This window comes from Brassicibacter mesophilus (genome assembly GCF_050433385.1).
GTDB classification, from domain to species: domain Bacteria; phylum Bacillota; class Clostridia; order Tissierellales; family Proteiniboraceae; genus Brassicibacter; species Brassicibacter mesophilus.
The window spans coordinates 1-111,076 of the sequence record NZ_JBNPXI010000014.1 but is presented as its reverse complement, the minus strand read 5'-3'; the positions used below and the strand labels follow the sequence as shown (position 1 = coordinate 111,076).

The 111,076-nt window shown below is 31.5% G+C and carries 138 protein-coding genes, 5 tRNA genes, 1 rRNA gene and 1 riboswitch; of the genes, 16 read left to right on the top strand and 128 right to left on the bottom strand.

Translation table 11 applies throughout. From position 1 onward, the window contains the following. Positions 1-92: 92 nt before the first annotated feature. The 19 genes from HNR33_RS14780 to HNR33_RS14690 form a co-directional block, all read right to left on the bottom strand. The gene (locus HNR33_RS14780; protein ID WP_429084710.1) at positions 93-434 is read right to left on the bottom strand and encodes a helix-turn-helix transcriptional regulator; all 342 of its coding nucleotides are present in this window, start codon (positions 432-434) and stop codon (positions 93-95) included. A gap of 596 nt (positions 435-1,030) precedes the next feature. Beyond that, positions 1,031-1,873, bottom strand: coding sequence for a hypothetical protein (locus HNR33_RS14775; protein ID WP_429084708.1), 843 nt, complete (start codon positions 1,871-1,873; stop codon positions 1,031-1,033). A 363-nt stretch (positions 1,874-2,236) separates the two neighbouring features. After that, a complete protein-coding gene (locus HNR33_RS14770; RefSeq protein ID WP_429084706.1) occupies positions 2,237-2,707 on the bottom strand; it encodes a GNAT family N-acetyltransferase in 471 nt (156 codons plus the stop codon). 799 nt (positions 2,708-3,506) lie between these two features. Further along, positions 3,507-3,773, bottom strand: a complete 267-nt coding sequence (locus tag HNR33_RS14765) for a hypothetical protein (RefSeq protein ID WP_429084704.1) — start codon at positions 3,771-3,773, stop codon at positions 3,507-3,509. Positions 3,774-3,882: 109 nt separating this feature from the next. Next, complete coding sequence (locus HNR33_RS14760) at positions 3,883-4,509, bottom strand: DUF6273 domain-containing protein (RefSeq protein WP_429084702.1); 627 nt, start codon at positions 4,507-4,509, stop codon at positions 3,883-3,885. A gap of 482 nt (positions 4,510-4,991) precedes the next feature. Continuing rightward, entirely contained in the window at positions 4,992-5,621 is a 630-nt protein-coding gene (locus HNR33_RS14755) for a type 1 glutamine amidotransferase family protein (protein ID WP_429084700.1), read from the bottom strand. A 110-nt stretch (positions 5,622-5,731) separates the two neighbouring features. Further along, on the bottom strand, positions 5,732-6,694 hold the full coding sequence (locus HNR33_RS14750) for a helix-turn-helix transcriptional regulator (protein ID WP_429084698.1): 963 nt from the start codon (positions 6,692-6,694) through the stop codon (positions 5,732-5,734). Between the two features lie 492 nt (positions 6,695-7,186). Then, entirely contained in the window at positions 7,187-7,606 is a 420-nt protein-coding gene (locus tag HNR33_RS14745; protein WP_429084696.1) for a helix-turn-helix domain-containing protein, read from the bottom strand. Between the two features lie 271 nt (positions 7,607-7,877). Further along, positions 7,878-8,357 (bottom strand): 23S rRNA (pseudouridine(1915)-N(3))-methyltransferase RlmH, encoded by a 480-nt coding sequence (rlmH, locus tag HNR33_RS14740; RefSeq protein WP_429084694.1) that lies wholly within the window; start codon positions 8,355-8,357, stop codon positions 7,878-7,880. Between the two features lie 106 nt (positions 8,358-8,463). Then, positions 8,464-8,631 carry a CxxH/CxxC protein gene (locus HNR33_RS14735; RefSeq protein WP_429084692.1) on the bottom strand — a complete coding sequence of 56 codons (168 nt, stop codon included), beginning with the start codon at positions 8,629-8,631 and terminating at the stop codon, positions 8,464-8,466. Between the two features lie 169 nt (positions 8,632-8,800). Beyond that, positions 8,801-10,060: a serine protease HtrA gene (gene htrA, locus HNR33_RS14730; RefSeq protein WP_429084690.1), complete on the bottom strand. Its 1,260-nt coding sequence runs from the start codon at positions 10,058-10,060 to the stop codon at positions 8,801-8,803. Between the two features lie 17 nt (positions 10,061-10,077). Beyond that, the gene (locus HNR33_RS14725; protein WP_429084688.1) at positions 10,078-10,875 is read right to left on the bottom strand and encodes an MBL fold metallo-hydrolase; all 798 of its coding nucleotides are present in this window, start codon (positions 10,873-10,875) and stop codon (positions 10,078-10,080) included. Positions 10,876-11,013: 138 nt separating this feature from the next. Next, positions 11,014-12,270, bottom strand: coding sequence for a UDP-N-acetylglucosamine 1-carboxyvinyltransferase (murA, locus tag HNR33_RS14720; protein ID WP_429084686.1), 1,257 nt, complete (start codon positions 12,268-12,270; stop codon positions 11,014-11,016). Between the two features lie 110 nt (positions 12,271-12,380). Further along, positions 12,381-13,220, bottom strand: a complete 840-nt coding sequence (gene yycI / locus HNR33_RS14715) for a two-component system regulatory protein YycI (protein WP_429084685.1) — start codon at positions 13,218-13,220, stop codon at positions 12,381-12,383. 25 nt (positions 13,221-13,245) lie between these two features. Next, positions 13,246-14,682 (bottom strand): hypothetical protein, encoded by a 1,437-nt coding sequence (locus HNR33_RS14710; RefSeq protein WP_429084683.1) that lies wholly within the window; start codon positions 14,680-14,682, stop codon positions 13,246-13,248. 34 nt (positions 14,683-14,716) lie between these two features. Continuing rightward, a complete protein-coding gene (locus tag HNR33_RS14705) occupies positions 14,717-15,304 on the bottom strand; it encodes a hypothetical protein (RefSeq protein WP_429084681.1) in 588 nt (195 codons plus the stop codon). A 113-nt stretch (positions 15,305-15,417) separates the two neighbouring features. Continuing rightward, complete coding sequence (locus tag HNR33_RS14700) at positions 15,418-17,217, bottom strand: sensor histidine kinase (RefSeq protein WP_429084680.1); 1,800 nt, start codon at positions 17,215-17,217, stop codon at positions 15,418-15,420. Positions 17,218-17,221: 4 nt separating this feature from the next. Further along, the gene (gene yycF, locus HNR33_RS14695) at positions 17,222-17,911 is read right to left on the bottom strand and encodes a response regulator YycF (RefSeq protein WP_429084678.1); all 690 of its coding nucleotides are present in this window, start codon (positions 17,909-17,911) and stop codon (positions 17,222-17,224) included. 400 nt (positions 17,912-18,311) lie between these two features. Then, positions 18,312-19,133 (bottom strand): peptidase MA family metallohydrolase, encoded by an 822-nt coding sequence (locus tag HNR33_RS14690; protein WP_429084676.1) that lies wholly within the window; start codon positions 19,131-19,133, stop codon positions 18,312-18,314. Positions 19,134-19,292: 159 nt separating this feature from the next. Here HNR33_RS14690 and HNR33_RS14685 point away from each other — a divergent pair, with 159 nt between their 5' ends. Beyond that, on the top strand, positions 19,293-19,910 hold the full coding sequence (locus tag HNR33_RS14685) for a S8 family serine peptidase (RefSeq protein WP_429084674.1): 618 nt from the start codon (positions 19,293-19,295) through the stop codon (positions 19,908-19,910). Positions 19,911-20,048: 138 nt separating this feature from the next. Here HNR33_RS14685 and HNR33_RS14680 read toward each other — a convergent pair whose 3' ends face one another. Beyond that, positions 20,049-20,792 carry a polysaccharide deacetylase family protein gene (locus HNR33_RS14680; protein WP_429084672.1) on the bottom strand — a complete coding sequence of 248 codons (744 nt, stop codon included), beginning with the start codon at positions 20,790-20,792 and terminating at the stop codon, positions 20,049-20,051. 161 nt (positions 20,793-20,953) lie between these two features. Beyond that, a riboswitch (Fluoride riboswitch) is annotated at positions 20,954-21,018 on the top strand. Positions 21,019-21,131: 113 nt separating this feature from the next. Between HNR33_RS14680 and HNR33_RS14675 the strand changes: the two genes are divergently transcribed. Beyond that, complete coding sequence (locus tag HNR33_RS14675; protein WP_429084670.1) at positions 21,132-22,331, top strand: cation:proton antiporter; 1,200 nt, start codon at positions 21,132-21,134, stop codon at positions 22,329-22,331. Positions 22,332-22,384: 53 nt separating this feature from the next. Here the strand turns inward: HNR33_RS14675 and HNR33_RS14670 are convergent, their stop codons facing one another. From HNR33_RS14670 to HNR33_RS14655, 4 genes are all read right to left on the bottom strand, one after another. After that, positions 22,385-23,755, bottom strand: a complete 1,371-nt coding sequence (locus HNR33_RS14670; protein ID WP_429084668.1) for an MATE family efflux transporter — start codon at positions 23,753-23,755, stop codon at positions 22,385-22,387. A 223-nt stretch (positions 23,756-23,978) separates the two neighbouring features. Then, complete coding sequence (locus tag HNR33_RS14665; RefSeq protein ID WP_429084666.1) at positions 23,979-25,094, bottom strand: metallophosphoesterase; 1,116 nt, start codon at positions 25,092-25,094, stop codon at positions 23,979-23,981. A 187-nt stretch (positions 25,095-25,281) separates the two neighbouring features. Beyond that, positions 25,282-25,443 (bottom strand): hypothetical protein, encoded by a 162-nt coding sequence (locus HNR33_RS14660; RefSeq protein WP_429084664.1) that lies wholly within the window; start codon positions 25,441-25,443, stop codon positions 25,282-25,284. Next, positions 25,440-26,747 (bottom strand): hypothetical protein, encoded by a 1,308-nt coding sequence (locus tag HNR33_RS14655; protein ID WP_429084662.1) that lies wholly within the window; start codon positions 26,745-26,747, stop codon positions 25,440-25,442. Before HNR33_RS14655 ends, HNR33_RS14660 begins: the two co-directional genes overlap by 4 nt. A 222-nt stretch (positions 26,748-26,969) precedes the next feature. Here HNR33_RS14655 and HNR33_RS14650 point away from each other — a divergent pair, with 222 nt between their 5' ends. Next, a complete protein-coding gene (locus HNR33_RS14650; protein ID WP_429084660.1) occupies positions 26,970-27,911 on the top strand; it encodes a calcium/sodium antiporter in 942 nt (313 codons plus the stop codon). A gap of 85 nt (positions 27,912-27,996) precedes the next feature. On the opposite strand, the gene HNR33_RS14645 is transcribed toward HNR33_RS14650, so the two are convergent. The 68 genes from HNR33_RS14645 to HNR33_RS14310 form a co-directional block, all read right to left on the bottom strand. Further along, positions 27,997-28,683, bottom strand: a complete 687-nt coding sequence (locus tag HNR33_RS14645; RefSeq protein ID WP_429084658.1) for a TVP38/TMEM64 family protein — start codon at positions 28,681-28,683, stop codon at positions 27,997-27,999. 183 nt (positions 28,684-28,866) lie between these two features. Continuing rightward, the gene (locus HNR33_RS14640) at positions 28,867-29,028 is read right to left on the bottom strand and encodes a FeoB-associated Cys-rich membrane protein (protein WP_429084656.1); all 162 of its coding nucleotides are present in this window, start codon (positions 29,026-29,028) and stop codon (positions 28,867-28,869) included. Between the two features lie 13 nt (positions 29,029-29,041). Beyond that, positions 29,042-31,090: a ferrous iron transport protein B gene (gene feoB, locus HNR33_RS14635; RefSeq protein ID WP_429084654.1), complete on the bottom strand. Its 2,049-nt coding sequence runs from the start codon at positions 31,088-31,090 to the stop codon at positions 29,042-29,044. Between the two features lie 54 nt (positions 31,091-31,144). Next, on the bottom strand, positions 31,145-31,369 hold the full coding sequence (locus tag HNR33_RS14630) for a FeoA family protein (protein ID WP_429084652.1): 225 nt from the start codon (positions 31,367-31,369) through the stop codon (positions 31,145-31,147). A 47-nt stretch (positions 31,370-31,416) separates the two neighbouring features. Then, positions 31,417-31,638, bottom strand: a complete 222-nt coding sequence (locus tag HNR33_RS14625) for a FeoA family protein (protein WP_429084650.1) — start codon at positions 31,636-31,638, stop codon at positions 31,417-31,419. Between the two features lie 120 nt (positions 31,639-31,758). Further along, positions 31,759-32,376, bottom strand: coding sequence for an HD-GYP domain-containing protein (locus tag HNR33_RS14620; protein WP_429084648.1), 618 nt, complete (start codon positions 32,374-32,376; stop codon positions 31,759-31,761). A gap of 173 nt (positions 32,377-32,549) precedes the next feature. After that, the gene (locus HNR33_RS14615; RefSeq protein ID WP_429084646.1) at positions 32,550-33,791 is read right to left on the bottom strand and encodes a sensor histidine kinase; all 1,242 of its coding nucleotides are present in this window, start codon (positions 33,789-33,791) and stop codon (positions 32,550-32,552) included. 6 nt (positions 33,792-33,797) lie between these two features. Beyond that, positions 33,798-34,493 (bottom strand): response regulator transcription factor, encoded by a 696-nt coding sequence (locus HNR33_RS14610; RefSeq protein ID WP_429084644.1) that lies wholly within the window; start codon positions 34,491-34,493, stop codon positions 33,798-33,800. Positions 34,494-34,627: 134 nt separating this feature from the next. Next, complete coding sequence (locus HNR33_RS14605) at positions 34,628-37,117, bottom strand: ABC transporter permease (protein ID WP_429084642.1); 2,490 nt, start codon at positions 37,115-37,117, stop codon at positions 34,628-34,630. A 14-nt stretch (positions 37,118-37,131) separates the two neighbouring features. After that, positions 37,132-37,818 carry an ABC transporter ATP-binding protein gene (locus tag HNR33_RS14600; RefSeq protein ID WP_429084640.1) on the bottom strand — a complete coding sequence of 229 codons (687 nt, stop codon included), beginning with the start codon at positions 37,816-37,818 and terminating at the stop codon, positions 37,132-37,134. A gap of 290 nt (positions 37,819-38,108) precedes the next feature. Further along, positions 38,109-38,345 (bottom strand): LexA family protein, encoded by a 237-nt coding sequence (locus tag HNR33_RS14595; protein WP_429084638.1) that lies wholly within the window; start codon positions 38,343-38,345, stop codon positions 38,109-38,111. 116 nt (positions 38,346-38,461) lie between these two features. Beyond that, complete coding sequence (locus HNR33_RS14590) at positions 38,462-38,686, bottom strand: hypothetical protein (RefSeq protein ID WP_429084636.1); 225 nt, start codon at positions 38,684-38,686, stop codon at positions 38,462-38,464. A 183-nt stretch (positions 38,687-38,869) separates the two neighbouring features. Next, the gene (locus HNR33_RS14585) at positions 38,870-39,022 is read right to left on the bottom strand and encodes a hypothetical protein (RefSeq protein ID WP_429084634.1); all 153 of its coding nucleotides are present in this window, start codon (positions 39,020-39,022) and stop codon (positions 38,870-38,872) included. Positions 39,023-39,507: 485 nt separating this feature from the next. Then, on the bottom strand, positions 39,508-40,134 hold the full coding sequence (locus tag HNR33_RS14580; protein WP_429084632.1) for an AP2/ERF family transcription factor: 627 nt from the start codon (positions 40,132-40,134) through the stop codon (positions 39,508-39,510). Further along, positions 40,127-40,591 (bottom strand): hypothetical protein, encoded by a 465-nt coding sequence (locus HNR33_RS14575; protein WP_429084630.1) that lies wholly within the window; start codon positions 40,589-40,591, stop codon positions 40,127-40,129. The genes HNR33_RS14580 and HNR33_RS14575 overlap by 8 nt, the downstream gene beginning before the upstream one ends. 15 nt (positions 40,592-40,606) lie before the next feature. Further along, a complete protein-coding gene (locus HNR33_RS14570; protein ID WP_429084629.1) occupies positions 40,607-41,128 on the bottom strand; it encodes a hypothetical protein in 522 nt (173 codons plus the stop codon). 318 nt (positions 41,129-41,446) lie between these two features. Then, the gene (locus HNR33_RS14565) at positions 41,447-41,782 is read right to left on the bottom strand and encodes a phage holin, LLH family (protein WP_429084627.1); all 336 of its coding nucleotides are present in this window, start codon (positions 41,780-41,782) and stop codon (positions 41,447-41,449) included. After that, complete coding sequence (locus HNR33_RS14560) at positions 41,783-42,454, bottom strand: S-layer homology domain-containing protein (protein ID WP_429084625.1); 672 nt, start codon at positions 42,452-42,454, stop codon at positions 41,783-41,785. Continuing rightward, positions 42,441-42,959, bottom strand: coding sequence for a phage holin family protein (locus HNR33_RS14555; protein ID WP_429084623.1), 519 nt, complete (start codon positions 42,957-42,959; stop codon positions 42,441-42,443). The genes HNR33_RS14560 and HNR33_RS14555 overlap by 14 nt, the downstream gene beginning before the upstream one ends. A 93-nt stretch (positions 42,960-43,052) precedes the next feature. Continuing rightward, a complete protein-coding gene (locus HNR33_RS14550) occupies positions 43,053-43,232 on the bottom strand; it encodes a hypothetical protein (protein ID WP_429084621.1) in 180 nt (59 codons plus the stop codon). A 20-nt stretch (positions 43,233-43,252) separates the two neighbouring features. Next, positions 43,253-45,310, bottom strand: coding sequence for a phage head spike fiber domain-containing protein (locus HNR33_RS14545; protein ID WP_429084619.1), 2,058 nt, complete (start codon positions 45,308-45,310; stop codon positions 43,253-43,255). A 32-nt stretch (positions 45,311-45,342) separates the two neighbouring features. Next, positions 45,343-47,556 (bottom strand): hypothetical protein, encoded by a 2,214-nt coding sequence (locus HNR33_RS14540; protein WP_429084618.1) that lies wholly within the window; start codon positions 47,554-47,556, stop codon positions 45,343-45,345. A gap of 11 nt (positions 47,557-47,567) precedes the next feature. Then, positions 47,568-47,918: a DUF6711 family protein gene (locus HNR33_RS14535; protein ID WP_429084616.1), complete on the bottom strand. Its 351-nt coding sequence runs from the start codon at positions 47,916-47,918 to the stop codon at positions 47,568-47,570. A 10-nt stretch (positions 47,919-47,928) separates the two neighbouring features. Next, positions 47,929-50,424, bottom strand: a complete 2,496-nt coding sequence (locus HNR33_RS14530; RefSeq protein WP_429084614.1) for a phage tail protein — start codon at positions 50,422-50,424, stop codon at positions 47,929-47,931. A 59-nt stretch (positions 50,425-50,483) separates the two neighbouring features. Further along, positions 50,484-51,101: a DUF4352 domain-containing protein gene (locus HNR33_RS14525; RefSeq protein ID WP_429084612.1), complete on the bottom strand. Its 618-nt coding sequence runs from the start codon at positions 51,099-51,101 to the stop codon at positions 50,484-50,486. A 59-nt stretch (positions 51,102-51,160) separates the two neighbouring features. Continuing rightward, the gene (locus tag HNR33_RS14520) at positions 51,161-51,394 is read right to left on the bottom strand and encodes a hypothetical protein (RefSeq protein ID WP_429084610.1); all 234 of its coding nucleotides are present in this window, start codon (positions 51,392-51,394) and stop codon (positions 51,161-51,163) included. A 71-nt stretch (positions 51,395-51,465) separates the two neighbouring features. Continuing rightward, on the bottom strand, positions 51,466-51,822 hold the full coding sequence (locus HNR33_RS14515) for a hypothetical protein (RefSeq protein ID WP_429084608.1): 357 nt from the start codon (positions 51,820-51,822) through the stop codon (positions 51,466-51,468). A 49-nt stretch (positions 51,823-51,871) separates the two neighbouring features. After that, positions 51,872-52,288: a phage tail tube protein gene (locus HNR33_RS14510; protein WP_429084712.1), complete on the bottom strand. Its 417-nt coding sequence runs from the start codon at positions 52,286-52,288 to the stop codon at positions 51,872-51,874. 15 nt (positions 52,289-52,303) lie between these two features. After that, complete coding sequence (gene gp17, locus HNR33_RS14505; RefSeq protein ID WP_429084606.1) at positions 52,304-52,711, bottom strand: tail completion protein gp17; 408 nt, start codon at positions 52,709-52,711, stop codon at positions 52,304-52,306. Next, a complete protein-coding gene (locus HNR33_RS14500; RefSeq protein ID WP_429084604.1) occupies positions 52,711-53,175 on the bottom strand; it encodes an HK97 gp10 family phage protein in 465 nt (154 codons plus the stop codon). Before HNR33_RS14500 ends, gp17 begins: the two co-directional genes overlap by 1 nt. Then, positions 53,168-53,365: a hypothetical protein gene (locus tag HNR33_RS14495; protein WP_429084603.1), complete on the bottom strand. Its 198-nt coding sequence runs from the start codon at positions 53,363-53,365 to the stop codon at positions 53,168-53,170. The genes HNR33_RS14500 and HNR33_RS14495 overlap by 8 nt, the downstream gene beginning before the upstream one ends. Next, the gene (locus HNR33_RS14490; RefSeq protein WP_429084601.1) at positions 53,365-53,703 is read right to left on the bottom strand and encodes a phage head closure protein; all 339 of its coding nucleotides are present in this window, start codon (positions 53,701-53,703) and stop codon (positions 53,365-53,367) included. Before HNR33_RS14490 ends, HNR33_RS14495 begins: the two co-directional genes overlap by 1 nt. A gap of 8 nt (positions 53,704-53,711) precedes the next feature. Then, positions 53,712-54,029 carry a head-tail connector protein gene (locus HNR33_RS14485; protein WP_429084599.1) on the bottom strand — a complete coding sequence of 106 codons (318 nt, stop codon included), beginning with the start codon at positions 54,027-54,029 and terminating at the stop codon, positions 53,712-53,714. Next, positions 54,001-54,189, bottom strand: a complete 189-nt coding sequence (locus HNR33_RS14480) for a hypothetical protein (protein WP_429084597.1) — start codon at positions 54,187-54,189, stop codon at positions 54,001-54,003. The genes HNR33_RS14485 and HNR33_RS14480 overlap by 29 nt, the downstream gene beginning before the upstream one ends. Before the next feature lie 11 nt (positions 54,190-54,200). Then, complete coding sequence (locus tag HNR33_RS14475) at positions 54,201-55,367, bottom strand: phage major capsid protein (protein WP_429084595.1); 1,167 nt, start codon at positions 55,365-55,367, stop codon at positions 54,201-54,203. A gap of 2 nt (positions 55,368-55,369) precedes the next feature. Beyond that, the gene (locus tag HNR33_RS14470; RefSeq protein WP_429084593.1) at positions 55,370-55,963 is read right to left on the bottom strand and encodes an HK97 family phage prohead protease; all 594 of its coding nucleotides are present in this window, start codon (positions 55,961-55,963) and stop codon (positions 55,370-55,372) included. Continuing rightward, positions 55,953-57,170: a phage portal protein gene (locus HNR33_RS14465; RefSeq protein WP_429084591.1), complete on the bottom strand. Its 1,218-nt coding sequence runs from the start codon at positions 57,168-57,170 to the stop codon at positions 55,953-55,955. The genes HNR33_RS14470 and HNR33_RS14465 overlap by 11 nt, the downstream gene beginning before the upstream one ends. Before the next feature lie 15 nt (positions 57,171-57,185). Further along, entirely contained in the window at positions 57,186-58,877 is a 1,692-nt protein-coding gene (locus HNR33_RS14460) for a terminase TerL endonuclease subunit (RefSeq protein ID WP_429084589.1), read from the bottom strand. Then, on the bottom strand, positions 58,877-59,440 hold the full coding sequence (locus tag HNR33_RS14455; protein ID WP_429084587.1) for a hypothetical protein: 564 nt from the start codon (positions 59,438-59,440) through the stop codon (positions 58,877-58,879). The genes HNR33_RS14460 and HNR33_RS14455 overlap by 1 nt, the downstream gene beginning before the upstream one ends. 112 nt (positions 59,441-59,552) lie before the next feature. Continuing rightward, positions 59,553-59,810, bottom strand: a complete 258-nt coding sequence (locus HNR33_RS14450) for a hypothetical protein (protein ID WP_429084585.1) — start codon at positions 59,808-59,810, stop codon at positions 59,553-59,555. A gap of 16 nt (positions 59,811-59,826) precedes the next feature. Beyond that, positions 59,827-60,204, bottom strand: a complete 378-nt coding sequence (locus tag HNR33_RS14445) for an HNH endonuclease (protein ID WP_429084583.1) — start codon at positions 60,202-60,204, stop codon at positions 59,827-59,829. A gap of 8 nt (positions 60,205-60,212) precedes the next feature. Further along, entirely contained in the window at positions 60,213-60,365 is a 153-nt protein-coding gene (locus tag HNR33_RS14440) for a hypothetical protein (RefSeq protein ID WP_429084582.1), read from the bottom strand. Continuing rightward, on the bottom strand, positions 60,362-60,571 hold the full coding sequence (locus HNR33_RS14435; protein WP_429084580.1) for a hypothetical protein: 210 nt from the start codon (positions 60,569-60,571) through the stop codon (positions 60,362-60,364). Before HNR33_RS14435 ends, HNR33_RS14440 begins: the two co-directional genes overlap by 4 nt. A gap of 377 nt (positions 60,572-60,948) precedes the next feature. Further along, on the bottom strand, positions 60,949-61,347 hold the full coding sequence (locus tag HNR33_RS14430) for a hypothetical protein (RefSeq protein ID WP_429084578.1): 399 nt from the start codon (positions 61,345-61,347) through the stop codon (positions 60,949-60,951). A gap of 110 nt (positions 61,348-61,457) precedes the next feature. Beyond that, positions 61,458-61,691, bottom strand: a complete 234-nt coding sequence (locus HNR33_RS14425) for a hypothetical protein (protein ID WP_429084576.1) — start codon at positions 61,689-61,691, stop codon at positions 61,458-61,460. A 91-nt stretch (positions 61,692-61,782) separates the two neighbouring features. Next, the gene (locus HNR33_RS14420; RefSeq protein ID WP_429084574.1) at positions 61,783-62,430 is read right to left on the bottom strand and encodes a putative HNHc nuclease; all 648 of its coding nucleotides are present in this window, start codon (positions 62,428-62,430) and stop codon (positions 61,783-61,785) included. Between the two features lie 15 nt (positions 62,431-62,445). Continuing rightward, entirely contained in the window at positions 62,446-62,871 is a 426-nt protein-coding gene (locus tag HNR33_RS14415; RefSeq protein WP_429084573.1) for a hypothetical protein, read from the bottom strand. A gap of 14 nt (positions 62,872-62,885) precedes the next feature. After that, a complete protein-coding gene (locus HNR33_RS14410) occupies positions 62,886-63,299 on the bottom strand; it encodes a RusA family crossover junction endodeoxyribonuclease (protein WP_429084571.1) in 414 nt (137 codons plus the stop codon). A gap of 90 nt (positions 63,300-63,389) precedes the next feature. Next, entirely contained in the window at positions 63,390-63,698 is a 309-nt protein-coding gene (locus HNR33_RS14405) for a hypothetical protein (RefSeq protein WP_429084569.1), read from the bottom strand. Positions 63,699-63,702: 4 nt separating this feature from the next. After that, positions 63,703-63,894: a hypothetical protein gene (locus tag HNR33_RS14400; protein ID WP_429084567.1), complete on the bottom strand. Its 192-nt coding sequence runs from the start codon at positions 63,892-63,894 to the stop codon at positions 63,703-63,705. Continuing rightward, positions 63,891-64,076, bottom strand: coding sequence for a hypothetical protein (locus tag HNR33_RS14395; protein ID WP_429084566.1), 186 nt, complete (start codon positions 64,074-64,076; stop codon positions 63,891-63,893). The genes HNR33_RS14400 and HNR33_RS14395 overlap by 4 nt, the downstream gene beginning before the upstream one ends. A 24-nt stretch (positions 64,077-64,100) precedes the next feature. Further along, a complete protein-coding gene (locus tag HNR33_RS14390) occupies positions 64,101-64,325 on the bottom strand; it encodes a hypothetical protein (RefSeq protein WP_429084564.1) in 225 nt (74 codons plus the stop codon). Between the two features lie 39 nt (positions 64,326-64,364). Continuing rightward, positions 64,365-64,649: a hypothetical protein gene (locus tag HNR33_RS14385; protein ID WP_429084562.1), complete on the bottom strand. Its 285-nt coding sequence runs from the start codon at positions 64,647-64,649 to the stop codon at positions 64,365-64,367. 35 nt (positions 64,650-64,684) lie between these two features. Then, positions 64,685-64,927 (bottom strand): hypothetical protein, encoded by a 243-nt coding sequence (locus HNR33_RS14380; RefSeq protein ID WP_429084560.1) that lies wholly within the window; start codon positions 64,925-64,927, stop codon positions 64,685-64,687. Positions 64,928-64,968: 41 nt separating this feature from the next. Continuing rightward, a complete protein-coding gene (locus tag HNR33_RS14375) occupies positions 64,969-65,130 on the bottom strand; it encodes a hypothetical protein (RefSeq protein ID WP_429084558.1) in 162 nt (53 codons plus the stop codon). A 204-nt stretch (positions 65,131-65,334) separates the two neighbouring features. Then, the gene (locus tag HNR33_RS14370; RefSeq protein WP_429084556.1) at positions 65,335-65,547 is read right to left on the bottom strand and encodes a hypothetical protein; all 213 of its coding nucleotides are present in this window, start codon (positions 65,545-65,547) and stop codon (positions 65,335-65,337) included. Then, a complete protein-coding gene (locus tag HNR33_RS14365) occupies positions 65,547-65,972 on the bottom strand; it encodes a hypothetical protein (protein ID WP_429084554.1) in 426 nt (141 codons plus the stop codon). The genes HNR33_RS14370 and HNR33_RS14365 overlap by 1 nt, the downstream gene beginning before the upstream one ends. Continuing rightward, positions 65,969-66,085: a DUF1540 domain-containing protein gene (locus HNR33_RS14360; RefSeq protein ID WP_429084552.1), complete on the bottom strand. Its 117-nt coding sequence runs from the start codon at positions 66,083-66,085 to the stop codon at positions 65,969-65,971. Before HNR33_RS14360 ends, HNR33_RS14365 begins: the two co-directional genes overlap by 4 nt. A gap of 16 nt (positions 66,086-66,101) precedes the next feature. Continuing rightward, entirely contained in the window at positions 66,102-66,287 is a 186-nt protein-coding gene (locus tag HNR33_RS14355) for a hypothetical protein (RefSeq protein WP_429084550.1), read from the bottom strand. 36 nt (positions 66,288-66,323) lie between these two features. Continuing rightward, positions 66,324-67,208 (bottom strand): radical SAM protein, encoded by an 885-nt coding sequence (locus HNR33_RS14350; protein WP_429084548.1) that lies wholly within the window; start codon positions 67,206-67,208, stop codon positions 66,324-66,326. 26 nt (positions 67,209-67,234) lie between these two features. Further along, positions 67,235-68,098, bottom strand: a complete 864-nt coding sequence (locus HNR33_RS14345; protein ID WP_429084546.1) for a DNA cytosine methyltransferase — start codon at positions 68,096-68,098, stop codon at positions 67,235-67,237. Positions 68,099-68,130: 32 nt separating this feature from the next. Then, positions 68,131-68,925 (bottom strand): DnaA ATPase domain-containing protein, encoded by a 795-nt coding sequence (locus HNR33_RS14340; protein ID WP_429084545.1) that lies wholly within the window; start codon positions 68,923-68,925, stop codon positions 68,131-68,133. Beyond that, a complete protein-coding gene (locus tag HNR33_RS14335; RefSeq protein WP_429084544.1) occupies positions 68,879-69,781 on the bottom strand; it encodes a DnaD domain protein in 903 nt (300 codons plus the stop codon). Before HNR33_RS14335 ends, HNR33_RS14340 begins: the two co-directional genes overlap by 47 nt. 201 nt (positions 69,782-69,982) lie before the next feature. Beyond that, on the bottom strand, positions 69,983-70,771 hold the full coding sequence (locus tag HNR33_RS14330) for a PD-(D/E)XK nuclease-like domain-containing protein (RefSeq protein ID WP_429084542.1): 789 nt from the start codon (positions 70,769-70,771) through the stop codon (positions 69,983-69,985). Beyond that, positions 70,746-71,531 (bottom strand): recombinase RecT, encoded by a 786-nt coding sequence (locus HNR33_RS14325; protein ID WP_429084540.1) that lies wholly within the window; start codon positions 71,529-71,531, stop codon positions 70,746-70,748. Before HNR33_RS14325 ends, HNR33_RS14330 begins: the two co-directional genes overlap by 26 nt. Further along, entirely contained in the window at positions 71,531-71,788 is a 258-nt protein-coding gene (locus tag HNR33_RS14320) for a hypothetical protein (RefSeq protein WP_429084538.1), read from the bottom strand. Before HNR33_RS14320 ends, HNR33_RS14325 begins: the two co-directional genes overlap by 1 nt. Positions 71,789-71,790: 2 nt before the next feature. Continuing rightward, on the bottom strand, positions 71,791-71,943 hold the full coding sequence (locus tag HNR33_RS14315) for a hypothetical protein (RefSeq protein WP_429084536.1): 153 nt from the start codon (positions 71,941-71,943) through the stop codon (positions 71,791-71,793). A 197-nt stretch (positions 71,944-72,140) separates the two neighbouring features. Continuing rightward, the gene (locus HNR33_RS14310) at positions 72,141-72,419 is read right to left on the bottom strand and encodes a hypothetical protein (RefSeq protein ID WP_429084535.1); all 279 of its coding nucleotides are present in this window, start codon (positions 72,417-72,419) and stop codon (positions 72,141-72,143) included. A 317-nt stretch (positions 72,420-72,736) separates the two neighbouring features. Here HNR33_RS14310 and HNR33_RS14305 point away from each other — a divergent pair, with 317 nt between their 5' ends. Then, positions 72,737-73,060, top strand: a complete 324-nt coding sequence (locus tag HNR33_RS14305) for a hypothetical protein (protein ID WP_429084533.1) — start codon at positions 72,737-72,739, stop codon at positions 73,058-73,060. On the opposite strand, the gene HNR33_RS14300 is transcribed toward HNR33_RS14305, so the two are convergent. Genes HNR33_RS14300 through HNR33_RS14280 form a run of 5 tightly spaced genes read right to left on the bottom strand, consistent with a single transcriptional unit; the run spans position 73,049 to position 74,708 of the window. Then, complete coding sequence (locus HNR33_RS14300; protein ID WP_429084531.1) at positions 73,049-73,198, bottom strand: hypothetical protein; 150 nt, start codon at positions 73,196-73,198, stop codon at positions 73,049-73,051. The two genes, HNR33_RS14305 and HNR33_RS14300, sit on opposite strands and share 12 nt — an antisense overlap. A 12-nt stretch (positions 73,199-73,210) precedes the next feature. Next, a complete protein-coding gene (locus tag HNR33_RS14295; RefSeq protein WP_429084529.1) occupies positions 73,211-73,948 on the bottom strand; it encodes an antA/AntB antirepressor family protein in 738 nt (245 codons plus the stop codon). Positions 73,949-73,961: 13 nt separating this feature from the next. Beyond that, a complete protein-coding gene (locus HNR33_RS14290; protein ID WP_429084527.1) occupies positions 73,962-74,186 on the bottom strand; it encodes a LexA family protein in 225 nt (74 codons plus the stop codon). Further along, on the bottom strand, positions 74,180-74,491 hold the full coding sequence (locus HNR33_RS14285; protein ID WP_429084526.1) for a hypothetical protein: 312 nt from the start codon (positions 74,489-74,491) through the stop codon (positions 74,180-74,182). Before HNR33_RS14285 ends, HNR33_RS14290 begins: the two co-directional genes overlap by 7 nt. 13 nt (positions 74,492-74,504) lie before the next feature. Next, entirely contained in the window at positions 74,505-74,708 is a 204-nt protein-coding gene (locus tag HNR33_RS14280; protein WP_429084524.1) for a helix-turn-helix transcriptional regulator, read from the bottom strand. Positions 74,709-74,930: 222 nt separating this feature from the next. On the opposite strand from HNR33_RS14280, the gene HNR33_RS14275 reads away from it, so the two are divergent. Genes HNR33_RS14275 through HNR33_RS14265 form a run of 3 tightly spaced genes read left to right on the top strand, consistent with a single transcriptional unit; the run spans position 74,931 to position 77,229 of the window. Beyond that, complete coding sequence (locus HNR33_RS14275) at positions 74,931-75,632, top strand: helix-turn-helix domain-containing protein (protein ID WP_429084522.1); 702 nt, start codon at positions 74,931-74,933, stop codon at positions 75,630-75,632. A 23-nt stretch (positions 75,633-75,655) separates the two neighbouring features. Continuing rightward, positions 75,656-76,096, top strand: coding sequence for an ImmA/IrrE family metallo-endopeptidase (locus HNR33_RS14270; protein ID WP_429084521.1), 441 nt, complete (start codon positions 75,656-75,658; stop codon positions 76,094-76,096). Between the two features lie 56 nt (positions 76,097-76,152). Continuing rightward, positions 76,153-77,229 carry a site-specific integrase gene (locus HNR33_RS14265; protein WP_429084519.1) on the top strand — a complete coding sequence of 359 codons (1,077 nt, stop codon included), beginning with the start codon at positions 76,153-76,155 and terminating at the stop codon, positions 77,227-77,229. A 240-nt stretch (positions 77,230-77,469) separates the two neighbouring features. Here HNR33_RS14265 and HNR33_RS14260 read toward each other — a convergent pair whose 3' ends face one another. Further along, positions 77,470-78,486 (bottom strand): hypothetical protein, encoded by a 1,017-nt coding sequence (locus HNR33_RS14260; RefSeq protein WP_429084517.1) that lies wholly within the window; start codon positions 78,484-78,486, stop codon positions 77,470-77,472. 197 nt (positions 78,487-78,683) lie between these two features. Here HNR33_RS14260 and HNR33_RS14255 point away from each other — a divergent pair, with 197 nt between their 5' ends. Together HNR33_RS14255 and HNR33_RS14250 are read left to right on the top strand one after the other, a co-directional pair. Continuing rightward, positions 78,684-80,306 (top strand): recombinase family protein, encoded by a 1,623-nt coding sequence (locus tag HNR33_RS14255; RefSeq protein WP_429084515.1) that lies wholly within the window; start codon positions 78,684-78,686, stop codon positions 80,304-80,306. A gap of 12 nt (positions 80,307-80,318) precedes the next feature. After that, complete coding sequence (locus HNR33_RS14250; RefSeq protein ID WP_429084513.1) at positions 80,319-81,038, top strand: S8 family serine peptidase; 720 nt, start codon at positions 80,319-80,321, stop codon at positions 81,036-81,038. Between the two features lie 42 nt (positions 81,039-81,080). Here the strand turns inward: HNR33_RS14250 and HNR33_RS14245 are convergent, their stop codons facing one another. Beyond that, positions 81,081-82,517, bottom strand: a complete 1,437-nt coding sequence (locus HNR33_RS14245; protein ID WP_429084511.1) for a peptidoglycan DD-metalloendopeptidase family protein — start codon at positions 82,515-82,517, stop codon at positions 81,081-81,083. 308 nt (positions 82,518-82,825) lie between these two features. Then, positions 82,826-83,608 (bottom strand): gluzincin family metallopeptidase, encoded by a 783-nt coding sequence (locus HNR33_RS14240; protein ID WP_429084509.1) that lies wholly within the window; start codon positions 83,606-83,608, stop codon positions 82,826-82,828. 168 nt (positions 83,609-83,776) lie between these two features. On the opposite strand from HNR33_RS14240, the gene HNR33_RS14235 reads away from it, so the two are divergent. After that, positions 83,777-84,841 (top strand): DnaD domain protein, encoded by a 1,065-nt coding sequence (locus HNR33_RS14235; RefSeq protein ID WP_429084507.1) that lies wholly within the window; start codon positions 83,777-83,779, stop codon positions 84,839-84,841. Positions 84,842-84,846: 5 nt separating this feature from the next. After that, the gene (locus tag HNR33_RS14230) at positions 84,847-85,848 is read left to right on the top strand and encodes an ATP-binding protein (protein ID WP_429084505.1); all 1,002 of its coding nucleotides are present in this window, start codon (positions 84,847-84,849) and stop codon (positions 85,846-85,848) included. A gap of 54 nt (positions 85,849-85,902) precedes the next feature. Here HNR33_RS14230 and HNR33_RS14225 read toward each other — a convergent pair. From HNR33_RS14225 to yedF, 23 genes are all read right to left on the bottom strand, one after another. Continuing rightward, positions 85,903-85,978 (bottom strand) — tRNA-Thr (locus tag HNR33_RS14225). Between the two features lie 17 nt (positions 85,979-85,995). After that, positions 85,996-86,072, bottom strand: a tRNA-Asp gene (locus HNR33_RS14220). Positions 86,073-86,077: 5 nt separating this feature from the next. Next, positions 86,078-86,153: transfer RNA gene (locus tag HNR33_RS14215), tRNA-Val, on the bottom strand. 5 nt (positions 86,154-86,158) lie between these two features. Beyond that, a tRNA-Glu gene (locus HNR33_RS14210) sits at positions 86,159-86,233 on the bottom strand. 5 nt (positions 86,234-86,238) lie between these two features. Continuing rightward, positions 86,239-86,314: transfer RNA gene (locus tag HNR33_RS14205), tRNA-Lys, on the bottom strand. A gap of 275 nt (positions 86,315-86,589) precedes the next feature. Continuing rightward, positions 86,590-87,876, bottom strand: a complete 1,287-nt coding sequence (locus HNR33_RS14200; protein WP_429084503.1) for an adenylosuccinate synthase — start codon at positions 87,874-87,876, stop codon at positions 86,590-86,592. Positions 87,877-87,991: 115 nt separating this feature from the next. Further along, positions 87,992-89,182 carry an HD-GYP domain-containing protein gene (locus HNR33_RS14195; RefSeq protein ID WP_429084502.1) on the bottom strand — a complete coding sequence of 397 codons (1,191 nt, stop codon included), beginning with the start codon at positions 89,180-89,182 and terminating at the stop codon, positions 87,992-87,994. 76 nt (positions 89,183-89,258) lie between these two features. Next, positions 89,259-89,867 carry a GNAT family N-acetyltransferase gene (locus HNR33_RS14190; protein WP_429084500.1) on the bottom strand — a complete coding sequence of 203 codons (609 nt, stop codon included), beginning with the start codon at positions 89,865-89,867 and terminating at the stop codon, positions 89,259-89,261. A gap of 147 nt (positions 89,868-90,014) precedes the next feature. Next, complete coding sequence (locus HNR33_RS14185; RefSeq protein ID WP_429084498.1) at positions 90,015-91,217, bottom strand: FprA family A-type flavoprotein; 1,203 nt, start codon at positions 91,215-91,217, stop codon at positions 90,015-90,017. Positions 91,218-91,308: 91 nt separating this feature from the next. Beyond that, positions 91,309-92,652: a replicative DNA helicase gene (gene dnaB / locus HNR33_RS14180; protein ID WP_429084496.1), complete on the bottom strand. Its 1,344-nt coding sequence runs from the start codon at positions 92,650-92,652 to the stop codon at positions 91,309-91,311. Positions 92,653-92,708: 56 nt separating this feature from the next. Beyond that, positions 92,709-93,158 carry a 50S ribosomal protein L9 gene (gene rplI, locus HNR33_RS14175; RefSeq protein WP_429084494.1) on the bottom strand — a complete coding sequence of 150 codons (450 nt, stop codon included), beginning with the start codon at positions 93,156-93,158 and terminating at the stop codon, positions 92,709-92,711. Continuing rightward, complete coding sequence (locus tag HNR33_RS14170; protein WP_429084492.1) at positions 93,158-95,164, bottom strand: DHH family phosphoesterase; 2,007 nt, start codon at positions 95,162-95,164, stop codon at positions 93,158-93,160. Before HNR33_RS14170 ends, rplI begins: the two co-directional genes overlap by 1 nt. A gap of 19 nt (positions 95,165-95,183) precedes the next feature. Then, positions 95,184-96,140, bottom strand: a complete 957-nt coding sequence (locus tag HNR33_RS14165) for a YybS family protein (protein ID WP_429084490.1) — start codon at positions 96,138-96,140, stop codon at positions 95,184-95,186. A gap of 2 nt (positions 96,141-96,142) precedes the next feature. After that, positions 96,143-96,469: a MazG-like family protein gene (locus tag HNR33_RS14160; protein WP_429084489.1), complete on the bottom strand. Its 327-nt coding sequence runs from the start codon at positions 96,467-96,469 to the stop codon at positions 96,143-96,145. Positions 96,470-96,687: 218 nt separating this feature from the next. Continuing rightward, a complete protein-coding gene (locus tag HNR33_RS14155; protein WP_429084487.1) occupies positions 96,688-97,203 on the bottom strand; it encodes an ECF transporter S component in 516 nt (171 codons plus the stop codon). Between the two features lie 158 nt (positions 97,204-97,361). Next, positions 97,362-97,589 carry a 30S ribosomal protein S18 gene (gene rpsR / locus HNR33_RS14150; protein ID WP_429084485.1) on the bottom strand — a complete coding sequence of 76 codons (228 nt, stop codon included), beginning with the start codon at positions 97,587-97,589 and terminating at the stop codon, positions 97,362-97,364. A 13-nt stretch (positions 97,590-97,602) separates the two neighbouring features. Further along, on the bottom strand, positions 97,603-98,049 hold the full coding sequence (locus HNR33_RS14145; RefSeq protein WP_429084483.1) for a single-stranded DNA-binding protein: 447 nt from the start codon (positions 98,047-98,049) through the stop codon (positions 97,603-97,605). 23 nt (positions 98,050-98,072) lie between these two features. Then, a complete protein-coding gene (gene rpsF / locus HNR33_RS14140; RefSeq protein WP_429084481.1) occupies positions 98,073-98,357 on the bottom strand; it encodes a 30S ribosomal protein S6 in 285 nt (94 codons plus the stop codon). A 175-nt stretch (positions 98,358-98,532) separates the two neighbouring features. Continuing rightward, entirely contained in the window at positions 98,533-99,714 is a 1,182-nt protein-coding gene (locus tag HNR33_RS14135) for an aminotransferase-like domain-containing protein (protein ID WP_429084479.1), read from the bottom strand. 192 nt (positions 99,715-99,906) lie between these two features. Further along, complete coding sequence (locus tag HNR33_RS14130) at positions 99,907-100,113, bottom strand: DUF951 domain-containing protein (RefSeq protein ID WP_429084477.1); 207 nt, start codon at positions 100,111-100,113, stop codon at positions 99,907-99,909. Between the two features lie 143 nt (positions 100,114-100,256). Next, positions 100,257-101,108 (bottom strand): mechanosensitive ion channel family protein, encoded by an 852-nt coding sequence (locus HNR33_RS14125; RefSeq protein ID WP_429084475.1) that lies wholly within the window; start codon positions 101,106-101,108, stop codon positions 100,257-100,259. 15 nt (positions 101,109-101,123) lie between these two features. Further along, positions 101,124-101,390, bottom strand: coding sequence for a putative Se/S carrier protein (locus tag HNR33_RS14120; RefSeq protein WP_429084473.1), 267 nt, complete (start codon positions 101,388-101,390; stop codon positions 101,124-101,126). Between the two features lie 15 nt (positions 101,391-101,405). Further along, the gene (gene yedF / locus HNR33_RS14115) at positions 101,406-102,002 is read right to left on the bottom strand and encodes a sulfurtransferase-like selenium metabolism protein YedF (protein WP_429084471.1); all 597 of its coding nucleotides are present in this window, start codon (positions 102,000-102,002) and stop codon (positions 101,406-101,408) included. A 359-nt stretch (positions 102,003-102,361) separates the two neighbouring features. On the opposite strand from yedF, the gene HNR33_RS14110 reads away from it, so the two are divergent. Genes HNR33_RS14110 through HNR33_RS14095 form a run of 4 tightly spaced genes read left to right on the top strand, consistent with a single transcriptional unit; the run spans position 102,362 to position 104,933 of the window. Beyond that, complete coding sequence (locus HNR33_RS14110; protein ID WP_429084469.1) at positions 102,362-102,769, top strand: hypothetical protein; 408 nt, start codon at positions 102,362-102,364, stop codon at positions 102,767-102,769. 21 nt (positions 102,770-102,790) lie between these two features. Next, a complete protein-coding gene (locus tag HNR33_RS14105) occupies positions 102,791-103,156 on the top strand; it encodes a DUF2089 domain-containing protein (protein ID WP_429084468.1) in 366 nt (121 codons plus the stop codon). 19 nt (positions 103,157-103,175) lie between these two features. Continuing rightward, positions 103,176-104,534, top strand: coding sequence for a DUF4097 family beta strand repeat-containing protein (locus HNR33_RS14100; RefSeq protein WP_429084466.1), 1,359 nt, complete (start codon positions 103,176-103,178; stop codon positions 104,532-104,534). 21 nt (positions 104,535-104,555) lie between these two features. After that, a complete protein-coding gene (locus HNR33_RS14095) occupies positions 104,556-104,933 on the top strand; it encodes an SHOCT-like domain-containing protein (RefSeq protein ID WP_429084464.1) in 378 nt (125 codons plus the stop codon). A gap of 411 nt (positions 104,934-105,344) precedes the next feature. On the opposite strand, the gene HNR33_RS14090 is transcribed toward HNR33_RS14095, so the two are convergent. The 4 genes from HNR33_RS14090 to HNR33_RS14075 form a co-directional block, all read right to left on the bottom strand. Further along, positions 105,345-105,977 carry a hypothetical protein gene (locus HNR33_RS14090; RefSeq protein WP_429084462.1) on the bottom strand — a complete coding sequence of 211 codons (633 nt, stop codon included), beginning with the start codon at positions 105,975-105,977 and terminating at the stop codon, positions 105,345-105,347. Between the two features lie 14 nt (positions 105,978-105,991). After that, on the bottom strand, positions 105,992-106,687 hold the full coding sequence (locus HNR33_RS14085; RefSeq protein WP_429084461.1) for a CvpA family protein: 696 nt from the start codon (positions 106,685-106,687) through the stop codon (positions 105,992-105,994). 16 nt (positions 106,688-106,703) lie between these two features. Then, positions 106,704-107,816, bottom strand: coding sequence for a DUF5711 family protein (locus HNR33_RS14080; RefSeq protein ID WP_429084460.1), 1,113 nt, complete (start codon positions 107,814-107,816; stop codon positions 106,704-106,706). A gap of 63 nt (positions 107,817-107,879) precedes the next feature. Continuing rightward, complete coding sequence (locus tag HNR33_RS14075) at positions 107,880-108,932, bottom strand: YkvI family membrane protein (protein ID WP_429084458.1); 1,053 nt, start codon at positions 108,930-108,932, stop codon at positions 107,880-107,882. A gap of 296 nt (positions 108,933-109,228) precedes the next feature. Here HNR33_RS14075 and HNR33_RS14070 point away from each other — a divergent pair, with 296 nt between their 5' ends. Further along, on the top strand, positions 109,229-110,536 hold the full coding sequence (locus tag HNR33_RS14070; RefSeq protein WP_429084457.1) for a polysaccharide deacetylase family protein: 1,308 nt from the start codon (positions 109,229-109,231) through the stop codon (positions 110,534-110,536). Positions 110,537-110,809: 273 nt separating this feature from the next. On the opposite strand, the gene rrf is transcribed toward HNR33_RS14070, so the two are convergent. Beyond that, positions 110,810-110,926: ribosomal RNA gene (gene rrf / locus HNR33_RS14065) — 5S ribosomal RNA — on the bottom strand. Positions 110,927-111,076: the final 150 nt, after the last annotated feature.

Genomic DNA, 111,076 nt, shown 5'->3' with positions numbered 1-111,076 from the left:
TAATATATCCAGTAATAGTTTATAAGAAGCATATTTTTTTCTAAAAATAAATTGGTAAATTTATCTTGATGTAATTCTACTAGCACATCAGGTTAATTATTATTTTTATCAGAATATATATGTTTTACTTTTTCATATGTTTCATGAACCTTTCTTTCACCATAAACACTTTTTAAGCTTTGTAAAGCAAGTAGAATATATTCAGAGTTGACATTTCCAATTATTTTTTCATTCAACTTATAATCAGGATTAATTGAATAACCACCTTTGGACCCTATTTCAGAATAAATTGGAATCCCTGCTAACGTCAATGTATTTATATCACGAAGAATTGTTCTTCTAGAAACATTAAAATGTTCAGCTAAACTATTTGCACTAACATTATCTCTATTTATTATATAAAATAATATTCCTAACAATCTTTCAATCTTCATCATCTCACCTCGATTCAATATATATATTTTTTATAGTGCTACTTGACAAATGGTAACGAATTTCAGTAAATTAGAACTGCTTATTTATTATTCATGATTTTCCAATCAATTTTAATGCGTCGTTGCCCACATAATAAGAAGTATCCTTTTTCTCAAGCAATCCATAGCGTGCCTCGTAAAGATGACTACACTATGAAAGAATACTATGGAATTCGCAACATCAAAAAAGATCTTCAAATTCAGAAACATTTCATATCCCGAAGATATATCTGTCATATCATGAAAAAACATGTCCTTGTATTAAATTATAATGTTAAAATATAAAATCCATAATCTAAAATATCGAGAAAGAGGAGCCTCCATGGCTGGATAGCTCCTCATCACTTTTGCTACGGTATATCTCTGCTAGCTTTCATATATTCAAGTTGAAATGAGATTAATATTATTTAATTCATCAACGATACTGCCTAAAATCTTGTGTTATCAATAGTTTTACAAAAACCTCGCTTACTTATGGTGTGGTTCGCCGTAACGCACCAAAGTGCGGTTTTATTAATTCACATTTACCAACAGTTCTTCTAAACCATGCAAGCTTTTCATTGTATAGTTTCAATATACCGCGTTATTTCTGAATGTAGAAATCTTTCTATGTATAGAATAAAATCTTCATTTAGCTCAACTTTAAAGTAATCAGCTTTCTGTTTGCACAAAGTTATTAAATATTCTATGCATAATTTATAACTTTCTGCTATGTTCACAATACCAGAAGAGGGAAATATTCTATTTAATATTTCTTTTTCATCGTTGCTTATTACTTTATTCAGTTTAGATAATTCTTTTACAGGCACTTGCTTCTTTGAAGTTTTTTCTTCCCAACCAAAATACTTTTCGTACATTAACACGATAGTATAATCACTTATGTGCTTCCATCGTCTATACATATCGTAATCTTTTCTGAAAAGACATTTCGTAAATCGAGGTACAGTAAATAAAAAATTATCAAGTTGATTCTTTACATTATTTTGTTTGATTATGTCTAGTTTTGAATTAACTTTGGCAGTAAGTGAATTGTCTTTATAGATAGAAATAAAGGGACCAAAACCAGCTAATTTTTTTGTCTCAATACTATCAGTAACAGAGAAATCTATCTTTTGGTACGGTGAGAAATCTTTTAACATCACCATTTGAGAAAAATCATTTTCTGTACTATTTAGAAGATATAAACCGATGATTGGTGAAATGTCATTGAGTATTTCTAAATATTTTGACTGTGTTTTTGCTAAATCGTTCGAACATATAATCATATCAATATCAGAATATTCATCTGATTTATTATTAACCTCCTTACCGAAGAAATATATTGAGTTTATCTCAACTTCTTTTGAGAATGATTTAATAACAAGATTTCTTAATTCATTACGTGTTCTATTTTTTTGCATATCTTACTATATCCCCCTCAAATCCCTATTTATTTTCCTCCTAAAAATTACTTATCTCTTCACTTGTAAGTTTGTCATTATTTTACTCTAGTCCAATTTCAAGTCCTTTCTATCATCTCTAAACCTTATTTATCTACTTAAATCAAGTCCTAAAACACTTTGTATTTTTATAGACCATGTGTAATTTGATATAAATACCTCCTTAAACATTTTTATATTTCTTTATTGAAACAGGCTATAGTTTTTTTCATTTGACATAACGTAATTTTCTAGTTTAATATCAGTCTAAACTTCTCCATGCTATTTACTATTTTTTGAGGTAGGTATCCAAAAAACTTGAAACATCCCTATATCTTGGTATTATCAATTAAAACTTATCATTTTAATAAACTCTGCTTCACCTTTAGAGGTGTTTCTTATATATCTATCTGTTTCAGTAAATCCAACTTTTTTATAGCAGTTGATAGCTCTACTATTAAAAGACCTTACTTCAAGTATTATTTTCTTATTTCCATACCTTTTCATACTCTCTTCTTTTAACAACATCATAACCTGTTGACCAATACCTTTTCCACATAAATCTGGTCTTAATCCTATACCAATCATTATACCATCTCTTTTTTCTACCAATCTTATATATCCAAATAGTTCTTTTCTTTCATTAACTACAGCCAAAAATTCTTTTTCTCTCTTTTCTTTTTGGGTAATACCCCAACCTAATGTAAACATAGTATTCCAGTCAATATAATTATATACTGAATAGGGTTCTTCATATCGCCACTGACTTATTTCTTTTGCATGCTCTTCTATTAATGACACTAATTTGATTTTCATTATTTCTCCCTTCCTTTATCAAGATATTTTTTATAACCCATAAGAAATAAAATTCCTTAGTATTGATTTGAACTTAAATGAGTTTCAACAAAGGCTTCCTATATTTGAAAAATTTTATAGAAGCCTTTGTTGTTATTAACAAGAAGAAAATCCATATATATAACGTTATATTTACTTCATCCTCAATATTATTAGGTATGCTTACTAGTAATTTTATCTACGTAATAAGCTTATCACTTTTTAACGAAAAGAATAGACTTATAATTAAATTTATGATACTGTGTAGGGTTAAGTGTAGACAAAATTATCAAAGTGTTGGGGAATAAGACCAACACTTATTTTTATTTATAATATTAGAAATTAGAAAGTGATAAAAAGCATTTTTCACCTATTAAGATGTATCTAAGTTTTTTGTTTTACATCTATCTGCAAGAGAAGAAACAACCAAGGGAACTGGACCCTTGGTTGTTAAGTAATTTATTATAAGGAATATAGCATATATAAGTACATGTTTTTAAAAGAAGGTACATATATATTTTTTTAATAGCGATAATTAGTACATAATTATAATTCTATGTTTAATTTGGGTTATGGTGCGTCTTTTTAGAACCTTTCCATAACCCAAATTAGCTAGACCTAAGATATATCCTCATTTTCTTCGTTCTATAAAAACTTATACACAAAATATAGTTATATGGAATTTCCTACAACCTTGTATTTACAATGATTTCAATAGAAAACCGCCGTTATTTGTGGTACGGTTCTCCGTATCACTTCCAAGTGAGGTTTTTACTTATAATTACAGTTCTTCTATATCTACTATATAACTTATACCTATACTAAATTGCTTTTCATTATCTAATAATAGATATAGCATATCATCCTCTTCCTCATCTTTAGCTAACTCTAAAAACAGTACTCTACCATGATAAGCTGGGTCTTCTTCCTCTGCATCAAATACAACTGTTCTATTCATTCCAAATTCATCTAACCAACTATAATCATATGAATCAGTCCACGAAACTATAAATACTTTATGAACTGTATTTCTTATTAGATCATCCAATATTTTTTTACGTTGTTCATCTTTCTTTCTACATATTTAATTTTCTCTTTTACATTGATGTCATTTATGTTGTAATTATAATCGAACCACTTGAAAAGTGCCCCAAGATTTATAATTCCAAGCTCAGCCACAGAGCGGGACGAACTCCGCCGCCGTTGTCGCCTGTTGAAGGGTGAATCGTGTTGCTGCTGTAGCGGAAGGTGCCGTTTCCCTGAATGCCTATATTGCCGTCGCCGTGGATATATACGGCTCTTCTATTGTCACGCCCGGGCGACCGAAGCCACCACCACCATACATACCCATCGAATGTCGATCTTCGCTTGTTGTTGTTTTTGTCTTTCCTTTGAAACCAGTATCGTTGTTTAGCGCTGCGGTTTTCAAGGTTTTTACTGCTGTCACCGAAATATTTGCACACTACTTCTTCAATGCTTAGAAGAAATATGTAATCCCGAGTATCTTCTCCGCCTTTTGAACCGTACCACTGATTGTCGTGGTTTTTGTTCAATACCGGAATGATTCTTGACTGTTCGGCCGCGGTGAATTTGTTATAAAACTCACCGTTAAGATATTTTCTTAACGAGCAGTCAGCCCATGTCACATCACCAGCGCAATTATTATAGGGGTGTTGTTCGATCATATATTCAGTTATAATCAAGGCCGCATTGCCTTGTATATCAAGAATGCGCCAATGATAACCGCCAAATGGCACGATTGAGCCGATATTAAACTCCCTCATTCTCTTTCTCCTCGTATAATATAAATTTTCTGTAGTTATGTTTCAATGCGCCTACAAGAACAAATGCTCATTATCTTCGCGACAAATTACTATTTAACAGTTAGTCTTACCACTATTAATTTACATTTTCTATGAATTGATTAGTAATTATTATATATAATTATATCTCACATAAATCATTTGGTAAATCATTTAAATAGAAAAATTTCTCAACCACATTACAACTTATGGCAAAGGAACTTTATATTCTACGTATTATCTCTTATTTTCAATTATCCAATTTTAGTAGAAACCGCATTTACTTATGGTACGGTTCTTCATATCGTTATATCGGCGGTTTTTCTGTATAAGAAAAGAGTCAAAGGGAACAGTGCCTTTCGACTCTCATACCAAAAATACTAGGTTTAATGCTTTTTTATCATCAAAGAGTATTGAATTTTCAAGATTCATAGATGTATTTCTATATGCCAAGGTTTAGTTGGTCACTTTATAGAATCCATTAGTTCAAAGAAATATTTGGGTTCATGTGTTTTATACACATTATACCAAGCCTGTAATGTTTCTGGCTTTAGAACATCTAGTACTTTCAATACCTGTATCGTAAATTCCAGTGGTGCTATTCCAGATGCAGTAATTAAATTTTCATCTATTACTGATGGTTCAAATTTATAATATTTTTCACCTGTATAATTTGGAACTACCATTTTAAGAAATCCCAAGTCATTGCTTGTGTGATTTCGAGAATCTAGTAACCCCTTCTTTGCAAGGCCTAATGTCGCACCACAAATTGCTGCAACTACAGTTCCTTGCAACAAAGCTTTTTCAGTTTTTTCCAATACAGTATTGTGAATTGATTCTGTCCATGTAAATCCACCTGGTAGAATCAAAACATCTGTGGTTTCAAGATTACACTCATCAAGAGAAATTTCCGGTATTACTTTTAATCCTCCCATTGTAGTAATAGGATCTCTATCACTTCCAACTGTAATCACTGTTAAAGGCTGCAATCCTTTCTTAAAATATCTCCCTGAGTTTAGTTCAGCCGTCAAATAACCTATTTCCCAATCTGACATTGTGTTAAATACATAAAGATATACTTTTTTTCTGTTCATATACATACGCTCCTTCTATAACTAATTGATACAATTTATTTAAACCAGCATTCCTATTTATAATCCTAATTATAAAACAACTTCACTGACAGCTTCGGTCAGTGAAGTTATTAAACTTGATAATATTTTATTAATTCTGCTAGAACTTCAACAATTCTTTGCTTTAAACTTAATGGTTCAATTACTTGAATAGATTTCCCATAAGGTAAAAGCAAATACGGTACGTACTTATGAATTATTTCCTCTTGAAGTAGAAATATAGCTTTATCTGAAGTTCGTTCTTCAAACTGATGTCCCAAAAACCAATGCTGACATAAGTTATCCAACGCACTTGTCTTACCACCGACCACTAAATGCATAAGCTCTTTTTCATCTTCTACTGATGGTATTAGTTTTTCCATAAAATTTTTAGCTGCTGAAAAACCTTTTGGACGATTAAACTTGATTTCTGTTTCCTTAATATTTATAATTCGGTCTACTCTAAAACTACGGATTTCATTTCTAGTATGACAAAATGCAATAATATACCATTTATTATTCCAGTAAACTATTCCATATGGGTCAACAATCCTACACTTTGATTGAGCTTCTTGACTTGTATGATACTCAATTTCTATAGATACTTCATTGACTACATTCTTCTCCAGTTTCCTCAACACTGCCTCTAGAGCTGACTTTCCAATTGAACTTATTACTTCAAGTCCTTCTAAATGTTGCTTCAATACTCTTTCCTGCTCTTGATTTGAATACATTTTTAGTTTCAATGTTGCTCTGTTTAGTTCCTCACTAAAAAAGTATCCCGCTTCTTTTGCAAAAACAGCGGCCTGAAGCAGTGCGGTTTGCTCCGTAACATCAAAGAAGAGAGGAGTTTCAATAAAATTATTCAATAAGGTGTACCCTCCATTATGACCTGTATCAGATATAATAGGTACACCGCTAGCTGAAAGTTTATCAATATAACGGTATACAGTCCTTATATTAATCTCTAGCTTTTCAGCTATTTGCTTTGCAGTAATTTTTCTACCAGACTTAAGCATCCATAGAATCGCCATCATATTATCAATTTTTGTCATATTTCACTTCCTTTCTATTCTTCTTAAGAAAATTTTTCTTGGAAAGGACTCAGACAATCTATTCATTGCTTTTTCCATTAAATGCCACATAAAACACGGGCGTTGCTTTGCTACTAATTGGATATGAATATCACTACCTCTATTGCTTTGTTATATTTATATTTGAGTTATGATATGGTCTACAGATCATAACTCAAATAAACTCACCTCAGCATATAGTCTTATTTTCCTTGCTTCATATCAGTTAATAATTATGAAAACAAATATATAAAATCTTATACATCCCAGCATTTTCAATACTTCCATCAAAAAACCGCAGTTATTTATGGTACGGTTCACCGTATCGCTGTAACTGTGGTTTTTATTTAGTAAAGATTATTTAATTAGAATGTCTTCAATGTATCATCAGAACCTTTCCGTCAATATATATTAATCAAATCCAGATATCTGCTAAGTTCCTTTTATTTTTATTATAATAAAATATATATCTTACTATTTCTCCTTGCCTTCACTTAAAGAAACAATACCAAAACAAGTTACTCCTATAGATAACATAGTCAAAATTGTTTCATTTGCTATATTCTCTTTAATAATCAGAAGTGTAAGTGATGCTATACCCATAGACATACCTACAGATTTTAATATGAGTGATATTATATTTTTAATATTTTCCTTTTTCACTATCTGTTTATCACAATTGCTCTTCTCAGTATATCCCATTAGTTCATTAGGACTGATACCCAGTATTTCTGCAAGTTGGGGAATTGTATTTATATCAGGACAAGATATGCCACGTTCCCATTTTGAAACTGCTTTATCTGTTACATTTAGTTTTTTTCCTAACTCAATTTGTGTCATGTTTTTTTCTTTTCTTAAGTTTGAAATTATTGACCCGATATTTTCTTTCTTCATTTAATATGTACCCCCTTTGAGAAAAATCATAATCTAAAATCTATCTCAACACAAGAAACAATAAGTATATAAAAGTAAACTAAAAGTAGAATTATAGTTTAGTAAAGAAATTATATCTATAATCTCTATTCCTTAACTTTATAAACATGTCTATTAATTACATTTATAACTGTTCTTTTTCAGAACTTCATTATTATGAAAACTATAATAAAACCTAATTATTAAAATCACTTTAAACATTGTAAATACTTATACAGAAAGAAAACCGCAGTTATTTATGGTACGGTTCACCCCTGCTTATCCTAAATGCTCTATATATCTGTTCTAGTAATATTAACTTCATTAATTGATGTGGGAATGTCATTTTTGAAAAAGATAGTTTGAAGTGGCTTTTTTTGAGAATCTCATCTGATAGTCCCAATGAGCCCCCTATTATGAAGGTTATGTCGCTTTGCCCATTTAAAGCTAATTCATCAAGCTTATAGGATACATCTTCAGATGATAGAGAACTTCCATCTATAGCAAGTGAGATTATATATGTATTAGAATTTATTTTATTTAGGATTTTTTCTCCTTCTTTTGTCTTAATCATTTTCATTTCAGTCTCACTTAAATTTTCAGGTGCTTTTTCATCATCTACTTCTATAAACTTTAGCTTGCAGTATTTAGATAGCCTTTTTGAGTACTCCTTTATTCCGTCAAGCATAAACTTTTCTTTAATTCTACCTACTGAGATTACTGTTATATTCATTAGCTTCCTCCTGAGTAAGAATATTCATAGCTTGTCTAGCTATTAAGTCATACAAAATGAGTCAATTTACCATCTTAATTTGATATTTAGTTACAAAACTCTATCTTTATACAACTAAATATTTTGGTAACCTATCACAAAACTCGCATGTATGCGGACTTGTCCAGTCGGTAAAGCTTACCTTGTCAAGTTCATATATATCTGGTGACTGCTCATATGTATCCACAAACTCTTCTATAGCAACATCTAAATGTTCATTACATACTACGTACATATTATCACTCCAGCTCTTTTGGATTTTTGCATAATTAGAATTCTATAGACCTATATAAAAATAATATCATGTTTTCATATATATACATATAGTATTTTCAAAAACCTTTATTTTATTATGTATAAAACAAAGACTTGACAAGTACATTTCATTGTCAAGCCTTTTGATATTATTGAGTAAGTGAGCTTTCTTTTAATACAATATCTATTTCTATATTCTCGCCATTTCTCATTATTACTGCTTTTACTTTGTCTTCTGGTTTATAGTGGTATAATACCTTTTTTAAACTTTTATATGACTCTACTTTTTTACCATCAATGCTAATCAATACATCTCCTGGCTGAAGTCCACTGCTAGACGCAGGAGAGTTCGGAATAATCTCTGCTATATACACTCCATAATCAGCTTTTAAGTCTATTCCTAGCGCTTGTTCATATCTGCTTACGTCCGTTCCTTGTATCCCAATATATACAGGCACAAATTTCCCATCTTTAATCAATTGCTCTACTATTGGTTTGGCAACATTTATAGGTATAGCAAACCCTAGTCCTTCTCCTGTAGAAATTTTTGCTGTATTAATCCCTATGACCTCTCCCTTTGCATTCAACAGTGGCCCTCCGCTATTACCTGGGTTTATAGATGCATCTGTCTGTATTAAGTCTTCCATTTTATTATATTGATCTATAGGTATTGTTCTATTTAATCCACTTATGATTCCAGAAGTAACAGTCCTCTGAAATTCAAGTCCAAGTGGATTTCCTATAGCCACTGCAAGTTCACCAATTTGAAGAACGTCAGAGTCACCAAAGTCGGCTACTGGTAGATTTGTCGTATCAACTTTAACTATGGCTAAATCTAAGTTTGGATCATGCCATAACACTCTTCCCACTTTTTTATCTCCATTTTCAAATAGAACTGTTATTCTATCAGCTTTATTGTCTCCAACAACATGAGAGTTTGTGAGTATATATCCTCTAGCATCTACTATTACACCTGAACCAACACCTTGCACCTGTCTTTCCCATATAAAGTCTCTAACAGTCTCAACAGTTGTTATACCTACCACTGATTTCATGGATTTTTTTGCTACTGCACTTACAGTGTTTATGTCTTCACTAGTTGTTATATTAATCTTCTCTCCAACGTTAGGTGACTTATATATTTCAGGTAAGGGTATTATCTTTCCATACAAATAAACTGGGGCTATATATGCTGAAACTGTTCCACCAATTAATGCTGCAACTAGTGCAACTATAAAATATGAAAACAAGCTTCTCTTTTTATTTCTCTTTTTTTTCCTTTCATAATCAGGTCTATTGACAAAATAGGGCGAAAATGAGTCTTCTCTATTCTCATTAACAAGTTGAAAGTTAATTTGACCATCTTGCTCACTTTTATTAATCTCTTCATTATTGTTTTGATCGTCCATAGTTCTCCCTCCTAAACCTAGTAAAGTTTATATACCTTAGTCGGTTTATCTCTATAAGTAAGATCTAAACTTACATCTTTAGATATATTTATTCCCTTTTCAGTTAGAATATTTGCAACTGTTTGGTATGCCAGCTCAGGAAAGTTATTTTCTTTGCTTAAGTGTGCAAGTAATATATTCTCATTGTTCCCAGACAATACTTCTGTAAGCAACCTTCCTGCATCATCATTTGACAAATGTCCGTATTCTCCCAGTATCCTTTTTTTTAAAAACCACGGATACTTCCCCATCTTCAGCATTTCTGTATCATGATTCGACTCTATCATCAACAGTTGAGAGTTTTTGATTTTACCCTTTAGCTCCTCGTCAACACATCCAGTATCAGTAACTATACTTATTTTAGCTCCTTTATAAAAAAAGCAGTACCCGACTGGTTCGCTGGCATCATGTGATATCTTGAATGGCTGAACCGCTATATCTCCTATTTCAAAAATTTTTTCAGTATTAAATGTTTTTACATGTTCCCCTTTGACTTCACCAATTTCGCTCTGCATATTTATCCAAGTATTCTCATTTGCGTATATTGGTAAGTCAAATCGCCTTGATAATATCCCAATTCCCTTAATGTGGTCTTTATGTTCATGAGTTACTAGCATACAATCAATACTGCTCGGGTCCACGCCAATTGAGACTAGTGAGTTTTGTACTCTTTTACCACTTAGTCCTGCATCAATTAATATTCTTACTTTATCAGTTTCAATGTATTGGCAGTTACCACTACTGCCACTTGCTAAAGAGCAAAATCTTAATGACATTATTTTTCCTCCAATTGTTTCTTAATATTATAATAAGTAGTACATGATTTTAATTATACCATAAAATATTACTCACTTGAGATAGAGTTTCTACTACTCAGGTCAAAACTAGAAACGAAAAAAGCCGAGTTTTCTCGGCTATTCTTTTACTCTTTTTATTTTAGCTCCAAGGCTTATTAATTTTGATTCGAGATTTTCATATCCTCTTTCAATATGATAAGCATCATCAACTTCAGTTATACCATCTGAAATTAATCCAGCAACAACAAGTGCTGCTCCGGCTCTTAAATCTGTAGCAACTACTCTAGCAGCACTTAGTTTAGTAATGCCCTCTATTACAGCAGTTCTACCATCTACTTTTATATTTGCACCCATTCTTTTCAATTCATCTACATATTTAAATCTTCCTTCAAATAAACTTTCAGTAACAATGCTTGTTCCTTCAGCTTTAGAGAGAAGTACTGTCATTGGCTGTTGCAAATCTGTAGGAAATCCTGGGTATGGTAATGTTTTAATACTCACTCCCTTTAACTTCCCATCAGATACAATTCTAATAGAATCATCATACTCTTCCACATCCACAGAAATTTCTCTTAGCTTTGCTACAATCGATTCTAAGTGTTTAGGTATTACATTATTGATTAGAACGTCACCACCTGTAGCTGCTGCTGCAATCATGTACGTCCCCGCTTCTATTTGATCAGGAATAACACTATATGTACATCCATGTAGTTTTTCTACTCCATTTATTTTTATAATATCTGTTCCAGCACCTCTAACGTCAGCCCCCATAACGTTTAAAAAATTGGCAACATCAACAATATGAGGTTCTTTAGCCGCATTCTCAATTATAGTAGTTCCTTCAGCCATAGTTGCCGCTAACATTATATTTATTGTAGCTCCAACACTAACAACGTCCAAATAAATTCTCGTTCCGATAAGTTTATCTGCTCTACACTTAATAACTCCATGCTCAATATCCACAGTTGCGCCTAGTGCTTCAAAGCCTTTAATATGTTGATCAATAGGTCTGGTACCAATATCACAGCCTCCAGGATATGCTGATTCAAATTCTTTAAACCTACTAAGTCCAGCGCCTAAAAGATAATATGATGCTCTTATTTTTCTTGCTAAATCATATGATGCTGAACATTTGTCAATAGTACTCGTATCTATTGACATGCTACCGTTTTCATCTATTCCTATTTCTGCTCCTAACTCTTGCAAGATATCCTTCAGATAATATATATCTTTTATTCTAGGTAAATTTTCAATAACACATCTATCATTTGCTAATAATGTAGCAGCTAAAATTGGAAGTGCTGCGTTCTTAAATCCACTAATATTAATTTTTCCATTAAGCTTAGCTCCACCTTCTATAATTAGTTTATCCATATCATTACCGACCTAGGTCAGCATATGTCACCCCTCTTTCTAGCTTACAATAAAAAAATAGAACAAGTATAATACTTCTTCTATTTTTATTATAAAATTCCTCTATTTATTTAATTATCTTCTAGAAAAATTTTCGTACCATCACTAAATTGTACCCTCCATGCAAGCGTGGCCTTTCCACCCTTCATCTTTTTAGGGTCTCCAACAGACATATGCTTTTGTAAATCTAGGTAGTAACATGTTGATATGTCAGTAATTGTTTTTCCATAAGCATCTTTCATTGTTATCAATTTGAGTAGAGCTCTTGGAGCTGACATTAATGCTATATTATTGTCTCCTAGTTCAGCAGAGCTAATCCAGTATCTCTCAAATTTTTTTATTCCTGATGCATCAATATCAAACTTCATATAGCTTTTTTCAAGAAACATATCTTTTATGACTTTATTGAACTCAATATAATATACACCATTATTTTCTCTGAAATCACTTAGCTTATAATCATCTGATGCAAATCCCTTATTCCTGATGAAATCTTCTGCTATCCTAATCAGATTCTTTTTCTCAAAGCTCTGTATTTTTTTTATATTATTATCATCAGTATATATTATTTCATTTCCATTGCTAATAATCAGTGTTTCATCGCCGTTTCTATAATACTCTTTGCCTTCTATATTTTCAGCAGTATATTGCCCTAGAAATTTACTGGCTAAGTCAACAGGTTTATACGTTTCATATTCTATAGTCAGTAAAGGTAAAGATGGTATTTCTGTAGGTATTGTACTGTCTATTTTAATATCTTTTTCTAGCAGCAGATTCCTTACATCAGTAATAAATTCATTGTCTACAGTTGGATTATCTATGCTTTTTGTATCAATTAAGACATATGCTAAAAAAAGATTTGTAATAATAAAGGCAACGATGAGTATGTTTTTCGCCTTTGACCAATCCATATATATTTCACCATCCACTATGTTTTTACCTTAGACTCCCCCCGTTTTCTTCGTAACCGCCGTAAGCATCAAAAGCATAATTATATCCTGCCATATTAATAATCCATACAGGCTTGAGAATATCTGATGCATCATCCAAATCATCATAGTATGCTAAATAAACATTATTTATTGACGATTTCACTATATTATCTATTTCGCCTTTATTTGTCTCATTTATTTGCATTTTATTATCTTCTATATATTTTTCTCTTAAGAAGTCAAACTTTTTTTCAATGATATTGTATGCAGATAAAATATTTCTATATGCATCGTCAGTATCGTAAGTATTATGTATGCTATCCGCTACCCAAACACGCCTTTTATATGATTTTACCTGATCATTAAATATCTCTATCTCTATAAAGTCAGATAATTTGTTTTGACCCGAAACAACTGTCAGCCCATTGATTCTATATCTAAATATAAATTTATATCCTTTTCTATCTTCAAATTCTATTTCTCTTACATCAGACAAATAAGTATCGTTTGGCAACCCCATGTGATTATCAATAAAATCTATTGCTTTTTTAAGGCTTAAGTAAAAATTTCTGTCATTAATTGTTCCGTCAAGTGCATTAAAGTACTCAATAGTACCATTAGTATAAAGCTTAAGATTTTTTTGATTATCAATATATATAACTGAGCCGTCATTTTCTTCAATTCTTCTTATATAATCAATATTCCTATCAAAGAAAAGCTTAGCTATACTATCTATTTCAGCATCATCCTGAATATCAATCTCATTATTAACAGATACCTGAGGTACCCCATAAGTCATCGTTAATGGAATATATGCATTATTTTGAACACCCGGTAGTACTTCTGTCAAAGAATAGTACTTTGTATAGTTGCTTCCATCTATCTCTTGAGTAATTTGTCTTAAGCCATCAATGCTAGTGCTTTGAAATGTAACCTTCAGATGATAGGTACCATCAGTAAAAGTAATAAACGGTTTTTCACCTAGATAAAAATAAATACTGTCAAATTTCTTCATGTTGTCATATACTTGATTAGGTATATCTACATTCAATGTTTTACCGACTATATACGTATATACCTCTTCCGAAAAATAAAAGTTTATAGACCATTTCTTATTAACAGCTATAAACTCTTCGTCACTTATCTTATCTACGGTTAGTTCTTTTTCTTGTAATATTTTTTTTAGAATATCTCTAGCTTCGCTCCATAGTTTATAATCTTTATCAGAGTAAATCACAGTGCGATCTTTCTCACTAAAGTTTACTAAGTATTTTTCTGGAACTATTATATTCGACATATTATTCTTTTTAACATCATCCGTTTTCGTTCCAAACAAAGGTAGTAAACTAAAAGGAACATCAAGCCAAATCTGTTGTATAAAATAAGTGCTCATAACTACCAAAGCGACTAGTACCAGGGATTTAAAGCTTTCTCTTTTCATGATATAATCATCTCCCTAAGTAACTTGTTAGCAACTATTTAGTTGACGGTTGTATAGCATTAGTATCGCCAGGTTTTGTTTTTGTACCAGAAACATTCTCTAAAGCTTCTTTGACTTCCTCAATATCCTTTATCTGGATATATCTAATTGCTTTTATCTCTACTTCTTCATCTTTTTTAACATTAAATACTATCTTATACAAACCTTTTTTAAGTTCTAGCTCTTTTGCAAAACTTCCGATCGAAGTTATCTCAAAGTCCTCAGACCACAATAAGATATATTCATCGTCTTTCGGAAGATTGTCTAATGTAAATGCATCTTTATTAATAGAAACAGTTGAATACACTTCGATAATAACATTAGTCCCTTCTTTTCCAATTCCTGAAAGTAAAACTATGTTATTTGTTGTAGTTTTTTTGTCTTCTGGGCCTACTATTTCTAGGTCCTTCTGCTCTACTACTTCAACCTTAGTTTGCTCAGTCTTAGTTTGTTCAACCTTAGTTTGTTCAATGCTAGACCCTTGACTTTTAGTAGTATCATCGCCACCATCAGCATATCCAACAGTGCCAGTAGTACCTATAGCAATAAGTACTATAGCTACTGTAAGTAGCTTTTTAAACATCGCAACTCCTCCTTATGCCCATATATAATACCACACGATAATTATATAATATTATTATTACAGACATATTACAGACCAATTAAATTTGAATTACACAAAAATTAACCAAAAAATCATGCTACTGGTAATACTATATCAACTTCAGTTCCTACATTATAGTTACTTCTAATTGAAATACGTCCGTTTTGTGCTTCTATTATCTGCTTTGCAATTGATAATCCTAGTCCTGTACCTCCTAATGCTCTTGATCTAGCTTTATCAACTCTATAAAATCTCTCGAATATTCTATCAATATCTTCTTCAGGTATTCCTATACCGTCATCACTTACTTTTATTATTACTTCACTATCATTTTGTGTCGCTTTAATATCTACGCTCCCATTATCAGGCGTATATTTTATTGCATTTGTAACTATATTTAGTATAACCTGTTCTACGCCATCTTTATCAGCAATTATGTTACTAATATTTTCTTGGACTGTCAAACTTAATTTTTGATTCTTCTCCATTGCTGACATCTTTACCTTCATGTACACATTTTCTAAAAGCTGTTTAGTGTCTAATGGCACTTTGCTCCACTTAGTCTGTTTGTAATCGAGGTTAGATAACTGCAGAAGATCTCTTACAATCCTTGCCATTCTATCACATTCTCCATTAACAACTGATAGAAACTGGGTAGCTAGTTCTTTGTTATCAAGAACACCCTCTATCAATGTTTCTGTATAGCTTTTTATAGTAGTTATCGGTGTTTTAAGCTCATGGGATACATTTGCGACGAATTCTTTTCTCATATTCTCGAGCTTTTGTTGCTCTGTGATGTCTTGTAATACTAGTATCATACCATTTATCTCATCTTTTTCATTTCTTAATGGTGCATACTTAGCATTATATATTGATGAGTTTGCCTCAATAATTTCGTTTCCCTTCCACTTGCGCTTGTTTCCAATATATTCCAATGTCACTTTTTTATTTAGCCTTCTAAATACTTCATCGTATTTGGTTTTACTTAGCTCCTCATATCTAAGATTTAGCATGCTCAGTGCTATTGGATTAGCATGTATTATGTCACCTTCCATATTAACAGCAACTACACCATCTGCCATATAAGTAAATATTGTATCGAGTTTATTTTTCTCTCTATATACCTCAGACAATGTATGCTTTAGCTTTAAAGTTAAGTGATTAAACATATTTGCAAGCTGTCCAATTTCATCATCAGATTTGACATCGACTACTTGATCAAAGTCTCCTTTAGCCATCCTTTCAGCCTTTATTGTTACGTCGTTAATTGGTTCAGTTATGCTTCTAGCTATAAGAAAACCTAGTATTACAGTTATTAATAGAGCTAATATTGTCGCCTTAATTAAAATGGTCTTTGATTCTTCTATTGTTCTATACATATCCTTTAAATCAGATGTAATGTAAACAACCCCTTTAACTCTTCCTTCTTCGTTTAACACAGGATATGCAAGATGCTTAATTTTATTGTTAGTACCTTCTAAATAGCTTAATCCTTCTTGCTTTTCACCCTTTTTTGCATCAATAATAAGCTTTTGATCTATTTGCTTTACATTATAAGCACTTTGCCCGATTATTTTTGAATTACTCGAATTACTTGCAATAATCATAGATAAATCTGAACTATCTATTACATATATTATTTCAGTTACATATACGGGTTGATTTTTAACATCCTTTTGAATCTGTTTTTTTACAGAATTCCAATCATCATCTTTTGAGATGCTATCAGATCTATTTACAAGATTTCTTACTCTTGCTTCCATCGTATTAGCTGTTTGTTTAAGGTAATGGCCCTCAAACTTCTGAATTATAAATGCCATTACTATTACCATAGCAATAAAAACCAGGAGGAAATATACTGTTATAAATTTCCACCTAATACTTTTAAACATCTTCTTAGTCCCTCCTAAAGTAGTATCCAACACCTCGTTTGGTAAGAATATATTTATAGTTGCCGGATTCATCCTCCACTTTTTCCCTCAATCGTCTTATAGTAACATCAACGGTTCTTATGTCTCCGTAGTACTCATATCCCCACACTTCTTCAAGCAATTGTTCTCTTGAAAAAACTTGCTCTGACCTAGCAGCTAGAAATTTTAAAAGTTCGAACTCTCTAAGTGTAAGTTCTATTATTTGATTTTCTTTTTTTACCTCATATTTGTTTATATCTATTGCTAAGTTACCAGAAATTATTAATTCACTACTTGAATCAATATTTGATAACTCAGTTCTTCTTAAATTAGCTTTCACTCTCGCTATAAGCTCTCTAATGCTAAATGGTTTTGTTATGTAATCATCTGCACCAAGCTCAAGCCCTAAAACTTTATCGACTTCCTCTTCTTTAGCTGTTAGCATTAATACTGGCGTTTGTAGTTTCTGCCTAATTTCCCTCAGTACTTGGAAGCCATCCTTTTTAGGAAGCATAACATCTAATAATATTAAATCTGGTTTCTCACTAAATGCTTTTGAAACAGCGTCTTGCCCATCATATGCAACTATTACATCATAGCCTTCTTTCTGAAGATTAAAATTTAATATATCTGCTATAGGCTTTTCATCGTCTACAACAAGTATTTTCTTATTCAAAGTATTCACCTCATCTATGTAATAATTTTTTTGCCTATCAACAAATTTAAACTTCAATTATATATTAGTTCTATATTACTAGCATTTTTCCTTCCAACTGGAAGGGATAATTCACAATAAAATATATCATTCTATTTTAGTAAATTAGCATATCTTTAAAAATATACTTGTCCATATTAAAACCACAATAGGACTATTGACCTGTATACAAATTATGACATAGAAGTTAAAATGAATGTAGAATACAGTAGTATTCTGATGGATATGAAATATTTTTCATAAATCTCCATCCCCCATAATTTTCATATATAAAGTCAACCACTTATGTTTTTTATTTGGTTGACTTTATATTTTTAATTTATCTTATAACTTCAAAAAAACATGTAGATTTCTGTCGTGTCTAATAAGTTATTTTTATCTCGTAAAGGTCTGACTTTAAAACTGCTTTTACTGATCCATTTATACTGCTACCTTTTCCTAACGTATCTAGAATAAGCTTTAATTTATTAAATCCCCATGTTTCTGATATGCTTCTTACTACTTCAAACGACTTCCTATAGGCAGTGCTTTGATCTATCTCATCAAATCTAGTATCTAAATCTTCTATCGATACTTCTTCATGACTTAAGTTATCGTTTGACCATTCGAATCCAGTTGTTTTATATTCAGTATAAAGTGCCATTCCTTCAGTCAGCCACATAGGATAATTTCCATTAGTCATCTCATCAATTATAAGATGAGCAAATTCATGAACAACTGGACCATTTATTTCATATATTTTACTAAGATCACTCTTATCATCTATCCAAAGTTTGGGAGACAATACGTTTATAACTCCGCTATAATATATTCCAATAGGTGAAGTAGATTTGTTTAGTCTAGTATTTTTAAGAATAGTTTTTTTATCATCATATATCACAATATTAACTTTATCTTTAGGCTCATAACCATACATTTTACATACTTCTTCATAATATTTTTCTGATATGTTTGCAGTCAACTCAGCTGCTTCATGATCATCAGAATTATATCTAATTGTAAAGTGTTCAGTATCAACTATGTTATATTTTTCTACATTGCTTAATATTCTATTTTTTTCGATATGTTTTATAACAGGATATAAAGATACTTTTACATACCTATAACTACTTATAAAAAGTATCACTAATATTAGACCTAGAAGTACTACAAGCCCCTTCCTCTTCATTCTAAACATCTTCATAGGTATTCCCCCTTTCTAATTGGTATGTATGAGGGAATGCTATTATTATAACATAATATATCGCATTATGTAAACTTGATGCTTTTTTCCCATTTTGCCTTTTTTTATTAACATTTTAGTTATATACTGCATAAACTAAAACATAGGAAGGTGAATTAAATGAGAAGAATGAGGAATACCAAAATATGTCCTGTTATAAGTGCAAAGCTACAAACTCAATCTAATGAAGAACTCCCTGTAATAGTAAGGGTTATAGACAAAGATGAAGAGAGACTCAGCAGCTTAGTCTGCAACATGTCAGATAAAGTAAAACGCAACCTTCCTCTAGTTGGCGGTGTTGCATGCAATATGAGCCTAGCAGAGATATACAAATTATCTAGAGACCCAAATATTGAGTATATAAGTTTTGATTCTAAAGTTTTCGCGTTATTAGATATTGCTAATGCTTCAATAAGAAGCAGCTTCCCTCATAGCAAAGGCTTAAGTGGGGAAGGAGTTACTGTTGCAGTTATAGATACAGGGGTCGCTCCACATAATGATTTAGTAAGACCTAGAAACAGAATAATAGGCTTTAAAGATTTTGTAAACGATAAGACTAAGCCTTATGATGACAATGGTCATGGTACTCATGTTTCAGGTATCATAGCTTCAAATGGTTTTTCATCAAATGGCAAGTATTCTGGAATCGCACCTGGAGCAAATATACTAGGTGTGAAAGCATTAGATGAAAATGGTAGCGGTAATACCTCTGACATAGTATCTGCTATGCACGTATAAAAGCAATTATCTAACCCATTTATACAACATCAAATATGTAATATATGACGTTTATATTAAATCTTTTGTTCCAAAAACTTTAATATTTTTTTTGGATTATTTGTAATATATCGGTAATGCATTTAGTATAATGATTTTCTATTCCATATCCAATAGCTCTGAAATAGTTACAAATCTGTATCCCTTTTCTATTAGCTCAGGTAATATTATTTTTAAAGCCTCTACTGTCTGACTCTCTTCTGCCTCATTGTGGTCATGAAATAATACTATATCACCATTTTGAATCTGTGAAAGAACTGTATCGATTATTTTATCTATACCAGGATTACTCCAATCTCGCGAATCCTGATAATAGGTCCAAAGTATGACACTACAATTATTCTCGTCTGCAATCTTAAAAACTATGTCGTTTTGGATACCATAAGGGGGTCTGAAAACTTTCGATTTCTTGCCAGTTATTTTGTAAATTATATCTTGTGTTTTTTCAAACTCTTCCCTAACCGTTTCTTCTTTTTCTTTACTTATATTTATATGGTTAAAGCTGTGAACTCCAATCTCATGTCCTTCCTTACTTTCTCTCAATATGAGCTCTGGGTGAAATTCTGCATGTCTACCTAATATGAAGAAAGTTGCTTTAGCTTTATATTGCCTAAGTATATCAAGTATTTCTGTAGTATATATCGGATGAGGACCATCATCAAATGTCAGTGCTACTACTTTTTTATCTCTTGGTCCATGTTGTACAACTTCAACTGGATATTTAAACGTGCTGTTTGTACTTAAAAGTGTTTTTTCATCCTTATGATATATTATTAGAAGCATAATACATATAAAAATAATTATAATTATCATAAAAAAATTTCTGGCTCGTTTATAGGTCATATTAATTTCTCCTTATTTAAATAATAAAAAAAATTCTTGCATAGAACTTAGATAAAACCTATTAATATAATTATTAAAATATTTATCGCAATATGCTAAATGCAAAAGGAATTCATTTATTGTTATTGATTTTATTTATTGTTATTAGTATAATGAAATAGTATATTATAGGTGATGGAGCTCGCCTTTAATTATTGCACATGCAATTGATGGCTCCTACTTAGACTGCATCAGTCTAAGTAGGAGCTTTTTCTTTTCTTATATAAAAAGATTGGTATATGTTATTAAAGTAATGATTTTGTCAAAAATAATATTACAGAACTTGAAAGGATGAGATATATGGCATTAAGTCTAGGTATAATCATATTATTAGGACTAGGTTTCAATAAAGTATTTGACAGGCTAAAGCTTCCCGGTTTACTAGGAATGTTAATTTTGGGAATAATAATCGGTCCTTATGGAGCTAATTTTATTAGTGGAGATATTCTAAAAATTTCATCCGATTTAAGAAGGATAGCTCTTATAATTATATTATTGAGAGCAGGATTAGGCATAAAGAAGGAAACTCTTAACAAAATAGGAATTCCAGCATTGAAGATGAGCTGTGTTCCTGGACTGTTAGAGGGATTTACTATAATGCTTGTATCAAACAAACTTCTTGGTATACCCATAGTAGAGGCTGGGATGCTTGGTTTTATTGTTGCTGCAGTATCTCCGGCAGTTGTTGTTCCTCAAATGCTTAACTTTATTCAAAATAAAATCGGTGCTGATAAAAACATTCCAACTCTTATTTTAGCTGGTGCATCTATAGATGATGTATTTGCTATAACATTATTTTCTACTTTCTTGGGGCTATACGGTGGTGGTCAGGTAAATATAGCAATGAAAATACTTGATATACCTATATCAATTGTATTAGGAGTACTATTAGGCGTTATAATAGGATTTATTATGATTTACATATTTAGAAAGTATCATATGCGGGATACTAAAAAAGTATTGATATTGATTGGAGTAGCAATAGTATTTACAAGTCTAGAAGATGCGCTTAAAAATATTATCCCAATAGCTAGCTTATTGGGGGTTATGACAATAGGATTTATACTTTTAGAAAAGCATTCAGGCGTAGCAAATAGGCTAGCAAGCAAGTTTAATAAAATATGGGTATTTGCTGAAATACTGCTCTTTGTTCTTGTCGGCGCGCAGGTAAACATACATGTAGCATTGAATTCAGGTTTAGTTGGTGCATTGATTATATTAATAGGGTTGCTAGCCCGTAGTTTAGGAGTAGTAATTTCTTTAACAGGTACCGATCTAAGCTGGAAGGAAAGACTGTTTTGTGTAATAGCATATGTGCCAAAAGCAACTGTCCAAGCAGCAATTGGAGCTGTTCCACTATCTGCTGGAGTATCATCTGGAGACTTAATATTAGCTATAGCTGTTTTATCTATCATCATAACAGCTCCTCTTGGAGCTATAGGGATAAACTTCGCAGGTAATAGATGGCTTTCAAAGCCAGATACTAAAGAAAACTTGTAGTATAAAATGATAGCCTGGATGTGAAAAAGATATCATCCAGGCTATTGATATATTTACATATTGTGTATGACTCTTCTCATCCAAGCGTTTGATTTAAGTCTAACTATACCAAAAATGCATTTCACTATTTCTTCAGCAGTTACAAGTGCAACAACTCCATATATAGGCAATTTAATCCAAAATGCCCCTATAAAAGATAACGGTACTCCTATTCCCCACATAGTAAATGCCTCAAGTTTTAGAGAATATCTAGCATCTCCACCACCTCTTAGTATTCCCACGATTAATATTATATTGAAAACCCTAACTATCATTATTAACGCTGTTATATATAATATCATCAGACTATCATGAAGCACAGTTTCTGATACATTAAATAATGTAAGTACTGGTTTTGCACTTAGTGCAATTAAACCTGCTAAAAACACCCCTACAACACACCCCAGCACGGAAAACTTATTTGCATATCTTTTCCCAGTATCTTCGTCACCAGCGCCTACTTGATTTCCAATCATAACTGCTGCTGCACTAGCCATGCCAAAAACTAATACCATATATAGATTTTGCACTGTATTACATATCTGAACTGCAGCCATAGCCTGGGTTCCTATTCTTCCATATGCTATAGAGTATACAACTGCTCCTAATCCCCAACACATCTCGTTTAATACTACTGGTATAATTGTATGAAAGGCTTTGCTCATAAAGATTTTATCAATATCTAATAATTCACGGCCTTTTGCCGATAGAATGTCCTTGCTTATATAGATATATCCTACTAATATTGATGTCTCTATTATTCTAGAAATAAGTGTTGCTAAAGCTGCTCCTTCTACCCCTAAAGCAGGTGCTCCAAAGTTACCAAATATAAACATATAGTTAAAAACCGTATTAGCTAGAAGTGCCAAAGAGCTAACAATCATAGGTAATATAGTTCTTTCAATACATCTAGAAGCCATACTGTAAGCAAAAGTCACTGATGTAAGAATATAGCTTAGACATACAACTCTTAGATATTTTGCTCCTAGAGATATGACATGTGGGTCTTTGTTAAATATCTGCATTATCTTTTCAGGCATAAATAAAGCTGTAATAGTAAATATAATAGCGATTCCAACTCCAGTGATTAATGAAAGCCCTAATATTCTCTTAATATTCTTCTCGTCTCTATTGCCCCAAAATTGAGATATGAATATTCCACATCCACTATATATCCCCATAATAATCAAAGTGAATAAAAAGAAAAATTGGTTAGCTATTCCTACAGCTGCAATCTCAGCTTCACCGACTTCTCCTATCATCACTGTATCCACCATGTTAAGAGATGCTGCAATAAAATTCTGCATTACTATTGGTAAAGCTATTTTGAACAATGTTTTATAAAATCCTGAATCATAGGATAATGTTACAGTTGTTTTTTGCATTATACCATTCACTCCCTAAAAATTTTTATCAAACTTCTTATGACTCAGTTGTCAAACTCTAAAATAAGGCAAAAAATAACCACTCTGAAGTTTTTTCAAAGTGGTTTGCTTCTTCACTTATAGGAACTTGTTATGTTCCTTATGTTGTATCTTCTTTTAAATTATTATACCATAAAGCTTGAATATTTCTAGCTAAATTTCACTGATATTGTATCATATACTATCAATCTACTAAAGTAATTTTGTTAGATTCTATCCATCCAAACTCACCATTAAATTCTGCTAGAGCATAATCACCATAGATATCAACTACTGAAATCACATCCCCTACTTCTACAGTTAAAAAGTATTCTTGATAGTCTTGATTGCAATAATAAGTATCTCCATCAACACTTATAAGTTCATTTTTTATACTTATCAATTCCTTAGTGTCTAGCCTTCTACATAATGAAAATTCTGCATCTGGCTTAATAATTTCTATGTGATTATTGGGCCACGCAAGCTTATTAGGCAACTCCTGTGTGCCGATATTTTTTTGCTCAACAATATATTTATTAAAAATATTAACGCTTTCACTAAAAAACCTGTATTTGCTATCTGTTTTTTCAATGATCAATGCGTTTATTTGCCCATTTGTTTTTACGCAGTATCCACCATCAATACATAGGATTTTTTTATCGTTGTCTATTATTACATCCCCGTTATTACTGTAGACTCTATAATTTGATGTAGGCCAATGTCCTACTACAACGGTTTTGTCACTTCTATGTTCACCTTTATAAAACTCTTTACATTCAATAAGAGTTTCATAGTTTGACTCCTTCCAGTCACTTCTATTCTCTATTCCGCCATGGACAAATATGAAATTATCAAATTCCAATGCAATTGGGAGGGAATTAATAAAATCAATATCTTTGTCATTTCTTTCATGTAATAGTGTTTGGAGCAGCCTAGCTTCACTTATATTATTTATATTGATATCTAGATCTTCTATCCAATCGTCTAGTATACTTTTATAGGGCTTATTCTTTATATATGATAGCATTCTCTCAGCTTGGGTTCCCTGTAGCAATAGCTCTGCAACAAATGCTTCACAATTACCTGATAATATAAATCTTCTATCTTTATTATATAGCTTCTTCATTTCATCTAATATTTGTTTATTATATTCGCCTTTCTCAAGAAAATCTCCTATGATAACTAGGTAATCGCTGTCCCTTAGTCCAACCTTTTCTATTAGCTCTCTGAATAGATGTGCGCCTCCATGAATATCACTTATAGCAATCAAACGATAATCTTCACTATGATTATGTTCAATAATTCTGTCTTTTACTTTCATATATTTTTCTCCTTTTTTGATTCTATTAATGTACTATTTTAACATTTATATGATTAAAATCCTACGACTTTAAAAATAAATATAACAAAAAACCTCCTGAAATTTAGGAGGTTTTCAAAAAAAATATGTAGCTATCTTATAAAAAATATATGATACTAAGCATTCTTTATATCTAAATTTTAAATTATTAAGGTCTTGTAGGTTCTGGATCTATGCCATAAGCTATAATTCCTGAAGGTCTTGTAGGCTCTGGGTCTATGCCATAGTTGCCAATTAGAGAAAGATTAAAAATACTTAAAGATAGTATAGCAGTTGCACATAAAGACAAAATTATTTTTTTAGATTTCATTTGTTTCCCTCCTTTAATAACTTTCTTATTTGTATCTTAACTTCTTCAACATTTTCACACTGAAGGTTAAATAAGATTAGCTTGAGTAGTAGTTTAGTAGTATTATCGAGTGAATAATCATCTAATACATTTATAATATTATTCTCTATTCTTTCTATGCCACTGATATTACTAGTTGAATAGTATATATCAAATAGCAATATTAATATTTCTATTTTTTTTTTATTCTGCATATTTAGCTCTGAATACTCTAATGCCGTTAATAAGAATCTTTCTGCCGAACTAATATCATCTAAATACTTTAACGCTAATGCTAATTCAAAAAAAACATCTACTATATACGGGCTATTTTGATCAACCTTTTCTAACAAGTCCATAACTTTATTCTTACATTCTAATACATTTGCTATAGAACCAGTTGATTTAAATAATTCTATCATGTTGATATATATAATGCACAAGTTTTCAAAATCATCTTCAGCTTCACACATAGAAATAAGTGTTTCATATATTTTTATTGCTTTATCATACTGATGAGTATCCTTATAACAATTACCCTTTAATATTAAAATAGTTTTAATAACTGTGTACTCATCTTTGTATATATGTTTTTCTGCTTGTTGTATACATTTAAGTGCATCACTAAACAAATTCATTTTTTTATATGCTAAAGCATTATTGTAATATAAGCTTGCGATTACTTTCTCAGAGCATATATCAAAAGAATTTATTGCTAAGCTATTTAGTCTTATAGCTTCTTCATATTTTGTTAAACCAATACAAGCAGCACCTAACTTTAGTACAAGTTCATATTTCTTTCTTCTATAAGGCAGAGAAAAACAAGCTTCAAAAGCTTTCGTATAATAGCTATACTCATTAATTCTGTCCTTTTGTAAATAAAATATATCTCCTAGCAGTTCATACAGCTCAGCTTTTTTTTCTAAAATACTCCATTCTTCAAAAAATAGCTCTATATCATTAATATCTTGTTCTAAGTCTTTAAAATCCTTATCTTTGATACGCCTCTTTAGCTTATTTACTAAAACATCTGCCTGTTCTTTAGCCTTAACTCTTTTTGGCTCCAATAGATCTTTATAGTCTACATATACACTATTATTTTTTTGCTCATTAATTTCGTTAATATTTTTAGCAATCAATTTAGCTACTCTTTCATGAAGTGGTGTCTTACCATTCTCAATTAAGCTTATTAGATTTCTTGTTACTTCTCCTCCACTGATTTCATGCTGTCTAATTCCGTATTTTTTTCTAATCTGTCTGAGATTTTGACCTATCGATATTTCCATGTCTATCAACCTTTTTATTTTTATTTCTAATTTTATAGTATCATAGAATAAATATCTTGTAAATAAATTTACTTTTTTATCGAATTTTATTTATTTACTAAATGAAAGCTTTATAATTCTTTGAATTCAGTTTTAGGGTAATAATAACTATTTTAGAGCAATAGAATATATACGGATAGTCTTTGAAATGTACTTTAAATTAGTAGTTGGGGGAATATCATAATGTTTGCTACATATTTCTTTTTTGTTGCTGGTTTGATTCTTATAATTAAAGGAGGAGATTATTTTGTAGATTCGGCAACTTGGGTTGCCAGAGTTACTCAGTTGCCAGAAGTAATTATCGGAGCTACTATTGTCAGCTTAGCTACAACATTTCCAGAAACAATAGTGTCTACTCTGTCAGCAATCCAAGGACAGCCTTCCATGGCTATTGGAAATGCTATAGGATCGACAATCTGTAATACTGGTCTTGTATTAGGTATTTACAACTTAATAAAACCTTCAAAAGTAGAGTCTACCGTCTTCTCTTTTAAAGGTTTGATAATGATCTCATATTTATTATTTTTCTGGATTTTATCAAAAAATAGAGTAATAGGACTCAGATCTTCTATTATCCTGTTATTTTTATTATTTGCTTATATTCTTTTTAACATATTTATTGTTAGATATAAAAAACAAGATAAGAAGAAATTGAAGGTACGAGAAATACCTGATTATAAAGAATCTGTGAAACAAGTGATTCAGTTTATTTTTGGTATTGTCTTAATCCTATTTGGTGCAGATTTACTAATAACTCATGGAGTAACATTGGCAAAGGCTTGGGGGGTTCCCGAAGCCATTATAAGTCTTACCTTAATATCACTTGGAACTTCTTTGCCTGAACTAGTTACAGCCATAACAGCTTTATTTAAAGGTCATTCTGGACTTTCAATAGGAAATATAATAGGAGCAAATATACTTAATATTTGTATGGTTATAGGCGTTTCTTCTCAGTTTGGAACATTAGAAATAACAGATCAAACATATTACTTTGATACTCCAGTCTCAATTATAATAAATTTGTTTCTTATTTTACCTACCATATTTACTAAAAAGATAGGACGATTGCAATCTGTTATTCTTTTAGTTGGGTATTTTACGTATATCCTGATATTATTCAATTAATAATTCCCTGCATCCATTAGGAGCTTTTAATATTCTTTTTATTCTCTGTGAAACTCTACTAAAAAGGAAACTATTGATATTAGTATTAATTTTGTCTAGCATGTAACCATTTTTCAATATTTTTACTATACCGTAATGACAAAAATATTGCTATTACTGATATTATTCCTACTACTATCCAAGAAGTAGTAGACAAAGAAATTACACCATCACCTGCAAACGATGCGAAAATTATGCTTGGTAGTCTTCCAACTATAGTCAGTGCTAAGAACAATCTAACGCTTATATTAGACATTCCTGCTAAAAAGCATAGTGCATCATCGGGAAAGAAAGGTAGAAAAAAAAGAATAAATAAATTTAAAGCAGATTTCCCTATAAATACATTGCTATACTTATCAAAAATAGACTTGCCAATAAGCTTTATAACTAAAGGTCTTCCAAAGGCTCTAGCAAGAAAGAATGCAATAACTGACCCAATTATTATTGCTGAGCCACTTAATAATGATGCTGTCCATCCCCCAAACATAGCTCCTCCAGCAAGTGCAGTGAGATTGCCTGGTATAGGTGATATAATAACTTGCCCTATTTGTATGAAGAAAAATACAACTGGTGCGAAAGCTCCTTGTTTTGCTACAAAGTCTTTAAATGATGCTGGAGATGAAAATATGTTTTTGATTGAATCATATAAATCTCCATTACAAAAAAAGTACGCAATAATTCCAATAATTATTGCAAATATAACTAATTTAACCACAGTATTCTTTTTTAACATTTGTTTCTCCTTATAATAAGTTTTTTGTTAAACTTATTATATAGTTTAATTATTATAATCATCTTAAGTAAATCTTAGAATTTACTTAAGATATTTATAAATTTATAATATGCTTTGCCTTTTCATCAAAAAACCATTCGTAACTCATCACGAATGGTTTTTTGCAATAAATCATTTATTAAACTACTTTTCATTGCTCATACTACAGCTTCCGCTATGGCTACAGCCGCTACAGCCTACGCATTCACCTTTTGATGTCTTCTTCACACTCTTTATTAGTGCATAAAGACCATATCCGAATATAGCAACAGTTAAGACAACAGTTACCATAGATCCAACATTCATAATATCCTCTCCTTTAAATACCAATTCCAATAAATCTTCCAACTTGGAATACTAACATAGCAACAACCCATGCTACTCCAAATTGATAAAAGACAGAAAAAGCAGTCCATTTCCAAGAATTTGTCTCTCTTTTAATTACACCAATTACTGCAACACAAGGTGTATATAAGAGAACAAATACCATAAAAGCATATGCTGAAAGCTGGTTAAAGGTTGAAGACAATAATGGTCCGAATGCTCCTAATTCTCCTTCTAATACTGCCTCAGCTACTGCATCTCCCAATCCATATATTATAGCCATATTGCTAATTACAACCTCTTTTGCAGCTAACCCTGTAAGTAGTGACAATGATGCCTGCCAATTTCCGAATCCTAATGGAGCAAATATAGGAGCAATGGCTCTTCCTATCCCAGCACCTATACTTTCTGTAATTTCCACTGACCCAGAGAAATTATACCCCAATATGAACCAAAGAATTACAGATGCAGCAAATATTATTGTACCAGCTTTTGTTAAGTATCCTTTCACTCTATCCCACACGTGAATAAATGTACTTTTTAACGTAGGAATTCTATACGGCGGAAATTCCATAACAAATGGAGCTCCCTCACCTTTAAATAAAGTTTTCTTAAATATTAAACCAACTATTATTGCAACTAATATACCTAAAGCATATAATGAAAATACTACTACACTCTCGTACCCTGCAAAAAATGCTGACGCAAATAATACATATACTGGTAGTCTAGCTCCACATGACATAAATGGATTTATTAATATTGCTGCAAGTCTGTCTTTTTCATTTTCAAGAGTTCTTGTTCCCATAATAGCAGGCACATTACAGCCAAATCCCATTAACATAGGTATAAATGCTTTACCATTTAGTCCTATCTTTCTCATGGCTCTATCCATAATAAATGCAACTCTAGCCATATAGCCGCTATCTTCAAGTATTGAAATGAAGATGAATAAAATAATTATGTTAGGTAAGAATGTCAGTACCCCACCTACACCTCCAATAATACCATCAACTACTAAGGATTGTAACCAAGCTGCCACTCCAATAGCTTCTAAGCCACTTGCTGCCCATCCAGAAACTGTCTCACTAAAAAATACATCTATCATGTCTAAAAACAGATTACCAATATTAAAAGTAAGATAAAATACTATATACATCATTATTCCAAATATAGGTATCCCTAGCCATTTATTCGTTAATACCTTATCTATTTTGTCTGAAGTAGTCAATTTCTCTGTTTTAGGCTTTTTTACAGATTTTCCTATCACTTCCGTTATAAGCTTATATCTCGTGTCTGCGATTATTGACTCGTAATCATAATCTGTTTCTGCATCTGCTTCTTCTAGAGCAGATGCTTCCTCAAACAAATTTTTGTCCAATAATTTAAACACAGCCTCATCTTCTTCTATTACTTTTAATGCTAGCCATCTAAGGTTATATCTCTCAATTTTAGGATTATCTTTTAAAGAATCAGATATTACTTGTATCTTTTTCTCAATATTATTTTCATACTTAATTGCAGTTGGATTGTATTCAATCTTTTTTTTAGCCAGATTTATAACAGTGTCAGCTATATTTTCTATTCCCTTTTTTTTACTTGCAGTGATAGGAACAACTGGCACCCCTAATAATTTAGACAGCTTATCTATATCAATTTGATAACCTTTTCTCTCAGCTAGATCCATCATGTTTAATGCTATAGCTACCGGTCTTCCAAGTTCAATTAACTGAATAGTTAAGTATAAATTCCTTTCAATATTAGAAGCATCTACAATGTTAACCACTACATCTGGCTGGTTGTCTACAACATAGTTTCTAGCAATTACTTCCTCCATAGAGTACGGCGATAAACTGTAGGTTCCTGGTAAATCAGTAACTAATACTTCTTCTTTATCCTTATATTTGAATTTTCCTTCCTTCTTTTCTACAGTAACTCCCGGCCAGTTCCCAACATATTGCTTAGCACCAGTTAATGCGTTAAACAGGGTTGTTTTCCCACTGTTAGGATTCCCTGCTAGTGCTATGTTAATTTTGCCACTCATTCTATCTCCTCCTTTTTGATTATGATATTCATTCTCATTTAATATGCAAAAAAATTATTCGATAATAATATTCTCTGCATCCGACTTTCTTAATGTTAAATTGTACCCTTTAAGTTTAATCTCAATAGGATCTCCTAATGGTGCAATTTTCTCAACGAGTACTTCTGTTCCATTCGTTACTCCCATATCCATCAAACGTCTTTTTATAGGACCTTTTCCTTTGATACTCAATATTTTTCCTCTTTGCCCTGGCTTTAAATCCTTTAAATTTCTATTCATGAAATCTCCTCCTCAATTTTAAATATATTTTTATTCTGCAAAAAACATTAGGCCGCTTCAACTATAATTTGGTTAGTAACTGAAGAATCTAAAACTAATCTTGATCCTCTAACATTAATTATAGAAGACCCGTTAAGATTATCAGAAATCACAGTTATCATGACTCCTTCAGTTAACCCCATATCTTGAAGCTTCTTCTTTAATTTAGTTCCCCAATTAATAGATTTCAATATTACATTTTGTCCTGCATTAACCATTGAAAGTGGCATAATTTCTCCTCCTCATTTATCTATACTATTTTTTACTATATGTATATGCTAAATTATTTATAATGATAATCATTCTCGTTTATATTGTATTGTTATTTTTATAACATGTCAACACTTTTTCTATTTTTTATTATTTCTATAATTTGTCCATGTACTCCACAATTGATTTGTTGCATTTACTAGCTTTGGATCAAATTGCAGACCACTATTTATCTCTATTTCTTGTCTGCACTCTTCCCAAGATAAAGCTTTTCTGTAAGCGCGTTGAGATGTCATAGCATCTATTGAGTCGCAAATAGATATAATTCTAGATCCTAATGGAATATCTGTAAACTTTAATCCAAGAGGATAACCTCCTCCGTCCCATCTTTCATGATGGTACAATACAATTATAGAAATATCCTTTAGGGTTTTTGAACAATCGAGTATGTTGCTTCCAATCTCAGGATGCTTTTTTATGTAAGCCCATTCATGTTCAGATAATTTCTCTGCCTTGTTTAATATATAATCTGGTACCCCGATTTTCCCAATATCATGCACATGCGTAGCCATATGTATGTCGTCAAGCTCTTTACCTCTTATCCCAAGTAATTTTGCTAAATCATATGACATATCTGCAACTCTACGCGAATGCCCACTAGTATATAAGTCCTTTGCCTCTAATGCCCCTACCAAACAATCAATAATATCATGATATAGTTCTATATTACTTAGACATCCAAGTGACATTTTACCCATTTGTATTTCTCCTTTTTAAATGGTTCTCTATTTAAGATATCGATAATGATTATCATTATCTTGTTTGAATTGTATCAAACTAATTCTAATTTGTAAATGAAATAAGAGAAAATTATTATATCACTTAATTCGATAAAATATATACCTATTATGAATAATCACTTTGTTATCTATTAATATTTAAGAAATGTCATAATAAATTTTGTTCCTACGCCGACTTGACTTTGCGCTTCTATCATTCCATCATGTAACTCAACTATAGACTTTGCTAAAGCTAAACCAATTCCTATAGACTCACTTTTGGTTGGGATATTTGCTTTGTAAAATCTTTTAAAGATATTAGGTAAATCGTCATCTGATATACCTTCGCCTGTATCTTCTACTATAACCCTTTTATACACAGGGTTATCAATTAGTTCAATCCTCACCTCTCCTCCCTTAGGTGTATGTTCTATACCATTCTTGATTATGTTTATAAGAGCCTCTTCCAACCACAATCTATCATGCTCTAGTAATATTTCTTTTTTTTCATAAAACTTTATTTTAACATCTGCTTCTGTAGCCTTACTTTCTAAAGCATCTATAGATTCTTGCACAGTTTCATTTAAGCTTTGGTATTCAATATTAATATCTATAGCATTAGCATCAAGCCTTGCAAGCTTAAGCATGTTTTTAATTAACCATTTCATTCTATTAAGCTGTTTCTGATCATTTACTAAGAAATTGTTTATTTGCTCCTTAGATAGTTCTTTATTAAGCATTATATCGTTATATATTATCATTGATGAAAGAGGGGTCTTTAATTGGTGAGATATATCTGACAGAATATCAACCAAAAACTGCTTTTCTTTTTTTAGATCGTCTATATTGTTTCTAATTACTTGTCTCATGGAGTTAAAGGATAGTGCAAGCTTAGACAGATCTCCCTCTTTACCTTCACTGATAGATATATCATATTCCCCTTCAACAACTCTTTTTGCTCCTAAAGTTAGCCCTCTCATTTTATTATAAAAATATTTATGTTGATGATAATTAAGCAAGAATAATGAAGTACCTAGAAAAATAAAAATAACAATAATAACTAAGTAGTTCTTTACAATAATTGCGTATAAGTATGGAAAGAGCCTGCTTTCTAAGTTCTTGCTTAGCCCATATTCACTTAAATACGTCTTTCCTTTTAATGCCTCTTCTTCAGATATCTCTTTTGTTATAAGTGGCATAATTTCACTTTCTAGTTCTGGACTTTTCTCTATAATTCTTAGTGCAACAGCACCAAGAGTCTTAGTATAATCATCCTTTAAGCTATCGTGATGTAACCTTAAAACAAATAATGTTAAAAGTAAAAATATAACCATTAAGCCCAAAAGAATTATAGAACTTTTTTTTATTTCTGGGTTAACAAAGTAATCTCGCATTAGTATCTACTCCTCAATGACGTCTTTATTCCATTTATATCCTAAACTTCTTTGAGTGACTATATATTCCGGATCTTTAGGATTATCTTCTATTTTATCTCTTATCCTCTTAATATAGACCGAAAGGGTATTTTCTTCAAAAAAGACTTCCTCTCCGTCCACTAATTCACTCAACAGTTCATCCCTTTTTATTGGAATATGTGGTTTATTCATAAATATTAATAAAAGCTTGTATTCTTGTGCGGTTAGTGTAATATCAGTTCCTTTCTTTTTTATAATCGCTTTTGAAGTATCCAGTAGCACATCCCCACTTTTTAAAATACTCCCCTTCAACATATTTTTAGAGTTTCTACGTATCAAGGCTTTTATTCTAGATAAAAGCTCTCTTACTCTAAATGGTTTTGTAATATAGTCATCTCCACCTATTTCTAGCCCTAGTACTATATTGACTTCTTCATCAAGTGCGGTTAAAAAAATTATTGGCACATCACTCTCTAATCTAATATATTTACATAAATCATATCCATTTCCATCAGGAAGATTCACATCTAGTATAATTAAGTCAAACTTCTCATTATTTAATAAACTCTTTGTTCTTTCTACTGTTGATGTCCTAAAAACTTCGTATCCTTCATCTCTCAGTGTAAATTCTATACCTAGTGCCAATGATTCATCATCTTCTACTAATAATAATCTACTCATTTTTTTCACCGTCCTTTAAATACTAAATCCTATTTTTAAGTTAATGATATATCAAAGACTGCTCGAAATAAAGTTATTTTCTTTTAAGAAATATAAAATAGCCTTACATTTTTTTGTAAGGCTATTTTATATTATTATTCTTCCCTTATTGCTTCAATTAAATTTTCTTTTTTAATTCTTGAAAGTGGTGATAAAACTGATAAATATGCAATGACTATAGAGCATAGGCCTGCTATCAGCATTGCACTCCATGGAATTTTCCATCCAAATTCTCTTATTGAAAATAATCCTTTAAACATTATATATGACAGTACACTTCCAATTATAGATCCATATATAGAGCCAACAATGCCATATAAAACGCCTTCTAGTACTATCATTCTTTTTAACCCCTTTTGAGTTAATCCTATAGATTTAAGCATAGCAAATTCTCTTTTCCTTAATATTATATTTGTTGTTAATGTATTTACAATATTAACACTTCCTATTAAGGATATTACTACAACGAATCCATATAATAATATTTGAATCATTAACAAGGCGGTCTTTTCATTTTTATTATAGTCTATAAAGTTTATTATCCCTAATGAAGGATTAACTGACAAGATCTTTTCTAGCTCTGCTTTCGCTACTTCTTGATTATCTACGTCTTTAATTATGATGTTTAAATTTCGAGGTTTTATAGTCTCTTTACCAGTTAGCTTTCTTGCAACATCATCAGTGGTAATTATTTTTAATCTATCCTCAGGTCCTCTAAAAGTAAACGGATCTTTTTCAAGAACTGCCATAACCTTTACCTTTTTAACTTCTCCATTTCCAAACTCAATTTTATTTTCTAGTGATTCATTATATTGAAGATATATCTCATCTCCAACCTTTATGTTAGCAGCTGGACCGTAATATGTTCTTTCTGAGTTTTGATTATATATTCTATTCTTATTGATAATAATTACACCATTTTCATTATTCAGCTTTTCCAGATCAATGTTACCAGACTCAATGTATTTCTTTGAAATCTCTAAAGAGGCTTTATCGTATACATTTATACAACTGGATATTAATGTCTTTTCTTCTCCCTCAAAATCAATACTTTTATATATTTTCCCTATATTCTGAACTTCTTTAATTTCTTTATTTTTGTCTACCACTGCATGAAAATAATACGGTTTATAAATTTTATAAAGCTTATCAATGTGCTTTGATGATTTAATATTATCTATTATTTTATTATCGATAACCATGTCCTCTTCTGAAGTGTTGTTGTCCCATACAACAGAATAGTGTACATTTTTGGACTCGTTATTATCCTGTGATATTAACAACGACATATCCATCAGAGATGTAAAGGTTACGAATAAAATAACGCTTATTATTATTGAAAATACTGTGATTCTGTATCTTTTCCTATTTCTTTTTATATTTTTAGAGGCTAGTTCTCCTTCAAAGCCAAATATCTTTCTAGCAATCACATTTTTTCTTCTTTTAAATTTCTCTTTTGTTATAGACGCTCTGCTGCTAATAGCAACAAGTGGCGATACTTTTCCTGCAAAAAGTGCTGGTAATAATGCAGAAATATATATTGAAATTATCCCAACAATTGCACTTATAGCTAAAATCATAGGTGATATTGATGGCTTCATAATGCTGACTGAGTCCCCACCGATTAATTTAAATACAATACTAATCAAATATATAGCTATTACTCCAAATAGTAAACCAATTGGCACACCTATCATAGCTAAAATAGTTGCTTCTCTTAGTACAATTCGCTTTATTTGTTTTGGAGTTGCTCCCACAGCCCTTAGAAGTCCAAACTGCTTTATTCTTTCTACAACACTTATTTGAAAAGAATTATATATTACTGCTATTGTTGCAATTACAACTATCAGAATTATTACCCCGATTACTAGATATAGCCCTGCTAAGTCTGAATTAATGTCTCCTGCACCTTGTACAATAAGAAGATAGGTATTTTCTCCAATAGTACTCTCATCAGCTAGCTGTTTTAATTCTCTTACAGAGCTCTTTAGATTTGTCTTTGAGCTTATCTCCACTAATAACATTGCCTTCTCTTTATTTATGTCATTACTTTTTAATAGCAATATTGCTTTGTCATCTATCTGATTCTGAATATTGTCTTCTAGTATTCCTACAAGAGTGTATTGTTTATCCTTAACTTTTATTTTATCCCCAACCTTAGCATCTATATCAATATATTTTAATGCCCATTTTTCGATTGCTACTTCATCTAACTTTTGTGGAAGTCTTCCTTCTTTTACTTTATAAGGAAGCAGCTCCAACGCTTTATCTGAAGCAATCATTTCACTCACTACTATTTTTTCTCCAATTTTTATTTCTTCTCCCAATGCAAGTAGCCCACTGCGTGAAACCCTAGGATTATTTGTTGCTTTAGCTAATAGCTTATCATCCACTTTTTGAAAAATTAAATGATATGAGCCATAAGTGTTTCTGTATTCCTCTATTTGAGCAAGCTGCATCCCTTTGAAGAAAAGTCCTATAGAAGATATAAGTGCAATTGATAAAACTATTCCTACAATAGTAAGCAATGTTCTCTTCTTATTAGATTTCATGTATCTTCCTGTAAGCTGTTTATAGCCATTCATCGTTCTCTCACCTCCTAGATGTTCTTAAGATATTTATCAGAAGTTATTTCTCCATCTTGAATTGTTATTATCCTATCTGCCATCGAAGCTATATTAACATCATGAGTAATAAGAATTAGTGTTTGATTGTATTTCTTGGCTGTGAGCTTTAACAGCTCAGTAACCTCTTTTGAAGTTTTGCTATCAAGATTTCCTGTTGGCTCATCTGCTAAAATAATTGATGGCTTATTTAATAAAGCTCTTCCTATTGATACTCTTTGCTGTTGCCCACCTGACAGTTCAGATGGAAGGTGACTTTTCCTATCTTCGAGACCCAATATTTTTATAATGTCTGCTAAATAGCTCTTATCTATTTTGTCATTATCAAGTAGTGCAGGGAGAGCTATATTCTCTTCTACGTCTAAGACAGGGATTAAATTATAAAATTGAAAAATAAAGCCCACTTTTCTTCTTCTGAAAATTGCTAGTTTTTCTTCGTTATATTCATATATACTTTCTCCATCTATGATAACATTTCCGCTTGTCGGTCTATCTAATCCACCTAGCATATGAAGAAGTGTACTTTTGCCTGATCCTGATGTACCTACTATGGCAACAAATTCACCTTTATTAACCGATAAATTTATATTTTTAAGTGCTTCTACTTTATTTTCACCTTTGCCATAGACTTTATATAAATCTTTAACTCTTAAAATCTCCATATATATCTCTCCTTATTTTTTCTAATAACTACATTCTAATTATACTTAACCCTTTTTCATAAAACCATTTCTGTTATCTTGCAAAAAATAATATTATCTTACTAAGATGTAAGAATCTCGTTAACACTTGCATTAATAAAAAATTAGAACAATGTGATAATTGCAACATTTTTAAAGGTTTTACTTTTTTAAAAAATAGAACTATAAAGAAAAAAACAGAAATAAAAATTTGACGAATTTTTGACGTAAAAAAGAGAGTGACAATTAATCTATGTCACTCTCTTTTATTTTTACCATAATTCTTTTAATATAAAATTCCCTCTTTCAGTTATCCTTATAGATCTAGGTATAGTATCTTTTTTAGTTATGCAACCATCTTTTTCTAGCCTGTTTAAATACCCATGCACTGTACTAGAAGATTTTAAGCCTAGTAAATCACATAAGTTTCTAACCGTTGGACTTATACCGTTTGCATTTATATATACATCAATAGCTCTTAGTACATCTTTTTGTTTTCTCGTAAGCATACTATAACCCCCTTAAGCTGTCATTATTTATTGCTAAAGTAATCTTAATTTCATTATATACGAACAAATATTCGGTGTAAAGAATGAAGAAAGAGCATAGCTCATATGCTATACTCTTAAAGATTACATTTCAATATAATATCATGAAGCTTTTCTTCTCCATATATTTCTTCTATTAGATTCAAATACTTATCTTTATCTATAGCAAGAAATAAAGTAGGTAAATACTTCTCAAAGAATTGAGCCTGTGTCATGTCGAGATGCTGTAGCATCTTATCTGTTATTTCTTTTAATTCAGGTGTAACTTGTGCTTGTAACCTAGGGTTTTGAGCCTTTGCCATTGTAGGACCTCCTATTTTTTAACTTCTCTATAGGCTTTTAGTGCGATTAATAAAGCAATAATGCTTATAACTAAAGAGATATATTTTAACATAAACAATTCCCTCCTGTTATTATATTTCAATTATATGTTATAATATATATAAAAGAAAGTTTTATATAGGGGAGATACCAGCTCCCCTATACTATTTCTTAGATTTTCTTTTGCGAGGGTTCTTCTTTTTTGAAGAACTCTTTTTGCTTTGTCTTACAGTTTCTAGTGCTATGATTGATGTTGCTAAGTTTACTAGTGAGATTGTTAGGTTTATTAATTCTTCTGTTTGACTTCCATCTTTCAATTTCTTACCCCCTTTCTTAATTATATTATACTCAATATATTGAGTATTGTCAAGCATATTTTAGAAATTTATTCATAAAAAACAGAATAATCCTTTCAGACTATTCTGTCTTACATATACGTTGTATGTAACCGTTTTGTCCTAAACATTGTTTTTTGTCAACTATACTTTACAAATGCAGTTGAAAGTTTTTTACTAATTTTATTGTGTTTTGTCAAGCACAATATTAAAAATGTTAGTCTTTGTCAAGTAGTTTTCTCTTTAAAGTAAAGTAAACTTAAAGGAGAAAAAGTTTTAAAAAAGTCAACCATAATAAAATCTCTTGGGTTACATATTTCATAATTTTTCTCCTTTTTGCTTTTATTTCTTTAAACCATAACAGCATATTATTAAAAAAATGTAAACCGTTAATGTATATATTTTTATTTTATTATCATTGATATACTAAAGAATAAGTTTGCATAGAAAAAAGACTAGAGATCATTCTAGTCTTTAGTGTAAATCTTGCCCCAGTATTGTTTTTCTGCTGTAATTCTAGCTTCTTTTGCTTCATCTAAGGTATCATAACGGCCTAGATATATTGATTTTCCTTGATGCCCTATGTGAGCTTGATACTTACCTTCATTTATAACTACACCTTTAACTCCAGTTTTATTTTTCTTGCTTAATTTCTGCTTTCTTGACAATTCTTCTCTTGTATCAATTTCTATATTTTCTTTTCTACAGTCAAACTTGTCTTTGTTTTTATATGAATAGCATTTATCAGCTTGTAATCTACCAAAAATCATTTCTGTTAAATGTAGTTTTTCATTATCAATATTGACTGTTGCATATCCTTGATTATCAGTGTATATTTTAAAACCCTTTATTATTTCTAAGTATTCATTGTCTATTATGACTTTACCCTTTACGTTGTTATTGAAGTCATATACTATTATTTCTGCATATTTTTCTTTAATTACTATTTCATTTTCTTCAAATCTAGTTCTAGCTAAAACTTTATTATGTCTTAGATATTGAGCGTAGTGTTTACCACACAAACTATTAGTTTTTGCTTTATTATTGCAACCTTCGACCTTGCAATTGACATAATCACTAACTTCTCTACTCACCTATTTCACTCCATTTTTTGTAGCCCTCACTGCTATAATTACCTGAAACGTGTTCTTTAATTAGTTCTAGCAGCTCTCCTGAAAGCTCCTCTATTTCATCTTCTTTTTCATATAATAGATCTATATCATCTTTTCCTTGTAGCAGTTCTTTTTCTACTAACTCTTTAGCTAGTTCGTCTAAGAATCTATCGCAGTTATCACTGTCGTCAATAAATCCTAATCTATTCATTTCGTTTTCAATCTCAATTTTGGCTATTTCAAGCAGCTTTTCTAACATTATAATTTCCTCTTCATTATTTTTTATAGTTATTACCTTCCCATCAAAAAATAACTTTAAGTCTCTATCATCTTCGCTCAGTCCCATTTCTCTAATCCACAGTGCAGGAAGGGTAGCTCTAAAGGTAGAATTACCCGCTCCTGCTTTATTAACTATCATTCTTGCTTTTCTCTTTTCCATTTCAGTTTCAGCCTCCTATTTTATTTCTTCTAGTAATATGTATATATATCCTTCATCTTCTCTAGCGTCGCTTATTTCTTTTATTTTGAATTTAGTTTCAGCTGGTACTAGTATTTCTGCCTCATTTTTCATGTCTGCATCACTGCCGAGTAAACTCATTGTTTGATTGTAGACTTCATCTTCCAATAGTTCGTCTATTTCATCTTCTTCTAACCCTAATTCCTCTAAGTCGTCATAGTTGAAATATTGTACTTTGTATCCTGCAACTTCATTTTCTACATGTAGTAAATATTTTATGTCTCTTGAAGCTTCTGGTTTGAATTCTGAATTATCATCATTTCTATCTGTCCAGCTTGTAGCTACTCCTTTGTTATTCCATGCTTGCCCTTCTTTTATATCTAGTTCATAGTTTGTGCATATTATTCTGCCTATATCGGTTTTTATGTTTTTTAAATTTGCTATTAAATTCTTTTTTTCTTTATCGGTTATATTCATCTCTAATATATTTTTTATTTCTTCTCTGTTTTTAAATTTCATTTTATTCGCTCCTTTTCTTTATCTTAATTAAATTATACTACAACGTAACGTTATTGTCAACATTTATTAAAACTATTTTTAAAGAACTTTTCAACTTTTTTCTACGAATAGACATAAAAAATAAGGGTAAGCCGTAAAGTCTACCCCAAAATACACTAAATCAATCCTAAAGCATTTAAAGCTACTTTCTAGCGTTTTTGCATACTCAATAGACTAATTGCATTAGGCTTGTCTTTTCCGCTTAATCTGTGCTAAATATGCAAGCTATTTTTACACTACTTTTGATTTAGATTCCAAAAAATAAAAAAAGACCGAGGATTACTCCCCGGTTATAGTCAAAGCTTCTTCTAATAATTTTCCTTTGTTTATTTCGTGAACTGCTGCTTCTATTAAAACATTTAATTGCTCCATAGTAATTTTTATTCCTATGTTTTTCAAGAAATTTATAACATACTGCTTTTTCTTACCACCCAAACCAGGCTTATTGAAAATTTGTTCTGCTGCTTGTACTGCAAATTTAACCCAAAATTCAATATTCTTCTGTTGTTCTACTGTGGTTTTACTCTTGATATAAGGTATAACTATGAGAGTAAAAATCGTACCTATTAAAGTTATTATTATTGTTCCTATTTGTACTACAGCATCATTATTCATTTATTTACCTCCTAATTTTTCATATAGTCTAATCATTAATACAGCTGCTTGCTCTCTAGTGAGTGGTCCTAAAGGATTAAAATTCCCTTGGCCATCTCCTTCTATTAACCCTAATTCTTTAGCTTTCTCGATGTACTTAGCTGACCATCTATTATCATCTACATCATTAAATGCTTTTCCCATGCTTTTAGCCTCCTGAATAAGTATTTTCTTATCTAAGCTGGTACCAGGACATGTTTTTTTCACTCCTGGCCCTTCTCTATGAAATTTAACTGAACTCTCTCTATAATTCTCTAAGAAATACTTAATAAGTCTTAATATGCTCTCTTTCTGCTCTCCTTCTAACTTGTCATGACCTATATCAAAATTACCTATCATTTCTACTGCAAAGGCTCCTGTATTCCATCCTTTTATTGAAGCTGGTGTAACATTAAAAGGTCTGCCAGTTACCCATAATCCATCAGGAGTAAGTGATACATGTTGCCCTATATCTTGCCATTTATTAGTGTTTACGTGATAGTTGTACATACCTTGTTGCAGTGCTATGTGATTATTGCCATTAAAATTTGAATGACTAGGTTTCCATGTGTGATGAATATGTAATTGCTTGAATTTATAATTATCTAGCATTTTTAATAATTCTTCTGTAGTGATGATTTTAAATTCTTTCAATTTTATCATCCACCTTTTTTTCAAATTCTTGGACAAATCCATCTTCATCTAATATTTTATCCTGCTTTTTCTTGGTCCATCTAATAAGCCACCCAACATCTGCTCCCGCATCAGATAGATTCTCTAGAATACTTTGGGATTCTCGTAAAAAAATTACCGCATAAACTACAGTACCAAAAAAGACTCCTACTTGTTGAAGTGGAGTAACTCTGTAAGCAAGTCCTGCCAGTATAGCAATTATTAGGTATGCAGTAAGTTTTATTCTTGTTTTTGCCCATAAAGTTCCTGAGAATATTAATCTAGTCTTAACAGCATTTTTATATCCATGTGCTTCATGACTTAAAGCCATATACTTTGTAACTATGTCTAATAGCATTGTTATTCCTACTGCAATAGCTGCAGTTTCATAAGCAGAATCAGGAAACATTAGATAGGAAATCATCGAAAGAAACATAGCTATGTATGGCTTTGCTCCACTTAGTGCTTTTTCTATATATTCACTCATACTCCACCCCCTGGTGAAAATTAAAAAGAAGGGCATAAAAAATACACCCTTCTTACTTGGTGTAAATTTAAGCGTTAACGCCTTGATTAGTATTTATACTGCTGTAGTTTCATTAATTAAGTTGTTAAGTTCATCATACTTCGCTTGTGCCTCTTCACCTTCTCCGTAACTTCCTGACGTGAAGAAAGTCATATTTAGTAAAAGCAAATCATCTTTATTCACATACGGGTTATTACTTTCAATTACTCTCTTTAACAAACTATATCTATACATTTACAACACTCCTTTATTTTTTATATTCCTGATAAAGCTAAACGAGCTTCTATGTCTAATAAATGTGCATCTGTTCTTTGCTTATATTCCTGATAGTCCTTACTCATTTGAGTAATCATTTCTAGAGCACCTTGCAATGCTGCAGCTGCATTGATAGGATATGTTACTGTTTTCTCTCCATCTGTACTTAACTCTGGTGGATAATAGTAATCCCAATCAACCAAATCTCCTTCAACTAGGTCAGAATGAGTAAAACTTAGTTTGTTTGCTGCAATTACTGCTTTGCTCTTATCCAGTTCAATATAGCTACCATCTAGTTTATTTACTTTTCTAATAAAATCTATAAAATGTATAGGATATTCAGTATGAGTCACGCTACATCCAGTTGCACTATCATAAGATACTGTCACTTCTGGAATTACCTTTTCAAATATTACTGTACCATTTTCATAACAAGTAAGTGGACTAGTACTAAGATTATAAGTTTTAACTGCATCCTCCGAATACTGATAATTTAGTGTGATTGGATATTGATTTAAGTACGCTTTAAATTTAGCAGGAATATCTATTCCTGTCATTGCATCAACTTTTGCTTTTTCGATATTAATGTACAACCTACCATTTGAGGTTGTATATCCCATACTGATATTTCTTTTATCTAAATCTGCATTTGCTAAAACACCAAAATTTCCATCACTACAATAACCAATACCACTATTATCTATGCTTTGCTTCATATTATTAGCGATACAATAATTATCCAAATACATTCTATAAGTATTAGTGAATGTATATAATCCCGTCCATGTTAAATTACCGTCTAAAATTACTTTTTCTGTATTCTTCTCAGAATAATATTTCCCATTGCTATAATACAATCTATCTCTTGTACCATTTGGAACGCTTCTAGCTTCTTCTATTTCCCCTGTTTCAGAATTTGTACATAAAATGTATGTTTTATCGGATTTGTAGGGTTCGTATAATATTGCTGTAGAGTCCATATATAAAACTACATTAAGTTCAATATTTTGTAAACTACCTGCGTTTGTATAAAATGATATATCATAATATCCACTTGGTAAACTAAATACAAAAGGTACATTGGGCGATATAGCCTGTGCTATTAAAGTTTCCCCAACGTTTGTAAGTTGAACTAAAACTGCTGATCCGTTTATAATATTTTCATTAAATTTTTTTGCTATATATGTTTCTCCATTTTGAAAAAACATTGTATATCTAGCTTCAGCACGATTCGCTGTATTTATAGAATTATTCAACACAATTTTTTTACCGTTCCATGTAGCACGTATTCTTCCTGTGTCACTATAGATAGAATTAGATTCATCAAATATATTCTTCCCAACGCTCGTCAATTTTTGTGCCATAACTGTAGATTTAACACCTGTGATGAACGGTTTAACTGTATCAGATTCCTCTATCATCATGCCGTCAGCGTAAAATGTAATTGATTGTGCTAAATCTGTTCTAACTAGTAATCTTGCTTTTACACCATTTATTCCAAAATTAAAAGTCACAGAAACCTTTTGCCATGTTGATGTTAATGTAACAATTTGTGTGCCGCTAGATATTGCAGTATCACTTGAGTCTCTTTGCGATAATTCTAGTTTTACTGTTCCACTACCTTTTAAATATGCAGATGCAGTATAAGTCTTATTTGGCAATGCACTTACAGATGATAAAAAGAATCCTTCATTGCCAGCACTTCCATCTGTAACTACTTTTAATGACTGAAATCCGAAAGCTTTTTCGTTAGTAGTTACAGATAAAGTTGAGCCAGCCGAATTAATACCCTCCAAGCCATATTCGACATTTGCTTGATTCTCTGTGAGTATATTTATTCTACTATTTCCACTAAAATCTACGTTAACTTGCCCCTTAACACTGTTATTTAGCGTTATTTTGTCTGAGGTTGTTGGTCCTATTGTTAAATATTTTGCTTTTTCTATATCTGTTATCTTTGTATCGAGTATATCCATGTTGTTAGTAACAATGCTTGGTATATCTGCAATGTCCCCATAATCTGGCTTTTTTAGATTTAAGTTCGGTGTGTATTGCATTTTATCACTCCTTTCGTAATCCTTTATATACGTTATGCTGTTATATCTAAATCCATTTTAAATTTAGTGGCCACTAAAGACCATACATAGGCTTGAATCCCACCACCCATGTCTACTAAGTTCTCTCCTTCATAATAAACATATCCTGTAATATAAAAATTTGCATTTGTTTTAATTAAAGTAGGCATAGTTGAACTATCTTTACCATCCCAAACATTACCTTGAGTATCTTCTATTTTTATTATCATTTTTTTTGTGAACACTTTATCTAAATAATTTTGATAATTTGGAATGTCAAAAAATTGTAATTCATCACTTGTTGTATTTACTTTTATCTTAAATGGCTTATTTTTAAAGTCATCTGTAAGTTGAACAAAATATTTACAGTTTAAATCTTGTATAACTTCAGCTTCTGTTGGTTCAGGTTGGCCGTCGTCTCCCTGTCTAAAATCATATCCCCATTCGCCGACGGTAATCAATGCCCTTTCGTAGAAATACTCTCTTTTAACCTCTTGCCCTGTACTTGTATCTATAGCTACCCTATAAGCTCCACCATCATAGAGCTGTGCAAATTCTTGTTTTGTAGCATCTTTATAAACTAAAAAACCTTTTGAAGGACTAATTTCTACTAGCCCATCTGGTGAAACTTTAGGAGCATATTCCTCCAAGTCACTTTTTGTAGGTATATCCGGGGAATCTAATATTAGCTTATTATCTTCAAATTTAAGTACATTTTTAAAGCTAAACGTACCATCATCTAAGTTTATCCATGTAGAGCCATCTACACTTCTAAGTAACCCTGTATTAATCATATTAGCTGTTATAATATTAGCAGCAACTAACATAGCAACTATACTGCCATCTGCTGTTATAGCAGCAGTGTATGGTCCATCAACACCAGTAGAGCTGTAACCAAAACCACCTATACCCCATTTCCATACCTTTTGTGCTTGTGCTAAGTCTGGACTATCAGCTACATAAAAAGCATCTGTACCTCGTATAGCGTAACCACCTAGCATACTAGCAATAAGCTGTGTAGCATTAAGTTGTGCTTGTTCTAATGTTGTTAGTTTATCTGCTGTATCTTTTTCTAATTCTTTTGTTAATCTCTTAATTTCTGCAATTTTCTTGTTCGTAGAACCTTTATAACTTTTTGAAATAGCAGGTAACCCTTTAGCAATTAATGTACTAGCACCTCTGTATTTGTAAGTGCTATGCGTAATCAAAGTATTATATATATTACCATCTCTATCTGTCTGCACAATTATATCTCCTGCTTGCATAGCTGGATTACCTTGCCACGAACTTTCAAACGGCACAAATACAGTATCTTTTATATTATTTAAAATATTAGGTAATACAGTTTCATAGTTACCTTGCAATAAAGGATTTTCACTTAAATCAACAACATATTCGTCACTTCCTGCAAGGTATGTTGTATCATCAACGGTTGTCATTACTCCTTTAATTTGTACTAAATCATCACTTGCTTTGAAATTGAATCTGTTTGAAGGTTCTAGGATGATTCCGCTATTTTTATACCAGACAAACTCTAAAGATCCCGTCCTGTTGAACCTTGCAAATGTTCCTGAAAGTTCTGCTATATAACCAATAATATCTCTAAAACTAAGATCTTGCGATTTTTCTTGCACTACATAGTCCATGTTAGGAAAGCTAGTTGTACCAACTTGTACGTCACACATATTACAAGCATCTACATATATTTGATATAAAGTAGCTGGATAACCTAGATTTGATAATTTATAAGGTTTTTCTAGTTCTATCATATTGTCTATTGCTTTAAGTTTAATAGTGTTTCTTTGTCTTAAAGGTTCATCTATATTAAATCGTCCTAAAGGTACATACTCATATATGTCTTGTGCTAACTGTCCAAATGTAAATTGCTTTAATTCTTCAAATGTATATTGTTTTAAATCTTCAAATGTTAAATTCATGCCTTGTATAGTCTCTAATCCTACTGTTGCTATTACAGTAGCACCCATAAAGCTTATGTTTTCATACTCAGGCTTATTTAATATTTCAAATTCTATAGTAGATGCAACTGTAGCACCTACTGTGAATTCTTCGCCTGATTGCGAACTTTCATTATATATTAAAGTTCCACCAACTATGTCTTTATCAGATAAAATTAGCACTCCTTGCGAGTGCTGTATCTCTATAACTATCTTAAAAAATCTATTTAATTCTTTAATTTTACTCTTGTATAATTCCGATACTGGATACATATATCCACCACCTAATATTCAGTTAAACTAAAACTTATATTCCAACGTATGTCATTTTCTCTGTATAATGCTATTTCTATATTTCTATCTCCTGCATACATAGTTTTTGTTAAAAATCCTTTTGAAAAAGGAAATGTAACCTGTATACTTGCAGGCTCTACTGCATCTAGAATAGTATTTAGTTTTGTATCTGTAATTGCTTTCCATTCAAGTTCTATCTTGTAAATGCCTTGCCTAATTCTGTCTCTTTGTAAGAACCCTAGTTCATTTCTATTTGTGTCACTCGAATCTAAGTCAGATTGAGGAATTTTCATAGATGAAGGTGCAGGTAAGTCTACACCATCAATATTTAATATAGCCATTCTGCACCTCCTATACTTGTATTACAGTTTTCCCACTTATTCTATTCTGTCTGTTAATATTACTAATAACCTTTTCTGTTATTGTGTCTTCGCCTATTTTAATAAGTAAACTTATATTGCCTTGACTTCCACCAATAACACTTGCTATTTGATTAGCTAGATCATTTATCCATCCTGTGTTATTTTCTAAAGGCATTACTGCTTCTTTTCCTGCTTCTCCTACCATAGCTAAAGTAGGGCTATCTATTATACTTCCACGTGCTAGTTTAGGTATTTTAGAAATATTAATTCCCCACGATCTGCCACCAAATCCAGGCACCCAATCAGGAACTTTTATATTTAATTTGTTTAATCCACCTATAACTTTGTTTATAGCATCTATGATTAGATTCAAAGGGACTTTAACTATTCCGAATAAGCTATCAAATATACCTTTGAATATGTTTTTTACTCCTTCCCAAGCTCTACGCCAATCGCCTGTAAATACGCCTGTAATGAAATTTATTAAACCTCCAAAGGTAATTTTTAATCCATTTATTACATCGCCTATCCCCTTAGTAACAGTATTGAATGTAGTTTTAAAATTCCCTGCCATGTAATTAGCTAAAGGTTTTAATACATTCATCCATAAAAACTCAAATACCTTTACTAAGGATTCAATAATTGGCTTAAATATACTTGATATAAACATTCCTAATGGTACTAAAACATTATTCCACCAAACAAGGAATATATCTCTTACTGCTTTTATTATTTCTATAAACACAGTTCCTATAAAACTTCCTAAAGGCACTAATACATTTTGCCAAAGTATAATTGCTACATCTGAAACAGTTCTAAATGCGACCGCCAAAACATCTATAAGTATCCTTCCAACAGGAACTAATACAGAATTCCATAACCATAGCAAAAAGTTACCTAAAGGTTTTAGTGCATTATTCAATAGCCAAATACCAGCTTGTTTACTAATTTCAAAAGAACGTGCAAACATCGTAATTAAAACTTGTGCAAAAGGCACAGTAACATTTTGCCATAGCCACATCATTGTTTCTCCAAGCTTTTGTAATACAGGAGATAGTGCAGTTTTTATCCTATCCCAAAGATTATCTACTCCATTTTTAAAGTTTTCATTGCTTTTATATGCACCTATTAAAGCACCAATCAATGCTCCTATTGCAGCTACAACTAGTAGTATAGGATTTGATGCTAAAAACACCCACGCACCTTTAATGACACCTCCAAGTTTAGTGAATGCACTTGCAACACTTGCGATTGCAACGGGTAGATTATTGTATAAAAAAACTCCTGCAATAGCTCCACCAATAGCAGTCACTGCAGGAATAATTATATTTTTATTCTCTACTATAGCATTTTTCATATTAGTAAATGCAGTTTTAACTTTTTCAGCCATTTCCTTGGCTTTGTTAGTCACTTCATTCATGCTATTTACTAAAGGTGTACTTTCAATTCCACTCATTTCTAGACCACTAGTACCACCAATAATACTATCAGTTCCTGCACCACTTTCATTCTTACCACCTATTTGGTTTATTTCGTCGAAATTTCCTAATGCACCTTTTGCTTGCTTACCTGCTTTTTCTGTTGCATCTCCTAACTCTGTAACTGCACTAGCTTGTTGCTGTGTAGCTTTAACTTGCTGTTGTGCTCTAGCTGTACCAAATAAAGCCTGTGAAAATGCTGCTAAAACATTTGTTACGTATTCTAGTTTACTTGCCAATGTAGTAAGAATAGGAAGTACTACATTGTATATTGGTAAAAAAGCCTGTCCTAAGTTAAGCCTTACGTTTTTTAAGGTTGCTATAAACATCATTTGCTTAGTTGCTGTTGTTCCTGCTAGACTATTCCCATATTTAGTGTTAGCTTGTTCTAGTATTGTCATGAGCCTTATCTGTTGCTGTGTTTGGAAGTTAAGTTGTTGCCAACTTCGACCTCTTGCGAATTGTTTAAATGCCTCTGTGCTTTCAATCATTGCCACATTAACGTTTATTCCTAAATCCTCAATAGCTTCTGTATTTCCTAAAAGACCAGATCTAATTCTCTCCATAGTATCTTCCATAGTTCTTCCTGTAGCACTTGCGACCACTGCACTAGCCTTTAATAATTCCGTTGTACGTTTAGTTGTTTCTTCAGTTCCTTTACTAAAAGTACTAATTAAATTGCTATAAGTAGCACCATATTTAAAAGCCTCTTCCCTAGCCATTCCGTAAGATTTAGCCTGTGTTTTTGCCCAATTTTCAAATTCATTTGCATTATTGCCCATAGTTCTACCAAGTTGCGTTATAGAGCTCTCTACTTGCATAGCTGCCTTTGTACTGTTTTTAACTCCTCTTGCTATAGCTATGCCACTTAAAGCTAATCCTAAGCCTTTTATACTTTTTATCATGGTAGATTTAAATCCATTCATACGTTTTTGTGCTTTATTGAATTCATTGTAAAGTCCACTAAAGTTTGCTCCACCACGTACTATAAAGTTACTCTTTGCCAAATGTTCTCACCACCTTATGTGAGCATGAAAAAAGCACCTACATAAGTAAGTGCTTTAAATTATTTATTTTCTATTATCCATTTAATTGTTATATCATCCCAAGCATCTGGTGTAAAATGTACTTCTATTTTCTTCCAATCCCTTGGTACTTCATAACCTAATATTCCAGTTAATTTTTTGCCAGCTGCTATTGTTCCATCTAAAGTTTTTGTACCTTCTTTTGCCGTTTGCGCTGATAAGCTTTCATTCATAGATTCATCATCTGTATAGGCATTAAAGCTTAGCATCGAACTAATATTAATTTCCTCAGATGATATATTTTCAATAGTTACATTTAATAATACAAATTCTTTTCCATCTGCTGGCCTAATAAAATCATTTCCTTTAGGCTTTTCTATATCTGATATAGTAGCTTTTATCTTATTTGTCTCTACTGTTTCGCCTAATTTAAAAAACTCAGGTTCTTCAGGCGTCTTTTCTTCAGCAGGTTTATTTTCAGATACTACCTGCTTCGACTGTGAATCTTCTGAAACTTTAGGCTTATCTTCTCCTCTACCACCTATTATACTTATTGCTATAATTACTACAATGACAATAAACCACCACCTTTTATAGAATGGCTTTTTTGGTTTTTCTGGTGATTTATTGGATGAATCAGGTGAGCCATATGCTCCCATAATAAATTCCCCCTTAGAAATATTATTCATCTCTATATTACAAAATATTTCTAATAATTTCAAGTCTTAACTTTACCACCAAACATTGCATTCAAGACCTTAGCTTGTTCTATCATTTGCTTATCCGTCATTACTTTCTTTTCTCTCTTTATTTCTAATATTTTTTCTATGTCAATTTTCTTTTGCCATACCCATCTAGAAATCAAATAAGCTTGATAAATACTTTCTTTGCTTTCTGATTCTTTCTTTTTAGCATACTCTTGTACTGCTAAATTAAGTTGATATGGTGTCATATCGTCATATTCACTTATGCTTATTCCTATATGGATTGCAGCTTTAAGAGATTCCTCCCAATTCCATTTACTTACTTCTTTTTCTTCTGTGCTGCAATCCTCTGATCGTTTTTTTCCTGTTCACCAAAATTTCCAAATGCTGCAGCAAATGCTTTTTCTATATATTCTATTAACTTCCCAAAAGGAACTAAGTCTAATAGTTCTTCCATATCTTCAAGCTTTAAAGCTTCATTGTTATTTTTAGCATCAGTTAGTAAGCCACAGTACATTATTTTTTCTATATCTTCAAAGTTTATATCATCCATCTCGACAAAATCATCCATGCCTTTACCTGTCATTGCAGTTAAAGTTTTCAATGCTCTATGACCAAACCATAACATTCTTGGTCTATCTAACTTAATTATTACAACATCATTTTTATCTGACATAATTATTCCTCCCAATATAAAAATAAAAAGGCTAGGATAGTATCTTAGCCTATGGTGTTACTGTTAAAGTTGGTGCGCCTGACACCTTTATTGTAGCTGAAAATCCTAATGGATCCTCTAAATCTGCTGATGTAGAAAATCCTGTTACTACACCATTGAATTCCCACTTAGTATTAGTTTCAGCAGGAAATTGAATTATAAAAGCTTCTGTTGCTCCACTCTCGAACAAGTCATATAGTTCTTTTTGTCCCTTGCCTGTTTCAGTCTCTAAGTAACCTTCTAAAGAAACTTCTCCTGCATCCTTAAATCCTGCTATAAACTCTCTATATCCACCATTAGAATCCAAAGTAGTTACATCTATTGTATCTGCAGAAAGTTCTAGTCCTCCAATACTTGTTAAACCTGCTACCGTTACAGGAGTTGTAGTTCCTATTTGTAGCTTAGTACCTAATGCTCTTTTTGCCATCAACATTCACTCTCCTTAATAATAAATAGTAAAGTCAATAATCCCTCTATTGACTCCCATTTCATGCTCATACTGCTCTGTAATATTATTAATGTCTAAATCCTCAATGTAAATCTGTTGTGTTCCTATGCTTGTCTTAGGCATAGAAATTAATAAATCCTCAACTTTTTTAGTCAAGGACTTCATTTCACTATATTTATTTGCCATAATTGAAAACATATAACTTAAAGCTTCTTTATCTGTGTATCCTTCAAGTGTTTTAGTCTTTCTAGTAGTAATCCTTGTATAAACTAAATAAGGTTTCGACACTCCTTCTGGTGCATTTGTAGGGAATATATGCTCTTCCACTGTTCCATCTGGCTTTGTAGTTGCTGCCAATTCAGATATATTATTTTTTAACTCAAATCTTAGAGCGGTTTCCATCACTTCAACCCACCCTTCGCAATCTCTGCATCTATTTTCTTTTTCATTTCACTTACTATTGTTTTTTCTATTTTACTTACATTGTCAGTTAAACTGTCAGATATAAATCTATAACCGGGAATATATCTCCCATTTTTCGCAAAGAACCCATACTCTTGTGATACTGGATAATAGCCTGTTACCTTACCTTCAGCGCTTTTCTTTTGGAATACATCATTCATAGCTCTATCAAATACTACTCTATAGACTTTCTTTCCTTTAACTCTAGCTTTTTCACCTTTTAATACAATACCTTTTTTAAGTTGTCCAGTATCGTAAGGTGCATTTGCTTTACTGTCTTTCAGCGAGATATTCATACCTTTTCTAGATGAACTTGTTACATGCTTTTGTGGCACTTGTCCTAGTTTTTTCATGGATTTTTGCAGTTCTTTCATACCCTCTATTTTGAATTTTACTTTAGCCATTATTACCACTCGCAAAACCTCTATAGAATTTAATACAGAAGTAAGGATACAAAAACCATTGATGCCACTTTAATTCAAAATTTTTCATAGCTTTAAATACAATAATCGGTATTCCCCATTTTTTAATTCTTACATTAAATTTTAAGTCACCTAAATATTTTAGCTTCATATACTTTGGTAATTTCGCCATTACATCACCTTCTCAGCAGTAATCTCTATCCACTGATTACTAAAGTTGTAGTTGTCTACATATATAATATTATAAATTTCGCCTTTAAAATCGATTTTCATTGTAGTATCTATAACTTTTTTAGTGTAACGTATTAAAAAACTTGTCACTACTTTAGCAAAAGGTGTACTAGCTTGAAATTGTTCTGTACCGCTTTTATTTTTTATGCTCGCCCAACAATCATGAACCTGTGTTTTTGTGTCAACCTGTGTTTTTGTGTCAAGTGGCTCTCCATAATCATCATATCCTGTGCCAGTCTTATATATCTTTATTCTTTGATTTAATCTACCTGGATTCATAACATCACCTACAGTAAATTTTTCGAATGCATGCCTAATATTGTTTTTACGACCATATTTAAATTCTCTTCATTTACTTTAGAATCGTATAAAGCTCTATTATCGTGCATATCTTGGCACAAAATCATAACTACAATATAGAAATCCTCATAATCATCAAGTGTTTTTATCGTGGTATCTTCTGTTGTAATTGGTATTCCAGTATATTCTGAAATGAATTTCTTAGCCACATTTAATAAGTTTGCTAATTCTAACTCGTTATATTCTCCAGTTTCAAGTCTTAAATATTCAGCAATATTATTTACCGTTATTTCGCTTACCTTCATTCTTTTTACCACCTTTCTTAGTGGCTTTTTCTTGCTCTACTTCTTCTACATAGTCAGCTTTTAGAAGGTCTTGGAGTACAACCTTATCGTTGCACTCCTTAACCTCACCTTTATACATAGAAAAAGCACCAGCAAAACTTATTTTTGCTCGTACTAACATCTAATCAACTCCTAAACTGTTGCCATTACTAATTTAGCAATTTTCTGTGCATTTTCAACCTTAGAGTCAAATTCCATCCAACCAACTACACCAATAGCATGTTGTGTTGCAAATTTTTCTCTAAGTACCTCAATATTTACATTCTCAGATAGTTTAACAGCTAAGCCACTCATATCTCCATAGTAAATTGCTGTTTTTCCTGCTGCCATTAATGACATGTTATCAGATGTATAAACATCTTTTCCAAATAAAGTGTATCCCCATCTTGAAGTAGCATCTTTATTTAAGATGTAATTACCATCATTGTCTTTTAATTTTCTGATTGCAGTTCTAGTAGCCTTATTCATAATCCAAATTGCAGGGCCTTGATAAACATCTGGAATACTTTCCTGTAGATCTATTAATTCATCTGTTGTAATAGCTGTTGCACTTGCTGCTGTTACACTTTGTGTTACTGTAGAAAGTCCTAATACTTTATCAGTAGTACCATTTAGTAATTCTTTTTCAATCCATCTAGCAATTGACTCAGCCATTGCGTTTATTACAAATGGAACTATAGCAAATTGTGAATTGTTAATTAATGACTTAGATACTTTGCTTAATGCACCAGCTAAGAATCCTTTTAATTCAATGCTAGTAAATTTACCTGATGTAGATTCTAGGTCTTGAAACTCTGTAGCATAAGCCATTGTAATACTTTGAGTTTCTTCATCATAGTAAGGAATATTTAATGTTCCGCCTACATTGTATCTAGTTGCTAACTGATATATAGGAGATATATCATATACCTTCTTAATAATTTTGTTTGCTATTGATGATGGAATAACTGCTCCATTATCACCAGCTGTTAAGTTAACGTCTGCTCTTTCTTCTACTATTCCACGAATATAATTTGCAAAAGCTCTTTCCTCTGCAACTGCTCTTTCTTCAGATGTTGAATTTTTCTTAACATCTTCGATAATTTCTAGCCCTTTTGCTCTTGCTTCTGCTGCAATAGTTGCATCAATACTCTCAATTTCCTTTTCAAGTTTCTTAAAATTTGTCATTTCTTCTTCTGACATTGCTCTTGTTTCTGCTTTTGCACCTTCAATTATAGATTGCATTTCTGTTACTTTTTCATTTCTTTGCTCTTGTAAAGTCTTAATATCTGCTCTAAATTCAGGTATTCTTTTAATCATATCTACTCATCTCCTTTTAATTGTTTAATTTTGTTTTCATATTCTGAATAATCAATAGTTTGCTTTGATGTTTCATCGACTGTTACAGCATGAAATACATCACCTCTTTGTTCTGTTATCACTTCTTTATCTGCCCTCTGTTCAATAGATGTTCCTATGTAGCAAGGTGACATTCTATTGTCAATAATAGAGACTTCAAATAAGTCTAAATCCTCTACATATCTCCTTGGTATGCTATCAGATCTTTCTTCAATTCTATCTTTGTTAGCAAACATGCCAAAAGACCAACCTTTCAGCTTTTTTTCTTTTGCTTTTTGTATCACTTCCGAATCTGTCACTGTGCAAATTGCTCTTAATCCTATGTTATCTTCAAATAATTCTAAGTTACCTTCTTTAATAGAGCCTAATTTTCTATCCTTATTATGATTTAATAATAAGTCAACATTTTCTGCTCTTTCTAAAGCTTTTTGAAACGCTCTAGGCTCAATCCTTTCTACACATTTTCCTCTAGCTGTTATAATTGGTTTAGAGTCTCTATCAACTGCATTTACATAGCCATCTAGTAATACGGAATCATTACGAATTTCAATCCTCAACATTATCACCACCTTTCAAATCGTCTATTTTGTTTGACCTATCTGTGTTAGGTGTGTAAACTTCCTTAGTCTTAGGATTATATAACACAGAATCAAGCCCTAGCTTAATCCAATCAAGTCCAAGTGCTGGAAGATCTTCCATGTATCTAACTTCATCTATTTGCATGAAATTAGCATCAATAGCTGTCTTGTATGCTTCAAATCTCTCTCTTATATCACCTTTTAGCATTTCTTTAGTATCATATGCAAAATAAAAAGACTTTTTCTCTTTTTCAAGAAGCAAGTCTCTATTTAAAGCACATTCTATTGTTCTTAACACTGGCATTACACCCATTTTAAAACCATTTGTATATTCTTGTGATGTAGCTGTACCTCTTATAATATTCTCAGGAATATTAATTATCTTGCATATTTCAGCTGAATTAGTCTCTTTATTCTCATTTAACTGCATTTCTACACTTGTATTTGAAGCTTCTTGAAAGTCAAGTCCTTCATTAAGTATAACAACATTTTCAGTGTTATTACTGTATAACTGTCTCCAGGCTTCCTTCAATTTGTCCATAGCCTCTTGAGTTAATTTTTTAGGTGATTTAACAAAACCTTTTTTGTTTCCACCTTTCTTCACTAGAGTTTCTTCAAAAATTAATGAATTATAGGCAACACTTAGTATTAGGTTATGTTCTTCTATGATGCTAATACCTTCTGCTCCATCTTTAGTATTCCTTAATATTTTTATAAAATCGTGGGGCCAATAGTTTTGTCCATTTACTAATATTTTGTATGATTTGTAAATAGGGTCAGTATTTTTAATGGTTGACACATAGGTTTCATCTACATAATGTAAGCTTGCAACATTGTTAAAGCTCTTATTTATGTAAGCATAACCACCTTTTCCTAAAAAATAATCTGTTATTAATGCTCTCCAAAATTGTACTGCATCTAAAGTGTCTTTTGTATCATCATTTAATAATGTTACTCTTACATCGCCTTTAACCTCCTCAGCCTTTCCATTATTGTCCTTATAAAGCTTAATAGGTAACATTGATACTGTATCAGCTATAAAATTAATACAACTTTTTAAACTAGGTATATTCAAGGCTTCTTTTTTAGTTACTGTTGTAGTTCCTAATAGAGCTTGTAAAAGTGCAGAATCAATGTTAGGAGTTACTTCATCAGCTCTTTCTTCTTTTTGCCATGGCCATCTCAATTTATCACCACCTTCTTATACAACTTGTACTGCAAAATCATCAACGCCATATAGCATATCTTGCTGTAACAGATACATAGCATTGATTAAACTTACGACCATATCTACTTTACCTTCTGACTTCTTCTTATTTACGTATTTATTTAAGTTAGTGTCTTCTGTACATCTAGAGTTTTGAAAGTTAATTTCTAGCATAAGGTTCTCAAAATACTTAAACATTTTACTTAAAATTAACTCTTTTAATAATTTTGTAGGCATGTGAAGAACGCTTGAATGCTGTTTTATTTCAACGCATTCATGTCCAGCAGCTTCTAGTTTCTGTATTGTGCTAATCGCATTATATCTGTCATATCCAATTTGCACTATTTCTACGCCATATTCTTCTTCAAGCTTTAGTATAAAGCCTTCTATGAATAAATAATCTATTACTTCCCCACCACATTCAAAACATACACCTTGTCTTATTAATCTATCGTAGTCAACACCTTCTTTTTTACTCTTTTGTCTCTTTTTATCCTCAGGGATAAATCCCCATACTTTGCCATAAATAAGCCCTTTATCTTCTGTAATCATAGCTAAAGCTGTATTATCGTCTGATTGTGATAAGTCTAATCCTAACCATACTCTTTTGCCTTTCCAAAACTCTTTATCATCTTTAACTTTGCATTCTCTAACTTTAGTAATTTCAATATATCCTTCAACGCCAAGTCCTTTATACTTAATATTATTATGTTTACAAAGATAGTTTTCTCTTTTGTTTTCATAGTCTATAGCATCTTCACGCATTTCCTTAATTGCTTCAAAGATATACTTGTTTGATACTGCAACAGGATTGCTCTGATATATTACTAGGTCCTCTGTCATCCATTTATCATCAACCAAAAATTCATCATCTGGTTCATATAGTAGAGAGAATCTTCTTTTGCTATCTCTTAACCCATCAAGTGTTTTTTTAGAAATATCTATTTCATCAATCATTCCATTGTTATCATTAGGATATTGAGTACTCAGTATTATTCCTAATTTATTAAATAAAGTTATCTGTGATGATCTCATAGCCTCTATTGGATAACTATCCATAGCACCTGCTTCATCTGCTAGGAATGCATTAGCAAGTTTACCGTCCATCTTATCTTCGCTATATGCTAATGGGGTATACTCGCTGTCTGTTATTAAGCATCTAATTTCACTTCTTAATATCTTAAATACCCCATCATCCGCAAGTGCTGGACTTGATTTTATAATTTTCTTTATCGCAATCTGCAACTCTTTAGATAACTTTAAATCTGGAGCAACAGAGAAAAATCTACTAAACTGTGGATCTGTTAGCATTAAGAGTATAAAAATAACCGCTGCATAAAAAGTCTTAAAATTCTTACGACTAATTAACAATAAAGCGGTTGTATAGTATCTTATATCTCTATTCTTATCATTTTTAAGTTTTGTACATAGTGTTGCAATTATAAGTAACCAGGCATAATCCTCCATTCCCTCATCCATGGGGCAGAGTAAATCAGGATGCACCATAAGTTTTAATAGATTATTTATCCTAGTTACTGTACCTTCATCTACAAATGCTTCTTCATTTTTACCATCTACAATATCTACCCATGATTGAGCTTGTTTTTTTACATACTTACCAACTTTACGATTGCCTTCGCTTAAACACCATTGAGCATATTTATAGGCCCTGCTTTCTCTAATCATTATCCCTTCAATGCCTTTAGTAGTGGGTTTTCACCTTCATCTACTTTTTTAGGTATGCTCCTTAGCGCTGCAGCAATCGTCATTATGTTCTCTTTTTCTATATCTAAAAGCATTTTTCGTTTAGATTGGAGTTGTTTATCTAAGGTAATCATGGTAGTTGACAATTTACCCATGTTTTTAGAGTATTCCAGTAGGAAAGATGATTTTTCATCAGAGTCCATGTTTAAAGTAACTTCATCATATTCATCTTTAAGTTCTTGAATTAGGTTGTATAGTTCTTCTCTTCTTTCATCAAACACGGCACATTCAGCTTGAATCATGCAGTACCTGTTGATGACCGGTTCGTAGATTGCATCGTTTTTTTCGATATTTTTTAATAATTTATTAAGCCTTAAAAACTCTTTATGTGCTACTGGATTATCTCTTACCGCTGGTCGTTCCTTTAATGCTACACCAGTGGTAAGAGCTTTCTCTCCTTCTTCTCTTTGCTTTAATTCTTTTTTAGTTCTATGTGATTTTCCTTCTGCTTTTAATACTGTAAATGGTTTTGGTGGTGTTGGCATTAATTTCACTTCCTTTCAAAAGCTGATGTGGGAATAAATTATGCAGCGATATGGACACGTGGTATCCACGAGCTTCATTTTTTTAACATTGAACCCCTGGGGGGATACTGTTTCAGTTTTCGATTATTATACCTATTTCAAATGGATATTCCTTTGCTAACCCACAATGTTCTCCAAACTTTTCCATCAAACTCCATAGTTGTGTTTCATAATATCCATCTTCATCTAGTTTTAGTTCAAATGAATTACCTTTGCCACCATTCTCTTTGATTCTTTTATTTAATTCATCATGCCTTTTCTTCAACAACATAATTCCATAATCGGTTAGTTTTACTTTTACTTTGTCATTCATATTAATTTTAACTTTCATTTTACCCCTCACCTTTCTAATACTCATAACCATATTGTTCTTGTAGAATACTTTGTAAGTACTCTCTACTTATCTCTCCACTCTCTGCCTTCTCATGATACTCTTCAGATAATGTAATTAAATTGCTATCATCTAATTTTAAGTCCCAATCTTCTTCTATTGGTATTATGTGATGTACTTCTAAATCTGTATAGATATATCTAGGTGGATTCTCTCTTATAGCTAATTGACATAGATAATTATCTCTTTCTGCTATATCATTTCTTTTCTCTCTCCACCTTCTAGACCATCTAAACTTATTAGTATCATTATTTGGTTTCTTTCTCTTGGGTTTCATCCCACAATCATATTTCTTTTCATGTATTCTTCCACAATACTTACAACTCTTTAACATATTGCCACCTACTTAAATAAATTCAGTGCTACATATGTTATTATTGGGATATAAAGCATTACACCTACAACTCTTATCGCACCTTTGTTTTTGTTATCAGATATCATAAGCATTATTACTGTAATTAAGAATATAAAACTATACCACCCTAGTATTTTCACTTTCTCCACCTCGTTTGAACTATTCTCTTTCCCTTACGTTTATAGCTATCATGTGCCATAAGTTCTTTTGAACACTCATATTTACCATCTATGTATAAGTCTATATCTTCACATTCCTTTACTTGCGGACACTCTGAGCATAGAATCTCTGATGCACAGACTATTTTATTGTTATGAAATTTAACTTTACATCTATGCTTCTCCATGCTCTCAACTCCTTGTTAAATAGTTTAGGTAGAACCATTATTTTATAAAGCACGTTCACTTATTGGCTACTTTTCGCCTGCGATACACAAGCCCCATATCATAAACTTTCAGCCACCTAAAAAGCCTAAAAAGACGGTTCCTACTTGACCCGAAGGCGTATATATAAATATACTTAGTCGCACCGTCACGCAGGTTCGTAGGTATTAAGCAACAAGACGCCTGCTACAATTTGATTTGATATAAAAAACACCTTCTCAGCAGAAAGGGGGAACAAACTGCTTTGAAGATGTTCTTTATTGTAATGTATTCCTTTGATTATAAGAAGAATTAGAATAATAAGCCTTTATTTTTTATATTATTCTACAATACCATTTTATCATGGTTGTTTTTCACTTTCAGTATACTTTTGGTATACTCTTCCTATCTTAGCAGATTTCTTCTTTGCATATATTTCGCTTATGTGTAATTCTTCTGCTATCTCGTTTAATGTCTTACCCTCTATAAACCTTTTATAAGCTATTTTATATTCTAGCCCTTCTAGATGTTCAATCTTATTAAGTATTTGTCTTTGAGTCTCCCTCTTGTCCTCAAGTATAGCTTGTATTATTGCTGTTTCATTATCTATCTTATGTTTTCTATCCATATACATATCTAGTGCTATTTTATTGAACTCTATTCTTCTTAGTGCGTAATCTTCTCTTTGTAAGTCATCTAATCTATTTTCATACATTTCTATTTCTCTAAGTAAATCTTGATATGTGCCTATAAGCTTCATCTAGTCACCTCGCTTATACTAATTCTATTCTCTATCTATAAAATCTGCATGTATATTCAATGCTAATGCTACTATAAAAACACCTACTGCCATTCCGAATACAAATACAGCTAACATATCTTTCGCCCCCTGTACTTGCTTTCTAAGCCATGCTTACAGCTTGTACATAGTTTTATATCAACACCCTTATATTTTGCGTTTATGGTCAATTCTCCGCACTCTGGACATATTTCTTTTTGGTGTATTGCTTTGTATATAGTAAATTGCTTTTTATTCATTTTAAATAAACAATATTTTTTCTTAATTTCGTCACATTTACAATTAGGTCGGTAACACTTTGACATTGTTTACCCTCCTTTGCTATAGAGTAACTGGAGCCACACCACCCTATAGCATGTATTTACCGAAAATAAATAACACTCTATGCCCCAAAGTTTATTCTTTGTAAATTATTCCGTAAACGTGATACTTCTTTTCAAAACTATCTCTTCCTTCATTGTGTACTGCATCAACTGCAAACATATGATGTTTTTCGCATAAAGCAATTTTCCTATGATTACTATCATCGATTTTTTTTCGGTTATTTCCCATCCCTACAGCATCCCAATGATGTATCTCTGCTTTACCTCCACATATACAGCATTTCTTGTACTTGATACACAACCAAAGATACTTTCCAATATCATCTGTTCTATCTAGTCCAGAATCTAGTATAGGTATATCCCACTGAAAACAAAATTCAATTAAATAGTTTATGAATAATCTTGCAGTTGTTATACTACAGTCTGAAAGCGAAAAATAATTTTCTCCGCTTTCAATCATGTAGTTGTACTTCATCAATTCCTTGAGTTCCTCAGGCATATGTCCTGTATAATTAGCTATATCTCGAATAGTTGCATATACTTTTTTCCTTTGCTCTGCTGATATGGTCCTGTTATCATCTATCCTTATTTCTGAATTAATTATATTGCCACTTCTTATTCTTAGTATCTTATCTTGCACTTGCTCTCCTGGTATTAGTAGTTTTAGATGTGTTCCTTTGTCATCTTCCTTTATTCCTAATATTTTGCTGTGGTAATGCATCTATACCACCTCGCTTTACTCCTCTGCATGTAATCTTTCTAAATCATAAATATTTATCTGCGGATCTTTCACTGGAACCGCAATATACTGCCCATCTTCAAATTTAACCTCTCTTTCCTCTGCATAGACTCCTTCTTGCTTATACTGTTTCTTCAATGTTGTAGTAACTTTATGTTCAAATTTAGGTTTTCTGTATTTATATAACTCGCTTACCATTTCGCCATGCTCATTGACTTTAGGAAATTCCTTGTAGCCATCTGGTATTTCTAAAGTTAATTTCAAGGAAATTTCTCCTGCTTCAAACTCTTGGTCATATACCTTATCAATACATCTTTGAATTTCTTTATTTAAGTCATATAACATGCATTTAAATATTGGGCTCTCGATATTTATATCTAATACTTTCTTTGATAAATCTATGTTTTCACTTATTTTTTTCACAATAGTTCCCCCTCTTAAATAATTTCTGATATTTCGACTTCAACTCTCGGATTCTCACTATAGAGCTTTGATACTCTTAAATCTATTACTTGCTTGTCATCATCAAACGCTATGTTATTTAAACTGTCTAGTATTATCTTTGCTATATTGTCTGTGTCAGGCTTTTTAGTAGGCCTTATTTCACCCGTTATCATTTCTTTTCTTTTTTTCTTACTTGTGCTCTTAGGGATAGAAAAGTATGCTGTTATCTCTGCTTTAATTTGCCCTGTAAGCTTTTTATCTCTATGTGTAATGCAATAGCATTGTTTAACCCAATTTTCGTATTCTACAGTCTGTTTAGGCGTATATGCTATGCCTTGCTTTGTCATTCTTGGTCTTGCTTTTGCCTTTGGTTCTCCTGGTATTTCAAAACTAATCTTGTTTACCATTTTTACCTCCTGTATACTTAAGATGTGTGTGCTTTGTGGAGTATCCGACCGAGTCGCCAAACTTTAGAAGGATACCCCTTAGCACATGCCCTAATCCTCTTTTATCGTTAATAACTTCTTAAACTTCCAACCTCTCTCTAATAGTTTTTTGATGTGATTCGCATTAGCTTTTTTTACTATTCTTTTATCTATCTTCTCTAGCTTGTCCAGTATTCCGATACAAACCTCTATATTGTCTAGTGCTTCTTCAGCTATATGTAATAGTTGTTTTTCTGTTATATTTTCATAATAACTTAGTGCTTCTATTGCATCATAAAGCTCTAGACTTTCTTCTTCTACTTTATCCATGTGTTCTTCCCATTTATCGTCTTTCTGTAGAACTGGTAGTTTCAATTCCACTTCATTACCCCCTTATCATCTCTATACAATTTGCTTTTAGATGTTCGTGTTTCGCTATCTTTATTAATTCATTTAGCTTGTTTCTTTCATTTGATACTTCTGTTTCTATTATCTCTGCATTATTAGTTTGTTTGTTTTTTTCTAAGTTCTTAATCTTAGCTATAGTCATTTTAATTTCATGCATTAGTGTATTCATAATCTCATTACACCTCTTTTCGTTCTCATTCTGTTGTATGCTCCACCTTCTCCTATCATGTAGTGCTTATATTCATCTTTTGTTTTTAAAGAGTCAAGCTTGTCCTTGTGTTCCTTGTAACTTCTGCAATAAGCGTGACAACCTACTCTTCTGTATTCGCAATCTAAACAAGGTCCTTTCATGGCTTGTCCCTCCTAAGCTTATAGTTAGCGTTTATTTACAATCTCGCATAGCTTACAAGTCTGACAAGAAGTAAAAATTTCATTTTTACGATTTCTTTTACCTCTGCATAAAATGTTAGTATCATTAGGTATAAAGCATAGTGGTTTTTCTGTCTTTTTCTCTTCTCCAAATTCTTCTTCAAAATATTTATTTAATTTGTTTTCTGATTCTATTAGTTCCTTATCAGATAAATTTGTATAGAATTTCATAATATTTTCTCCTTTCTTCGATAATTGTAAATTTAGTCCTTATTCTTCTATTACAACAAACTCACTTTCTTCATATTCATATCCTTGGTTATCTATATTAGGATTATTAAAATCTTCCTCGCCTGCTTCAACTGCTAAAGGACAGCTCCAACTATAGCATTTACCAATTTCTTCTCCTGTTTGTTTGTTTATATCAGTTTCAATTTGTTCAGGATGTTTGCAGTTATAACCATTGTTACAACTAAAATTATCTTCTAAGTATGCGTTGTAAAAATATCCGCATTCGTTAGCAAAAACATTTATAGATTCTATTTTCATTGACATATAATTTCTCCTTCCTTACTAACCCTTAATTTAGTTTATTGTTGCTCTATACATTCTTTTATATATCCTTCAAATGCACATTCACTTGTTATGCAGTCATTGCATTTCTTATCTTTACACCAGTTAATACATTCATTACACATATAGATAGTGTAAACAGTTCCTTCATCTGCTACAGTTTGAGAATATATCTCCGTACCTTTTGGTATTGTTTTTCTACAACCATGACATCTATGTTCTTTTCTAGTTTTTACTTTGCCATCCCTTAAAATATTCATATTTCATTCCCCTTTCTTATTCACATAGACTAACCCTCAAGTTAACAATCAGCTAATTTATTAATATTGTTTTGCAAATCTTTTAACACTAGCAACCTGCAAAATTCACCACATTGCCAAACGTCCATCACTGTTAAAAGATATTTATTCCCTTCCACTTTCAAGCTGCACCTTTTTTGATTGTTTTCCTTCTTCTCTTTCAATAATTTGTATCATCACTCAACCCCCTTATAACTACTTAATTCCGTATTTTTCTTTTAGCCATTCAGCCATGTTAGTAAAGTCTTCTAATAATTCTTTTTCTCTTTTTAAATCTTCTTCCGTTGCTCCTTCTCTTTGTATGTAATGCTGTAAAGCGTGTTTAATAATTTGAACTTTTGTATATTTGGTTATGTTACTCAGCCTCCTTATTTATCATATCCATATGGTGCAAGTACATTTACAGTAACGTAACTATCTCCTACTTTATTAACGTTATGAATAACTTCATCTACCAAAAATTTATTTCCTTTGCATCTTATTTTTTCACCAATTCTCGGTATAGAGCACGAATTGTATTCGGTGATAGTTTTATCGTTGTGCTTAACAGATATAAGTGTTAAAACATCATATTTATTCATCACTCAACCTCCTCAAAATATCTTTTAATTGTACTTTCTAACAGTTCTCTGTCTTGATGTTCAAAAGCTACGCTTGCATTTTCGATTAAATAATCTGCAAAATCTTCGGTATTAACTTTTAATTTCTCTGCTAATTCACGATTTTGCTCTGAAAGTTCAACATACTTATTTATTAAACTGTTAAATCTTTCATGTTCTAGTTTTACTAAATAATTTCTAAGGTGTTTGTTATCTGCTATCAGTGCTTTTATTTCTTCTGGACTTAGTTTTGTATCTTCATAATCTGCAAGCTTTTGAAATATTGCATATAATCCTTCTAATATCGGTTTCGAACCTTCGATTTCTTGGTCAGCTTTGCTTAACTTATCCGCTACTGCCATATAAGCAATTCCTTTTTTAGTTCTTTTAGTTAACCTTTCGTTCACTCTATTCCCTCACTTTCGCATCTTTTATCTTCGCTTATATTAATTATCTCTAGTTTGCAAAATCCGTTTTTATTGTATTTGCAACTATAGTTGTCGCATCTAACTAAGTTCACTCCAACCCCTCACTTTCTAATCATTTTTATAACTACAATATTCAACTGTTACAATTCTTTCATAAGTAAATTCATGTTCGCACTCTTCGCAATACATTTCATTATCGCTATCGTCATATTCCCAACTATCCAAAAACTTATGTCCACAATAAGGACAAACAATTTCACTTGTATATTTACAATATATTTTTTTATCTTTCATAATCTCACCTCTCCGCAAAGTCTTATTTTAGTTACGTTACCCTACATAATCCTCAAATTTCTCACAACTTCTAAAAATAAACTTGTTATTAACCCATCTTTGTAATCTTAGTATTTTGTGTCCTTTAGGAAGTTTGTGCTTATCAAATATCATGATGTACGGATCATAACCTAGTTGTTTTAGTTTATAGACTCTGTATAAATCAAATTCAAAATCAGTTTCATAGTTTGTTAGTACATACACTCTTAATTTTCTAAAGTCTATATTAGTTACTCTTTTGAAACTATCTAGGTTCTTAATAATTAATTCTGATTGATTAGGTCTATCCCAAGCGAAATGAAGCATTTTTATTTTTATTTGTATTAGTTTATCTATTACTAAATCATCCATAAACCTAATATCTAATCCTTGATTAAAGTTAACCCAAGCTTTAGAGTCTATTAATTGCTCTAAAATATCTAATCTATCTGTCTTACAAGCAAGTAAGTTTGGATCACAAAGTTCAATATTCTTTTGTCCGTTAAAGAAATTATCTAAATTGCCTACTTTGTAACTTGTTAATCCTTCCTTTTTACCCACTATGCAAAATGGACAACTTCTAGGGCAACCTCTTGTTGTAAAACCGTATGCAGTATCTTTAGTGTTGTAAAGAGAATAATCTGGAAACATATTTTCTATTTCATCAGGTAATTTATTTTTTAAGTCATATCCTGTTCCGCCTTGAATAACTTTATCTGCGTTGATGCAAGTTAGATCATCATCAGTAAATGTAAATACCTTTGATTTATAAGCTATGTCATATTTTTTAAAATGATTTATCCATTCAACCGCATCACCTTTGCTCTTATGATAAGCTGATATTTTCATCAATGCTAAGTTGGGGAAATTATGACCATCTACATCAAGCAATCCTATTTTCAATTCGTCACCCCTTTTACGTTAAAATCTTAGTTATCATAATGTTTTTCTATATCCGCTATAGTTTGTAGTATCGGATATACTTGCTGTGGTACTACTGCATTCCCTAAACACTTAAGTCTGTCCACTTGATTGGGAATCCCATTATAATTTCTACATAGTTTGGGTTGATATATTGTGGATCGTTCTCTCCATTCCTCAACGCTTCTTGTGGAAAGCTTCCCCTGTAATGTTTCGAACCCTTGTATCGTGTCTTTGCAGCTCCCCTCCACATACTCGCTGTTGGTGTTGGTAGCTCCTGTAATACTTGACCTAAGTTCTTGCTGTGCCGACTTCCTTCTTTCCTCTGAGAACTCTTTAAATTGCTTACCCATGTATCTGAGGCTACCGGAGTAGACAATGATAAATACCCTTTCCCTTTGATGAATCGCACCGACTGCTGATGCTGGAAAGCTACACCATCCGACATTGTACCCCACTTCGGCCAAATCATTGAGAACTCTTCCAAAGAACCGTCCATCTTCGCTTGACAATAACCCAGGTACATTTTCGCCCAAAAACCATCTTGGTTTAATTTCGCTAATGAGTCGTGCAACTTCGCCCCACAAATCACGTTCATCATCAGAAGCTCTACGTTTACCTGCAAGACTATGCGGTTGACAAGGAAATCCTCCACTAAGCAAGGTGATGTTTTCAATTCCTCTTTCTCGAATAGACTCAATTGTGACATTTCTTACATCCCTCCATCTGTTTACATTAGGCCAGTGTTTTTCTAGTACCTTAGTTTGATAATCTTCCCACTCTACTTGGCCTACAGTTTCAAACCCTGCCCATTCAGCTGCTAAATCTATCCCACCTATTCCAGTAAATAAACTAAAATGTGTTAATCTCATGTCTGCCCCCTTCCTCGCTAAGTACAACTTTTCTAACTAAGCCTGTAATTTAAAGTCTTTCCTGCTAATACTTCCTCTCTGCTTAGTCCTATCTCAACAAGATAATCCTTTGACATTTCTATAATCCTGCTTCCAGTTGCCTGGTCAAACTCTATTAGTTCATCTATACCAAACTCTGAACTGCATATTACAGGCTTTTTATTTAAGTATCTGTGATTTATAATCTCAAACATGATGTTTATATCTGTGTCATTTACTTTATTGTTTTTGATTACTCCCTTGAAAATGTCGTCTATAAGCAGTACAGACGCATCCTTGTATTTACTAACCTCTTTTTGATAGTAATCTTCGTCAATCATGTTTTGTTTAAGTCTAGTTATTACATCCCTGTAAGGCATATACAGAACTCCTACTCTGTACTTCTTCATTATGTTGTTTGCTATTGCTATACTAAGATGCGTCTTTCCTGCTCCTATACCTGTTTTCTTTCCTGCTATATTCTTACTCAAGAATGTTATACTGTTTTTTCTTAAGTCTTTCAGGTCCATAAAGTGCTTAACATATGTTATAGCTGACTCTTTAGCTTTTACTACTGTTTCATGTCTTCCTTCTGTTTCAAACTCCTTAAAGCCTATTTCAAGAAAATCCGAACTAATTCCTGACTCTTGGAGCATTCTTTTATATGTTTTAATCTCTCTACATTTGCAAGGTTTTGATGAAGTTATTCTTCCATCTTCGTCATACATGTCTATCCACTCAGTATCTTTGCATAATTCACACTCATATGAGGTCGCTGTCGTCAATCTCTCCTGTTCCTTTGAATCCAATGTGCGACAAATCAGGCCCTTTGATTTCATTTCCAGGTATTTCTTCTCGAATATGTTTAGAGTTGCTGCTGCTTGCTCCATCATGTTCACCTCCTAGTTTCATTCCTCCGTCTCTCTGCCAGTTTTGCAAAATACCATCTACATAACTTTTCGTTCGTTTTCCTTTTCTATCAGCTTCTAATAATGCATTCTTGCACCATTCAAAACCATATTGTTCTAAATTACTTTGTATCCATTGAGCTGTTAATGCATTAGCCATTCCTATACATTGTTGATACAAAGTAGCTAATTCTTTGAACTCGTCAATACCATCTTCTTCTGTAGCTGACAATTCATCTTCTGAAGTTAAACTACTACTACCATTTTCTTGTTGTTGTTCTTCTTCTTTTTCTTCTTCTTTTTCTTCTTCTTTTTCTTTTTGCGATTCGGTATCCATACTGTTTCCATACTGTATTGATACTGTATTGATACTGTATTTGTACTCGTTCGACAACTGTATATATATGTTTACAAACTCTTTGTTTTTAACTTCCATAAGTTCCTTTTCAACTCTTGATTTAACTTTTGGACTATTTGAGCCATTGTATTTTATCCAATTGAGCAACATGATCTCTTTTGTGCTTTCACAGTATAATATTTTCTTATACTCTATAAATCTCTTAAGCAGCTTATCTATTGTTTCTCTGTTGTACCCTGTTTCTATCTCCATAATTCTCTTAGGTAGTTCATAAATGCCACACTGTGATGTTTTGCTGTTTGTCATAAGATAGAGATAAAAGTATTTTTCTTCTGGAGTTAATTCCAGTACAAATGCATCTTGCCAAAATGTTATTTGTACCTGTCTGTATACAGCCAATTTATCACCTGCTTTTTAAACTTTTTTGAATATAAATGGTATATTTTTGAATATATTGTTTATACTATTAATAACAGGGGAACTATAACCGCGTTGGTTGTATTGATTTTTTATCAAAGGCTTTTTTAGCCTGTTCCCCTTGTATACCTTAACTTAATGTTTTACTTTTGCCCTTAGCTCCCAACTAAGGGTGTTCCATTTTTATAACTCTGAATAGTGAATAACCTTTGAAAGCTGCTTAACTGACTTACAGTATTCACATTCACCACATCCATTCGGTTCTATCTCACCGTTTTTTATTTGTAGTATTCTTGGAAGATTTGATTCTATTTTCATAAGCTCAAACTCTATCATTTCTGTATCAAATCCTATTACAGCTTTATCAGGCGGATTTTCTTTAGTTACTGCAGCTATTAAACCTTCTAAGTATGAATCTCTACCAGTTCCCAACTTTTCTATTTCTGAGTAAACTGCAATCTGTGTTGTATATCCATAATGCTCTATAAAATTTACATATCTTTCGTGATAGTTACTCCAAAACTTATCATGTAATCCTTTTACAACCTTTAAATCAGAAAATCTACCTTTGTCCGGATTATAACTATCAATCATTATTTTCCATGGTACTCCGAATAGTTCTGCTGTCATTATTACTTCCTTCTGACCTTCAAGAGCCATCATCATTAAACGATCTGATTGAATAGTTTTTATTACATCATCTAAATTTTGATACTTAGCATATAATCCACCATCTTTCTTATATAATGCTGAGTTTTCTTTTTTAAATTGTTCTAGTGTCCCTTCATTCCATGCATGAACATATTTTCCAGTTAGGAGAGCATCAGATTCTTCTTGCTTATACTCTCCTTTTATCTTTGCTAATGCTCTAGCTTCACACTTTAGAAAATCCTTATACTGACTAACAGACATATATTGCTGATTGGCTTCTTGACTAAAGTAGTTGCTACTGTCCAATTTCAATCTGTTCACCTTCTTTGACCACTTCATAATCAACATCTACAACTTGCTCGAATTCTTCTTCTAAGCTTGATCTTTTTATTTCTGATTTTTCTTTATTATCTTTAAATTCAAAGCCTGAACCTTCTTCAAATGCTTGTTTTTGTTCTATGCTGTCAAAGTCTAGTTCTATGAGTTTGCATAATCTTCTCAACACTGTTTTCTTGTACATTTCACCAGTTGAGTCAGTCCATGCTTTGCCTGATGATTGTTTTGAAAATGTCTTTCTAACGTGCTCCATTTCTTCAACGCTCATTGTTTCGTACATCATAGATCCATCTTTGAAAAGTGCTACTGCGAATGCTCCTAATATCGTTCCATTATTAAACATCTTAGGTTTAAAAGTTATGGTCTGCTTTCCGTCTTTAATTTCTTCTTGAAACTCGTCACCCTCACGTACAAGCTTTGCATATATATCTTTAATAGGATTGATACTATACTTCTTCGCAAGCTTAATTTCGCCCTTATAATCAGTCTGAAAGTTTAATTGATTACCATATGGTATTGCATAACATTCACGATTGAAGAAATCTAATCCTAAAAAAGCTCCTTTAAGCATTGTTCTCGCTACTGTGATAGGTTCAACCTTATCTATTCCTTTTGTATCTTGTAATACTGTCATGCAGTTCTGTAAAAATCTAGTTTGATTAAATCCTTTTGGTAGTGCTTCCGACTTATTGTCTAGTAACTTCTGTAAGTTGCTATGAATTACAGTTAATTGATTTTCTGCCATCATATAACCTCCTTCAATTGCTTATATCTCTCAAGCTCTATTTCAAGCATCTCAATTTTTTTATTTATAAGATTAAGTTCAGAAACACTTTCCACAATATGCTGTCCAGCTCCTAGCTCATAGTCGTAACACCAAACACTCATTTTTTCTTTATCGTCTAAGTCTCCTAATGTAATTCCAACCGTTCTATTTCCTTCTTGTTGCCACTTTCTTAATTCGTGTATATCAAACTTAATATCACCCTTATAGTTACTCATTCCTATTCCTCCTCAATCTTTCTTAATAGTCCGATCGCTTTATCTTGCATTGGTTGAACGTAATTATAAAACGTTTCATCAGATACACTGTTTTCAGTTTCTATATCGTGTAGCAAACTGTATATTAAATCAACTTTGTTTTTTAAATCTCTCATGTGTACCTCCTTGTATTAATTTCCGTTTTCGGATATAATACAGATAATTGAATTTTTACATTTTCCTTATTGGACCTTTTCTGTTCCAGCAGACTGGTCCTCTTTTATTTCCGTATAGTAAATTTTTAGTTCTCTTCCAGTTCCTTTACCGTAACAAATGAGCTTTCTTCCTGTTGCTGTTTGCAATGCTATCCCTCCTATTCTTTTGGCATTTTAAATACTCTAAATTTGCAGTCATTCATTTCTCCATCACAACTAATAAAATCTTGTATCTGATCTAACACTTCAATTGCTCTTTCTTCTGTTTCGTAAGTTCCCAATCTTATAACTGTTGAAGTTGTTCCTATGGTTTTAAAAAACTTTATAACAGGATTTACTGCATCTGTTTGAACGATTGAATATTTATCGTTTGTCTTTTCAATTAATAATTTATTTGCTTTTGCCAATGAACTTTTGTTTTGACTTCTAATCCACATCTTTACACCCCCTCGCTAACCTCTTAGTTAGTGTTAAATAAACTAAATCCATTATTATATTTCTTTTTCTGTAAACTCGTGTTTGCAATCCATACATTTCCAGTGACTAATTCCTAACCATACCAATATTCTTAATACATTTCTTTTCCCACATTTTGGACATTTTTTCATTTAATACACTCCTCTTTAACATATTTCTAAGCAACCAATCACATTCTGTAAATTATCCATACTTCCCACGTTAACTGTCTACTTAATACTTTTCTAGCTTGTCCCTCCCAAGTGTGGTAAAATTTACTTAAAAGGGGGTGTTACATATGTCATTTAAAGTAAAAGGTTTTGATAAGTTAGAGAAACAACTTAAACAAATGGAAAAGGCTGCTAAAGACCTTGAAAAAGAAAAATACATACCATTTGAAAACCTATTTACAAAATCATTCATGCTAAAATATACGAACTTTACTACTTTTGATGAACTACTAGAAGACGGTAATTTTGTAGTTAATTCTGAGGAAGATTTTAAAGCTATTCCAGATGATGAATTCGATAAACATATTGCTGCTACAACTAGATTCAGTAAATGGGAAGATATGCTTAACCACGCAACAGAAATATATGTTTCGAAAAAATTAGGCCTCTAGTATTTCTATTAATACTTTTGTTTTATCAATGCAGGTTGTTTTAACTTTCAACTCACATCCTGCATTATTTTTTATTTTTCCTAGAAGATTGTCATCTATTTTTGTTATTACTTCTACTTTTAAGTCCTTATTATCCACCTTTCCCACCCCCTACATTGCTATTTTCTGTAATTGCTCTAGTATCTCTTTTACGTCTGCTTCATATAATTTAGCTGCTATTTTATACAAATCATCTAAGTGTCCGAATTTCTCAGCATATTTGATTACTGATAGCTTGTCCTTCTTCTTTTCTTGTTTTAAATTGTAGCCTTCACATCTAGCTTTTAAATCAATCGAATACACTTCTCTGAACCTATCGTATAGTTCGTTCCATCTTAGGCTATAATTAGCCTTCTTGTGTCTTACAACCTTATTCAAAACATTTCTCTTGGTGTATACGTCTATATCTTCTGTAATACCTTTGATAACCTCTGTCTTGTACTCTAACTCGCTTTGAAGCTCAATCACTTTGTTTTGATGTTCTATTAGCTTAACATTAGCAATTTGTAGTGCTCTAGCCATTACTGACTCTGGACTATTCCATTTCTTTTCAAGTTCTATAAAATACTGTCTTGCAATCTTGCCTTTTTCTGTTTTTTGTAGCATTGCTAATTCTTTTGCCATGTCTATTGTTATTTCATAGTCAGTAGCTTCATAATCTCTTCCATTAGCATGTCGACTTATTTGTCGATATGCTCTGTAGTCTACATTTTCAATAAATCCGTAATCTGCATATCTTCCAAACCATTTCATAAATTCTCCATGTGGTCTGTCTAAGAACCCCCACAAATCTCTTGCACTTGCCGTCTGCCTGTCGCCTTGATAATTAATTTTTATCAATTCATTCACTGCTTGTCCCTCCTTAAAAATTAATAACTTCTCTACCTAGTTCTGTCACTCTTATGGAACGTGGAATATTCTCCATCTTTTCGATATATCCGAACTCTTCTAGTATCTTTATCCGTCTATGTATTGTTTGTGTAGATTTTACTTTCGTGAGTCCACATATTTCTCTAGTGCTTGGACTTATTTTGTTTTTATCTATATACTTTGCAATTACTTGTAGCACATTCCTAGGGGTTACCATGCTTGTCCCTCCTTTACAAAGTTAATGACTTTAGATGATTCTACTAAGATATTATTTAGTGTATTTTTAAGCTCGAAATTCTCTTTTTTCAATACTTCAATTTCTCTTTCAAGCTTACGTCTATGGATTGGAGAAAATCTTTCTGGCTTTACTCCTTCTAACTCTAAAATATGTTGTTCTGTAAATCTTATTGCTGGTATACCTTTAACCGGAGTTATTATTCCATTTAAACGATAATTTTCAATTGTCTTAGTGGTTACTTGCCATCTTTCTGCAAGGTCTTTTTGAGTTAAAAGCTTGTCCACTATTAGACCTCCTTTAACTTATTTTTAGACTTTTAAAAATATCATCAATTGAACAGTCATATAGTTTACTCATTTTTTTTATTACTTCTTTCGAAGGACTTCTATGACCAGTTTCAACTTTATAAAGCATACTTTTGCTAATATCAAGTGCTTTGACTGCATCATCAGTATTGATTCCTAGTTTTATTCTTTTAAGCCTTATTGGTGTCAACTTCATTTCATCACCTCTCTTCAAAATTTATGATATTTGCTATCACTGTATGTGATTATAATATCACTGTATGTGTTTTGAGTAAAATTCAATTATATCACTTTTCGAGTCATTTTAAAACACTTTTAGTGATTATTCTTGTATTTCTTAATTTATCTCAAAATTACTTAAAATTCCTATTGATTTTATCACAAAAAGTGTTATTATATATTGCAAGAGGTGATTTTAATGTTAGGAGATAAAATAAAAAAATTAAGAAATGATAAAGGATTAACACAAAAACAGTTAGCCAATAAATTAGAAGTAGCTCAATCTACAATAGGTATGATTGAAAGAAATGAAAGAGGAGCAGGCAATGAACTATTGGTTAAATTTGCAGATTTTTTTAACGTATCTACTGATTATTTACTTGGTAAAGATGAGTACGATTCTTTAATTGAACATGAAGTAGCCAAAGACTTTATATATCCTTTAATAATGTTTCTTAAAAAAAATAGTTCTTTATTAAAGAAGAGAATAAATTCTTTCCTTAATGATTATGGATATGATTACATTGAAGATGAATTTACATTCGAAGAAGCTGAAAAATTTTATTATGATAAAATAATTCGATACGACTATAACAGTATTTTGTCTGAAATAGAGAAATTAGGACTTTCATACAAATTAGATGAAGATAAAAAAATAATTATTTATATTAAAAAGTCAAATGAAAGTAAAATAGATGAAAATAAATCAGTAAAAAACACTTTACCTATAGTACCAGAAGAATTTACTAATCCTGAGGAAGCACGTGCATATGTAGACAAACATCAGATTTTTGGTTCAAGTGGTTTTGATGCTGATAACTTATCTGATGATGAGATTTTGGAATTTGCTAATGAACTTTTAAGGCAAATGGAGATTATTAGTTATAAATATAAAAAGTAGACATTCAAAAGGGGGACTATAAAATGGAATGGATAGACGAAATAATTATAGGTTTATTGGATATTTATGCCACTTCTTGTCCTTATGAATTATGCACAGCGTTAGGAATTAAAATAATTAAAACTTCACCAACTAATGTTATTTTACTGGGTAATGAAAGTACATATATAAGGGAACATTTAGGATACGAAACTATTTTTCTAAGAAACAATCTTACAGAAAAAGAAGAATTATTTTTTTTAAAACATGAATTAGGCCATGCCATATTACACCCAAATATTAAAAATTCATATAATAAACATTTAATTAATAAATATAAACTTGAAAAACAAGCAAATTATTTTGCTTTAAAACTGCAAGACTTAAATATAGATGAAGTACAATTTAGAGAAATGACAATAAAGCAAATCGCCAGTTACATTGAAGTTCCTTATACAGCTTTAAAACAACTGGTTAATATTTAATTCATTTTGCGAACTTATGTTCTTGGAGTAAAAAATAAGCGAGGAGGGAATGTTGAGTGCAATATAATATAACATATAGAGAAAAGGATAAAGGCATACAAGTAATAATTAGCTACAAAAATCAAAATGGAAAATGGCAACAGAAAAGTAAACAAGGATTCAAAAAGAAGGGAGAAGCAAAAAAATATGCAGATAAAATGCTTGAACAATTAAAAGAAAATATTACTTTTAACCCACCAAGTGAATTTGATGGCATAACTTTTGAAGAGTTTGGACAACGTTATTTAGAGCATATGAGATTATATAGAGAACCTAAAACTAATGAATCTACCAAAACAGTATTGAATAGATTCTCAGGGTTAAATAACCTAGAAATGAATAAAATAACTGCCTTAGATATACAGGAAATAGTAGATGAACAAACAAAAGAAGGATTAAATTCTAATACTATAAGCTATTATCTTAAAAAGCTTACAATTATATTTAATTCTGCAAAACATCAATACAATATTATTAATTCTGTGCCTACAAAAAATGTTAAAGTAAACAAACCTAAAGATATTAATAAAAAAGCTTTAACGGATTGTGAAGTTACAAAGCTTTTAGATACTTTCAAGAATAATAAATACTATTTAATAGTTTTCCTAGCAGTAAAAACAGGAATGAGAATAGGTGAAATACTAGGATTAAAATGGAGTGATATAGACTTTAAAAGTAATATCATTACAGTTAACAAACAATGGAAGAAACTTAAAGACGGATCTTATAATTTTGGAGAATTAAAAACTAAAAATTCAAACAGGATAATTCCCATTTCTCATTCAACCTCAAAAGAATTACTAGACTTTTTAAAAAGTAAAAATGTAATTAATATAGATAAAAGAATTTTAAATTTTAAAAATAAAGAATCAGTTATATCATATGTTAACTCACTTCTTAAAAAACATGATTTCGATATTTCAATACATGAATTAAGGCATACCTTTGCAACAAAATTAATTGCAAGTGGATTGGATTTCAAAACAGCAGCGAATATACTTGGTCATGATATAAGTCAAACAATGAAAACATATTCTCATGTTAATAATGATATGATGGACAAAGCAAAAAATTTAATTGAGGAATTTTTTTAAAATAAATTTTTGACGAATTTTTGACGTTTCAAAGCACAATGTGTATTTTTAAAGCTTTTACAATGTATATTTCCCTTACTAAGATGTAAGATGCGAGTAAAGTAACAAAAAACAATCCTTTAGTGAAACGAATTTTGAGCTTTCCTATAAGTAGTAAAAAAAGCTATTGCACAACGAACAAAATAGCTCGTTTGCAATAGCCCCTTTTCATAGAAAATCTTTTCTCTATCCTAATTATTTTTATTTGTTCAAATAAAGTGTATTTATTCTTTCCATAGCTTCACTATGTAGCTTATATGATGTCTCATATAAATCATCCAGATTTTCCATACTGCCTAGAACACCGTTCTTGCTTTTAATATATTCTGTAATTCCTTTCACTGCTTCAATTGTTACAGTATGAGAGTCGTCTTTTAAAATATCATTATATACATCATCTAATTCATTAATAACTCTAAAGTTCTCATCAATCATTCCATCAAATATATTTGGATTTACAAGCTTCCAGATACAAACCATATAGTTTATCTTAATATCTTCAACATATGGTGAATCCGAATAATTCATTAGAAATTCTTCATATTTTAACGTTCTTTCCTTCAATTTGTTTGCACTTATAGAAAGATATTCTTCTACCGTAGTGGGTTCATTCAATTCTTTAGTCATAATATCAAGATAAGTAGCTGTCATATCTGTTACTTTATCTTCGTAACTATCCTTCAAAACTTTATAGTCCATCACTGGATAATAAGCTCCTTCTGCACTAGCTAACCCATAGCCCCTTTTAAATAGTTTTTCAATATAATCCGCAATTTCTTGATTTTCAAAAGCTTCTATTAAATCATATTTATTATTACCTATAATTACATAAGAACCATCAAATTTATCAATATTCTTTTCATAAGCTTGTTGTATTTCCTTTTGAACATTCAAACTATTATCAGTATAGAAATAATTAGTTTCATTTTCTAATCCTCTTTTTTGTAGCTCAATAAGCTTATATACCATTTCATCTGCAGTTTTTTCATCTGCTTTACTAATATTATCATTTATATAATTTTTAAGTTCTTCTATTTGAGGGTTTTTAACTATAAAAGCTTCAAAATCTTCTGCAACATTAAGTTGTTGTTCATCTTGATTTGCTTCAGGCTGAGTAATTTCATTCTTATTACTTTGTTCTACTCTACTAGTCGAACATCCAGTGAGCATTAAAGCTAAACATGTTAATACGATTACTTTTTTTAAATATTTTTTCATGTGTTTTTCCTCCTAATATTGAAATCTATTATCTGCAGTTTCTTTACTAGACTAATGATAGCTTCTTTTACATGCTAATTATACCAAATAGTTTCTTTTCTATCCAGCATAGATACTAAATGCTGAAAATAAGATTATAATTTAATTCTATAGTTCTATATTTCGTATGTTTATATATATTTTATTGAGGTGGTAACATGAAAATAGCTATATATTCTCGCAAATCGAAATTCACAACTAAAGGTGAATCTATAAATAATCAGATAGAATTATGCAAAGAATACGCTATACAACATTTTAATGTAACTAAATTCATAGTATACGAAGATGAAGGATTCTCTGGTGGCAATACACATAGACCTGAATATAAAAAGATGCTTAACGATGCACAGAATTGCAATTTTGATATTTTAATGTGCTATAGATTAGATAGGATTAGCAGAAATATCTCAGACTTTTCAGATACAATAGAAACTCTCCAATCTAACAATATAGCCTTCGTATCTATAAGAGAACAGTTTGATACTTCTACTCCAATGGGAAGAGCTATGATGTATATAGCAAGTGTATTCGCTCAACTTGAAAGAGAAACTATAGCTGAGCGTATTAGGGATAATATGCTCCAGCTTTCACGCTCTGGTCGTTGGCTGGGTGGAAAGACACCTACTGGATATATATCTGAAGCCATAGAGTACTATGACGCTGACATGAATAGAAAAACTATGTACAAGTTAACACAGAAACCTGAAGAATTAGAACTAGTAAAATTAATATTTAATAAATATATAGAATTTAAAAGCTTAAATCAGGTAGAAGTTTGGTCAACTACAAACAATATTAAGACACCTAATGGAAGCTACTTCAATATAAATACCACAAGAAATATATTAACTAATATGGTATATGTAAAGGCGGATAGTAAGATACATAATTACTGCAAGTCTCATAATATGGATATAGCTTCTGATATATCTGAATTTAATGGTAGTAATGGGTTAATGGTATATAACAAAAACATAATACGTAAAGGAAAAGCTAATAAACTGAGAGAGCCTTCGGAATGGATAGTCGCAGTAGGCAAACATAAAGGAATCATAGATTCATCTGACTTTCTTAAAGTACAAAAAATGCTTAAAAGAAACAAAAATAAAGCCCCTAGAGAAGGTACAAGTAAAGTAGGATTACTTAATACACTTCTGATATGTAAGAATTGTGGAAGTAGATTTAAACTAGTTTACGGTAATAAAAGAAATGATGGTACTAGACCTTATTACTATAAATGCAGATTAAAAGAAGTGTCTAAGGGTACTAAATGTAATATAGACAATTTATCCGGTGAGCTTATCGATGAACTTGTGCTTGAAGAGATAAAGCAATTTATTGTGAGTTCTAGTAAATTCTATAAAGCTCTAATAACACAAAAGCGAAATGTCCTAAAATTAAATGATTCACATAGAACTGATGTTAATTCTTTAAGAAAGCAACTTTTGGAATATCACCGAATAGCTAAAAATTTGACTTTACAGCTAGGTCAAGTTGGGAATTCAGTTGCTAATAAACATATAATTAGACAGATTGAAGAAATAGATCAAAAAATAAATACTATAAACAATAAAATTAATATATTAATAGACAGTAAAAAAGAAATTACTTTGAAAGAACAAGAAAGTATAAAATTATTGAAAAATACCTTTTCAAATTTTAATGATCTCATTTCTAAGCTTGAGCATTTTGAAAAGAAAAAGCTTGTATGTTCCATAATTGACAAAGTTATTTGGGATGGAAAGAATTTAGAGATAACAACAACTAGCTCAGAGTAGCATCACATTTATATGCATATAGCATCTGCTATACAATGGGTTATAGAAACTAAGGACCAATACAACACTAAAGTTTTAAATCTTTCTTTAGGAAGTCCAGCAAACAGCTCAGTAAATTCAGACCCATTAGTTAAAGCAGTAGATGAAGCAGTTAAATCGGGCTTAACAGTAGTAGTGGCCGCAGGAAATAGTGGTCCAGGAAGCAAAACTATTCTATCCCCAGGTAATAGTCCTGCTGTAATAACAGTCGGTGCGGTAGATGACAAGAGAACTCCTGAAACTGATGACGATACTATAGCTTCTTTTTCAAGTCGTGGCCCTACTAAGGAAGGTTTAAGAAAACCAGATGTAGTAGCTCCAGGAGTAAATATAATGTCTCTTTCAAATTCTAGTCTTGATAACTATGCTGCATCAAGTGGAACATCAATGGCTACACCTGTAGTAGCTGGTTCAGCAGCTTTATTGTATAGTAAACACAAAAATCTTTCTCCTGAACAAGTGAAGACTATGTTCAAAAACTCTTGTCATGACTTAAAGGATAAATATGAGAATCAAGGATCAGGAATAGTTGACTTGAATAAATTATTCGAGGAGCCTTTAAAAGAAAGGCCTCCTAAAGCTCCGCCTAAATCATCTCCTAAGGAAGATGCATCTGCAACCTTTGGGCTGTTTAATGAGAATATAATTATTGTGCTGCTTGTTATATTACTCCTCGTGTTAGACTTTAAGTAGATGATTGCAAAACAAAAGCCCACAAAAGTGGGCTTAATTTTCTTAATTATATTTTTTTCCTATATAATTATATGGGTTTTGAGCAACTCCATGTTTTCTAACTTCAAAGTGTAAGTGTGGACCAGTACTATTCCCTGTATTACCTACTAAAGCTATAGTTTGATCCTTATAAACCTTGTCTCCTTTTTTTACATATAACTTGCTGCAATGTGCATATCTTGTGGTGAATCCACCACCATGATCAATTTCCACCATATATCCATAGTTGCCGTTATATCCAGCAAATTTAACAGTTCCGCCATCAGCTGCTTTAATAGCGGTTCCGATTCTAGCACCTAAGTCAATACCTTCATGCATTTTACCCCATCTTTTCCCAAATCTTGATGTCAAAGTACCTCTGGTCGGCATAATAAAGGACCCAGTACCTTCTTTAGGTGGTGCTTGCTTAGTACCTTTTATCATAATTTGAGCTACCGGTTGTGAAACTAAGGTTTCCTTTATTATTTGTTTAGCAATCTCTATGCCATTATGCTTTTCAACCTTAGCTACAACTTCGTACTCTCCTGGCACACCTTTTCTTTTCACTTTCTCTTGATCTTCATACATCGATGAACTGTATTCATATTCAGTTTCAAAATCTATTTTCTCTTGATAAATCTTTTCTTCATATGTAGCTACTGTTAGATATGGTTTAGGAACAATTAGACTAATTTCATCTCCAGGATGTACAAGTTCTGAATTTTTACCCGGATTAGCTTTTTGAAGGTCTTCGACAGAAAGGTTGTATTTTCTGGAAATAGTCCAATAGTTTTCACCATTCTCTACTACGTGTGTCTTAACCTCATCTGTTCCTTTTTGTAAAGTAGCTAGTGCCTTCTCAAAATCTTCAACCTTAGACACAGGTACTTCCTTCTTCTCTATCTTTACATCTTCAACTATTTTAACTTCATCAACTTTAGAATTATCAGCTTTCATACTATCTATATAAGGCTGCTTTATCCTATCTAAAACCTGCTTTGCTTCATCTTCTGACTTTAAATATACTAAATCCTTACCATCTACCTTTAATGCAAAAGCTGCTACACTAAATGTTAGATTTGATTTTATACCCTTTTCTATAACATTATTAGCTGTAAGCTCTTTATCTTCTGCATGAACATCCTCAAATGCAAGTTTTTCTTTTATAACAATATCCAAATTATAATCTTTAGATAACTGCTTCTGAACTGAATCTATTAAATCAATAATTTCTTGTTTATCCCTAACTATTCCAATATCTTTATCTCCAAGTACAACCTTAAATGCTCTTGTTGATTTCTCATGATCAACGCTTTTTTTGAACTGTATTAATGCAAAGGATGTAAACAAAACAGCTACCACTAGGATAATACTAATCTTAGCATTAACCTTAGTCCCATTTATTTTAACTTTATGAAGTTTTCTAATGTTCTTCTCAATAGTGTCTTTTATTTTATTCATATACGAGCTGATCATATATTAGCTCCTTTCTTTTTCTCATTACATAATATGTCTGGATAATAATTCCGTAACAAATTTGTAATAAGAATGTAATAAAAAGCCTGTTTAAATTATATCATATTTTTTTTAATAAGCAATCACTTTTTTAAGACAAAATACTACATGTATTCTAACAGCATGTCTATATTATATTCTATTCAATAAGTTTCTATTATATACCATTGTGTCTTCAAATATTCACTTATGTAGTGTATACACTGATGAACTAGTTTTGAGCATAAAAACTACATTTACGTCTAAAATACTGACTACTCAATGCTAAAAGTAAAATAATTAAGCTTATTGCTTTGATATGTAAAATGTTTTTTATCTCCCTTTCTCTTCTCGTCTATTAAGTCTCCAGGTATACTGACATCAGCCCCATAGGGTACTATAATCTCAACTAAATAATACTCTTCATCACTATATACCGCTTCAATATGCTCTCCATCTGTATCAAGTATCCACCCGTGGTCATACTGTGCAATGACAGGGTACCAATTAATAATATCATAAATAGCTCTTCCATCACTAGTCTTATCTGTAACATGAGGAAATTCTAGCACACCGTTTATTTCTATGTCAATCTTTTGACCTTCTTTTATTTGTGTATCTAATTTTACCATTAATATATTTTGCTTTTTACCTATTATATTATAACTTAATATCTTTCCTTTTCTTTTAATTGACCTAATATCTAACATAATCGGTTCCTCATTTTTTAGTATTTGCTCACCTAATTCACTTTTTAAATCCAAACATATATCGTCAGTTCTTATTGATTGAGGAAATAAGTAAAAATATATTTTATCTAATTGTTTTTTTGTGTTATTCACAAATTCAACTTTTTCATTGACATACATTTCCTTATTTTCAGGCTTGACTTCAACTGTCATTATATACTTATTGAGATTGTTTGTATTGTTTGCATCGTTTATATTCCATGCAAATTGGATATCATCTTCAATATATATATATAATGCAATAGGTAATATAGTTATAAACATCAATGCTACAAATTTCATTAATATTTTTTTTATTATAATAGACATCTCGTTTTATCACTCCCTCTAACAATTGATATTAATAATATATTTTGAAGTATCGAAAATATACTTTTTATCCATAATTTATTAATGAATATAATTTCCTATGTGTTATAAAAACACTTTTGCTTATGATATAATAGTTTTAATCATATGATTTGGTAGGTGAAGTATATGTCTTTTCTTATTGAAACTACAGATATCGATTTAGGAGATACTCCTATCGAAAATATTTTTATTAATGATTTTATGCCTATGGCAGACGGTACATACGTTAAGGTATATTTATTAGGATATAAATATGCAAAAGATAGAGATACGAGCATTAACTTAAATAACGAGATCATCGCAAAGCATTTAAATATCCCTCTTACCGATGTTTTGAGAGCATGGGACTTTTGGCAAGGTAAAGGGATTATAAAAAAGCATAATAAGGAAAATGGTAGTGAATATGACTATAAAGTAGAATTTTTAAACCTTAAGCAGTTATACATAAGAAACAACTATCAACCTATATGTGCAAAGGATACTACTAAATCTAATACGCCATATAATTGTTCTGTAGAAGATTTGATAGAGGCTAATAAAATCCCTAGTATCCATGAAATGTTTAACTCTATAGACTATATCGTGAGGCGTCCCTTAGTACCTAACGAGAAAAGAAAAGTGCTTGAGTGGATTTATAATTACAACATGAATCCCGATATGATAATCAAAGCATTTTTTTACTCTGTAGAAAAAAAGGGAAAGAAAAATGTCAATTATATAGAAGGAATAATTAGAAATTGGTATGACATGAATATAACAAGTGTTGAGGCTCTGCAGGAACACTTTAAATCTAAAGATGAGAAGTTTTACAGATATGAAAAAGTTTTGAGATCATTAGGTATTAATATGACTCATGCTAATGAAGGACAGATGAAGGTTATTGATAAATGGTTTGATGACTGGAAATTTACATTAGAGGTAGTTTTAAAGGCATGTGAAGATGGCACAAAAAAAAGCACTAACCCAAATATAAACTATATAGATGGAATACTATCCTCTTGGCATACAAAAGGAATTAGAACTGTTGGAGAAATAATGGAAAAAGATAAACCCGTTCCCAACGCTAAAGTTAGCTCAACTTCTATTAATAAAAGACAACCTTTAAAAACAAGATTCCATAACTTTGAACAAAGAACTTCAAAGTATACACCTGAAGAGTTAGAAGAGATAATAAGGAAGAGAAGGGGATAATAGCTATGGAGAACACATATATAAGTAATATATTGAGGGAATATGAAAAAAGAAGAGATAAAGCTTTATATGAGCAAAAATCTAGACAAAAGGAAGTATACACTAAAATCCCTCAAATAGAAAAAATAGATAATAGAATATCTAAAACTGGTTTTCTTATAGCAAAAGCAGTCCTTCAGAATCCAGATATTTATAATGATAAAATTTCTGAGATACAGTCTGAAATGGAACAATTGAAAAGAGAAAAAGCAATATTAATGACTGAAAATAATATTCCCTTAGAGTTCTTGGACATAAACTACACATGTAATAAATGCAAGGATACGGGCTTCTTAGATAATGGAAATAAATGTACATGTCTTAAGCAAGCATTAATAAATCAAGCTTACAAGATGTCTAACTTAGACCATATGCTTGAAAAAGAAAACTTTAAGACTTTTGATATAAACATATTTTCACCGGAGAAATTCGAGGGAGAAAAACTTTCACCTAGACATAATATACTTGATATTTTAAATAGATGTGAAGGATTCTGCTTCAACTTTGACGAAAATAATGAGGAGAATCTTCTTTTCTACGGCACTACTGGTCTTGGAAAGACATTTATGTGTAATTGCATAGCAAAAGCCTTGCTTGATAAAGGAAAAATTGTTATATACCAAACAGCATTTAAGATATTAGAAATAATAGAAGAACATAAATTCAGGAGAAATTCTCAGTCAGATATTAATGATACAGAATATAGCCTCTTATTCGACGCAGACCTCTTAATAATAGATGATTTAGGAACTGAGCTTACTAATTCTTTTACAAATACTGAAATATTCAATATAGTCAACTCTAGACTCATTAAGGGGAATAAAACTATCATATCTACTAATCTTGCTCCAATGGAAATAGCTAATACTTATACAGACAGAATATTTTCTAGAATATTTAGCAAATTCTCAGCATTAAAATTTTATGGTCCTGATTTAAGATGGGAGCCGTATAACGGAAAAGATTAATGATTAATTTTAAGCATAAAAAAAGAACAAGCTTTAAAGCTTGTTCTTTTTTTATGGAGCTGGTGAAAGGACTTGAACCCTCAACCTACTGATTACAAGTCAGTTGCTCTACCAATTGAGCTACACCAGCATAGTTTAAAAATAAAATGGCGACCTGGAAGGGACTCGAACCCTCGACCTCCAGCGTGACAGGCTGGCATTCTAACCATCTGAACTACCAGGCCAATTATGGTGGGCGCGACAGGGCTCGAACCTGTGACCCCCTGCTTGTAAGGCAGGTGCTCTCCCAGCTGAGCTACGCGCCCATAATTGGTGACCCTACCGGGGTTCGAACCCGGGTTACCGCCGTGAAAGGGCGATGTCTTAACCGCTTGACCATAGGGCCTTAAATGGTGACCCATCCGCGACTCGAACGCGGGACACCCTGATTAAAAGTCAGGTGCTCTGCCGACTGAGCTAATGGGTCTTACAACTTATTTGTTACGGTATTAACTTTTCTTACCTCATTTGGCTTTATAGTCACAAACTAAGCGATTCGCACAAAACTAAAAACATGTTTTGGCTCTCTGCTTATGCCGACTGACCTAATGGGTCTTTCAAAGACTACTTTTTATATGATACAGGATAAAGGCACTATTGTCAACACTTTTTATGAACTTTTTTGTCTAATTATAGCGTGGTAATTTATAGCAAGCTACATAATTCAATACAACATCAAAAAAGCGTTGACAATAGCTGTTTTTAAAGCACTTCTTCTCTTATTATAGTCTGGTCTCTTTTAGGTCCAATAGAAACAATACTAACTTTTACTCCTGTCAGCTGCTCAATCCTATAGATATATTTTTTAGCATTCTCTGGCAGCTCGTCAAATTTGGTGACACCATTCATCTCTTCTTCATTCCACCCATTCAAATCTTCATATACAGGACTACATCTAGCCAGTGTTTCTAAACTAGCAGGAAAATCTGCCACTATCTGACCATCAAGTTCATATCCATTACATATCTTAAGCTTTTCAAATCCTCCTAACGTGTCTAGCCTTGTTACTGCTAATGATGTTAATCCATTTATTCTTGCAGCGTACTTTATCATAACTGTATCTAGCCAACCACATCTTCTAGGTCTCCCTGTTGTTGTTCCGTACTCATGTCCTTTTTCTCTAATGGCATTTCCTGTTTCATCGTGTAGTTCTGTTGGGAAAGGTCCCTTTCCTACCCTTGTGGTATATGCCTTTACTACTCCAAGGGCATTCTTTAGTCTAAAAGGACTTATTCCTGCTCCTATAGGTACTCCGCCTGAAATAGGATGTGATGAAGTTAAATAAGGGTAAGTTCCAAAATCTAAGTCAAGTAACGTCCCTTGCGCACCTTCAAATAAAACCTTTTTGTCTGCATCCATAATATCATTTATTAAAACAGAAGCATCTACAACATATTTTTTCAACTGATTTAAGTAACCCATATATTCTTCTACAATTTGATCCTCATCAAGTACTTCTGCATCATATAATTTTTTTATTATTTCATTTTTTTCTTTAATATTTTTCCTCAAGTTTTGTTCGAACAATCCTGTGTAAAATATGTCGCACATTCTCAGACCTGTTCTATCAACCTTATCTCTGTAGCACGGGCCTATTCCTTTAACAGTTGTTCCTATCTTGAGCACTCCTTTTTTTTCTTCTTCCAGCTGATCCAGTTTAATGTGATAAGGAAATATTATATGTGCTCTATCACTAATTCTTAAGTTTTCTGTGGTAATTCCTTTCTCATTAAGGTATTTTATCTCTTCAAGCAATGATTTTGGATTTACAACAACACCATTTCCTATGACACATATCTTATTGCTATAAAATATTCCTGAAGGTATTAAGTGTAATTTGTATTGGTTGTCTCCTATTTCCACAGTGTGTCCTGCATTGTCTCCACCTTGATACCTTACAACCATATCAGCTTTTTCTGAAAGGTAATCTGTGATTTTCCCCTTACCTTCATCTCCCCATTGTGCACCTAATACTACTAGAGTAGACATCAAACCATCTCCTTTATTAAGTAACCTATTTTACCTTAATTAGTATTTGTATAACATAAAAATTATATAAAATAAAAATCAATTTAGCTACAGCTTTTCGTTTTCCATATTTTGTCTAAATAACTTTTTCTAATATTCTTACAATATTATTTGAAACATAGTCTTTCTTTACCATGGTTTTCAATATATCCATAGCATCTTTATGAGCCATTCCCTTCCTATAAGGCCTATCATCTATTAATGCTTGATATATATCAGATATAGATATTATCTGATCTTCTCTTGTTATTTCAGCATATGTTAATCCTTCAGGATACCCCTTTCCATTAAGTTTCTCATGATGGTTGCCTGCCCATCCTGCTATATCCTCAAGCCCTTTTACTTGTCTAAGTATAAGCTTTGTATAATATGGATGTGTTTTTATAATATTAAACTCCTCACTATCTAATTTATCTGGTTTCTCTAGTATATTATTTGGAACTGCTAGCTTGCCTAAGTCGTGTAAATATGCAGCAATCTGAAGTTTCTTTGACGTTATATCATCATATCCTATGTAATCCACTATCGCACTAGAAATATCCACTAATCCTTTAGAGTGTCTATAAGTAAATTTGCTTTTGCTATCTATTAATCGTGAAAATGATTTAGCTATTTTTTCTAACTCAACTATCCCTATCAACGTAGAATAATCAGGACTATTAGCTTTTATTATTTGATCTAAATTATAAAAACTTAGATCAAGCCAAAACTTGTCCTTTTCAATTATATTAAGTAAACTATCCACTGCCTCAGCACAAAACACCTTGTTTTTTGATACGTCAAGCCATTTTTTAATCTTATCTATATTTTTTCTATCCTTCAGCATATCTCCAAAATATATATCTACATAATCAGCTATATGTATTATCTGAGACCCTATAGGTATGTCGTTTTTGGATAACCCATATACTCCTGCTCCATTCCACTCCTCATGATGGTATCTAATATACTCTACACAATCTTTGCTTATTGGTAATCCATCTGCTATTTCTGCACCAAGATGGCAATGCTCTTTCTTTAGAACTGCATTATTATGAATTTCAAATATAGTATAGTTTGACATCTGTCCATTCATTCCAACATCATGGATTAATGCCGAATAATAAATGTCTGCACATACCTTGGTATGTAACCCCATATCTTGAGCTATGCTATTAGACATGTATGCCACTCTTCTAGAATGGTCGAAGTGTCTATTTTCAGCTATATCTAATGCTAAAGATAGTGATGAAAAAAGTTGTCCTAAATTTATATCTAGCTTTTCCATTTCGATGTTATCCCCCAATACTTTAATAATTGAATCAATTTATCCACATATCCACAGAGATATGCACAGATGTTCGCTATGAGTCTGTGGATAATATCTGTGAGTTATTAGCTCGTTCAACTTTCATCCTATAATAATATCCATATATTATAGAATTACTAATGATAAAACTATCTCTTATATCAGCAAATTGCTCATCATCAAATATATTAATGTTTTGGTCATAAAGCTTATCTTTATATTCACTTACTGTTTTAAATCCACACTTTTCATAGCATCTTATTGCTCTTTTATTATGTTTTGCAACATCTAAATACATACACTTCATGTTCATATCATTAAAAAAATATTTTAATAGTAATAAAATAGATTCTGTCCCATATCCTTTATCTACGTAGTTTGGATCAAAAACAATTCCTAGCTTTGCATTTCTTCGAAACCTCTTTATCTCCTTTACATTAATATAGCCTATTATGACATTACCTTCATTGGCCACGGAAAAACATGCATTGTTTCTCTGTGTAGTTTTTATCTTGAACCATTCCCTTACTTCATCATCATTTAAATCAGGAAAATTGTAATCCTGAAAAAGTGGATTATTATGTTTTCCCCATCTTTTCATTTCAAAAACATCTTCAACCTTTAATCGCCGTATTCTTACCCGCTTACCTTCAGTAATATACATAAGGTTACCCCCTACGAAATGAATGTAATCTTTGTTCGATTTTTCTATATTATAACATTGTTATTAAATGTATACTATAGATTAGGAAATTCATATTGAAAAAAATACTCCGTGGATTTCCACGAAGTATTTTTTTCTTTATATTTATTATCTATTTATCAATTTCTCACCGAATTCTTTACCATATTCTATACATTTTTCAAAAGCTTCGTCAAATGGTACAAAAGTTGTTTTCAATCCATTCAGCTCAACTTTTAATTTAAGGTTTTTTAGATGGTTCTGTATAATATCAACAGCTTCTCCACTCCAACCATATGAACCAAAAGCTCCGGCTAGCTTCCCTCTATTTGTAATAGGATTTATAACTGCAAACATCTTATATATTGGTAATAGTGTGTTTTGATTTATTGTCGGCGAGCCTATTAATAAAGCAGAGCTTTTTTCAATCTTTTCTTCTAACTCAAAAATATCCATCATCTCAATATCAGCCAATTCAACCTCAATATCTCCAGCAAGCTTAATACCTTCTGCTATTTTTTCTGCTAACTTACCTGTATTTCCATATGCTGATACATATGCAATAAATACCGTTGGCTTTCCATGTCTACAAACTGCTTCCTTAGCCCATTGTTCTGATAGTTCAACATATTTTTTCCAATTACTTCTAAGTATAGGTCCATGTCCAGGACAAACAACATCTATTTCTAAATCTCTAATCTTATCGATTGCTTTTAGCATATAATTGCTAAATGGCTTAAGTATAACATTAAAATAATATTTAAATGCCTCATCAAAATCCTCTACTAAGTCGTCATACATTCTTTCATCGCAATAGTGGCATCCAAACGAATCACAAGTAAATAACACTTTATCTTCTACAAGATACGTATATATACTATCAGGCCAATGTAGAAATGGCGCTGATATAAATTTTAATGTCTTATTTCCTAAGTCAAGAGTATCACCATCACTTACTACCAGAGACTTGAACTCAACGTCAACCATATTCTTTAAAAAATTTATAGCTGACTTGCTACCTACAACTGTAGCATTAGGAGCTATTCTTAACATATGTCTTAAATTACTAGCATGATCAGGCTCTGTATGGTCCATAATAATATATTCTATTTCTTCAGGTTTCACAACCTTCTTAATCTTTTCAAGGTATTCATTCTTATATGTTTCTTTAGCTGTCTCAACTATTGCTTTTTTATCTGCATCTATGAAATATGAGTTGTAGGTTGTGCCATATTGAGTTTCCATGACAACATCAAATGTAACTAAGCTAGGATCTAATATACCTATCCATTTTACTTTATCCTTGATATCTAGTATCTTAGTATTATCCATTACTTCACTCTCCTTTGAAAACGCTTTTTCAGATATTATTTACCCCGAATGTTAAATAATAAACATTCGAAGTTAGCAATTACCTTTAGCACTATTGCCTGTGTTTTTCCATGTTCAAGAACTTTGTGTATTGACCCATAAAAACTAATTCAACTGTTCCTATAGGTCCGTTACGATGCTTTGCTATAATAACCTCTCCAATATTTTTCTTTTCAGAATCTGGATTATAATATTCATCTCTATAAAGAAATACTACTATATCGGCGTCCTGCTCTATAGCTCCTGATTCACGTAAATCCGATAGTATTGGTCTATGATCTGATCTCAGTTCTGGCGCACGTGAAAGCTGGGACAATGCAACTACAGGGCAGTCCATTTCTTTGGCCAACCCTTTTAGTCCTCTTGATATAGCTGAAATCTCCTGTTGTCTATTTTCAGTTCTACCGTCACCAGACATAAGCTGTAGATAATCTATCATAACTAAATCAAGACCTTGATCCATCTTAAGCTTTCTACATTTAGCCTTCATTTCCATTAGTGTGATACCCGGTGTATCATCAATGTATATTTTGGCCTGTGATAAGGGACCCATAGCTCTTACAAGCTTTGGCCACTCATCTTCATCCAGACGTCCATTTATTATTTTTTGAAGCTCTACATGCGATTCAGAACTAAGCATACGCTGTACAAGCTGTTCCTTAGACATTTCTAAGCTAAATACTGCTACAGATGCATTTCCTTTAAGTGCAGCGTTTAACGCCAGATTTAAGGAAAATGCAGTTTTTCCCATAGCTGGCCTCGCTGCTACAAGTACTAAGTCTGATTTTTGAAGTCCAGAAGTTTTTCCATCAAGATCTATAAACCCTGTAGTAAGTCCAGTTATTCCACCTTTATGCTCTGCCATTTGTTCAATTCTAGTAAAGCTTTCTAGCAGAACACTTTTTATAGGCTCTAGACCCTCTTGATTCCTTTTTTGAGTAATATCAAATATCTTTTTTTCAGCTAATTCAATTATATTGTTTAAGTCCTCGCCTGCTTCATATCCTTTTGCAATTATTTCATTAGAAGCAGTAATCAATCTTCTTAATATAGATTTTTCTTCAACTATTTCACAATAATACTTGATATTTGCAGTTGTAGAAACACCTTCTGACAAATCTGCAAGATATATAATTCCTCCAATTGCATCTAATGTGTTTCTCTTTTTCAACTCGTCAGAGAGAGTTATAAGGTCAACAGGTTCATCTCTACCATAAATATCTAAAATTGATTCATATATTTCTCTATGAGCCTCTTTGTAAAAATCTTCTGGCTTTAATATTTCTGTTGCAGTAACTATTGCATTTCTGTCTAGTATCATAGAACCCAATACTGACTGCTCACCCTCTATACTATGAGGAGGTATTTTCCCTAAGGATTGTATATCAATAGACATTTTATCACCTCCATGGTAATACTGTAGCTTCATGAAGAAATCATATATTGCTGATTCTATTCTTCTGACACATGTACTTTAAGTTTTGCAGATACATTTGGATATACTTTTACTTCAGCCATTGTTGTTCCAATAGTTTTTATATTTCCACCATCTACTTCTATTTTTCTTTTATCTATCTTTATTTTATGCTGCTTATTTAATTGATCCGCGATTTCCTTTGTGGTTATTGAACCAAAAAGCTTACCATTTTCTCCAGATTTGCTTTTTATCTCAACTGTAAACTTTGATATCTTTTCTGCTAATTCTTTTGCTTTTGCTAATTCTTCTTCTTGTCTAATCTTTTTAGCAGTTCTTTGCTCTTCGAGTACTTTAACATTGCCCTGTGTAGCTTCAGTTGCTAAATTTTTAGGAAATAAAAAGTTCCTCGCATATCCATCCTTAGCATTAACAACTTCTCCTTTTTTTCCTAGCCCTTTTACATCTTGTAATAATATAACTTTCATTACTCTTCACCTTCCTTTAGATATTCATGTATAGCTTCTTTTAGCATATTTTCTGCTTCGTTTATATCAACATTATCAAGCTGAGCTCCAGCAACAGTAAGATGACCTCCTCCTCCCAGCTTTTCAAGTATAAGCTGAACACTTAGACCACCAAGGGATCTCCCGCTTATGTGAATTTTCCCATCATTTAAAGCTAGTACAAATGATGCTGTAATACCACTTATATTTAATAAATCGTCTGCTGCCTGTGCAGCCACAAGTACGGATTCTGCGCTCTCATTTTTCAATCTAGATATTGCAATTTTATCTTCTATAATAGTTGCATCTTTAATAACCTCTGCCTTTAGTATAAATGTGTTTAAGTCATCTTGGAACAACTGCCTAACAGAAGTAGTATCTGCTCCTGCCCTTCTTAAAAAAGAAGCTGCTTCAAAAGTTCTCACACCTGTTTTAAATGTAAAATTCTTTGTATCAACACTTATTCCCGCCATTAAAGCCTCTGCTTCAAATCTTTCCATTTCCATTTTGTCACTCATATAGTGGAGCATTTCGGTCACAAGCTCACACGTTGAAGAAGCATATGGCTCTAAGTATGTGAGTACTGGATCATTAATAAATTCTGCTCCTCTTCTGTGATGGTCTATTAACACCACTTTTTCAACAATCTCAAGCAGTTGAGGTGCTTCAGTGTAGCTAGGTCTATGGTTATCTACGACTACACATAATGATGCCTTGTCTGCAATATTTCTTGCTTGCTCAGGTGTTACGATTACGTCTAGATATTCAGGATGTTCATTTTTTATCCTATCAAATATATTCTTGATGGATGGATTAATACCACTTAAAACAATATAGCCTTGCTTATTTCTATTCTTTACAGCTCTATAAATACCTATAGATGCACCAAAGCTATCCATATCGCCAACTTTATGCCCCATTATAAAAACTTTATCAGATTGATCTATCAGCTGTCTTAAAGCATGAGCTATTACTCTAGCTTTAACCTTTGTTCTCTTTTCAACTGCCTTACTTTTACCTCCATAGAAACTTAGCTTATCTATCTTTTTGACAACTGCTTGATCTCCTCCACGTCCTAATGCTATATCTATAGCTGCCTTAGCATATTCATATAGCTGTGCAAGAGTTTTGCCATTTACTCCAACTCCAATGCTCAGTGTTACAGGTATTTTATTACCTAAATTTATATCTCTTACATCATCTAAAATGTCAAACTTTTTAGCCTCAAAATATTCAAGATATTTATTTTCGTAGATTATTAGGTATTTATCGTTTTCATACTTTCTGATAAAGCCATTTATTCTTGATACCAATGCATTTAGCCTTTTGTCTATCTCTGCCAAAACAATAGGTCTATTCACTTCATCGGTATTATTTTTTACATCGTCATAGTTATCAACTTGAACTAAGCATACATTTACCTTCTCATCATTGTACTTGTTTTTAAGTATTGTAAAGTTTGTGATGTCTATCCAGTATAGCATAATGATATATTTATTTTTATTTTCTCTTCCCTTTGACGTATTTACTATATTGTACAAGACCTTATAGTATTTATCATTAAATGCTACTTCTATTGTCATATCTTCTTTTTTATTCATTATCATGTCAACATTAAAATTCGGTATAATATCGCTAATATCCTTATCTAGTATATCTTTTGTATCAATCATCTGAAGAAACTTCGAATTATACCAATTTACAGTACCATCTACCTCTAGCATTATTAAGGGAATAGGTAGGTTGATAACAGCATACTTAGTAGCTGAATCTATTTCATTTGTAAGACTCTCGATATACTTTGTCCACTCTACTTTTTTAAGATGTACATTCTTCCAATGATAATATATTAAATACGCTAATAAAACTACTCCTACTGCAGCTATCCGAGGATCGTATATTGCAATAATTCCTATTAATATCCCTATTATCCATAGATATAGTTTTGAATCTGGAATCAGGAACTTAAAGATTTTTTTATTTGACATGCGATATCCTCCCAAGGATTTACTCAATCTTTTTCAGCTTTCTAAAATCAACCATCACATCTAATATCCCCAAAAGCGATATTATCAAGCTAAAGGGTACATTTATTACTATAAAAAATATCAATATTCCTTTTGTTATTTTATTCATCCTAGCTTTGTTCATTAAATATACTATAACCGCCAGTCCTTGAACAAGAAAAACAAAGAAAATTAATATTATAGTGTTAATAAATATTGTCTCATAGTAAAAAATCTTAAAATATCTTACAATAGATGATGCTAAAAAAAGTACTACTGCTCCAAGTATTATATTGCTTGGTAATCTGAAGTTTATAAACCTTGGTATATTAACAGCTTTTTGCCCCAGTCTGGTCAACACGGCTGTTGCCACCCAATAGTTTATGTACGAAACAAAAACAGATGAAATAATAAGTGTTGCAGGTATTATTATAATCATGTACTCTACAGTAGTTTTAAGTAGTTCTTTTATTTGTGTCATTTCATAGTTAGTAAGACCTATATCTTTAATAATATTCATCTGAATACTAATGCTCTCTGTTAAAGAAGCATTTATCTGACTTAAAAAGCTTGTTCCCGTTATATATCCTATGATACCTATCCCAACAATGGTACAAGCTAAAGATACAGCTGTACTTCCTATCAATATCTGAGATGGTTTATATTTCTTGTTTATCATATATGTTATTGAAATAGAAAACAACCCAAATAGTATAAAAACAAATACACCTGTTAATACATCAAATAAAATACTAATGAGTATGCTTGAAGCCATAATAGATAATATATTGTACTTTACGCCATGCCTTACTCCTAATATTATAAAAGGCACAGGATAAATCATTATAATAATAGGAAAAATGTATAGTCCTATTATAGCAAATACCGTCATCAGCGTAGTTATAATCGCCGTCTCGGTAATCCTAGTTGTCCTGCCATCTAAATTCAAGCTTTTCACCTCTATCTTCTTGTTCTTTTAAAGTAATCGAGCACACCACTTAAATCACCATACCATTTTTCTATCTTGTGATCTTCAACCAATCCTAATTTTGCCTTTTCCTCTACTTTAGCATCTATACTATCAAACGAAAGCCCCAGTCTTTTACCCAATAGATACGTTACAAGTATTATATTCGCAATTATATCTAGTATAACATCCTGACTGTTATGTATTCCTTTAGCTAAGAGTTCAAACAGCGAAGCAACAGATGTTAGCAACTCACTTTTAAGCCACTCAATTATTTTAACGCTTTTCGTTATATCAATATTCTTATCACCGAATCCCATGTATGCTATCCCCCCCCATTATACATTATAGCAAATATGAATACTCTATACATAACTTTATTTTATTGTATTCTATATGTTAACCTCAATTAAAATTAATGTTCTTAATAAAATTCTACATAGTATCCATTGTTATGTCAAATAAGTACGCTCACTACTGTTTTCATCTTTATTCTATCATATAACAAAGCTTCCAGTATGAAAACTGGAAGCTTTGTTTATCTTAATTTGACACCTTTACGTATGAGCTTTATTATAATTATAGCCAAAAATCCTCCTATCAATGCCGTATAAAGCTGTGGTAAAGAAAAAGCAACAATTATTCTTGATGGAATCTTTGGCACAATCAACGTCACAAGATATCTAACAGATATAGCAAGGAAGGCTGACTTGACTAAAGCCGCCACAGTCACCCCAGCTATATCCCCTAAAATGTTCATATTTCTTCTAATAATATTAAATATAAGTACAAACAATGAATTTCCTATCATTACGAATGGTACTAAAGGAAATAACGGCATAATTCCGAAAAAGAAAGCTATCAATGGAGTTAAGCAACCTACTATCACTCCAGATGTTGTTCCCACTAATCCAGCTCCGATTATCAAAGTAAAGTTTACCATGGGTCCTACCAAAGGTTGTGATACGTATCTAAAGCCAATTTGAAAAATTAAAGCTAATGCCAATAAAAGACTTGTTCTAGCTATATATGTAGTTGAAAATCTGTCTTTCATCTGTGCAGCCCCCTTTTAGTTATTTATACAAGTCGAATTATAGATACCCATTATAAAATTCTATATTCATGCATGAATACAATTTGTATATAATATCATTTTATTATAAACCTTAACCAAAAACATAATTAGAAAGAGAGGGGTTCTTCCCCTCTCCATTAATCTGCTGTATATGGTAAAAGTGCAACTTGTCTTGCTCTTTTTATAGCTCTTGTCAACTGACGTTGATGTATAGCACAGTTTCCTGAAATTCTTCTTGGAAGTATTTTTCCTCTTTCAGTAACGTACTTTTTAAGTTTGTTTACTTCTTTGTAGTTAATGCTTTCTACATTATCTACACAGAAACTACATACTCTTTTTTTAGCTCTAAATTTTCTTCCTGCCATTCTTTTCCCTCCTTTAGAATGGAATATCGTCATCATCTACTGGACGAAAACCGTCTGTATCTATATAATTATTTGATTCATTTGATCCAAATTCTCTGTTAGTATTTCCTTGTTTATTGTCGCCCCATTCAAGGAATTGAACATTATCAGCAACAACTTCAGTTACGTATCTTCTGCTACCATCAGCTGCATCGTAGCTTCTTGATTGTATCCTGCCTTGAATAGCAACAAGTCTTCCTTTAACTAAATAGTTAGCACATGTTTCTGCCCGTCTTCCCCAAACTACAATATTAATAAAGTCAGCAGTAGGTTGTCCTTTACTTTCCATCTCCTGCTTTTTATCTTTCGATAAATCTTTATCAACTGCGATGCTGAAAGTCGAAACTGCCGTACCATTTCCAGGCAGAAATCTTAATTCTGGGTCTTTTGTTAATCTTCCAATTAATACTACACTATTCACAAATACACCCCCGTACGGCTTTATTATTCTTCTTCTCTTATAATCATGTGTCTAATAACTGTGTCTGTAATCTTAGCGATTCTGTTTAACTCATTTATAACATCAGCGCCCGATTCAAAGTTTATAAGCGTGTAGTATCCTTCAGTATAGTCATTGATTTCAAAAGCAAGCTTTCTCATGCCCCATTCATCAATTTTATCAATTGAACCATCTGCTTCAATGATACCTTTAAATCTTTCAACTACACCATTTCTCGTCTCTTCATCCATGTCTGGTGCGAAAACGAATACAGCTTCATATTTTTTCATAAATTTCACCTCCTTTTGGACTAGCGGCCCAGCCTTCATTAGGCAGAGCAAGGAATACATTACATCATAGCATTATATCACTTAATCAATATAAATGCAATGCTAGTATTTATCTTTTCCAATAATTTATATATTATAAGCCCTTTGAAAAATCAAAGGGCCACTTTTGCATGCTTTATATCATTTCTTTAATTACTTGAGCTAATCTTTTGATTCCTTCTACTATCCTTTCTTCATCCATATTTGAATAGTTTAATCTAAATGTATTTTCATGCCCTCCATTAGGAAAGAATGACCCACCTGGTACGAATGCAACATTTTTTTCAAGAGCTTTTACAGCTAGCTCTCTAGCATTTATGTTCTCAGGAAGTATAACCCAAGTAAATAGTCCACCCTCTGGGTAAGTAAATTTAACTTCTGTAGGAAATTCTTCTTTAATCGTATTAAGCATTAAATCTCTTCTTTTTCTATATACATTCTTTATTTTCTCTATATGAGAGTCAAGATCATATTTTTCTAAGAACTTGGCTAATTCCATTTGTGATATGGTACTAGCCTGTAGGTCTGCACCTTGTTTAACTAGTATATATTTTTGTAGAGCTTCTTTATCTGCACAAGTCCACCCTAACCTCATGCCAGGACAGAAGGTCTTAGAAAAAGTACCTAAGAATATAACTCTACCTTCAGTATCAAAATGCTTTACCGCAGGAGGTATTTCTCCTTCAAAACGCAATTCTCCATATGGATTATCTTCTACTATAGGTAGATTATATTTGTTAGCAAGTTCAACTAACTTCTTTCTTCTCTCTATTGACCATGTTCTTCCTGATGGGTTCTGAAAATCAGGAATAACATATATAAGCTTAATTCTTTCTGTAGTTTCAAGGATCTTTTCAAGTTCAGACATTATCATTCCTTCATCGTCAGTTGGTACATCAACAAATTTAGGTTGATAAGCTTTAAATGCGTTTATTGCACCAAGGTAACTTGGACTTTCACATAAAACAACATCTCCCGGATCTAAAAAGATTTTACCTGAGAAATCTAATCCTTGTTGAGAACCACTAGTTATTAGTATGTTGTCTGCTGTTACATCAATACCAACTTTAGCCATTCTTTTTGCTATCATCTCTCTTAGTGGTAGATGTCCTTCAGTTGTACCATATTGTAAAGCTTTGTGTCCGTTCTCATCTAGTACTTCTTTTGCTATGTCCTTCATAATTTCTATAGGAAATAACTCAGGAGCTGGCAAGCCTCCGGCAAAAGAAATAACCTCTGGTCTTTGTGTAAGCTTAAGTAATTCACGAATCTCAGAAGCTTTAATACCATCCATACGCTTAGCAAAATTTAAACTCATCGTAAAGCACCCCCAAATAAATTTTTATAATTAAAATAGTTGTTATGCAAACGTTTCTTTCCTGTATTTTATCACCATTAGTTTACTATTAATTTTAGCTTTTGTCTAATCTAATAATTTGTACACTATAATAAATGTAGCATTTTTCATGATCTTTATGCTTTATTAATTTTTCTTAATATTTCCAGCTATCTATTCTTTATTTTCTTCAGTGACTGTACTTATTACTTTCTTTACTCTTCTTTCAAACTCTCTTCTAGGAAGCCATACCTGTCTTTGACATCCAAGACACTTTATCCTAAAATCAACGCCAACTCTCATAATCTCCCACTTATCCTCTCCACATGGATGAGATTTCTTAAGCTGAACTACATCTCCAACATAAAATTTACTTATCACAGCTATCCCTCCCGTTTGCATGTAAAAATAAAAGCTACTTCTTAATAAACATATTATTATATACGAAGTAGCTTAAGTTAACATATATTATATTATAATTTAAATTAATAATAAATATTTATCGAACAATTCTATATATTTATTCATTCTTTTGAATCAATAACTACTCTTCTAGGATATGGAATTTCTATGCCTTCCTTATCAAACGATTCTTTTATTGCTTTTCTTAGCTCCCTTTCAACAGCCCATTGCTCCATAGGCTTCGTTTTTGCAATAATTGAAAGGACTACATCAGATTCTCCTAGATTCGTAACACCTAGGACTGTAGGACCTTCTATTATGTTATCATTTTGCTCCGCCATTTTCTTAGCTATGCTGTTCATAACCATTATAGCATTATCAATATCTTCTTCATAAGCAATACCAACATCTACCCAAGCTCTCATAGCACCTCTGCATCTATTAGTTACGGTCTGGATATTTCCATTTGGCACTATATGTAGATCGCCAGAAAAAGCTCTTATCTTAGTAACCCTGATCCCTATTTCTTCTACGATACCATCAAACTCACCAGTTTTTATATAATCTCCTACAGAATACTGATCTTCAAATAATATAAAAAATCCTGTGATTATGTCCTTAACAAGGCTTTGCGCGCCAAAACCTATGGCAAGTCCTCCTACTCCAGCGGTAGCTAGTATAGATTCTGTAGGAATACCGAACTCCTTTAAGACAGCTACAATACCAATAAAATACAATAGATATTTTACTACACTTTTCAGAATTACAGCCAAAGTATTAGTTTTTCTCTCTTCCATTCCAAACTTAAATTTTTGCTGATTTACAAAAAACTTATCTATCAGCTTGTACACAGCCTTTGTTGCTATCTTCACTAATACTATTATAATTACTACTTTAATTATCTTTTCTAAAAAGGTAAGTTGTCCATTATTAGCTTCTACCCATCGAGTTAAATAGTTAAATACTTCCTGCAAAAAACCACCACCAACCTAATTGATTTTATGAGCAGATCTTCCACTCTCTTCTATGATTATCTCATATATTCCCTTAATAGACAACTCATTACTTCCAATGACTTCTCTAACTTTACTAAGATCATCGCCATTGAATCTAATAGATAGTCCACAGCTAGCTGTTATTTCTCTAGGCGTTGGTATTGTTCTAATCTCTAGTTCAATCTCCTTTAAAATCTTTTCTCCTTTTATTGCATGATGTGTAGAATCAAACGCTATTACATAAAAGTTATCTTTGACCAATGTTTACCATCCTCTTTATATTGTTATAGTATTTGTTGTATTCTTCATTTTTTCAACTATTGTATACATGTTTGTAATCTCTCCTACCAAGAGTTTATCTTTAATATTGAAGTAATCTAAGCAGGTTCCACAAGAAAGTATTTCTACCCCTTCAGCCTCAAGCTTCTTCAAGTCTTCTATTACTTCTGAACCCTCAGTAGTTAATTTAACTCCACCATTTAAAAATAATAATGCTGAAGGAAAAGGAATTGATTCTGTTAGTGTATAAATAAATCCTTTTATTAGAACTTTCCCTAATTCATCTAAGCCCTGACCAAGTTTATCTTGACCAAAAACTATAACCATATCTTTAAAGGTATTTGGAGCACAAACTGCTTGAGTCTCTTCTTTTGCTTCTCCCTTTGTTATGTGGATATAGAATTCATTGTCGTTATTTTTCTCAACAGTATATGAGTAATTCATGCTTTGAGCAAGCTTTGACACATTTTCTTTAGCAACCTCATTATCAACTATAGTTGTAATTATACCATTAGTAATCTCATCTAAAGCTTTTTTTGTCATGATAACTGGTTTGGGACATAATTGCTTTCTAGCATCTACTTCTTTTTTCATTATAATTCCTCCCTTAATTTACATAAATCAATATACTAAGTATAGTATACTAGTTTATTTAGTAAATTTGCATATCTATAGATAATATCTATAATTCTATCAAAATCTATAGTTTTTTTATATAGATAATGTTTATTAAATATATATTTTTAACTATTATATTAATATTATTAATTTTAATATTAATTTCTTTAATATTTGTATTGACATTTCTTTTTAGAAGTAATAATATGTAATTATAGATTAAATATTTTAATATTTTCCAAATATATTAGTTAATAATCATGACACCATTATCAATATTTATTATACCCTTTATTTTAGTAATAATCTATTAACTTCAAAAGGGGGAATTTATTTTGAGTAGTGAGCTAAAGGATATTTTACAAATGCTTAATCAGGGAAAAATAGATAGTAAAAGTGCAGTTAAACTCATAAACGAATTTAACCCTGATAAAATTTCTAAAACAAAAAAATCATCAAAAATTAAAGTATCTATTTTTGATAAGGAAGATGATAGAAAAATTAAAATACCTGCTATTCCATTTTGGCTTATAACTTCTCTAGGCAATTTGGGATTAAAGGTTAGCTCCTTTGCTTTAAAAAATAATAGAGAACTTGATGAGAATTCAAGAAAGGCGCTGGAAGTACTTCAAGACATGGATCTTAAGGATATTTTTGAAGTTTTAAGAAACCATCCCCCTTGTGACATCGTAAACATATCTGATGGCAATGATGGTGACGAAATAATTGTTTCAATACTATAATCTACAATGGAAGGTGAATTTATGAAAAAAGAAGCTATAGGAAGATGTCCAGTATGCAACCATGAAATGGATGTTACTAGACTACACTGTGACTACTGTGAAACTACAATAGAAGGTAAATTCAGCTTATGTAAGTTCTGTAAGTTAACTGATGAACAAAAGAACTTCGTTGAAGTGTTTATTAAAAACCGAGGTAATATCAAAGAAATAGAAAAAGAGCTTGGTATATCATATCCTACAGTTAGAAATAAACTTGAAAATGTTATAGAAGCTTTAGGGTATAACGCAAAATACGGACCTAAGGTAGACAAAAAAGAAATTTTAGCAAAACTCAGCTCAGGTGAAATAACAGCAGAGGAAGCTGTACAGCTTTTAAAAGAAGAATAGTATTTTGGAGGGGATTTTAATGAGTGAGGAAAGAATTATGATTTTAACAATGCTTCAAGAAGGTAAGATTTCCAGTGAAGACGCAGCTAAACTTCTTGATGCATTAGATGAATCAGAACTTAGAGAATCTGAAAAAAATAACTTAGATAGTTACAGCAGCACTGCTTATACTTTTGACTCAATGAAAAAAGAAATTGACTCAGATAAGCATAGAAAATATCAACATAAAATAGAAAATTTAGAAGATAAAATTAATGAAAAGATTGAAAAACACTCTAAAGACTTTGAAAACTGGGGAAATAACTTTGGAGAAAAGCTTAGTGATAAATTTGTAAATCTAGGAGACGAAATCACTGAAGGAGCTACTTCTTTTACTGATAAGATTCTTAGCTTTGTAGATGACTTAGTGGATAAAGGTACTTTTACAAATATTTTTGGAGGATATGATACTGTCACAGATACTATTGAAAGAGATTTATTGAACATAGACAATCCCTCACTAGAAATACAAGCAATTAACGGTAAAATAACAATTAAACCATGGGATAAAGAAATAATTTCCATAAAAGCTGTTTGCCAACTTAAAAAAGGCAGCTACAACAAAGACAGTTCTGTTTATGAAGTAATAGAAGATGGAAAGAGGTTTGTTTTTAAACCTAAATATTCAGGAAATATTGGAACGCGACTTGATGTGTATATACCTGAAAAACATTATGAAAGAGTATTCCTTTTTACTTCAAATGGTAAAATCGAAGCTGAAGACATTGACTCTAAAGAACTTTTATTTGATACAACAAATGCTTCTATAAAATTAACTGATTTGCATTCGGGTAAAATTAAGGCTTGTACTAAAAATGGCAAGATTATCTCAACTGATATATCTGCAGAGTCACTTAATGTCGAAACTACCAACTCTTCTATAGAATTATCTGACATTAAGTGTGAGCATATAGAAGCTTCAACAAAAAACGGTAAAGTATTAACTAGTGATATAATATCTGATCAGCTTCATATTATTACTTCTAATGGACAAATAACAGTTGAAGATTGTAAATCTAAATCTGTAAAATGTAAAACTCATAATGCAAACATCAAAGTAAGCGATATTAATACATCAAACTTGGGCAAAGTGGAACTAAGTACTTCAAATGGTCAAGTTGAACTACACTTTGATAATAACACTCCAATATTTAATATAGATGCGACAACATCAATGGGACATATTGATATAAATATTCCTAACTTAGTTTATACTTTAAACAACCAGCAACAGCTAGGGAATAAAAAGGTTTTGGCACATAGTTCCACTTATACAGAGAATAGCAGTTTAATTAGTGTAATCGCTTTAACTTCAAATGGGTCTATAAAAATCGACTAATTGTAAAAGGAGGTATATTGAATGTCTAATAGTTTGAAAGAGGAAAAAATTCAAGTCTTAAAAATGATCGAGGAAGGCAAGATAACTTCAGAGGAAGGAATAGAATTATTAAATGCTTTAGAAGATAAGGGTATGGATCTAGGAGTAAAATCATCTAAATGGCTTAAAGTAAAAGTATATGAGCCAGATGACAAAACTAAAGTGAATGTAAACATACCCATTGCTTTAGTTGACATAGGTTTAAAATTTGCGACTAAATTTTCACCTGAACTTAAGGATTCGAACATACAAGATGTGGATTTTAAAGAAATAGCGGAAGCCATAAAAAACGGTGCTGAAGGCAAAATCGTTGACATTGAAAGTGAAGATGGAGAAAGAGTCGAAGTTATTGTAGAGTAATATAATAGTTCTATCTATAAAAGAAGATTATCGGCGATATTATATATTTTTTTCAGTAAAGAATTATTAATAAGATTATAATATCGCTATAATCTATCTCATTGAAAAGGAAACCGAATAATAGCTAACTCTTTAGAAAAAATATTACCAAATGATAATATAAATGAGTCTGAAGTAGCAAATATAGGTGGCATAGATCAGTACATACTGATACGAGGAATAAAAAAATAATCAATTAATTCTTAGATATGATTATGAGGAACCCCGTAAATTCTCTTGCATAATTTAAAGAGATGTTATAAGAAACATACTTATAAAAATAGAAATATCCCATAGCCAATAATAATAAAATGTGGTGAGCTCACCACATTTTATTATTATTGGCTATATGAATTTTCTGCGGAATCTACATTATTGTTTTAGTTTTGAGTTGTTATATATTATTTTCCCACCAACTAGTATTAAAATTACTGGCCATATATATGATATTATTTTCCAAAAACTTGAATTTATTATGTCTTTTGATGTTAGCAAGAAAAGACCAGATAATATTATTAAAACCGTACCTGGTATAATAGGCCAGTTACTGCCAGTATTTCTATACTCAACTAGATAAATCACATAAAATGCAATCCCAAGTAGTAAGAAAAATACCCATCCCATCTCTATACTATATACCTCATCTAAAAATGAATACGTTCCTATTGCTGGTAATATGCATCCTGGATACACAAACCCCTTTATATTCTTTGAAAAATATAGTACCATAAAAACTATTCCAAGTCCCCACATAAAAAATAATTCTGTTAAGTCACCCTGCACAATCAAATATTTTTCAATCAGCGATGTGGTTCCTATTACTGCTAATATAAGTCCTGCCATTAAATAGCCCAAGTGTCTTTTAAAATAATACGCTACTAATAAAGCTATTCCTAATCCTACTAGCAGAACATCATTAGGAAGTATATTTGTGTTCAGTAAAAATACAACCACACCTATTATTATAAATATAACTCCTAGTGAAAAATCATTTCTTTTTGCCATATTATCACTCCTTCCTATCCTAAAAACCAGTATTCTTTTAAATACTTCAGCAATATATTGTTGTCATATAAATAATACCCAAATTTCGAGTCGAAAACACCCTTCGCTATAGCTCCATTAGGAGAAAATGATACAATAGGTGTCAATACAGCAAAAATTAAATACAATATAAGTATTCCTTTAATAAATCCTACACTCAATCCTAATAGTTTATTAAATTGATTCAAAATTGGTAGTGATGCAAAACTATCTATCACTTTTACTATAATCATAATTACAAGCCAAGCGATAGCAAATGTAATTAAGAAGCTTACTATATTTATAAGCATATGCGTAAGTGATTCTGCAATAAGGTTTGAAGCTGTGTCTGTCATATCTTTTACATATGAGTCTAAGTGGGTGTTCTGTGAGATACCTTCCATAATTGATTTTGGAAGCTTAATTCCTTGTAACATCGAGTTCATATCATTTGCAACTGCATTTTTTTCTACCAGCGGTTGAATCTTTTCACTAACGAATTCTTTTATTTTGTCAAAAAAGTCTGGATTTGCAATTATATACTTTGATACTACAGGATAGTAGGATTTTGCTATGTAGTATGATATTATAAAACCCGCTAAATTAAACACTGTAACAATAAAACCTTCTCTAACACCAACTAAGGAATTAATTGTCAATATAATAAGTACCGCTATATCAACCCAGTTCATTTCGTCACCTACCTTTTTAATTATCGACACTGATTGGCTTTGTAATCAAAGTATTTTTTTCTGTAAAAATAAGTATATTGTCATTATATACTCCAATTCCTTTTATCTCTTCTGTACAATTGTATTTTAGATTTATCCTATTACTATTTACCCCAGCGATAGTTTTTTTTCCTCTAAGCAATATATATTTCTTATTTATATAAATATTATCATAATTATTATCTAGCTCTATTTTATTTTTTGTTCTACCATTGCCTAAAATTATTTCTAAATTTGGATTAGCTTGTCCGCATAAAACGTATATCGTTTTACTATTTGTATCCACCTTAATATCTTTTAATCCATCTTCAATAGTTCTACTCCATAAAAGCTCATTTTTTACACTTAAGCTTAATATCTTACTGTCACATACAGCTATCATGTTATTGTTGTCTAAAAACAGCACATCGTATATTATCTGATCTTTATAATTTTTTCTCCATATTTCTTGACCATTCATCTTAAAATACATCAGGTTACTACTTATTGAACCATCAGTTACATCTAATGTAACTAATGAAAACTCTTTACGGTCTGGTGAAACACTACATGATAATATTTTTCCTTTATCAGTTGTGGCATTTGCTTGAAGCTTCCCTTTGTCGTCAAGAATATTGATCTGTTCAGTACTTTTCCCAGCCTGTGTAAACAAAACTAGATATCCATTTCTTTCTGATATCCTACGAATAGGTTGCTTTGCACTATATTCCCATAGCTGATTCCCATTTAAATCAAAAGCGGTAACATTTCCAGTAACAGTAGAAGTTATATATATAGTATTTTCTCCTAAATATGCTATAGTGTTATTATCTTCTATTGCTTTTTTCCAGCCTTCAGTACCTTCAATGTCATACTGCGATATCTCTTTTGCACTATATCTTATTACTTTGTCTTTATATACTCTTATTTTTCCTGGTTGAGGCCAGTTAATGTTTATATTGTCTATAAGCTGAAGTGATTTATCATTTCTATAAAAAAGGTCATGAACTTTTTTCTTTACAGTCTTATTTGAAACAAGCATAATAAGTATAATAAAGATTAAAATGATCCACAATAATCTGTTTTTCTTTTTTTCTTCATTGGCTACCAATTGACTCGCCTCCCTAACTATATAATTCTCTTATACTATTAAAAAATCCTTCTCTAATATCTTTTATATATTACTCCTAATCCGATGAACTAATGATGATATGATTATAATAGCCATAATAAACACTCCTATATACCCGAATAATGGATAAAAAATAGAAACTAAGCTTGAAAATCCAAATTTTGCGAAAGGTACTGTTATTATACAAAATATTAAAGAAATAAATTTTTGATTACAGTTTAATTTTGAAGATATCCTCCTAATACATCCGAAACCATTAGCAATAGCTGTAGTAAACATAGCACACCAAAGAATTACACTGTAGCTACCCTTACCCCATGAACCTAAATGTTGTGCTATTTTTATCATAGGTATTTCAAGGTTGTATACATCAGTATAAAGTATAAGTGAAGGAATTAGTATAAAAATTGCCATTATTCCTAGTCCCATCCCCCCAAAAATTCCTCCTCTTATTGCTCCTTTTTGATTTGGAATAATACTCAGAAGAGACGTCATTATCACAACTGCTGATATGCTATTATAGCCAACATATAATAATGAAGATGTAACCCAATTCCCAGTTTTTGATATAGTAATACCTTGAAGATTGCTAAAAACAAACCCTTCTTTTAAAATAACTATACTTCCAACAAATACAATACCTAATAGTAAGAATGGAACTAAAATTGAATTTACTAATGATATACCTTTGACACTAAATAAAAAAGTTACCAGGGAACATATTGTCATTACATATATACCTACATTATAAGAAATATTAAACTGCTGATAAAATATTGCTCCACTCCCTGCAAGCATGACGCAAAATCCTATGAATAGAAATAAGGTTATTATTATTTCTATTATTCGTCCAAGTCCTTTCCCAAACAGGGGGAATAAAAATTCTTCATAGTTCGTAACCTTGTTTTTATATACAATAGATAATACAGTCGCTCCAATAATTGAAAATAAAAAGGTTGTTAATATTACACCATATATCCCTCTATATCCAAACACCCCAAAAAATTGTATTATCTCTTGCCCAGAAGCAAAACCTGCTCCAATAATCGTTCCTATATATATGCTTGCTAATTTTCTCCACTCTCTCTCCTTCATATTAATGCCTCCCATATATAGTTACTTAAGTTTATGCCAATGGAGGCTTGGTTTAGTATATAATTAAATGAACACCTATATATCTAGTCTCTATTATAAGCTTGATTGTTTACATATATTTTTTTGTTTTGAATTTATTTATCTTTAATATAATGTATTAATATTATAATAATATTAAACCTAGATAATTTATACATTTAATATATAAGTTTAATCTTTTTGTAATTATTTTTAGTATTCTTTTGATGTATCATTAAAGTAGACATCAATATAATGTACTTCAAAGGGGGATAAAATTGAAAAGAATTTTTTGTACTTTAGCTGTAATCGTATTAACTTTAAGCTTTTACAATATATATAACTTAGTACATGCATCAAATAATCTCGCTTCAAGTAACTATTATTTATCATTGGTAAATGATGATGAACAAAACAATAGTGAAGATAATAGTTCCAGTGAAAACAGCAATGATCATACCTACAATGGTGATTCAACTCAAAATAATAATGAAGATGATGACAATAGCAGTGCAAATGAAAATGAGTCTGATACTACACATGAACCCGATAAAGATAACTCGGAAGTTCCACCAAGTGAATCGGACACAATAAGTGATCAAACAGATGTTAAAGATCCAGAAGACAGTGATGATAGCAGTAATTCTGGCTCTATAACTAACGAAGAAATTTCTGATGAAGTTACAGATTCACCTGCCACTAACGTAAATCAAGAAAGCACAGAAACAAATAACTCTGATACAACAGTAGCTAATCCAAGCCAGAATAATACCGTCAATAATACTGAACAAACAAATAATACTGTACCAGTTCAAGAAAAATTTTACCTAATTAATACACTAAATAAAGAAAATATGTGGGCTAATAAAACTGTTTATCTAACCTTTGATGACGGGCCAAGTGAAATAACAGAACAAGTTTTAGATATACTTAAAGAAAATAATATTAAAGCTACGTTTTTCGTAGTAGGCAATAAAACAGAAACAGGAAAATCACTACTTAAAAGAATTGATAATGAAGGACACTCTATTGGAAATCATACTTATAGCCATGACTATAAGTATATATACAAGCATGTAGATAACTTTTTTAATGATTTGTATAAAAACGATAAAATGATATATGAAGCTACTGGAAAGCATACAAAGATTATTAGATTCCCTGGTGGTTCAAATAACAGTTCAACAAAAACAGAGAATGGTAAGGAAGTCATGAACAAAATAATGGATAGACTTGTAGATGAAGGCTATGTATATTTTGATTGGAATGCAAGTAGTGGCGATGCATCACCACAGCCTGCTACAGTAGATCAAATAGTCAACAATGTCCTCACTTGGGTAGGTAAAAATAATAATGCAATTGTACTCTTCCACGATACTCGTACTAAAGTTAATACATTAAAAGCGTTGCCCATTATAGTTAAAAAACTCAAATTTTTAGGTTGTAAGTTTGATACGCTATCTGAAAACTCATATCAGGTAAGTTTTACAAAAAGGCATCATAGAAAGCCGAAAGTTAGTGATAGAAAACCTCCATATGTAATTAAAAAGCTTAAGAAACTTGAAGCAAGATATAATACTTATTAAAATAATATTGTTTTTTAAGATTAAATACTATTTTCTATCATGTTTTATTGTATCAATAAAACCCTATAGGTTAAACTTTTCTTACCGTTTACTCTATAGGGTGCATTTTTATATGGCAAATAATATACTTACCAAAAAAATAAAAAGAACCAGCGATGTCCTACTCTCCCATAAGCAGGGCACCCAAATCTACGCTTCTAAGATTTGGTGTGCATCGCTTAGTCCCAAGCAAGCACTATGCTAGATAAATTGTCTTATCTCAAAAAATAAAAGAACCAGCGATGTCCTACTCTCCCAGGGCGTCTCCGCCCAAGTACCATCAGCGCTGGAAGGCTTAACTTCTGTGTTCGGTATGGGAACAGGTGTGACCCTTCCGCCATTATCACTGGATCTTTTGCCTTACGGCATTTTTAAGTTTTCATTCAAAGTACTCATTTGTACTTTGAAAACTGCACAGCAAACAGCTGGTCAAGTCCTCGACCTATTAGTATCACTTAGCTTAAGACATTGCTGCCCTTACACCTGTGACCTATCAACCAG

Bases quoted from the DNA above. Each gene is read 5' to 3' on its own strand.
- HNR33_RS14780 (WP_429084710.1), bottom strand. From the start codon at position 434: ATGAAGATTGAAAGATTGTTAGGAATATTATTTTATATAATAAATAGA.
- HNR33_RS14775 (WP_429084708.1), bottom strand. From the start codon at position 1,873: ATGCAAAAAAATAGAACACGTAATGAATTAAGAAATCTTGTTATTAAA.
- HNR33_RS14770 (WP_429084706.1), bottom strand. From the start codon at position 2,707: ATGAAAATCAAATTAGTGTCATTAATAGAAGAGCATGCAAAAGAAATA.
- HNR33_RS14760 (WP_429084702.1), bottom strand. From the start codon at position 4,509: ATGAGGGAGTTTAATATCGGCTCAATCGTGCCATTTGGCGGTTATCAT.
- HNR33_RS14755 (WP_429084700.1), bottom strand. From the start codon at position 5,621: ATGAACAGAAAAAAAGTATATCTTTATGTATTTAACACAATGTCAGAT.
- HNR33_RS14750 (WP_429084698.1), bottom strand. From the start codon at position 6,694: ATGACAAAAATTGATAATATGATGGCGATTCTATGGATGCTTAAGTCT.
- HNR33_RS14745 (WP_429084696.1), bottom strand. From the start codon at position 7,606: ATGAAGAAAGAAAATATCGGGTCAATAATTTCAAACTTAAGAAAAGAA.
- rlmH (WP_429084694.1), bottom strand. From the start codon at position 8,357: ATGAATATAACAGTAATCTCAGTAGGTAGAATTAAAGAAAAGTTTATG.
- HNR33_RS14735 (WP_429084692.1), bottom strand. From the start codon at position 8,631: ATGTACGTAGTATGTAATGAACATTTAGATGTTGCTATAGAAGAGTTT.
- htrA (WP_429084690.1), bottom strand. From the start codon at position 10,060: ATGGACGATCAAAACAATAATGAAGAGATTAATAAAAGTGAGCAAGAT.
- HNR33_RS14725 (WP_429084688.1), bottom strand. From the start codon at position 10,875: ATGTCATTAAGATTTTGCTCTTTAGCAAGTGGCAGTAGTGGTAACTGC.
- murA (WP_429084686.1), bottom strand. From the start codon at position 12,270: ATGGATAAACTAATTATAGAAGGTGGAGCTAAGCTTAATGGAAAAATT.
- yycI (WP_429084685.1), bottom strand. From the start codon at position 13,220: ATGGATTGGTCAAAGGCGAAAAACATACTCATCGTTGCCTTTATTATT.
- HNR33_RS14710 (WP_429084683.1), bottom strand. From the start codon at position 14,682: ATGAAAAGAGAAAGCTTTAAATCCCTGGTACTAGTCGCTTTGGTAGTT.
- HNR33_RS14705 (WP_429084681.1), bottom strand. From the start codon at position 15,304: ATGTTTAAAAAGCTACTTACAGTAGCTATAGTACTTATTGCTATAGGT.
- HNR33_RS14700 (WP_429084680.1), bottom strand. From the start codon at position 17,217: ATGTTTAAAAGTATTAGGTGGAAATTTATAACAGTATATTTCCTCCTG.
- HNR33_RS14690 (WP_429084676.1), bottom strand. From the start codon at position 19,133: ATGAAGATGTTTAGAATGAAGAGGAAGGGGCTTGTAGTACTTCTAGGT.
- HNR33_RS14685 (WP_429084674.1), top strand. From the start codon at position 19,293: ATGAGAAGAATGAGGAATACCAAAATATGTCCTGTTATAAGTGCAAAG.
- HNR33_RS14680 (WP_429084672.1), bottom strand. From the start codon at position 20,792: ATGACCTATAAACGAGCCAGAAATTTTTTTATGATAATTATAATTATT.
- HNR33_RS14675 (WP_429084670.1), top strand. From the start codon at position 21,132: ATGGCATTAAGTCTAGGTATAATCATATTATTAGGACTAGGTTTCAAT.
- HNR33_RS14670 (WP_429084668.1), bottom strand. From the start codon at position 23,755: ATGCAAAAAACAACTGTAACATTATCCTATGATTCAGGATTTTATAAA.
- HNR33_RS14665 (WP_429084666.1), bottom strand. From the start codon at position 25,094: ATGAAAGTAAAAGACAGAATTATTGAACATAATCATAGTGAAGATTAT.
- HNR33_RS14660 (WP_429084664.1), bottom strand. From the start codon at position 25,443: ATGAAATCTAAAAAAATAATTTTGTCTTTATGTGCAACTGCTATACTA.
- HNR33_RS14655 (WP_429084662.1), bottom strand. From the start codon at position 26,747: ATGGAAATATCGATAGGTCAAAATCTCAGACAGATTAGAAAAAAATAC.
- HNR33_RS14650 (WP_429084660.1), top strand. From the start codon at position 26,970: ATGTTTGCTACATATTTCTTTTTTGTTGCTGGTTTGATTCTTATAATT.
- HNR33_RS14645 (WP_429084658.1), bottom strand. From the start codon at position 28,683: ATGTTAAAAAAGAATACTGTGGTTAAATTAGTTATATTTGCAATAATT.
- HNR33_RS14640 (WP_429084656.1), bottom strand. From the start codon at position 29,028: ATGAATGTTGGATCTATGGTAACTGTTGTCTTAACTGTTGCTATATTC.
- feoB (WP_429084654.1), bottom strand. From the start codon at position 31,090: ATGAGTGGCAAAATTAACATAGCACTAGCAGGGAATCCTAACAGTGGG.
- HNR33_RS14630 (WP_429084652.1), bottom strand. From the start codon at position 31,369: ATGAATAGAAATTTAAAGGATTTAAAGCCAGGGCAAAGAGGAAAAATA.
- HNR33_RS14625 (WP_429084650.1), bottom strand. From the start codon at position 31,638: ATGCCACTTTCAATGGTTAATGCAGGACAAAATGTAATATTGAAATCT.
- HNR33_RS14620 (WP_429084648.1), bottom strand. From the start codon at position 32,376: ATGGGTAAAATGTCACTTGGATGTCTAAGTAATATAGAACTATATCAT.
- HNR33_RS14615 (WP_429084646.1), bottom strand. From the start codon at position 33,791: ATGCGAGATTACTTTGTTAACCCAGAAATAAAAAAAAGTTCTATAATT.
- HNR33_RS14610 (WP_429084644.1), bottom strand. From the start codon at position 34,493: ATGAGTAGATTATTATTAGTAGAAGATGATGAATCATTGGCACTAGGT.
- HNR33_RS14605 (WP_429084642.1), bottom strand. From the start codon at position 37,117: ATGAATGGCTATAAACAGCTTACAGGAAGATACATGAAATCTAATAAG.
- HNR33_RS14600 (WP_429084640.1), bottom strand. From the start codon at position 37,818: ATGGAGATTTTAAGAGTTAAAGATTTATATAAAGTCTATGGCAAAGGT.
- HNR33_RS14595 (WP_429084638.1), bottom strand. From the start codon at position 38,345: ATGCTTACGAGAAAACAAAAAGATGTACTAAGAGCTATTGATGTATAT.
- HNR33_RS14590 (WP_429084636.1), bottom strand. From the start codon at position 38,686: ATGGCAAAGGCTCAAAACCCTAGGTTACAAGCACAAGTTACACCTGAA.
- HNR33_RS14575 (WP_429084630.1), bottom strand. From the start codon at position 40,591: ATGGAAAAGAGAAAAGCAAGAATGATAGTTAATAAAGCAGGAGCGGGT.
- HNR33_RS14570 (WP_429084629.1), bottom strand. From the start codon at position 41,128: ATGAAATTTAAAAACAGAGAAGAAATAAAAAATATATTAGAGATGAAT.
- HNR33_RS14565 (WP_429084627.1), bottom strand. From the start codon at position 41,782: ATGAATAATGATGCTGTAGTACAAATAGGAACAATAATAATAACTTTA.
- HNR33_RS14555 (WP_429084623.1), bottom strand. From the start codon at position 42,959: ATGAGTGAATATATAGAAAAAGCACTAAGTGGAGCAAAGCCATACATA.
- HNR33_RS14550 (WP_429084621.1), bottom strand. From the start codon at position 43,232: ATGTATAGATATAGTTTGTTAAAGAGAGTAATTGAAAGTAATAACCCG.
- HNR33_RS14545 (WP_429084619.1), bottom strand. From the start codon at position 45,310: ATGCAATACACACCGAACTTAAATCTAAAAAAGCCAGATTATGGGGAC.
- HNR33_RS14540 (WP_429084618.1), bottom strand. From the start codon at position 47,556: ATGTATCCAGTATCGGAATTATACAAGAGTAAAATTAAAGAATTAAAT.
- HNR33_RS14535 (WP_429084616.1), bottom strand. From the start codon at position 47,918: ATGGCTATATTAAATATTGATGGTGTAGACTTACCTGCACCTTCATCT.
- HNR33_RS14525 (WP_429084612.1), bottom strand. From the start codon at position 51,101: ATGGGAGCATATGGCTCACCTGATTCATCCAATAAATCACCAGAAAAA.
- HNR33_RS14520 (WP_429084610.1), bottom strand. From the start codon at position 51,394: ATGACACCATATCAACTTAATTTAGCAGTACAAGAGTATGCTAAAAAG.
- HNR33_RS14515 (WP_429084608.1), bottom strand. From the start codon at position 51,822: ATGTCAGATAAAAATGATGTTGTAATAATTAAGTTAGATAGACCAAGA.
- HNR33_RS14510 (WP_429084712.1), bottom strand. From the start codon at position 52,288: ATGGCAAAAAGAGCATTAGGTACTAAGCTACAAATAGGAACTACAACT.
- gp17 (WP_429084606.1), bottom strand. From the start codon at position 52,711: ATGGAAACCGCTCTAAGATTTGAGTTAAAAAATAATATATCTGAATTG.
- HNR33_RS14500 (WP_429084604.1), bottom strand. From the start codon at position 53,175: ATGGCTAAAGTAAAATTCAAAATAGAGGGTATGAAAGAACTGCAAAAA.
- HNR33_RS14495 (WP_429084603.1), bottom strand. From the start codon at position 53,365: ATGGCGAAATTACCAAAGTATATGAAGCTAAAATATTTAGGTGACTTA.
- HNR33_RS14490 (WP_429084601.1), bottom strand. From the start codon at position 53,703: ATGAATCCAGGTAGATTAAATCAAAGAATAAAGATATATAAGACTGGC.
- HNR33_RS14485 (WP_429084599.1), bottom strand. From the start codon at position 54,029: ATGAAGGTAAGCGAAATAACGGTAAATAATATTGCTGAATATTTAAGA.
- HNR33_RS14480 (WP_429084597.1), bottom strand. From the start codon at position 54,189: ATGTTAGTACGAGCAAAAATAAGTTTTGCTGGTGCTTTTTCTATGTAT.
- HNR33_RS14475 (WP_429084595.1), bottom strand. From the start codon at position 55,367: ATGATTAAAAGAATACCTGAATTTAGAGCAGATATTAAGACTTTACAA.
- HNR33_RS14460 (WP_429084589.1), bottom strand. From the start codon at position 58,877: ATGATTAGAGAAAGCAGGGCCTATAAATATGCTCAATGGTGTTTAAGC.
- HNR33_RS14455 (WP_429084587.1), bottom strand. From the start codon at position 59,440: ATGCCAACACCACCAAAACCATTTACAGTATTAAAAGCAGAAGGAAAA.
- HNR33_RS14450 (WP_429084585.1), bottom strand. From the start codon at position 59,810: ATGAAAGTTAAAATTAATATGAATGACAAAGTAAAAGTAAAACTAACC.
- HNR33_RS14445 (WP_429084583.1), bottom strand. From the start codon at position 60,204: ATGTTAAAGAGTTGTAAGTATTGTGGAAGAATACATGAAAAGAAATAT.
- HNR33_RS14435 (WP_429084580.1), bottom strand. From the start codon at position 60,571: ATGGAGAAGCATAGATGTAAAGTTAAATTTCATAACAATAAAATAGTC.
- HNR33_RS14430 (WP_429084578.1), bottom strand. From the start codon at position 61,347: ATGAAGCTTATAGGCACATATCAAGATTTACTTAGAGAAATAGAAATG.
- HNR33_RS14425 (WP_429084576.1), bottom strand. From the start codon at position 61,691: ATGTCAAAGTGTTACCGACCTAATTGTAAATGTGACGAAATTAAGAAA.
- HNR33_RS14420 (WP_429084574.1), bottom strand. From the start codon at position 62,430: ATGCATTACCACAGCAAAATATTAGGAATAAAGGAAGATGACAAAGGA.
- HNR33_RS14410 (WP_429084571.1), bottom strand. From the start codon at position 63,299: ATGGTAAACAAGATTAGTTTTGAAATACCAGGAGAACCAAAGGCAAAA.
- HNR33_RS14400 (WP_429084567.1), bottom strand. From the start codon at position 63,894: ATGAATACACTAATGCATGAAATTAAAATGACTATAGCTAAGATTAAG.
- HNR33_RS14395 (WP_429084566.1), bottom strand. From the start codon at position 64,076: ATGAAAGGACCTTGTTTAGATTGCGAATACAGAAGAGTAGGTTGTCAC.
- HNR33_RS14390 (WP_429084564.1), bottom strand. From the start codon at position 64,325: ATGAAATTCTATACAAATTTATCTGATAAGGAACTAATAGAATCAGAA.
- HNR33_RS14385 (WP_429084562.1), bottom strand. From the start codon at position 64,649: ATGTCAATGAAAATAGAATCTATAAATGTTTTTGCTAACGAATGCGGA.
- HNR33_RS14380 (WP_429084560.1), bottom strand. From the start codon at position 64,927: ATGAATATTTTAAGGGATGGCAAAGTAAAAACTAGAAAAGAACATAGA.
- HNR33_RS14370 (WP_429084556.1), bottom strand. From the start codon at position 65,547: ATGAATAAATATGATGTTTTAACACTTATATCTGTTAAGCACAACGAT.
- HNR33_RS14355 (WP_429084550.1), bottom strand. From the start codon at position 66,287: ATGAAAGATAAAAAAATATATTGTAAATATACAAGTGAAATTGTTTGT.
- HNR33_RS14345 (WP_429084546.1), bottom strand. From the start codon at position 68,098: ATGAGATTAACACATTTTAGTTTATTTACTGGAATAGGTGGGATAGAT.
- HNR33_RS14325 (WP_429084540.1), bottom strand. From the start codon at position 71,531: ATGGCAGAAAATCAATTAACTGTAATTCATAGCAACTTACAGAAGTTA.
- HNR33_RS14320 (WP_429084538.1), bottom strand. From the start codon at position 71,788: ATGAGTAACTATAAGGGTGATATTAAGTTTGATATACACGAATTAAGA.
- HNR33_RS14315 (WP_429084536.1), bottom strand. From the start codon at position 71,943: ATGAGAGATTTAAAAAACAAAGTTGATTTAATATACAGTTTGCTACAC.
- HNR33_RS14310 (WP_429084535.1), bottom strand. From the start codon at position 72,419: ATGTGGATTAGAAGTCAAAACAAAAGTTCATTGGCAAAAGCAAATAAA.
- HNR33_RS14305 (WP_429084533.1), top strand. From the start codon at position 72,737: ATGTCATTTAAAGTAAAAGGTTTTGATAAGTTAGAGAAACAACTTAAA.
- HNR33_RS14290 (WP_429084527.1), bottom strand. From the start codon at position 74,186: ATGGTAACCCCTAGGAATGTGCTACAAGTAATTGCAAAGTATATAGAT.
- HNR33_RS14280 (WP_429084524.1), bottom strand. From the start codon at position 74,708: ATGAAGTTGACACCAATAAGGCTTAAAAGAATAAAACTAGGAATCAAT.
- HNR33_RS14275 (WP_429084522.1), top strand. From the start codon at position 74,931: ATGTTAGGAGATAAAATAAAAAAATTAAGAAATGATAAAGGATTAACA.
- HNR33_RS14270 (WP_429084521.1), top strand. From the start codon at position 75,656: ATGGAATGGATAGACGAAATAATTATAGGTTTATTGGATATTTATGCC.
- HNR33_RS14260 (WP_429084517.1), bottom strand. From the start codon at position 78,486: ATGAAAAAATATTTAAAAAAAGTAATCGTATTAACATGTTTAGCTTTA.
- HNR33_RS14255 (WP_429084515.1), top strand. From the start codon at position 78,684: ATGAAAATAGCTATATATTCTCGCAAATCGAAATTCACAACTAAAGGT.
- HNR33_RS14250 (WP_429084513.1), top strand. From the start codon at position 80,319: ATGCATATAGCATCTGCTATACAATGGGTTATAGAAACTAAGGACCAA.
- HNR33_RS14245 (WP_429084511.1), bottom strand. From the start codon at position 82,517: ATGAATAAAATAAAAGACACTATTGAGAAGAACATTAGAAAACTTCAT.
- HNR33_RS14240 (WP_429084509.1), bottom strand. From the start codon at position 83,608: ATGTCTATTATAATAAAAAAAATATTAATGAAATTTGTAGCATTGATG.
- HNR33_RS14235 (WP_429084507.1), top strand. From the start codon at position 83,777: ATGTCTTTTCTTATTGAAACTACAGATATCGATTTAGGAGATACTCCT.
- HNR33_RS14230 (WP_429084505.1), top strand. From the start codon at position 84,847: ATGGAGAACACATATATAAGTAATATATTGAGGGAATATGAAAAAAGA.
- HNR33_RS14200 (WP_429084503.1), bottom strand. From the start codon at position 87,876: ATGTCTACTCTAGTAGTATTAGGTGCACAATGGGGAGATGAAGGTAAG.
- HNR33_RS14195 (WP_429084502.1), bottom strand. From the start codon at position 89,182: ATGGAAAAGCTAGATATAAATTTAGGACAACTTTTTTCATCACTATCT.
- HNR33_RS14190 (WP_429084500.1), bottom strand. From the start codon at position 89,867: ATGTATATTACTGAAGGTAAGCGGGTAAGAATACGGCGATTAAAGGTT.
- HNR33_RS14185 (WP_429084498.1), bottom strand. From the start codon at position 91,217: ATGGATAATACTAAGATACTAGATATCAAGGATAAAGTAAAATGGATA.
- dnaB (WP_429084496.1), bottom strand. From the start codon at position 92,652: ATGTCTATTGATATACAATCCTTAGGGAAAATACCTCCTCATAGTATA.
- rplI (WP_429084494.1), bottom strand. From the start codon at position 93,158: ATGAAAGTTATATTATTACAAGATGTAAAAGGGCTAGGAAAAAAAGGA.
- HNR33_RS14170 (WP_429084492.1), bottom strand. From the start codon at position 95,164: ATGTCAAATAAAAAAATCTTTAAGTTCCTGATTCCAGATTCAAAACTA.
- HNR33_RS14160 (WP_429084489.1), bottom strand. From the start codon at position 96,469: ATGGGATTCGGTGATAAGAATATTGATATAACGAAAAGCGTTAAAATA.
- HNR33_RS14155 (WP_429084487.1), bottom strand. From the start codon at position 97,203: ATGAAAGACAGATTTTCAACTACATATATAGCTAGAACAAGTCTTTTA.
- rpsR (WP_429084485.1), bottom strand. From the start codon at position 97,589: ATGGCAGGAAGAAAATTTAGAGCTAAAAAAAGAGTATGTAGTTTCTGT.
- rpsF (WP_429084481.1), bottom strand. From the start codon at position 98,357: ATGAAAAAATATGAAGCTGTATTCGTTTTCGCACCAGACATGGATGAA.
- HNR33_RS14135 (WP_429084479.1), bottom strand. From the start codon at position 99,714: ATGAGTTTAAATTTTGCTAAGCGTATGGATGGTATTAAAGCTTCTGAG.
- yedF (WP_429084471.1), bottom strand. From the start codon at position 102,002: ATGAAAAAAGAAGTAGATGCTAGAAAGCAATTATGTCCCAAACCAGTT.
- HNR33_RS14105 (WP_429084468.1), top strand. From the start codon at position 102,791: ATGAAAAAAGAAGCTATAGGAAGATGTCCAGTATGCAACCATGAAATG.
- HNR33_RS14100 (WP_429084466.1), top strand. From the start codon at position 103,176: ATGAGTGAGGAAAGAATTATGATTTTAACAATGCTTCAAGAAGGTAAG.
- HNR33_RS14095 (WP_429084464.1), top strand. From the start codon at position 104,556: ATGTCTAATAGTTTGAAAGAGGAAAAAATTCAAGTCTTAAAAATGATC.
- HNR33_RS14090 (WP_429084462.1), bottom strand. From the start codon at position 105,977: ATGGCAAAAAGAAATGATTTTTCACTAGGAGTTATATTTATAATAATA.
- HNR33_RS14085 (WP_429084461.1), bottom strand. From the start codon at position 106,687: ATGAACTGGGTTGATATAGCGGTACTTATTATATTGACAATTAATTCC.
- HNR33_RS14075 (WP_429084458.1), bottom strand. From the start codon at position 108,932: ATGAAGGAGAGAGAGTGGAGAAAATTAGCAAGCATATATATAGGAACG.